Origin of the sequence: Flavobacterium sp., assembly GCF_036759525.1 — a bacterium.
GTDB lineage: Bacteria > Bacteroidota > Bacteroidia > Flavobacteriales > Flavobacteriaceae > Flavobacterium.
Window position 1 is genome coordinate 1 of record NZ_DAIOUN010000003.1, and the last position, 86,607, is coordinate 86,607.

Annotated in this window: 68 protein-coding genes; 43 read left to right on the forward strand and 25 right to left on the reverse strand. The window is 35.8% G+C overall.

What is annotated here, in order from left to right; genetic code table 11:
- The coding region (locus V7M80_RS03230) for a T9SS type A sorting domain-containing protein (protein WP_333694007.1) at positions 1-265 on the forward strand (265 nt) is incomplete at its 5' end.
- Between the two features lie 25 nt (positions 266-290).
- On the opposite strand, the gene V7M80_RS03235 is transcribed toward V7M80_RS03230, so the two are convergent.
- From V7M80_RS03235 to V7M80_RS03250, 4 genes are all read right to left on the reverse strand, one after another.
- Positions 291-1,595 carry an NgoFVII family restriction endonuclease gene (locus V7M80_RS03235; RefSeq protein ID WP_333694008.1) on the reverse strand — a complete coding sequence of 435 codons (1,305 nt, stop codon included), beginning with the start codon at positions 1,593-1,595 and terminating at the stop codon, positions 291-293.
- Between the two features lies 1 nt (position 1,596).
- Entirely contained in the window at positions 1,597-2,814 is a 1,218-nt protein-coding gene (gene dcm, locus V7M80_RS03240) for a DNA (cytosine-5-)-methyltransferase (RefSeq protein WP_333694009.1), read from the reverse strand.
- A 2-nt stretch (positions 2,815-2,816) separates the two neighbouring features.
- The gene (locus tag V7M80_RS03245) at positions 2,817-3,032 is read right to left on the reverse strand and encodes a helix-turn-helix domain-containing protein (RefSeq protein WP_333694010.1); all 216 of its coding nucleotides are present in this window, start codon (positions 3,030-3,032) and stop codon (positions 2,817-2,819) included.
- Between the two features lie 184 nt (positions 3,033-3,216).
- Positions 3,217-7,692, reverse strand: a complete 4,476-nt coding sequence (locus V7M80_RS03250; protein ID WP_333694011.1) for a choice-of-anchor I family protein — start codon at positions 7,690-7,692, stop codon at positions 3,217-3,219.
- 410 nt (positions 7,693-8,102) lie between these two features.
- Here V7M80_RS03250 and recO point away from each other — a divergent pair, with 410 nt between their 5' ends.
- The 4 genes from recO to V7M80_RS03270 all read left to right on the forward strand — a co-directional run bounded on the left by recO (position 8,103) and on the right by V7M80_RS03270 (position 14,255).
- A complete protein-coding gene (recO, locus tag V7M80_RS03255) occupies positions 8,103-8,816 on the forward strand; it encodes a DNA repair protein RecO (protein WP_333694012.1) in 714 nt (237 codons plus the stop codon).
- 874 nt (positions 8,817-9,690) lie between these two features.
- Positions 9,691-13,092 (forward strand): isoleucine--tRNA ligase, encoded by a 3,402-nt coding sequence (gene ileS, locus V7M80_RS03260; protein WP_333694338.1) that lies wholly within the window; start codon positions 9,691-9,693, stop codon positions 13,090-13,092.
- Positions 13,093-13,098: 6 nt separating this feature from the next.
- Positions 13,099-13,479, forward strand: coding sequence for a TraR/DksA family transcriptional regulator (locus tag V7M80_RS03265; protein WP_333694013.1), 381 nt, complete (start codon positions 13,099-13,101; stop codon positions 13,477-13,479).
- Positions 13,480-13,649: 170 nt separating this feature from the next.
- Entirely contained in the window at positions 13,650-14,255 is a 606-nt protein-coding gene (locus V7M80_RS03270) for a lipoprotein signal peptidase (protein ID WP_333694014.1), read from the forward strand.
- A gap of 20 nt (positions 14,256-14,275) precedes the next feature.
- On the opposite strand, the gene V7M80_RS03275 is transcribed toward V7M80_RS03270, so the two are convergent.
- Complete coding sequence (locus tag V7M80_RS03275) at positions 14,276-14,842, reverse strand: 5-formyltetrahydrofolate cyclo-ligase (protein ID WP_333694016.1); 567 nt, start codon at positions 14,840-14,842, stop codon at positions 14,276-14,278.
- A gap of 114 nt (positions 14,843-14,956) precedes the next feature.
- Between V7M80_RS03275 and uvrC the strand changes: the two genes are divergently transcribed.
- The 11 genes from uvrC (at position 14,957) to V7M80_RS03330 (ending at position 28,523) form a co-directional block, all read left to right on the forward strand.
- Positions 14,957-16,756 carry an excinuclease ABC subunit UvrC gene (gene uvrC, locus V7M80_RS03280; protein ID WP_333694017.1) on the forward strand — a complete coding sequence of 600 codons (1,800 nt, stop codon included), beginning with the start codon at positions 14,957-14,959 and terminating at the stop codon, positions 16,754-16,756.
- Between the two features lie 6 nt (positions 16,757-16,762).
- Complete coding sequence (locus V7M80_RS03285) at positions 16,763-19,108, forward strand: patatin-like phospholipase family protein (RefSeq protein WP_333694019.1); 2,346 nt, start codon at positions 16,763-16,765, stop codon at positions 19,106-19,108.
- Positions 19,109-19,386: 278 nt separating this feature from the next.
- Positions 19,387-20,541 carry a homogentisate 1,2-dioxygenase gene (locus V7M80_RS03290; RefSeq protein ID WP_333694021.1) on the forward strand — a complete coding sequence of 385 codons (1,155 nt, stop codon included), beginning with the start codon at positions 19,387-19,389 and terminating at the stop codon, positions 20,539-20,541.
- 94 nt (positions 20,542-20,635) lie between these two features.
- The gene (locus V7M80_RS03295) at positions 20,636-21,013 is read left to right on the forward strand and encodes a four helix bundle protein (protein ID WP_333694023.1); all 378 of its coding nucleotides are present in this window, start codon (positions 20,636-20,638) and stop codon (positions 21,011-21,013) included.
- Between the two features lie 18 nt (positions 21,014-21,031).
- Entirely contained in the window at positions 21,032-22,192 is a 1,161-nt protein-coding gene (gene hppD, locus V7M80_RS03300) for a 4-hydroxyphenylpyruvate dioxygenase (RefSeq protein WP_333694024.1), read from the forward strand.
- Between the two features lie 584 nt (positions 22,193-22,776).
- Positions 22,777-23,568 (forward strand): DUF3108 domain-containing protein, encoded by a 792-nt coding sequence (locus tag V7M80_RS03305; protein ID WP_333694026.1) that lies wholly within the window; start codon positions 22,777-22,779, stop codon positions 23,566-23,568.
- Positions 23,568-24,500, forward strand: a complete 933-nt coding sequence (locus V7M80_RS03310; RefSeq protein ID WP_333694027.1) for a tryptophan 2,3-dioxygenase family protein — start codon at positions 23,568-23,570, stop codon at positions 24,498-24,500. Before V7M80_RS03305 ends, V7M80_RS03310 begins: the two co-directional genes overlap by 1 nt.
- A gap of 19 nt (positions 24,501-24,519) precedes the next feature.
- Positions 24,520-25,785, forward strand: coding sequence for a M23 family metallopeptidase (locus tag V7M80_RS03315; protein WP_333694029.1), 1,266 nt, complete (start codon positions 24,520-24,522; stop codon positions 25,783-25,785).
- Entirely contained in the window at positions 25,769-27,412 is a 1,644-nt protein-coding gene (gene pgi / locus V7M80_RS03320; RefSeq protein WP_333694031.1) for a glucose-6-phosphate isomerase, read from the forward strand. Before V7M80_RS03315 ends, pgi begins: the two co-directional genes overlap by 17 nt.
- Positions 27,413-27,512: 100 nt before the next feature.
- Positions 27,513-27,944, forward strand: coding sequence for a hypothetical protein (locus tag V7M80_RS03325; protein ID WP_333694033.1), 432 nt, complete (start codon positions 27,513-27,515; stop codon positions 27,942-27,944).
- Positions 27,945-28,028: 84 nt separating this feature from the next.
- Entirely contained in the window at positions 28,029-28,523 is a 495-nt protein-coding gene (locus V7M80_RS03330; protein WP_333694035.1) for a septal ring lytic transglycosylase RlpA family protein, read from the forward strand.
- A gap of 22 nt (positions 28,524-28,545) precedes the next feature.
- Here the strand turns inward: V7M80_RS03330 and V7M80_RS03335 are convergent, their stop codons facing one another.
- The gene (locus V7M80_RS03335) at positions 28,546-29,022 is read right to left on the reverse strand and encodes a CYTH domain-containing protein (RefSeq protein WP_333694036.1); all 477 of its coding nucleotides are present in this window, start codon (positions 29,020-29,022) and stop codon (positions 28,546-28,548) included.
- 42 nt (positions 29,023-29,064) lie between these two features.
- Here V7M80_RS03335 and dinB point away from each other — a divergent pair, with 42 nt between their 5' ends.
- Together dinB and V7M80_RS03345 are read left to right on the forward strand one after the other, a co-directional pair.
- On the forward strand, positions 29,065-30,147 hold the full coding sequence (dinB, locus tag V7M80_RS03340) for a DNA polymerase IV (protein ID WP_333694037.1): 1,083 nt from the start codon (positions 29,065-29,067) through the stop codon (positions 30,145-30,147).
- 105 nt (positions 30,148-30,252) lie between these two features.
- The gene (locus V7M80_RS03345) at positions 30,253-30,768 is read left to right on the forward strand and encodes a PAS domain-containing protein (RefSeq protein ID WP_333694039.1); all 516 of its coding nucleotides are present in this window, start codon (positions 30,253-30,255) and stop codon (positions 30,766-30,768) included.
- Positions 30,769-30,820: 52 nt separating this feature from the next.
- Here the strand turns inward: V7M80_RS03345 and V7M80_RS03350 are convergent, their stop codons facing one another.
- The 6 genes from V7M80_RS03350 to V7M80_RS03375 all read right to left on the reverse strand — a co-directional run bounded on the left by V7M80_RS03350 (position 30,821) and on the right by V7M80_RS03375 (position 36,069).
- On the reverse strand, positions 30,821-31,588 hold the full coding sequence (locus V7M80_RS03350) for a Bax inhibitor-1/YccA family protein (protein ID WP_333694041.1): 768 nt from the start codon (positions 31,586-31,588) through the stop codon (positions 30,821-30,823).
- 34 nt (positions 31,589-31,622) lie between these two features.
- Entirely contained in the window at positions 31,623-33,053 is a 1,431-nt protein-coding gene (pyk, locus tag V7M80_RS03355) for a pyruvate kinase (protein ID WP_333694043.1), read from the reverse strand.
- A 6-nt stretch (positions 33,054-33,059) separates the two neighbouring features.
- A complete protein-coding gene (locus V7M80_RS03360) occupies positions 33,060-33,545 on the reverse strand; it encodes an IPExxxVDY family protein (protein ID WP_333694045.1) in 486 nt (161 codons plus the stop codon).
- 111 nt (positions 33,546-33,656) lie between these two features.
- On the reverse strand, positions 33,657-34,400 hold the full coding sequence (gene rnc / locus V7M80_RS03365) for a ribonuclease III (RefSeq protein WP_333694047.1): 744 nt from the start codon (positions 34,398-34,400) through the stop codon (positions 33,657-33,659).
- A gap of 6 nt (positions 34,401-34,406) precedes the next feature.
- Positions 34,407-35,660: a beta-ketoacyl-ACP synthase II gene (fabF, locus tag V7M80_RS03370; protein ID WP_333694048.1), complete on the reverse strand. Its 1,254-nt coding sequence runs from the start codon at positions 35,658-35,660 to the stop codon at positions 34,407-34,409.
- 172 nt (positions 35,661-35,832) lie between these two features.
- The gene (locus V7M80_RS03375) at positions 35,833-36,069 is read right to left on the reverse strand and encodes an acyl carrier protein (protein WP_007137004.1); all 237 of its coding nucleotides are present in this window, start codon (positions 36,067-36,069) and stop codon (positions 35,833-35,835) included.
- 176 nt (positions 36,070-36,245) lie between these two features.
- Between V7M80_RS03375 and purN the strand changes: the two genes are divergently transcribed.
- From purN to rnhA, 3 genes are read left to right on the forward strand one after another with little or no spacing between them, the layout of a single operon-like run.
- The gene (gene purN, locus V7M80_RS03380) at positions 36,246-36,806 is read left to right on the forward strand and encodes a phosphoribosylglycinamide formyltransferase (RefSeq protein ID WP_333694049.1); all 561 of its coding nucleotides are present in this window, start codon (positions 36,246-36,248) and stop codon (positions 36,804-36,806) included.
- Positions 36,806-37,396, forward strand: coding sequence for a hypothetical protein (locus V7M80_RS03385; RefSeq protein ID WP_333694050.1), 591 nt, complete (start codon positions 36,806-36,808; stop codon positions 37,394-37,396). The genes purN and V7M80_RS03385 overlap by 1 nt, the downstream gene beginning before the upstream one ends.
- A 53-nt stretch (positions 37,397-37,449) precedes the next feature.
- Positions 37,450-37,929, forward strand: coding sequence for a ribonuclease HI (gene rnhA, locus V7M80_RS03390; protein WP_333694051.1), 480 nt, complete (start codon positions 37,450-37,452; stop codon positions 37,927-37,929).
- Between the two features lie 37 nt (positions 37,930-37,966).
- Here rnhA and V7M80_RS03395 read toward each other — a convergent pair whose 3' ends face one another.
- Positions 37,967-38,269: a YbjQ family protein gene (locus V7M80_RS03395; RefSeq protein ID WP_333694052.1), complete on the reverse strand. Its 303-nt coding sequence runs from the start codon at positions 38,267-38,269 to the stop codon at positions 37,967-37,969.
- Positions 38,270-38,509: 240 nt separating this feature from the next.
- On the opposite strand from V7M80_RS03395, the gene V7M80_RS03400 reads away from it, so the two are divergent.
- Both V7M80_RS03400 and V7M80_RS03405 read left to right on the forward strand, forming a co-directional pair.
- The gene (locus V7M80_RS03400; protein WP_333694054.1) at positions 38,510-39,436 is read left to right on the forward strand and encodes a PfkB family carbohydrate kinase; all 927 of its coding nucleotides are present in this window, start codon (positions 38,510-38,512) and stop codon (positions 39,434-39,436) included.
- Positions 39,437-39,558: 122 nt separating this feature from the next.
- On the forward strand, positions 39,559-41,457 hold the full coding sequence (locus V7M80_RS03405; RefSeq protein WP_333694055.1) for an amidophosphoribosyltransferase: 1,899 nt from the start codon (positions 39,559-39,561) through the stop codon (positions 41,455-41,457).
- A 413-nt stretch (positions 41,458-41,870) separates the two neighbouring features.
- Here the strand turns inward: V7M80_RS03405 and V7M80_RS03410 are convergent, their stop codons facing one another.
- Positions 41,871-42,479, reverse strand: a complete 609-nt coding sequence (locus V7M80_RS03410) for a superoxide dismutase (RefSeq protein WP_333694056.1) — start codon at positions 42,477-42,479, stop codon at positions 41,871-41,873.
- Positions 42,480-42,584: 105 nt separating this feature from the next.
- Here V7M80_RS03410 and V7M80_RS03415 point away from each other — a divergent pair, with 105 nt between their 5' ends.
- The 4 genes from V7M80_RS03415 to V7M80_RS03430 all read left to right on the forward strand — a co-directional run bounded on the left by V7M80_RS03415 (position 42,585) and on the right by V7M80_RS03430 (position 51,261).
- The gene (locus tag V7M80_RS03415) at positions 42,585-45,737 is read left to right on the forward strand and encodes a UvrD-helicase domain-containing protein (RefSeq protein ID WP_333694057.1); all 3,153 of its coding nucleotides are present in this window, start codon (positions 42,585-42,587) and stop codon (positions 45,735-45,737) included.
- Between the two features lie 15 nt (positions 45,738-45,752).
- Positions 45,753-46,946, forward strand: coding sequence for a glycine C-acetyltransferase (gene kbl, locus V7M80_RS03420; protein ID WP_333694058.1), 1,194 nt, complete (start codon positions 45,753-45,755; stop codon positions 46,944-46,946).
- A 110-nt stretch (positions 46,947-47,056) separates the two neighbouring features.
- The gene (locus V7M80_RS03425; RefSeq protein WP_333694059.1) at positions 47,057-48,439 is read left to right on the forward strand and encodes an OmpA family protein; all 1,383 of its coding nucleotides are present in this window, start codon (positions 47,057-47,059) and stop codon (positions 48,437-48,439) included.
- Positions 48,440-48,501: 62 nt separating this feature from the next.
- The gene (locus tag V7M80_RS03430; protein WP_333694060.1) at positions 48,502-51,261 is read left to right on the forward strand and encodes a PD-(D/E)XK nuclease family protein; all 2,760 of its coding nucleotides are present in this window, start codon (positions 48,502-48,504) and stop codon (positions 51,259-51,261) included.
- Positions 51,262-51,268: 7 nt separating this feature from the next.
- Here V7M80_RS03430 and V7M80_RS03435 read toward each other — a convergent pair whose 3' ends face one another.
- The 4 genes from V7M80_RS03435 to V7M80_RS03450 form a co-directional block, all read right to left on the reverse strand.
- A complete protein-coding gene (locus V7M80_RS03435; protein ID WP_333694061.1) occupies positions 51,269-52,060 on the reverse strand; it encodes an alpha/beta fold hydrolase in 792 nt (263 codons plus the stop codon).
- A 13-nt stretch (positions 52,061-52,073) separates the two neighbouring features.
- A complete protein-coding gene (locus V7M80_RS03440; RefSeq protein ID WP_333694062.1) occupies positions 52,074-53,270 on the reverse strand; it encodes a hypothetical protein in 1,197 nt (398 codons plus the stop codon).
- Position 53,271: 1 nt separating this feature from the next.
- Positions 53,272-53,532 (reverse strand): hypothetical protein, encoded by a 261-nt coding sequence (locus V7M80_RS03445; RefSeq protein WP_333694063.1) that lies wholly within the window; start codon positions 53,530-53,532, stop codon positions 53,272-53,274.
- Between the two features lie 116 nt (positions 53,533-53,648).
- On the reverse strand, positions 53,649-54,941 hold the full coding sequence (locus V7M80_RS03450) for an aminopeptidase P family protein (RefSeq protein ID WP_333694064.1): 1,293 nt from the start codon (positions 54,939-54,941) through the stop codon (positions 53,649-53,651).
- A gap of 125 nt (positions 54,942-55,066) precedes the next feature.
- Here V7M80_RS03450 and V7M80_RS03455 point away from each other — a divergent pair, with 125 nt between their 5' ends.
- The 6 genes from V7M80_RS03455 to V7M80_RS03480 all read left to right on the forward strand — a co-directional run bounded on the left by V7M80_RS03455 (position 55,067) and on the right by V7M80_RS03480 (position 65,746).
- Entirely contained in the window at positions 55,067-57,889 is a 2,823-nt protein-coding gene (locus tag V7M80_RS03455; protein WP_333694065.1) for a WD40/YVTN/BNR-like repeat-containing protein, read from the forward strand.
- Positions 57,890-57,986: 97 nt separating this feature from the next.
- Entirely contained in the window at positions 57,987-58,775 is a 789-nt protein-coding gene (locus V7M80_RS03460; protein ID WP_333694339.1) for a ChaN family lipoprotein, read from the forward strand.
- A 178-nt stretch (positions 58,776-58,953) separates the two neighbouring features.
- The gene (locus tag V7M80_RS03465) at positions 58,954-59,820 is read left to right on the forward strand and encodes a succinate dehydrogenase cytochrome b subunit (RefSeq protein ID WP_333694066.1); all 867 of its coding nucleotides are present in this window, start codon (positions 58,954-58,956) and stop codon (positions 59,818-59,820) included.
- Positions 59,821-59,837: 17 nt separating this feature from the next.
- A complete protein-coding gene (locus V7M80_RS03470; protein WP_333694067.1) occupies positions 59,838-61,847 on the forward strand; it encodes a fumarate reductase/succinate dehydrogenase flavoprotein subunit in 2,010 nt (669 codons plus the stop codon).
- Between the two features lie 8 nt (positions 61,848-61,855).
- Positions 61,856-62,614: a succinate dehydrogenase/fumarate reductase iron-sulfur subunit gene (locus V7M80_RS03475; protein ID WP_333694068.1), complete on the forward strand. Its 759-nt coding sequence runs from the start codon at positions 61,856-61,858 to the stop codon at positions 62,612-62,614.
- A 306-nt stretch (positions 62,615-62,920) separates the two neighbouring features.
- Positions 62,921-65,746 (forward strand): GH92 family glycosyl hydrolase, encoded by a 2,826-nt coding sequence (locus V7M80_RS03480; RefSeq protein ID WP_333694069.1) that lies wholly within the window; start codon positions 62,921-62,923, stop codon positions 65,744-65,746.
- A 134-nt stretch (positions 65,747-65,880) separates the two neighbouring features.
- Here the strand turns inward: V7M80_RS03480 and V7M80_RS03485 are convergent, their stop codons facing one another.
- Positions 65,881-66,447, reverse strand: a complete 567-nt coding sequence (locus V7M80_RS03485; RefSeq protein WP_333694070.1) for a hypothetical protein — start codon at positions 66,445-66,447, stop codon at positions 65,881-65,883.
- Positions 66,448-66,513: 66 nt separating this feature from the next.
- On the opposite strand from V7M80_RS03485, the gene V7M80_RS03490 reads away from it, so the two are divergent.
- Complete coding sequence (locus V7M80_RS03490) at positions 66,514-67,290, forward strand: amidohydrolase (RefSeq protein WP_333694071.1); 777 nt, start codon at positions 66,514-66,516, stop codon at positions 67,288-67,290.
- On the opposite strand, the gene V7M80_RS03495 is transcribed toward V7M80_RS03490, so the two are convergent.
- Together V7M80_RS03495 and V7M80_RS03500 are read right to left on the reverse strand one after the other, a co-directional pair.
- A complete protein-coding gene (locus tag V7M80_RS03495; protein WP_333694072.1) occupies positions 67,287-68,876 on the reverse strand; it encodes an Ig-like domain-containing protein in 1,590 nt (529 codons plus the stop codon). The two genes, V7M80_RS03490 and V7M80_RS03495, sit on opposite strands and share 4 nt — an antisense overlap.
- Positions 68,877-68,952: 76 nt before the next feature.
- Positions 68,953-69,528 carry a ComF family protein gene (locus V7M80_RS03500; RefSeq protein WP_333694073.1) on the reverse strand — a complete coding sequence of 192 codons (576 nt, stop codon included), beginning with the start codon at positions 69,526-69,528 and terminating at the stop codon, positions 68,953-68,955.
- Positions 69,529-69,747: 219 nt separating this feature from the next.
- Here V7M80_RS03500 and V7M80_RS03505 point away from each other — a divergent pair, with 219 nt between their 5' ends.
- The 4 genes from V7M80_RS03505 to V7M80_RS03520 all read left to right on the forward strand — a co-directional run bounded on the left by V7M80_RS03505 (position 69,748) and on the right by V7M80_RS03520 (position 75,197).
- A complete protein-coding gene (locus V7M80_RS03505; RefSeq protein WP_333694074.1) occupies positions 69,748-71,289 on the forward strand; it encodes a glycine--tRNA ligase in 1,542 nt (513 codons plus the stop codon).
- A gap of 78 nt (positions 71,290-71,367) precedes the next feature.
- On the forward strand, positions 71,368-72,135 hold the full coding sequence (locus V7M80_RS03510) for a sensor histidine kinase (RefSeq protein WP_333694075.1): 768 nt from the start codon (positions 71,368-71,370) through the stop codon (positions 72,133-72,135).
- Positions 72,098-72,814 carry a LytR/AlgR family response regulator transcription factor gene (locus tag V7M80_RS03515; RefSeq protein WP_333694076.1) on the forward strand — a complete coding sequence of 239 codons (717 nt, stop codon included), beginning with the start codon at positions 72,098-72,100 and terminating at the stop codon, positions 72,812-72,814. The genes V7M80_RS03510 and V7M80_RS03515 overlap by 38 nt, the downstream gene beginning before the upstream one ends.
- A 109-nt stretch (positions 72,815-72,923) precedes the next feature.
- Positions 72,924-75,197 carry a cation:proton antiporter gene (locus V7M80_RS03520; RefSeq protein ID WP_333694077.1) on the forward strand — a complete coding sequence of 758 codons (2,274 nt, stop codon included), beginning with the start codon at positions 72,924-72,926 and terminating at the stop codon, positions 75,195-75,197.
- A 61-nt stretch (positions 75,198-75,258) separates the two neighbouring features.
- Here the strand turns inward: V7M80_RS03520 and V7M80_RS03525 are convergent, their stop codons facing one another.
- Positions 75,259-75,786 (reverse strand): hypothetical protein, encoded by a 528-nt coding sequence (locus tag V7M80_RS03525; protein WP_333694078.1) that lies wholly within the window; start codon positions 75,784-75,786, stop codon positions 75,259-75,261.
- A gap of 271 nt (positions 75,787-76,057) precedes the next feature.
- On the opposite strand from V7M80_RS03525, the gene V7M80_RS03530 reads away from it, so the two are divergent.
- The 4 genes from V7M80_RS03530 to V7M80_RS03545 all read left to right on the forward strand — a co-directional run bounded on the left by V7M80_RS03530 (position 76,058) and on the right by V7M80_RS03545 (position 80,414).
- Positions 76,058-77,131 (forward strand): LytR/AlgR family response regulator transcription factor, encoded by a 1,074-nt coding sequence (locus V7M80_RS03530; RefSeq protein ID WP_333694079.1) that lies wholly within the window; start codon positions 76,058-76,060, stop codon positions 77,129-77,131.
- Positions 77,132-77,336: 205 nt separating this feature from the next.
- Positions 77,337-77,546: a hypothetical protein gene (locus V7M80_RS03535; protein WP_333694080.1), complete on the forward strand. Its 210-nt coding sequence runs from the start codon at positions 77,337-77,339 to the stop codon at positions 77,544-77,546.
- 79 nt (positions 77,547-77,625) lie between these two features.
- The gene (locus tag V7M80_RS03540) at positions 77,626-79,650 is read left to right on the forward strand and encodes a sensor histidine kinase (protein ID WP_333694081.1); all 2,025 of its coding nucleotides are present in this window, start codon (positions 77,626-77,628) and stop codon (positions 79,648-79,650) included.
- Between the two features lie 98 nt (positions 79,651-79,748).
- Positions 79,749-80,414 carry a response regulator gene (locus V7M80_RS03545; protein ID WP_333694082.1) on the forward strand — a complete coding sequence of 222 codons (666 nt, stop codon included), beginning with the start codon at positions 79,749-79,751 and terminating at the stop codon, positions 80,412-80,414.
- 451 nt (positions 80,415-80,865) lie between these two features.
- Here V7M80_RS03545 and thiL read toward each other — a convergent pair whose 3' ends face one another.
- Positions 80,866-81,912, reverse strand: a complete 1,047-nt coding sequence (gene thiL / locus V7M80_RS03550) for a thiamine-phosphate kinase (protein WP_333694083.1) — start codon at positions 81,910-81,912, stop codon at positions 80,866-80,868.
- Between the two features lie 280 nt (positions 81,913-82,192).
- Positions 82,193-83,989, reverse strand: a complete 1,797-nt coding sequence (lepA, locus tag V7M80_RS03555) for a translation elongation factor 4 (protein ID WP_333694084.1) — start codon at positions 83,987-83,989, stop codon at positions 82,193-82,195.
- Positions 83,990-84,371: 382 nt separating this feature from the next.
- On the opposite strand from lepA, the gene dusB reads away from it, so the two are divergent.
- A complete protein-coding gene (gene dusB / locus V7M80_RS03560) occupies positions 84,372-85,370 on the forward strand; it encodes a tRNA dihydrouridine synthase DusB (RefSeq protein WP_333694085.1) in 999 nt (332 codons plus the stop codon).
- On the opposite strand, the gene V7M80_RS03565 is transcribed toward dusB, so the two are convergent.
- Positions 85,367-86,607, reverse strand: a 1,241-nt coding sequence (locus V7M80_RS03565; protein WP_333694086.1) for an ABC transporter permease, incomplete at its 5' end; no start/stop codon positions are given. The two genes, dusB and V7M80_RS03565, sit on opposite strands and share 4 nt — an antisense overlap.

Sequence of the window (86,607 nt, forward strand, 5' to 3'; positions counted from 1 at the left end):
TATGGCCCGCATTTCGCCCATTACACTTTCGGTAAACCAACCTCAAAAAAGGACAATTCGCCTCTATCCCAATCCCGTTACGCACTTTCTCACCGTTGAAACGCCCGATACCGTACTCCAACTTTCCGTATTTTCCACAAACGGCCAACGCATGCAATTGCCTCAAAACGGAAACCAACTTGATTTTAGTGGAGTGGCTAATGGGGTGTATGTGGTTGAGGTTGTGATGGAAAAGGGTGTGGAAAGCGTGAAGGTGGTGAGGTAGTGTAGGGTTATAAATTTTTAATTTCTTATATTAATTCATCGTCAATCGGAATTGGTTCATTATTCATAAAAGCTTCAAACGATCCTACAGGCGCAAAGTCAATATTTATAGTTGAATAATCTCCTTTTTTTCTCCATAAACGAACAGAATCAGTACCTTTCTTAATTAACCATTCTCGAGTTACAGGCTCTCTTTCTTTTAAACCTAAGACATCGACTAATAACCATTGGCCTAATGCAGATTGTCCATATTTCTTACCGTTTTCGTCATATTCAGTATTACTACCCGATTGAAGACCTTTCATATTACTTTGCGTTACTAATGAAGGTATTTTTTTCCCATTAGGAAGTATTAAATAAAATCTGATTTCTGGTTTGTCTTCGCTTCCGTCATATTGTTCTCTGAACTTTTCAAAATCAAAAATATTTTCAGTAAAAAAGTTAGGATGATTCTTATGGAATTCTCTTGGAATAGGAATATAAACCTCATTTAGTGGTCTAGGTGTATTACTACCCTTATTTTTAGGAGCAGCATTCCACGCGTTTAATCCTGACTTTTCTTCAACTTCTTTTGATTGATATGAGTATAATGGCAAATAAACTTCTATTATATCAAGTTCAGTAGTTTTTGATTTATCTATAAATTCAAAATATGCTTTTAATAAAAAAGCAAAAGGATCATCAATGATTTTTACATCAAATTTATTTAAAACAATAGAGTTATATTTATTGGAATCAAACTTTTGAAGTATTTGTGAGTCTCCAAATGTATATCTATAATCTTTATTTCCGTCTGACCAAGATAAAGCAGATGATGTCTCACTAATATCTGTAATGTTATTTAAGTCAATCAATGGATATGAACACTCATTTATAGTAAAAAGACCTTTATCTCTAGTAACATAATGATAAATATTGCCATGTTCAGACAAGCCTAAGCGTTTGTAATCGCTTATCATTCTTTCATTCTTAATTTCTGAAATTTTATAAGCTAATGAATGTAAATCATTTCTAAAATGATTGATTTCATTTTGATATCGTTTAAGTTGCATAACTTTTTGAAATGAAGGTTTACTACCCATCCAGGTTTTTAAACCAACTCCAATTCTTATGTCATCAAAAACACATAAAACATCATGCGGTGTATTACCAACATCAACATTCTGGCTATTAAAGATTTTAGCAAAAACAGTTTCTTGAAACTTTGAATCAAGATATGGAATTAAGTCACCTTGCTTTTGTCGAAACAAATTGGATAGTGCACCATAAACTTGTAAGAACTTAATATATTCGTCTCTCTGCTCCTTTGAATATTTTTCCCAAACACTCATATCACATTACTTTTAATATTTCAATAAATATTCTTTCAATTAAAGTTGTAGTTACAGAGTTACCTGCCTGCATATATAATCCACTATTCGAAATATTAGGTAAAACAAATTTATCAACTGGATATCCTTGAAAAGCGAAACATTCTTTTGGAGTTAATTTACGTATGCCAAAATCATCTAAAATTAAAGGAACATTATGACCGCCTGCACCCATATTGGCAGTTAATGTTGGACACATATTATTTTTATTTTCTCTAACATAAACTCTTCTCCATTGATAGATTGTGTTTTTTGAAGTGATGGTTTTTTTTAATTCAGGATAATAAGGGTGTTCTTTTTTGTAATATAAACTATCATTTTGTTTTCCTTTTTCTAGGAAATCATGAATTGTTTTAGTTAAAGGTATTGGTTCAGGAAATCTGAATTTAGAGTAATTTTTAACTTGTTTTGGATCAAATGCTACAATAAAAATTCGTTCTCTATTTTGCGGAACATTTGCATGTGTAGATGAGTTTAAGATTTTAGAATAAACTTTATAACCAAGTTTTTCTTCTAATATTTCAATGATTATCTTAAAAGTATTACCGTTATCATGAGAAACAAGATTTTTCACATTTTCCAAAAAGACAACTTTAGGACGATGTTTTTCTATGATTTTTTCAATATCAAAGAACAAAGTACCTCTTGTGTCATGAAATCCCTTTCTGTAGCCAGCAATAGAGAAAGCTTGGCATGGAAAGCCAGCACATAAAACATCAAAATCTTTTGGGATATAATTTTTTGTGTATTCTTTTGTTATATCACCAAAAGGTGTTTCTCCAAAATTGGCATTATATGTTTTTTTTGCATTTTCATTCCATTCGCTTGTGAAAACACATCTACCACCAAGATTTTGTAACGCTAATCTAAATCCACCTATTCCGGCAAACAAATCTATAAATTTAAAATTATAATCTTTTGGTGTTGGAAAAGGGGCATTTTCGACTTCAAACAAAAAAAGTTGTTCTGCAACGTCAGAAAGAAGATTTAATTTTTCTTCATGATTTTTATATTCAACAATTTGTTTTAAATAAATTACCGCTTCATCCTTGAAATGATCTTTAATGCCATTATGATAATTATGCAAATAATGAGTTACAATAGCTTTTCTATTGTCTTCCTCATATGCAAAATCTTTTTTAAATTTTTTGGTATCAAACTCTTCTAATGATATTTTCATTTTCATTTTTTAAAAAAGTATTCAATTGGTTTTTTATAATAATCAGCCAACAAAAACAATTTTGCTGCACTAATTTTTTTTACTCCATTTTCAATCTTGGAAAGATTGCTTTGGCTTATGATATTATCTTCCTGTACCTTCATTTGTGTAAAGCCCAATTCTTCTCTAGCTTTAACTAATTGATAGGAAATGATTTGGTTGATTTTTTTTTCGTTCATGAGTGGTTTGAAATAAGAATTATTCCATAATACAATATTCCGAATTAGAATCCGCTATTCCATTTTGGAATAATTGACGTTTAATGATGCAATTCCTCCCCCATCAAAACAACAAGTACCCAAAACAAAAAAAGCCCTCCAGAACGGAGGGCTTTGGCATTCAGAAGATGAAAAAAAGCAGAGATTATTTAACAATCAGTTTAGATACAGCTCCTTCAGAGGTTTTTACAAAATATAAACCACTACTCAAAGCCGAAGTATCCAACGTTTGAGCATTTTGAGCTTGGAAAATTAATTTTCCGGTGTTGTCATACACTTGAATATCGGCTGTACGGTTAAAATAAACCAAACCGCTTTCCGATGGATTCGGGAAAACCACAAACGTTTTGGGGGCGTTGTTCCCAAAATCAGGCGTTGAAAGGGTGGTAGCATCTACTTCAAAAATAGTTATCGTACCACTAATTTCATTGGATACCAAAATATAACCAACGCCCGTTGGGCTATCGGTAGGCTCAATATAAATGATCCCTTCTGCACCAAGGTCACCGGCATAAGCCGAAGTGCTTCGGGTGTTTTTGTAATCTACAAACGTGGGGTTATTCGGGTCGGTAATGTTATACACCATTACCCCACCAATGCGTTCCAAAGCTACAAAAGCAAAGGTTTGATCGGCAATGGTAGCCACAGTTACACCTTCCGGCTCCGGACCTTTGGCACGGCTTCTCACTTTGGGTGTATTGCTGCCGTGGTCGGCATTAAACAAGGTTGGGTAATTCGCAGCCGTGTAGCGTTCAAAATCATCGCCACTATCATACACTATTTGTTGCGTTGCCGTATTAAAAATCGAAAACGAACGAGCTCCCACACAGTTGATTTCTTCAAATTCCGGGTCGGCATCTAGGTTTCCGTTTAAGTTGGTAGCTCTAAAACGTCCCAAGTTGTGCGATTGTTTCAACATAGCGGCATTCGGGAAAATGGCAGCATCCAATCCGTAGGCATTAGCTCCCACGGCAACGCGTTCTTCAAAACCGCTGTATTCTTTTTCGTCGCCTTCATTGGCCGTAATCAAATAGGTTGTGCCGTTTACGGTATAGCTGGCTATCGCATCCGGAATGTAAAACGCTTTTACGGGCCAGTTGGCAATCAATACTTCGTTGTTGTTGTCCGAAGCATCAAATCCGTTTCCGGGCAAACTCAGGTCTTTGGTGCCTAAAGCCCAAACGCCCGTGTAGGTGTTGTTGGTTAAATTGATTTCGGCAATCGCATTGTTTTCTTGTAAAGCTACCCACGCTTTTTGGCTGTCTGGACTTACCGTAATGTATTCCGGTTCAAAATCTTGCGATAACGTACTGGTTAATTTCAATTTACGAACCCCCGATGCCATCAAAGCCGCTTCTTGAGCATTGAATGGGGTAAATAATAAAGTAGTTACATTACTTTGCGTCAAATTGGCAATTCCACCCGAAATATCAATGATACTTACCGAACCTTCGGGATCAATACTGTAATTACTGTTGGGTTGTCCTTCGTTTGCCGTTAAGACTTTGGTACCGTCCGGTGTAAACGTTAGCATATCCGGCAAGGCACCCACAGTTACTTGTTTTAAAAAGGTTCCGTTGGTGTCAAAAAAGACTACAGAACCATCCAAAACTTCATTGGCATTAGGCGAAGCTACGGCAACAATTCCGTTTTTCACCGCTACACTGGTAATACCGCCATACGGATTCATATTTACGGAACTAATCAAAGAAGGAGCGGCAGGATTACTAAAGTCGATTATATCTAAGAAATTAGCAATCGCACTCGTGGCAAATAATCGCTGACTGATAGGGTCGTGAGCCACGATTTCACACGTACTCGTACTGTTTCCGGAGGGATCAAAACTTCCAATGTAATTCAACTCAATTTGTTGTGAAGGTGTTGGAATTACCTGATCGTTGTCGATTATATAAATCGTAGCCAAAGTTTCGCCGGAAATGGTTAATCCCACCGGATTTTCCAAACTCAACACGAAATATTCGGCTTGTTGTTCTTCTACGGCATCATCAATAATGGGAATCGCAATGGTTTGGGTTAACGAACTGCTTCCGTTAAAGTTTAAGGTTTGTGTCGTTAAGGTAAAGTCATTCGCATCAGCAGTGCTAAAGGGTGCCCCTTTTACCACTAAATCTACCGAAGAAACAGCCGGACTGTCTAAGTTGATAATGAAATTCAAAACGCCAGCTCCTTCATTTACTTTCAAAAAAGAGGTAGCAAATGACACAGTCGTATTAAAACTAAAAGGAAAAGTAAACGGACAAGCCATGGGAACGTTGTTTACATTTTGAACCTGGTCTATCGTTAACGCATAGTTGGTAGCGGAAGCAAAGGGTGTTCCGAAAGTTAACGTTACTACATTATTTACGGCTGTAGCCGAAGTTAAATTGGCTACTCCGGTATAATTAGAAAGCAATTCAGCCGAAGCTACATTAACAGCTTGACTGAATGTAATTTCAATGGTGGTATTGTTGATGACTATGGCATTTTGCACACGAATCGTACTGGGGAAATTCCAAGTGGGCCATACTTGAGGAGCGGTTCCGCCATTGACAGCAATCCAGTTGGCCGGATTCAAAATAGCAGTTCTCAATTCAGCAGGAGTTCCGGTTTGCGTACCGTTGTAAAAGGCATTTACGGCATTTCCATTGTCGTTACCCGGAGCAGTACTGGTGTTTAAAGCCGTAACGCCATCGGTTAAGCCCGCCGGAATCATCGATAAACTTCCGCCACAGGTAGTATTCGAAGCTACCCATCCGTTTGAACTCAAAGCCGTAATATAGTTTGGTGCAGCCGTTGTTCCGGTATAAACAATAACTTGATCCCCTCCGGAACTCAATCCAAATCCGGATCCGGTTACCGTTCCAACATTGGCGACCAAAGCAGAGGTTTGAATACGAATAACAGTTCCCGCCGGAACACATTCGGTACTGCCTAACGTCCATACAATACCGTTGGCACATTGGGGTTGGGCATTGGTGGTATACTTAGAATCGGTTAAGTTGATAAACGTTCCCGGTTCAATATCTATCAAAGAAAGTAAAGCTACTTCATCTTCGGTTGCTGTTGCATTCATCCGATAGGCTACAAATACTAAATCACCGGCTTGAAATTGCGTTTGCAAAGCAATAGTGGTAAACGTACCGGAAACTAAAGTTGTCACGGCGTTGTCATTAAAATCTTCAACCGTATTGGGCAATAAAGCCATATAATAGGTTTGATTATTTGCTAAATCAGCCGATGGAATAAGCGTGATGGTGTTGTTTTCAAAGGTAGTGGTAAACGGTACTAAAGTTCCCGAAGCATCATTCAAACGCAATTCAACAACAGCTGCTGCCGTTGCATTGGTCAACGGATCATTGTTTACCAAACGCACATTTTCATTAAATGAAATTGTTGGATTTACGTTAACCGCAACATTTGAGGTATTGTTCATTGGAAAAAGGGTTACCACCGGAGCAATAGAATCACCACCGCCAATAGCATTTCCATCCACGGTAAAATTATCAAAACGATTGTTCCCAACCGTACCGCCAGAGCCGGCTTCAAAAGCCACACGAAGTTTAAAATTCGGATTGTTGTTTGCGGTGGAAATTGAAGAAAAGTCAAACGTAATCAACCCCGGATCTCCATTGTTCGGTTGAACGGTTGTGTACGGAAGGTAGTTGGTTCCGTCCACCGTATAACTCCACACTTGTGTTCCCGCCCCGGAACCCGAACGACGGGTGGCAAATCGAATGATGATGTTTTCAAAACCTGTGGTAGGCAAATCAAATTGCAATTGCCCTCCAATGGGGTCATTAAAACGGAGGTGTGTTCCGGCAGCATCACCGTTGCGAGCATTTAGATTTAGAACACTAAAGTTTTGTCCGGTCCCACCGGCAAAATCAATGGAGCTAATCCCACCGGTTAGGTGCGTTATCGCCGCTCCGGTTACAAACGTTTGCGTAGGTGTAGTAATCGCTGCTACAGAAGCGTTGTCGTTAAAATTCCAGTAATGAATTAATACCGGAACCGGAATAACATCGCCTTCTAAGGTAAAATTATCAAAACGATTGTTCCCAACCGTACCGCCAGAGCCGGCTTCAAAAGCCACACGAAGTTTAAAATTCGGATTGTTGTTTGCGGTGGAAATTGAAGAAAAGTCAAACGTAATCAACCCCGGATCTCCATTGTTCGGTTGAACGGTTGTGTACGGAAGGTAGTTGGTTCCGTCCACCGTATAACTCCACACTTGTGTTCCCGCCCCGGAACCCGAACGACGGGTGGCAAATCGAATGATGATGTTTTCAAAACCTGTGGTAGGCAAATCAAATTGCAATTGCCCTCCAATGGGGTCATTAAAACGGAGGTGTGTTCCGGCAGCATCACCGTTGCGAGCATTTAGATTTAGAACACTAAAGTTTTGTCCGGTCCCACCGGCAAAATCAATGGAGCTAATCCCACCGGTTAGGTGCGTTATCGCCGCTCCGGTTACAAACGTTTGCGAAGGTGTAGTAATCGCTGCTACAGATGCATTGTCGTTAAAATTCCAGTAATGAATCAACGTTTGACTCTGCAAAGTGGAAAATAGGAACAAACAGAGTCCGATTACCAAGAGTTTAAAGTTGTAGTTTTTGTACATAGTATTGGGTTTAGATATTCAATTACAAAAATCAACTCTTGATGTTAGAATCGTTTTAACTTAAAAACAAGTAAAGTTTACGAATCGCAATGGGGATGTTTTCAAATAGTTAAGGGATAATATTTTCGTAACTTTAAGATATTCATACCATAATAAAAAAGGATACTCTTACAAGAATAACAGGATATTTCGGAAAAAGCGTTGGGTTAATTTACAATATATCCCAAATAGATACCAAGAGGATACTGGGAAGATACTAGGATGATAGAGGGATGATAAAGGGATGATAAAGGGATAGTGTAGGGTAAAAATGCAAAATCCAACGGATGAATAAAAACTGAAGTAAGATATATTTTGCTTAATTTCCTGTAAATATTGCATCAACTTTTTAGAAAGTTTACCTTTACCTCATGCAAGTCAAAACCAAAGCCCTCGTGATTACGGCGTTAAAGTACCAGGAGAAATCCCTGATTGTAAAGTGCTTTACCCGCACCGATGGGGTGAAGAGTTACTTTGTGCCCAACGCGTTTTCAGCCCGCAAGAGTCAGCAGAAGAGGGGGTATTTTCAACCGCTTACTTTACTGGATATTGAGGCTACCCACAAAAACCAAGGTAAGTTGGAGTATTTTAAGGAAGTGCGTATCGCTCAACCGTATGTGAGCTTGCCTACCAACGTGGTGAAAAGTTCTATCGTGTTGTTTCTCTCGGAAGTCCTCCACCATAGCATTCAGGAAGAAGAAAAAAACGAGGCCTTTTTTGATTACCTCGAAACGGCGTTGCTCTGGTTGGACAGCCACCATGAAGTGGCCAATTTTCACTTGATTTTACTACTGGGAATGACCCGCTTTTTAGGGTTTTATCCCGATATTTCCCAACAAGAAGCTCCTTTTTTTGAACTGACCGAAGGGGTGTTTACACACTACCACGGCGTGAGTTGCCTCTCGGAACACGAAACCAAATTATTTAAAAAATTACTTTCCTTGAAACTAACCGGCGATACGAAATGTTTTGTGTCGGCAGAACGGCAACTCCTGTTGAAGGTGTTGATGGATTATTATGCGTTTCATTTGGATGGGTTTAAACGCCCGAAGTCCTTGGAGGTGTTGGGGGAGGTGTTTTCTTAAGTGCTGAGGTTTTTTACCACGAAGGGCACGAAGGAGGCACTGTGAGAAAAGAGACACTACGCTTTTCGATTTTCTCGCCAAGACGCAGAGTCGCCAAGATTTGAGAACGCAGATGGAACGGATTTGCAGAGCAAAACGCGGATTGTTGCGGATGGATAGCTTCGCTATAATGGATAGAAGCGGATTAATAGTGCAAATTTTTAGTTTTTATTTTACCACTAAGGGCACGAGGGAGGCACTGAGAGCTCACGGAAGCTTCGCTTTTTGATTTTCTTGCAAAGACGCAGAGTCGCTAAGATTTGAGAACGCGGATGGAACGGATTTGCAGAGCAAAACGCAGATTGTTGCGGATGGATAGCTTCGCTATAATGGATAGAAGCGGATTTAATGTGGCTTAATTTGTAGTTTTTTCTTCTTTTTGTTTTTTTCCACAATTCCGGAGTTCGGGAGCAAAGCCGCAAAAAATAGTAATACCATTTAAACTTGAATGTTAGCAGTCATTTCAACGTCTCGTCTCCCCTCTCCTTTGGAGAGTCCCGATAGCTATCGGGAGGGGGTGAGGATTCAAAGCTTTATTTCAATAGAACACAGATTAAGAGGATGAAATGGATTTTCAAGGATTTTGATAGCTTTGATTTTTTTCTCTCACAGAAAACACAGAAAACACTGAATACAATTAGGACTTGTAAAATTGACCTTTACCTCATTGACACATTGACAAATTGACAAATTGTCGAATTGGCACATTGCCTCATTGCCCCATTGCCCCATTACCTCATTGCCTCATTGTCGAATTGGCACATTACCACATTATTTTACCAAATTATCCCAAAAATCATTACTTTCGCAAATTGATTTTTTAGAACGAGAAAACATGAGTATGAAATTCGCTGAATACAAAGGACTTGACCTGCCCACAGTGGCCTCGGAAGTGCTGAAGTATTGGAAGGAAAACCAGATTTTTGAACAAAGTGTCACCAGCCGTGAAGGGCAACCACCGTATGTGTTTTTTGAAGGTCCGCCTTCGGCCAATGGTTTGCCGGGTATTCACCACGTGATGGCTCGTGCGATTAAAGATATTTTTTGCCGCTATAAAACCCAAAAAGGCTTTCAAGTAAAACGAAAAGCGGGATGGGATACCCACGGTTTACCCGTTGAATTGGGTACCGAAAAAGAATTAGGCATTACCAAAGAAGACATCGGTACTAAAATCACCGTAGCCGAATACAACGAAGCGTGTAAACGCACCGTGATGCGTTACACCGACGTGTGGAACGACCTCACCGAAAAAATGGGCTATTGGGTAGATATGAACGACCCGTATGTGACCTATAAATCGAAATACATGGAGTCGGTTTGGTGGTTGTTGAAACAGATTTACGACAAAGATTTGTTGTACAAAGGCTACACCATTCAACCGTATTCGCCCAAAGCAGGAACGGGTTTGTCTTCGCATGAAGTAAACCAACCGGGTAGTTACAGAGATGTGACCGATACCACTGTGGTGGCTCAATTCAAAACCAAACCGGAAACGCTACCAAGTTTTTTACAAGGATTTGGCGACATTCATATTTTAGCTTGGACGACTACACCTTGGACATTGCCGAGTAATACGGCCTTGACGGTTGGACCAAAGATTGATTATGTGTTGGTAAAAACCTACAATCAATATACGTTTGAGCCAATTAATGTCCTGTTGGCAAAGAATTTAGTGGGTAAACAATTTGGCGGAAAGTATGTGTTAGCCGCAAGCGAAGAGGACTTTTCAAACTATAAAGCAGAAGATAAAAAGATACCTTATCAAATTTTAGCCGAATGTAAAGGAGCTGATTTAGTAGGCATTCGCTACGAACAATTATTGCCTTGGATTTTACCGTATCAAAATCCTGAAAACGCGTTTCGTGTGATTTCAGGTGATTTTGTGACCACTGAAGATGGTACCGGAATCGTTCATACGGCTCCCACTTTTGGTGCAGATGATGCGAAAGTAGCCAAAGAAGCTACACCTGAAGTACCGCCAATGTTGGTGTTGGATGCCGCCGGAAATCCGGTTCCGTTAGTGGATTTACAAGGAAAATTTATTCAAGGATTGGGTGATTTTTCCGGGAAATATGTGAAAAATGAATATTACAACGAAGGTGAAGCTCCCGAACGCTCTGCGGATGTGGAACTTGCCATCTTGTTGAAAGAAGAAAATAAAGCCTTCAAAGTTGAGAAATACGTACACAGTTATCCGCATTGTTGGCGAACCGATAAACCAATTTTGTATTATCCGCTGGATTCGTGGTTCATTAAAGTAACGGAAATTAAAGACCGTATGTTTGATTTGAATGATACCATCAATTGGAAACCCAAAGCTACCGGAGAAGGTCGTTTTGGCAATTGGTTAAAAAATGCGAACGATTGGAACTTATCCCGTTCCCGATACTGGGGTATTCCGTTACCCATTTGGCGTACAGAAGATAAATCGGAAGAAGTTATCATGGGTTCGGTAGAAGAATTGTACCTGGCCATTGAACAATCCATTGCAGCCGGTTTCCAAAAAGATAATCCGTTTAAAGGATTTGAAATTGGCAACATGAGTGAGGAGAACTATGACTTGGTGGATTTACACAAAAATGTAGTAGATGAAATTGTATTGGTTTCTCCCTCCGGAAAACCGATGAAACGCGAAACCGATTTGATTGATGTTTGGTTTGACAGTGGAGCCATGCCGTATGCTCAATGGCATTATCCGTTTGAGAACAAGCATTTAATTGACAATAACGAAGCATTTCCGGCTGATTTTATTGCCGAAGGTGTTGATCAAACGCGTGGTTGGTTTTATACGTTACATGCCATCGGAACGTTGGTTTTTGATACAATTGCGTATAAAAATGTCGTTTCTAACGGTTTGGTTTTGGATAAAAACGGGCAGAAAATGTCGAAGCGTTTGGGTAATGCGATAGACCCATTCAAAACGTTAAGTGATTTTGGTCCCGACGCTACCCGTTGGTACATGATTGCCAATGCGAATCCGTGGGATAATTTAAAATTTGATATTGAAGGTGTTGCCGAAGTTAGACGTAAGTTTTTCGGTACGTTGTATAATACCTATTCGTTCTTTTCGTTGTATGCAAACATTGACGGATTTACCTATCAAGAGGCAGAAGTTCCTCTTACGGAAAGACCGGAAATTGACCGATGGATATTATCGGAATTGCAAACGTTAGTGCAATTGGTAGACGAAAGTTATGCCGATTATGAACCTACCAGAGCAGCGAGAGCGATTTCTGATTTTGTACAGGAGAATTTGAGTAACTGGTACGTTCGTTTGTGCCGAAGAAGATTTTGGAAAGGCGAATACGGTACCGATAAAATTGCAGCGTATCAAACGTTGTACACGTGTTTAATCACAGTGGCTAAATTGTCGGCTCCAATTGCACCGTTCTACATGGACAGACTTTACCGAGATTTAACACAAGCCACACATTCAGAAAATTTTGACAGCGTACATTTGGCCGATTTTCCGAAATATGTTGAAAAATATGTTGATAAATCGTTGGAGAGTAAAATGATGAAAGCACAGACGGTTTCTTCGTTGGTTTTATCGCTTCGCAAGAAGGAGATGATCAAGGTACGTCAACCGTTGCAAAAGGTTATGATTCCTATACTTGACGAGCATCAGCGTGCTGAAATTGAAGCGGTTTCCGACCTGATAAAAGCCGAAGTTAACGTAAAAGAAGTGGTGTTGTTAGACGATGCATCGGGGGTGTTAGTGAAGCAAATTAAGCCCAATTTCAAGGCCTTAGGTCCGCGTTTTGGTAAAGATATGGGGTTGATTGCCAAAGAGATACAAAACTTTAGCCAGGAACAAATCAATGAGTTAGATCGCAACGGCAGCTACACGCTTGTTATTTCAGGAAATTCAATAACTTTAACACAAGATGATGTGGAAATTTCTTCACAGGATATTCCGGGTTGGTTGGTAGCGAATGCGAATGGAATTACGGTAGCATTAGATATCACCATTTCTGAGGAATTGCGAAAAGAAGGAATTGCCAGAGAGTTGGTAAACCGTATTCAGAATTTGAGAAAAGACAGCGGTTTTGAAGTGACCGATAAAATCAAGGTTCAGTTGCTTAAAAATGGTAGCTTAGAAGAAGCCATTTTAGCCAATGAAACGTATATTAAGTCGGAAACACTAACCGATACCTTGTTTTTTGAAACCAATTTAGAAAATGGTACGGAAATTGAGTTTGACGATATTAAAACCAGAATAATAATTTCAAAATAGAATAATATGACAGATGAAGTAGTACGATACTCAGAAGCCGATTTGGCAGAGTTCAAAGAAATTATCCTAAAAAAAATTGAGAAAGCCCAAAACGATTTGGAACTCATAAAAAGTGCCTATATGAATGATTTGAATAACGGAACAGACGATACTTCGCCCACATTCAAAGCTTTTGAAGAAGGTTCTGAAACCATGAGTAAAGAGGCCAACTCTCAATTAGCTATTCGCCAAGAAAAATTTATCCGCGATTTAAAAAATGCTCTTTTCAGAGTAGAAAACAAAACGTATGGTGTGTGTAAAGTAACCGGAAAGTTAATTTCTAAAGAGCGTTTAAAACTGGTTCCTCATGCCACTATGAGCATAGAAGCCAAAAACATGCAGCGTTAATTTGTATTTAAATAGTTGAAAAAGCCTCGCTCTATGGGTGGGGCTTTTTTTAATTTTAAAGGTTTACCTTAAGGGTGCAATTCCCACCCCAAAGAATGTTTCTTAACATTAGGCCAAAACACTTCTTTTGTTTGATTTAATTCTTATTTTTGCACGATAATTTCATAAAAATGTCCATAAAAAAGGCCGGTTTACTTGTTTTTTTAATATTGTTGGTAGATCAACTTTCAAAGCTTTACATCAAAACACACTTTAAATTAGATGAAGAAGTTTTTGTTTTTGATTGGTTTCGCATTCATTTTGTTGAAAATGAAGGAATGGCTTGGGGAACCAAAATCCCAGGCGATTATGGGAAACTCCTTTTGACATTGTTTCGAATAGTAGCCGTTTTTGGAATTGCCTATTGGCTTTGGGATAGTATCGCTAAGAAAAGTTCAAATTTTCTAATTGTTGCTATTTCCTTAATTTTGGCCGGAGCCGTGGGGAATATTATTGACAGTGTTTTTTATGGAGTCATTTTCAATGACAGTTATTTTGCCCCGGCAACTCTTTTTTCTGAACAACCTTATGGCACTTGGTTTCATGGCAAAGTTGTAGACATGTTTTATTTTCCAATTTGGAAAGGCAATTTGCCGGAATGGTTACCCATTATGGGAGGCAAATCATTTACATTCTTTAATGCCATTTTTAATGTTGCCGATGTTGCTATTTCTACAGGAGTTGGAATCCTGATAGTTTTCAACAAAAAGGCCTTTGGCACTACTTCAAAAGAATAGCAAACGGGAGTTGAACTACTCTAAGAAAAATCATAAATCTGATTTGGAGTAAGACAATAATCCAATTTGATATCTGTTGGATTGGTGTCCTCAATTTTCGGTATTGCCTCAAAAAGGGACAACCCAATTGTAACGGTTTCCGGTTTGCATTGAGCCAAAAAGCGATCGTAAAATCCTTTGCCATATCCCACTCTGTGACCTTGTAAATCAAAGGCTAATAACGGAACAAACACGACATCAATTTTTGAAACGGGGACTTCAATTCCGTCTACTGGCTCGGGGATATTCCAAGCATTTTTTTGAATCCTAGTTTGATCTGTTAGGAGAAAATGACTCAAAGTTCCGGAATCAAAGTGGGTTTTCGATAGAACTACGTCTTTATCTCTACCTGCCAAAACATGTAGAATAAATTCGGTATTTATCTCTTTTTGCTCTTCGATAGGTAAAAACAAATGAAAATAGGTTTTATCCCAAATGGGCATGCCTATTAACAAATTGGCCAGTTTTAAACTTTGAATTTCAATTGTTTCCGATGAAAGTTCTTTTCTGAGAGCTTTGTATTTTTTTCGTATTTCCGTTTTATTCATAATGTAAAGGTAAAAAAGTTAGCAGAAACCAAAATTGGAGAGCTGGTTTTTTTAAGCTAAATTTGTTTAGCCAATGCATTAATACAAGCTTGAGCTTTAGAATTTCAAAAGAGTATGGCTATACCTTCTTTAGAACTCCAACTTCAAACCCTTCCCGATAGCCCGGGAGTGTATCAATATTTTGACAAGGAAGGGAAAATCTTGTATGTTGGAAAAGCCAAAAACCTCAAGAAAAGAGTTTCATCCTATTTTACCAAATCGCACGACAATTATAAAACGGCTATATTGGTTAAGAAAATTGTCGAAATTCGTCATATCGTCGTAGCTACTGAGCAAGATGCCTTGTTGTTGGAAAACAATTTGATTAAAAAACTACAACCAAGGTACAACATCAATTTAAAAGACGACAAAACCTATCCGTGGATTTGCATCAAAAAAGAACCTTTTTCCCGCATTTTTCCCACGCGGAAAATGATTAAAGACGGTTCAGAATATTACGGGCCGTATACCAATTTTAAAACTGTAAATACGTTGTTGGATATGATTAAAGAATTGTATCCGCTTCGAACGTGTAATTACGATTTAAGTGAACAAAATATCAAAAATTATAAATACAAAGTGTGTTTGGAATACCACATTGGCAATTGCAAAGGACCTTGTGAAGGATTGGAAAGTTTAGAACATTACCAAAGTCAGGTAGATGCCATTCGGGAAATATTAAAAGGGAATTTCAAAGACAGTATTAAGTCTTTTAAGCAAAAAATGTTGGCTCATGCTCAAAACATGGAGTTTGAAGAAGCACAAAAAATCAAAGAAAAAATAGAGGTTTTAGAAAATTATCAGGCCAAATCCACCATTTTAAACCCTAAGATTTCCAATATAGATGTGTTTTCAATTGTGTCGGATGAATCGATGGCGTATGTCAATTTCCTTCAAATTGCACACGGAGCGATTATTCGTTCGCATACCTTGGAAATGAAAAAGAAATTAGATGAAACAGATGAGGAATTATTAGAGTTGGCTGTAGTAGAACTTCGCGAGCGATTTCATTTGACGTCTAAAGAACTGATCTTGCCGTTTGAATTGGATTTTGGTGATAAAATAAAAGTCACGGTTCCGCAGTTGGGCGATAAAAAGCAGATTTTAGAACTTTCGCAACGCAATGCCAAATACCACCGATTGGAGCAATTGAAACAAATTCAGATTGTAGACCCCGAACGGCATACCCATCGGATTATGGCCCAAATGCAAAAAGATTTACGCCTATCGGTAGAGCCGCGTCATATTGAATGTTTTGACAATTCGAATATCCAAGGAACCAATCCGGTTGCGGCTTGTGTGGTGTTTAAAGATGGTAAGCCCAGCAAAAAAGATTACCGCCATTTTAATATTAAAACCGTAGAAGGACCCAATGATTTTGCTTCTATGGAAGAAGTAGTATATAGAAGATACAAACGCTTATTAGACGAAAACCAACCTTTGCCCCAGCTCATTATTATTGATGGTGGAAAAGGGCAATTGTCATCTGCTTTAAAAAGTTTAGACGATTTAGGATTACGCGGAAAAATAGCGATTATTGGAATTGCCAAACGATTGGAAGAATTGTTTTATCCCGGGGATTCCGTGCCCCTGTATTTAGATAAAAAATCAGAAACACTCAAAATCATTCAGCAATTGCGAAATGAAGCCCACCGTTTTGGAATTACGCATCATCGAGACAAACGTAGTAAATCGGCTTTACAAACCTCACTTGAAACGATACCGGGAATTGGAGAAAAAACGATGATAATGTTACTAAAACATTTCAAAAGTGTTAAAAGATTAGCCCAAGCCAGTGAAAGTGAAATTTCTGATGTAGTTGGTGCTTCAAAAGCCAAAAAAATTTCCGATTTTTACAAAACAATTCCTAAATAATTCAAAGTGAAACTTTTGCTAGGCCTATTTTTTTTGATTTTAATAGTTTCTTTTCTGTTGCTCAATCGAAAAATAAGACCCTATGCCGTAAGGTTTGACTTAAATATTTTATCAAGTACTGCTTTTTCTTCAATTTATTCTTTTTGTCTCGCACTTTTTGTGCTTTGCGGAGCAACTTCCCAAGGAATTGCACAAGACACAATTTCAAAAAGGCCCAAGATAGGTGTGGTTTTAAGCGGTGGAGGTGCCAAGGGTTTGGCTCATATTGGGGTCTTAAAGGTTTTGGAGCAAGCGGGAGTTAAAGTAGATTATATCGGGGGAACAAGTATGGGGGCTATTATTGGCGGATTGTATGCCTCGGGTTATACCGCTACTCAATTAGACAGTATTTTTAACAACACAGATTATGATGCGGTAATTCAAGACGTCATTCCTAGGTCGTCCAAGAATTTTCATGAACGTTTTAACGACGAACGTTATGCACTCACACTTCCGTTTAACAAATTTAAATTGGGAATTCCTACCGCTTTTTCAAAAGGACTTTACAATTACAACATGATCACGCGTTTAGCACATAACGTGAGACATCAGCGAGATTTTAATAAACTTCCGATACCCTTTGTTTGTATCGCTACCAATATCGAAACCGGAGAGGAAGTCGTTCTAAGAGAAGGGTTTTTACCTCAAGCCGTTTTGGCCAGTGGAGCCTTTCCATCGTTGTATTCGCCACTCATTATTAATGGGAAATATTTGATAGACGGAGGCGTGGTTAACAATTATCCTATTGAAGAAGTAATCAAAATGGGTGCCGATATTATTATTGGGGTTGATGTACAAGATGACTTAAAGCCCAGAGAGGCTCTTAAAGATGCGACTCGTATTTTGGTACAAATATCCAATTTGCAAATGATACAAAGAATGCAGGATAAAAAGAATTTGACTACCATTTATATCAAACCGAATACAGATAATTACAATGTGATTTCTTTTGATAAAGGAAAAGAAATTATACAAATAGGGGAACAAACTGCCTTAGAACAATGGGAAAAGATATTGAAATTAGGTATTGGTTATCAAAAAGAAACACTCAAGACTACGAAGTTGGAAACTGATAGTTTAAAAATTGCTTCGGTTCAAGTTTCCAAATTAGATAATTATACGCGATCTTATATTTTAGGGAAACTGCAATTTAAAGGAGGGGCAAAAATTACGTATGCCAATTTGAGAAGAGGGATAGAAAAGCTCAACGCTACCCAAAATTTCAGTGCCATAAATTATACCTTACAACCGGATTTGGAACCGGATGCCAACAAATTGGAATTGACATTAACAGAGAATCCGAATAAAACCTTTCTAAAGTTTGGATTGCATTATGACGGATTATACAAGAGTGGGGTATTGGTCAATTTAACCCAAAAAAAATTGGTGCTCAAAAACGATGTGCTGAGTGCAGATTTGATATTAGGAGATAACTTCCGATACTATTTGGATTATTATATAGACAATGGCTTTTATTGGAGTTTTGGAGTCAAATCGCACATTAATCAATTCAATCGAAATGTAAAATCCGATTTTAGTGATGGTTCTTTATTAACCGAAGCGAATGTGAATTCTATTAATATCAATTATTTTGAGTTCAACAATCAATTTTACATGCAGTCTTTCTTTTTGCAAAAGTTTGTTTTGGGTTTGGGGGCCGAGTTTAAACACATCCAAATTAAATCGGAAACCCTTCAAAATGTGAAACCAATATTTGAAGATAGTAACTATTTTAGTTTGTTTAGTAGTCTCAAATACGACTCGTTTGATAATAAATATTTCCCCAAAAAAGGGTGGTATTTTAATGGCGATGTTCAAGCCTATCTTTATTCTTCAGATTATACCCAACAATTCAACAACTTTACCATTTTTAAAGCCGATGCTGCTCTAGCTCAGAAAGTATTTCGGAAAACAACTTTAAAATTACAAACCGAGGGCGGTTTTGCTGTGGGAGAAGAAACGGTACCGTTTTTAAATTTTGTTTTGGGAGGCTATGGTTTTTATCCTGTTTCAAACTTCAAACCCTTTTACGGATACGATTTTGTTAGTTTGGCAGGAAATAGCTATGTAAAGGCTTTGTTTCAGTTGGACTATGAGTTTTATAAAAAAAACCATCTGAATTTCTTTGCCAATTTTGCCAATATTGGTCAAAATATTTTTGATACCAATCAATGGTATAAAAAACCGGCTTACTCGGGCTATGGACTTGGTTATGGATTGGAGACGGTTTTAGGGCCAGTAGAAATTAAGCACAGTTGGTCACCCGAAACAAAAGATCACCATACTTGGTTTGCAGTTGGTTTTTGGTTCTAATTACAAAACACATTATTTTTTTTCCGATATTTGTGTAGAAATTATTAAAACCTTAAAAAATGATGCTGATTCTTGGATTTTTACTAGCTTTTGGAATTGGGATAATTGTGGGTATGAACATCAAAAAGTAATTTTTTACAATCATGAATACTCCATTTTGGGAGGGTTTGTTACCCTATTTGCATTATTTAATGAAACGCAATCCAGAGTGATACTGTGGGTCTAAGTAAAATTTGTCAGTGTGACACCTAGAAATTGTTTAATTTTAATTTAGAAAAATGCCATTTTATCATCAATTAGGGAGTATTCCTCCCAAACGACATACACAATTTAGAAAGCCCAACGGGGAGCTTTACTACGAACAATTGTTTGGAACAGTTGGTTTTGACGGAATGTATTCTAACATGTATCACATCCATCGTCCGACACAAGTTAAAGAAATTCGCAAGCAATATTCTGTAGCTCCCAATGTGGTTAAAGCCAATAACATGCAATCCTACAAATTGCATGGTTTTGATGTAACTCCAGAAAAAGATTATTTGGAAAGCCGTAAAATCGTTTTGACCAATTCAGATTGTCACATTACGTTGGCCGCTCCTCAAAACAGAACCCAAGATTATTTTTACAAAAACACCGATTCCGATGAAATGATTTTCATTCATAAAGGGAGCGGAAAACTTCGCACGTTTTTAGGTAATATCGATTTCAAATACGGTGATTATTTATTGATTCCACGTGGAATTATTTATAAAATCGATTTTGATACAGAAGATAATCGCCTATTTATTGTAGAATCCAGACGACCCATTTACACCCCAAAACGCTACCGCAATTGGTTTGGGCAATTGTTAGAACATTCGCCTTTTTGTGAACGTGATTTGCGTCGTCCAACCGAGTTGGAAACACATGACGAAGTGGGGGATTTTGTAATTAAAGTGAAAAAAAGAGATGAAATCATAGAAATGGTCTATGCTTCTCATCCTTTTGATGTGGTGGGTTATGATGGATACAATTATCCGTATGCCTTTTCCATTCACGATTTTGAACCCATAACCGGAAGAATTCACCAACCGCCACCGGTACATCAAACTTTTGAAACCGATGCGTTTGTGGTATGTTCGTTTGTGCCCAGATTGTACGATTACCATCCGCTTTCTATTCCGGCACCTTACAATCACAGTAATATTGACAGTGATGAGGTGTTGTATTATGTTGATGGTGATTTTATGAGTAGAAACGATGTAAAACCCGGAAATATTTCATTGCATCCGGCCGGTATTCCACATGGGCCACATCCAGGAGCTTACGAAAGAAGTATCGGAAAAACCGAAACCAAAGAATTAGCCGTAATGGTGGATACTTTTAAGCCGTTGATGGTAACCGATGAAGCTATGAAAGTGGCGGATGAGACGTATTTTCAGTCGTGGTTATAAATTAGCGAATTTGAAAATTAGCGAATTAGCGAATTGGTTTTAGCTAATTCAAGAGGTAATGAACTCATTTACTTATTACTTTTATTTATTATACATGAAGTTCACAAATAGTTTAAAATACCAAAATAATCCAATTCTAAAAGAATCTTTTGAATTTGCGGTTAATATTATTAACTATTCGGAATTATTAGAAGAAAAAAGAAAATATATTTTAGCCAAACAATTACTTCGCTCAGGAACATCAATTGGGGCCAATATCAAAGAAGCTCAAAACGCTGAAAGCAAAGCCGATTTTATACATAAATTAAAAATTGCTCTAAAAGAAGCTGATGAAACAGAATACTGGCTTTTTTTATGTGAAAATATCGAAAACTATCCTAATCCTGAGGGATTAATAGAAAAATTAAACGGAATTTTAAAAATGTTAAACAAAATAATTAGTACATCAAAAAGCAATTCGCTTATTCGCTAATTATCAAATTATCAAATTATGAATAAAGAAATAAAATCAGTCGAATACGGACTAGAAAAAATATTTGAAGGAGCTCAAGATTTTCTTCCTTTAATGGGAACCGATTATGTAGAGTTTTATGTTGGGAATGCCAAACAAGCAGCTCATTTTTACAAAACCGCTTTTGGATTTCAATCCTTGGCCTATGCCGGATTGGAAACCGGTGTTAAAGACCGAGCTTCGTATGTATTGAAGCAAGATAAAATCCGTTTGGTATTAACCACGGCTTTAAAAAGCGATTCACCTATTGGTGAACACGTGAAAAAGCATGGCGATGGCGTCAAAATCGTGGCGTTGTGGGTAGAGGATGCTCGTAAATCGTTTGAAGAAACCACTAAAAGAGGAGCCCGAGTTTTCATGGAACCTACAGTTGAATCGGATGAACATGGCGAAGTAGTTCGTGCCGGAATTTATACGTATGGCGAAACCGTTCATCTATTCGTTGAACGTAAAAATTATAAAGGCACTTTCCTGCCAGGATATAAGGAATGGAATTCCGATTACAATCCCGCTTCTGTAGGGTTGAAATATGTAGATCACATGGTAGGAAATGTGGGTTGGAATGAAATGAATACGTGGGTAAAATGGTATGAAGATGTCATGGGATTTGTGAATTTCTTATCGTTTGACGACAAACAGATTACCACCGAATATTCCGCTTTGATGAGTAAAGTGATGAGTAACGGTAATGGAAGAATTAAATTCCCCATCAACGAACCGGCAGAAGGAAAGAAAAAATCGCAAATTGAAGAATATTTAGATTTTTATGAAGGTCCGGGTGTGCAGCACATTGCTGTAGCTACCGATGATATCATTTCTACCGTAGCCGAAATGCGAAAAAGAGGGGTTGAGTTCTTGAGTACACCACCACAAGCGTACTACGATGCCATTCCGGAACGTTTAAAAGACCACATGTCTAAATTCAAGGAAGATATCAACGAACTTCAGAAATTGGGAATCATGATTGATGCCGACGAAGAAGGTTATTTGTTGCAAATTTTCACCAAACCGGTAGAAGACCGACCTACTTTATTCTTTGAAATCATTCAACGCATGGGTGCCCGAGGTTTTGGTGCCGGAAATTTTAAAGCTTTGTTTGAAAGTATCGAACGTGAGCAAGCATTAAGAGGAACCTTATAGATTTTTATCTCAAATTGTTATAAGCTGTTGATTGATTTTAGGTCAATCAACAGCTTTTTTTATTTCAATAGATTTTAATCCAATTTCTTGACAAGAATCGGTTAAAAACTTACTTAAATTACGAATAATGAAATTTTTAGTGCTATGACTCTTTGTTTTTTATCAAAAAAATGTTAAAGTCAAAAAATTGATGTTAAATTTTCAATTTGCTGATTATCTTTGCACTCGCAAAAAAGAAGGAGTGGTTACCTTCTTTAAAGTAATGTAAATTTTCATAATTTATAGTTTTTTGGTTAGTTAAAAGCATACAGCCCAATTGGAAACAGTTGGGCTTTGTGTTTTTTAATAATTGGTTAATGAGTCTATACGGCAAAGTGTTTATTAGATTTGTCAAAATTTTAGTATTACACAATAAAGCTGTTTTTTCCAAGGGCAATTTAACCTTACTCACATCCCTATCAATCTTAACGTCCCTAATCTTTCAAAAATAGTTATTAAAATCCCTCCTTTTTTTGAGGTCTTTTTAAGTTTTAGTACATTTGGAACAGAAATTGTAACGCCTTTTACCAAAAAGACGATATTCCATGAAAAAATTACTGTTTTTACTGTTGTTTTTTAGCACCACAGCCTTTACTACTCAGGGAGTACAGCCCCTAAAAGAAGAGGCTTTTGATGTGGGCGAATGGTTTCAATTTCGAATACATTACGGATTAATTAATGCCGGGATAGCCGAATTGGAGGTCAAAGAAGCCGTACGGAATAACAAAAAAGTTTTTCATGCAATGGGAAAAGGCTATACTACGGGTATGACGAAGTTTTTTTTCAAAGTTGAAGACGATTATCAAAGTTATTTTGACAAACAAACCGGAAAACCGTATCAGTTTGTTCGAAAGATAAATGAAGGAGGTTATACCAAAAATCAGGAAGGTTTTTTTAACCAAAACAATCAAACCGTTTTGGTGAAAGATTACAAACGAAAAACCGAAAAAACATTTTCGATACCCGAACATACTCAGGATATACTCTCTACGTTTTATTATTTGAGAAATCATCCTCAAATAGATAAATTGAATATAGGAGAATCAATAGATATTGACATGTTTTTTGATGATGAAACCACTAAATTTAAACTCAAATTTATTGGAAGAGAAGATTTAAAAACCAAGTTTGGCGTGATCCCAACTATGATTTTCAGACCGTATGTTCAAGCCGGAAGAGTTTTCAAAGAACAAGAAAGCTTAACGGTTTGGATTTCTGATGACGATAACAAGTTGCCTCTTCGAATCAAAGCAAGTTTAGCAGTAGGTTCATTAAAGGCCGATTTAGAAAATTTCAAAGGATTGAAACATTCCTTTACCATTAAAGCAAAACCCTAATGAATACAACAAACGAAGAAATTCTGGATAAAATAGAAGAAAAATTCAACGCAATTAATCAAAAAACAGCCACTCATCTGGAAGGACTTCTTTGGTCTAAACCCATTACTTATTGGGATTACATTCAAATAGACGCACTGCTTAGTTTGCAAATTCAACGCACCACACTACCCGACGAAATGGTTTTTATCATGTATCATCAGGTAAATGAATTACTGTTTAAAATGATTTTATGGGAAATCGAGCAAGTATGTCATACCGAAAACCCAACAGCCCCATTTTTTACAGAAAAACTCATGCGAATTAGTCGCTATTTTGATATGTTAACCACTTCTTTTACGATCATGAAAGACGGAATGGAAGTTGAACAATACATGAAATTTAGAAATACCCTTACCCCCGCAAGCGGTTTTCAAAGTGCTCAATACCGATTGATTGAGTTTGCTTCAACCGATTTGATAAACTTAATTGATTACCGCTTTAGAGCAACCATAGATCGCAATACACCTTATGAACACGCTTTTGAACATTTGTATTGGCAAGCTGCTGGGAAAGATTATGAAACCGGTTCAAAATCCTATCTAATTTTAGAGTTTGAACGCAAGTACAAAAAGGAATTTTTAGCCTTTATGGAAACGTATAATACAATAAATTTGTGGCGAAAATTCAAACAACTACCACTTCAAGATCAAGAAAACCCCGATTTGGTTCAAGCAATGCGTCATTACGATTATACGGTAAATATCACGTGGGTTATGGGTCATTTCAAAGCAGCTCAAAAATATATTGAAAGTGGTCAAGGAAGTGGCGAAGCAACCGGAGGTAGCGATTGGAAAAAATACATGCTCCCCAAATACCAAAGGCGTATATTTTTTCCCGAGTTGTGGACAGAACAAGAGTTGGCCACCTGGGGTGAAAAAGAAAGTGTTTAATGATTTAAGAATACCACCGTTGAGAAATCTATTTATAGCCCAATTTATACTATTAAGTTTATTTTCTTGTTCAGATAAGAAAGAAGAAAAATTACCCCAAAGTCAAGTTATAGAAGAACCTATTGTGGTTGAATTTGGCTTTACCTTAAACGATTTTAAAGTAGAACGCGACACAATTCAATCGGGAGCTACTTTTGGAAAACTTTTAGAAGAGCATTACACTGGTGTTCACAAATCTCACGACATTACCGAAAAAATTAAAGATTCTTTTAATCTGAAAAGCATAAGAGCCGGTAGACCTTTTACGTTGTTAAAATCAAAAAAATACCCACATGAATTGCAGGTTTTTGTATACGAAGCCGACAATATCAATTATTATGTGGTAGATCTAAGAGATTCGATTGTGGCCTATAAAAAGCAAAAACCCATAACCATAAAACGAAGAACGATTGCTTCAGAAATAAACGGGTCTTTATCAGAAACTCTTGCTCAAGCTAAAGTAGACCCCTCTTTGGCTCACAATCTGGCTGAGATTTTTGCCTATTCAATCGATTTCTTTAAAATTCAAAAAGGAGATAAATTTGCAGTTACTTTTTATGAAAAGTATATAAATGATTCAATTTATGCCGGAGTAGAAAAGATGGAAGCTTCTTTTTTTGAACATAAGAAGAAAACCTTTTACGCATTTCCCTTTAAAATGGATACTTTGTCTAAGAAAACAGATTATTATGACGAAGAAGGAAAAGGCTTAAAAACCATGTTTTTAAAAGCTCCATTAGACTATTTTCGCATATCATCTAAGTTTTCACCCAGACGATTTCATCCGGTTCAAATGACTTGGAAAGCTCATAAGGGTACAGATTATGCCGCTGCTCATGGAACTCCAATTAAAACTACGGCTTCCGGTGTTGTTGAACGAACCGGTTTTACAGCGGGTAACGGAAATTATGTAAAAGTCAAACACAATAGCACCTACGCCACTCAATACTTACATATGTCTAAAATTTTAGTAAAAACCGGGCAACGGGTAGAGCAAGGGCAAGTAATTGGAAAAGTGGGAAGTACCGGTTTGGCAACGGGTCCCCATGTATGTTACCGTTTTTGGAAAAATGGGGTACAAGTGGATCCACTTTCCCAAAAGCTACCCAATACAGAGCCCATGAGTGAGAAGCATCGCCCTAGATTTTTGGCTCAAATAGCTCCATTAAAAAAAGAATTAGACAGTATAGCAGCAATAACCTTTAAATCGGATTTAACAAAGACTAATAATGGCACTAAAAAGTAACAATCCAACACAAACACAAGCTTGGGAAAAGTTAAAATTGCACTTTGAATCAATTCATGATGTAACCATGCAAGAACTCTTTGAAAAAGACAATAAAAGAGCTCAAAACTTTCATGTTAAATGGAATGATTTTTTGGTAGATTATTCGAAAAACAGAATAACTCAAGAAACCAAAGATTTACTTCTGGATTTAGCTCATGAGGTCGATTTAAAAGATGCAATTTCAAAATATTTTAGTGGGGATTTGATTAATCAAACCGAAGGAAGAGCGGTTTTACATACCGCATTAAGAGCACCATCTAATTTTGATATCAAAGTTGACGGACAGAATATTATGCCCGAAATTGTGGCTGTAAAAAATAAAATTAAAAATTTCTCAGACGAAATCATTTCCGGACAACGTGTTGGTTTTACCGGTAAGCCATTTACAGATATTGTCAATATTGGTATTGGAGGGTCAGATTTAGGCCCGGCTATGGTAGTTGAAGCGTTACAATTTTACAGCAACCACCTAAAAGTGCATTTTGTATCAAATGTAGATGGAGACCACGTACAAGAAGTTCTGAAAAAAGTAAATCCCGAAACCACATTGTTTGTGATTGTTTCCAAAACATTTACTACACAAGAAACTTTAACTAATGCCGAAACCATTCGTTCTTGGTTTTTAAATTCGGCCACTCCGGATCAAGTAGCCAAACATTTTGTGGCGGTTTCTACAAATATTCAAAAAGTAACAGCTTTCGGAATAGATGCTGAAAATATTTTTCCCATGTGGGATTGGGTTGGAGGGCGTTTTTCATTGTGGAGTGCTGTAGGGCTTTCTATAAGTTTAGCCGTTGGGTACAATCATTTTGAAAAATTACTTATCGGGGCTCACGATATGGATGAGCACTTCAAAACGACTCCTTTTGAAAACAATATTCCGGTTATATTAGCACTGTTAAGCATTTGGTACAATAACTTCTTTGAAGCCGAAAGCGAGGCTCTAATTCCTTACACGCAATATTTACAAAAATTAGCTCCGTATTTGCAACAAGGAATTATGGAAAGTAACGGAAAAAGCATTGATCGAAGTGGTAATCCGGTGGGTTATCAAACCGGAACTTTAATTTGGGGCGAACCCGGAACAAATTCGCAACATGCCTTTTTTCAATTGATTCACCAAGGAACAAAACTTATTCCTACCGATTTTATTGGATTTGTTCAACCGTTATATGGCGATAAAGACCACCACCAAAAGTTGATGTCTAATTTCTTTGCTCAAACCGAAGCCTTATTAAACGGAAAATCTCCGGAACAGGTGTTAAATGAATTTGAAAAACAAGGAATATCCGGTGAAAAAGCTCAAAATTTATTGCCTTTTAAAGTGTTTTATGGAAATAAACCAACCAATACTTTATTAATTCAGCAGCTTACACCTGAGACTTTAGGGGCTTTAATTGCGTTGTATGAGCATAAAATTTTCGTTCAAGGAGTAATTTGGAATATTTTTAGTTACGACCAGTGGGGAGTAGAGTTGGGTAAACAGCTTGCCAATTCTATTTTAGATGAAATTCATACCCGAAAAGTAAACCAACACGATAGCTCAACCCGCTTTTTATTACAGTATTTTTTAGATAGAAGTTAAGCAACTATTCAAACCCCATAAAAAAGAGACTCGTTCAACTCGATTGACAGAGTCTCTTTTTCTTTTTTTGACTATATTTGTTATTCTAATAAATTAAATCATGTACGAATTACTACAAAAATTGCACTCGTGGTGGGCTTATTTAGCTCTTTTAATCCTTGTTTTGGCTGTTGTAAATGCCTTAATGGGTTATGTTTCAAAGCGAAATTTTGAATCTAAAGATTTACGAATTTCTCTTTTTGCTTTCATTTTTTCCCACATTCAACTTTTATTAGGTTTGGCTGTATTTTTTGTTTCCCAAAAAGGATTTAAAGCCTTTGGAGTGGAAGGAGCCATGAAAAACCCAGAATTGCGTTTAACTATGCTGGAACATCCGTTGATAAATATTATAGCTATAGCTTTGATTACAATAGGATGGTCTAAACACAAGAAAGCCTTACCCGAGTTGAAGTTTAGAAAAATCTTGTTTTTCTACGCAGCCGGTTTGATCCTTATACTCAGCCGAATTCCATGGAGTTCTTGGTTGGGATAAATTTGATAAAAGGACCACGAAATACCGTGGTTTTTTTTTCGGTATAACTTTTGTAACAATGAAACGAACCTTAAAATTGAGATTATGAAATTCATATCCAACGCCCTTTTCCCGGGTATTCTTATCTTATTTTTTTGTGGGAGTTTCTCTTTTATGCCCCAACAATTCCAAACCAAAGCTTCTTTTGATGGTGCTTCAAAAGCTATGGGTTTTGGACAAACTCTTCAAAATGACAGTATTCAAATAGAAGGAAAATATATTTTTAAATTATACAAAAAAGGAGCACACGCATCGTATTATGCTGATAAATTTACAGGAAGAAAAACCGCAAGTGGGGCTATTTTTGACAACAAAAAATATACAGCCGCTCACAAAAAATTGCCTTTTGGAACCAAAGTTAGAGTAACCAATGAAGCCAATGGAAAATCTACCATGGTAACCGTAAACGATAGAGGCCCGTTTACCAAAGGTCGCGAAATTGATTTATCAAAAGCGGCATTTCGTGATATAGCCAGACACCACGGGTACGGTTCTATGAAAGTAACTATTGAAATAGTTGAAGAAATAAAACAGCCTTAATCCCAAAAGGAAGTTTATGGGTTTATTTATCTTTCCAATTTTTATACGGGTTATTGCTTAAATAGGCATTGTAATAACGCTCGTCTTGGGTAACTTCTGCTCCTAACCATGAGGGTTTTTCAAAATCTTCCGTTTCCGAGGTTAATTCAATTTCGGCTATCACTAAGCCTTCGTTATCTCCTCCAAAAACATCTACTTCGTAAAGGTGTTTTCCTATTTTTACATCATACCTTGTTTTGTCAATTAGGCCTTTCTCACACAAGGGTAATAACATTTCAATTTCAGAAACATCAATTTCTTTTTCCCACTCGAGTCGGCTCATTCCGGTTTTGTTTCCAATCCCTTTTACAGTTATAAATCCTTTATTTCCTTTGATTCGAACTCTTACGGTGCGTTCAGGATGTGAGGATAAATATCCTTGTACAATTCGGTTTTTACCTATAGCTTCTTTCTGGAAAGCCTCAGAAAGGACTAAAAATTTTCGTTCTATTTCTATCATTTTCGTTTCAAATCTTACCTAAAGATACTATAAATTTGTGATATGGATACTGTTCTTCCTTACCGAAAAATCATTCACATAGACATGGATGCATTCTATGCTTCTGTTGAGCAATTGGATTTTCCGCATTTAAAAGGAAAACCCCTTGCAGTAGGCGGAAGTGAGGTGCGAGGTGTGATTTCGGCAGCCAGTTATGAAGCCCGCAAATTTGGTGTACGAAGTGCCATGAGTGGTGTTTTGGCCAAAAAATTGTGTCCTGATTTAGTATTTGTAAAACCCCGGTTTGAACGTTACACAGAACTTTCCCGAAAAATTAGAAAAATTTTTCATGAGTATACCGATTTGGTTGAACCTCTTTCTTTAGATGAAGCCTATTTGGATGTTACTCAAAATAAAAAAGGAAACCCGAGTGCGTCACTTTTGGCACAAGAAATCAGAAAAAGAATTTTGGAGGAAACAGGTTTAACTGCCTCTGCAGGCATTTCTATTAATAAATTTGTAGCTAAAGTAGCTTCAGACTATAATAAACCTAATGGACAAAAAACAGTCAACCCGGATGAGGTGGTTGCTTTTTTAGAAGCCTTAGACATTCGAAAATTTTATGGTATTGGCAAAGTCACTGCCGAGCGAATGTATCAGTTTGGGATTTATACAGGTAAAGATTTAAAAGAAAAGAGCTTGGAGTTCTTAGAAGAACACTTTGGAAAAAGTGGGAAACATTATTTTTACATCGTTCGCGGAATTCATAATAGTCCGGTTAAACCCTATAGGATATCAAAATCTGTGGGTGCTGAACGAACATTTGAAGAGAATTTATCTTCTGAGGTTTTTATGGAAGAGCGTTTGGTTTCTATAGCAAAAGAGTTAGATAAAAGGCTAAACAAATATAAATTGGCTGGAAAAACCGTAACTCTTAAGATAAAATATTCCGACTTTACACTGCAAACCCGAAGCAAAACGTTGCCCTATTTTGTTGCAGATAAATCCATTCTTTTAGAAACCGCTAAAGAGTTGCTATATCAAGAAAAACTAAAAGATTCGGTTCGGTTGTTGGGCATTTCTTTAAGTAATTTAAATTCAGAGACCCAAAAAACCGTTGCGGTTCAATTAAAGTTTGAATTTTAGTTTTATTTTTTTCACTTGGTAAGGTGCTTCAACAAAAGTTAAACTGACCTAATTTTAGTTTATAATTCAAATTAAACTCTAATTTTGAGCCTTAAATTATTTCAAATGCTTGAATTTAAACACTATGACTCCAGCTTGGGTGTAAATTTTTCCAAATCTAAACTCAAAACAATGCCTTTGGTAAATTGGGATTTTTATTCTGATTTCTTGAGTCAATTGAATAAAGTGCTTTCTGATGAAAGACAGCTAACTCAAATATCTTCCAGTTTAGAATGGAAATTAGATACGGATGTCAAAGTTAAATTAACTACAGATACAGTTGTGGTGGTAACTTGTCCGAAATTGAAAATTGTTTTTGCTTCACAAAACATGGAGCGAATGAACGGGTATCGTCCGGAAGAGGTTTTGGGAAAATCACCAAAAATTTTTCAAGGTCAAGCTACATGTCCAATTACCTCTAGCGAAATTAGTCAAGCGATACAATTACAACAACCTTTTGATAAGGTAATTACCAATTATTGCAAAGACGGTTCCTTATACCGCTGTCATATTAAAGGTTATCCTGTGTTTAACAAGTGGGGTGAGCTTACCAATTTTATTGCTTTTGAGAAAGCAGCATAAAAAAAGGAGTTCATTTTGCGAACTCCTTTTTTTTATAGTAAAACAGCAGATATTAGTCTCTACTTGATATTTTGGATAATAGTCTCAGAAACTCAACATAAAGCCACACCAAAGTTATCATTAGACCCATTGCTCCATACCATTCCATAAATTTAGGATGTTGTTTTTGTACACCTTCTTCTATTCTGTCAAAATCCAAAAATAAATTCAAAGCAGCTACTACAATTACAAGCACACTTATTCCGATACTCATTAGCGAGTTGCCATAGTGAACAGGTTGAAAACTAGTAAACATACTCAACAACCATGTTATTAAATAATAGATAGCAATGGTTATAGTAGCCCCAATTACAACAGATTTAAATTTCTCGGTAACGGTTACAATTTTGTATTTATACAGCAGAAAACAAACCAAAAAAGTAGTAAATGTAGCACCAACGGCTTGAATTACAATTCCGGGATACATCGATTCAAAAACTACAGATAAAGCACCAATAAATAATCCTTCAAAAAAAGCATAACCGGGAGCTAAATAGCCGGAAAGATGGGGTTTGAAAGTAGCAACGAGAACTAAAATTAAACCAACTACAGCACCACCAATTAAAAAAGGCAATGGATTGTAACCACTTGCTGTCATTGTCCAAGTAAAAGCAGCCGAACAAACTAAGATTAACAACAAGATTAAACTTTTGTTTACGGTTCCGTTTATACTCATACTTTCGTTGTATGCAGACCAAGTTTGGTTCCCTTGCTCATCTATTTCAATAGTTTGAGGCTTATCAAAGGTTTTGTTTTTAAAAAAGGGGTTGTTTGAATTCATTTTGTTAGGTTTTAAGTAAACAAATATAGCATAATTAAGAAATATCCGAAATACGCAAGGTATTTACCATACCTTTTTCTGCTATGGGCATAGCGGCTAAATTTATAACCATATCACCTTTAGCCACAAATCCTTTTTCTTTGGCTATTTTGTTAACATCTTCTACAGTGTCATCTGTACTGGCAAATTTATCATAATAAAAAGAGCGAACACCCCAAAGTAAATTCAATTGAGTTAATATGCGTTTATTTGAGGTAAATACCAAAATATGAGCACTGGGTCTCCATGCCGAAATTTGAAAAGCGGTATAACCACTATTGGTTAAAGTTGAAATAGCTTTCGCTTTAATTTCATTGGCCATAACGGCTGCGTGAAAGCAAATAGATTTGGTTATAAATCGTTTGGTTCTCACATGAGGTGGATTGTGAGGTACTTGAATTAATGGGCTATCTTCAACAGATTGAATAATACGAGTCATCGTTTGAATGACTTCTACAGGATAGTTTCCCACAGAAGTTTCTCCAGACAACATCACGGCATCTGCCCCGTCCATTACCGAGTTGGCCACGTCGTTTACCTCTGCTCGAGTTGGTGTTAAGCTGGTAATCATGGTTTCCATCATTTGGGTAGCTACAATTACCGGAATTCGGGCCGTTTTGGCTCTGTGGATTAATTTTTTTTGAATTAAAGGTACTTCTTCAGCAGGGATTTCTACACCCAAATCGCCACGAGCTACCATCAAACCATCACAAAATGCAACAATTTTATCAATATTTTCAACCGCTTCCGGTTTTTCAATTTTGGCTACAATTGGAATTTTATGATCGGAATGTTTGGCTATCATGTCTTGTAATTCTTCCAAATCTTTGGGAGTTCTTACAAACGACAAGGCAATCCAATCTACTTTGTTTTCAATTGCAAAAAGAGCATCTTTTACATCTTTTTTGGTTAAAGCAGGTAAAGAAACTTTGGTGTTAGGTAAATTAACACCTTTTTTTGACTTAAGAGGTCCGCCTTGAAGAACTTTGCATTTTACTTCAGTAGTTCCATTGGTTTCTAAAGCTTCAAAGATAAGTTTTCCATCGTCTAAAAGAATTTTTTCTCCGGGTCTAACATCACTAGGAAATTCTTTGTAATTCATGTAAACACGATCGGCTGTCCCCGGAACATCTTCTGCCGTTTGAAAAGTAATGATATCACCTTTGTTAACCACTACATCTTCTTTCATTACTCCAACTCGAAGTTTTGGACCTTGTAAATCGGCTAAAATAGCAGTTGTATATCCAAACTCATCGTTTAAGCCTCTGATGATTTCAATGCGTTCACTAACATCGGCGTAATCGGCATGAGAAAAGTTAATGCGAAAGACATTAACTCCTGCATCAATCATATCTTTGATTACTTCTTTTGTGCTACAGGCCGGACCTAATGTGGCAACAATTTTAGTTTTCTTGTTTGTTGGCATTTGTGTTTAAAAAATTAAATTATTTTTAGATTTTATTAGATTTTCAGCAACCCAATAAGCTGTGGTTACTTGTTCAATTCTGTTTATAGATGAAAGAAGTTTTGCATTGTCTGTTTTTTCAAAATCGCCTTCCATTTTTAAAAAGTAGTCTACTTTTTTTAATTCCGGTAGAAAATAAAAGGTTTGACTTTGATTTTCTTCTGTTTCAAATAAATTTCGTGATTTCTTATTTGATTTAAGCAGCACTTCTTCTTTGTTGGGTATCAAACTCCAAAACTGTTCTTTTTTTTCGTCATCATAGCGATAGAGACTAAATTCAAGTTTTTGAAGTGGATGGTTGAGAATTACTTTTTTTTGATTTTTACTCAACAATATTGGGAGCTCTCGGTTTAATAAAAACGCTATACGAAACAATTCCAAGTTCGTATGTATGGCGATTAACTGGTAATCGGCTTCTTCAAAATCGTCAAGAATAAACTTGTGAACAGCCATATTTGATATCCAAACAAGATGTAAATATAGTATTTATAAGTCAGAAAACACAGGTAGAATTTCAACTTAACGATAATTTATGAACGAAAACGATATAGTTTTTTGAGATTTTTATTTTTTTTGGTCCATTTTTTCTTGAAATGCATAAAAAGCTCTTTTTGAAGCTATTTCTTCTGCTTTTTTCTTTGAAGTTGCTCTGGCTTTGGCCACTATTTTATCATCAATGCGAAGTTTAACTCCAAAAAAGCGTTGACCGGTAATGGAATTGTCATCATAAGTTTCGTAATGAAAGGTTTTCTTTTCCTTTTGACACCATTCTATAACCAAACTTTTATAACTAATTACTTTTCCCTCCAATTTTGCGATATCTACATAAGGCTCTATCACTCTTTTGTGAATAAATTTTTCACAGTAAATATAGCCTTTGTCTAAGAAAATGGCACCAATTAAGGCTTCAAAAACATTACCATGAATGTTGTCTCCAAAATTTTGCAAGGGCACTTTGCTATCTACAAACTCTACAAGATTTAAGTCTCTACCGAGTTCATTCAAGTGTTCTCGACTCACAATTTTTGAACGCATTTTGGTGAGATAACCCTCGTCTCCACTTGGAACTACATTGAACAAATGGGCAGCGATTACTGAACTCAACATGGCATCCCCCAAAAACTCTAGTCTTTCATAGTTTACAGGATTCCCTTTTGCATCTTGTTTATTAGACGAACGATGGGTGAAGGCTTTGTGATAAAAATCGATGTTTACGGGTTTAAACCCCAGTATTTTATGAATTTTATCAAAAAAAATCCCGCCTTCTTGAGGACGGGAATGGGTAAATATTTTTTTAAAAACGTTCATTAAGTATTACGCATCAACTTTTTTAAATAAAACACAAGCGTTGTGACCTCCAAAACCGAAAGTATTACTCATAGCCACTTTAATTTCTCTTTTTTGAGCTTTGTTAAGGGTTAGGTTTAATTCCGGATTGATATTTTCATCTACTACGCTGTGGTTTATAGTTGGGGGTACAATTCCATATTTTATAGCCAATATAGAAGCAATTGCTTCAACAGCACCTGCCGCCCCTAAGAGGTGTCCGGTCATCGATTTGGTAGAGTTGATATTGATGTTTTTAGCATGCTCTCCAAATACAGCACTAATCGCTTTCAATTCGGCAACGTCTCCAAGTGGAGTAGAGGTTCCATGAGTGTTGATGTGATCTACATCTTCCGGTTTTAAACCGGCATCACGCAAACAGTTTTCCATTACGGCAATAACGCCAATTCCTTCTGGATGAGGAGCGGTTAAATGGTATGCATCTGAAGATAAACCACCACCTCCAATTTCGCAGTATATTTTTGCACCACGAGCTTTTGCGTGTTCGTATTCTTCTAATACCAATGCACCGGCACCTTCACCTAATACAAATCCGTCTCGGGTTGCATCAAAGGGTCTTGAAGCCGTTTCGGGACTTTCATTTCGAGTGGACAAAGCTTGCATAGAGTTAAATCCGCCCATTCCGGCAATAGTAACGGCAGCTTCTGAACCTCCGGATACAATCACATCACACATTCCCAGACGAATGTAATTGAAGGCATCTACCAAGGCATTTGCAGATGAGGCACATGCAGAAACGGTAGTATAGTTAGGCCCCATGTAACCATTTCGCATTGAAATATGTCCGGGAGCAATATCGGCAATCATTTTAGGTATAAAAAACGGATTGAAACGCGGGGTTCCGTCTCCGGCAGCATAATTTAAAACTTCGTCTTGAAAGGTTTGTAAGCCTCCAATACCGGCTCCCCAAATTACACCTACGCGGTATTTGTTTACATTATCTAAAGTAATACCGGCATCTTTGATGGCTTCATCACTAGCCACTATGGCATATTGGGCAAATTTATCTAAACGACGCACTTCTTTACGGTCGATAAAGTCTTCTATATTGAAATTCTTGATTTCACAAGCAAACTTAGTCTTGTGTTTTTCAGTATCGTAATAGGTAATGGGAGCAGCACCACTCCGGCCATTAATAAGACCATCCCAATATTCTTGAATAGTATTTCCTATGGGTGTTAAAGCACCTAATCCGGTAACAACAACTCTTTTTAACTCCATTTGTAATGATTTTATGGGTACTAATATAAACAAAAAAACCCTCGAATTTTTAGAGATGAAAAAATCAGGGGGTAAAAATGTGTACTATAATGAGAGATTGGTTAACAATCAATAAATTAAATTTTAAATAACAACACCCGGGAAGAATAATCCAACCGGGTGTATAGAGTTATTATTTTTTAGCTTCTTCAATGTAAGAAATCGCTTGGCCTACTGTAGCAATGTTCTCAGCTTGATCGTCCGGAATTTGAATATCAAATTCTTTTTCGAATTCCATAATTAGCTCAACAGTGTCTAATGAATCAGCTCCTAAATCGTTAGTGAAGCTTGCCTCTGTTACAACTTCGTTTTCGTCAACTCCTAATTTGTCTACGATAATCGCTTTTACTCTTGATGCAATGTCTGACATAATCTTTTAAATTTTAGTTTAATTGTTGGCAAAAATAAAAAACTTTATTTTAAAACAACATTTTAGTTAATAAATGTGAACACGAATTTAAAAAAATAATTTCACATTATTGTCAAAAACCTTATAAATTCTGATATTTTATTCGTTTTTTTGCTTGATAAATTTTCCGGTATCAAATGAAGAATATTGTGATTTTTGCCTCAGGAACGGGTTCAAATGCCGAAAATATTATTCGTTTCTTTTCAAAAAACGACTCCAAGAGAGTGGCAGCTGTATTTTGTAACAATCCAAATGCCTTGGTTTTGGAAAAGGCTAAACAGTGGAATGTGCCTACTGTAGTTTTTACCAAAGAAGAACTGAGTGGGACTTTTGTATGGCAACAATTGCAAAAGTTTGAAACCGATTTGATTGTTTTAGCGGGGTTTTTATGGATGTTTCCTAAAGTCTTAATTCAGGCATATCCCAATAAAGTAATCAATATTCATCCGGCATTGTTGCCTAAATATGGTGGTAAAGGAATGTATGGAAACCATGTGCATGAAGCGGTTTTAAAAAACAACGAAACCGAAACCGGTATTACCATTCATTATGTGAATGAACATTATGATGAGGGTGGGATTATCTTTCAGAAATCTGTTTCTATTGCCCATTGTAAAACCGTTGAAGATGTGGCCCAAAAAATCCAAGAATTGGAACATGAATGTTTTCCGGAAGTGATTTCCAAAATCTTATTGTAATGAGAATTTTTTTATTTTTTTATTTTTCTGTAGTATCATTACATGCTCAAGAAAGGTTTGAAGTAAAAGGAATCGGTATTTCGATAAAGGTTCCTCAGGATTGGTTGGAAATGAAAAATAGTGAAATTTTAGATAATTTAAACAATTATGATTTTACAGAAGAACAAAAAATAAATTTGCTTTCCTCAAATAATTCTGCAAATGAATTAGTTACCTATTACAAATACAATCCTTCAAAATTTAACGGAATTATTCCAACCATTAAAATTAGAACAAGAAATACAAGTTCAAAATCAATTGCTGAGTTTTTAAAATTTATTGAAGCTTCAAATAACGAAGTTCGTAAGACATTGAAGAATTTTGAATATCAAATAAAACCTGAAGTAATTACTTTATCAGGTAAAAAGGTTGTATCTTTTTCTGTCAAATTTGTATTAATTCACAACGGCAAAGAAAAAAGTATTGTTAGTAAAAGTTATTATGTCTTAAAAAACGGCTATTATATTTCTATAAATTTTATTGAAGAGTTTAATAAAGAAAATAATGAAGTTTTCTTTAATGAATTAATAAACACTATCCAGCTTGATTAACTTATTTATACGGTTTACACTAATTAATTATCCAAATTTTAACCCGCAACCTAATGAATCACCAAATTCACATTTACACAGACGGAGCAGCCAAAGGGAACCCGGGTCCAGGAGGTTATGGTGTGGTGATGGAATTAGTGGGGACTCCTTATAAAAAAGAATTTTATGAGGGTTTTCGATATACTACTAACAACCGTATGGAGTTATTGGCCGTAATAGTTGGGCTGGAAAAAATTAAAAATCCAAACACGTCAGTATTGGTAACCTCAGATTCCAAATACGTGGTAGACGCTGTAGAGAAAAGGTGGGTTTTTCAATGGGAAAAAAAAGCATTTACCGGAAAGAAAAATCCCGATTTATGGATGCGTTTTCTCAAAGTATATCGCCAACACAAAGTTGATTTCAAATGGGTGAAAGGCCATAACTGTCATCCTCAAAACGAACGTTGTGATGCATTGGCAGTCTATGCATCAAACTTACCTGTTTTATCGGTAGATTCGTATTATGAAAAAGAAGAAGGGAAGTTGTTTTAAAAAAGCAAATTGAAATTTCCCCTCAAAAGCCCGGGAATTACCTTTTAATAACACTAACGGCAGTTCCGGTTATGGTAACTACAACATAATTACTTGTGGTGAGTTCAATGTCTACATTTACCCCAACAACCGCATTAGCGTTTAATTTTTCAGCATTGGCCTTAAGTTGCTCAAAGGCTTGCTCTTTTACTTCACTTACACTTTCGCTTATGGCAGCATAATATTTTTGCAGATTAAAAGTCATTTTCATCTTTTGAACATTTACAGCCGTACCGGAAACGATACCTCTGTATTCTGCAATTTTATAATCTTCAATAGAATTGGTTGTGGTTAAAATCATAGTTTGAGTTTTTTGAGTTAGACTGTTTGAGTCTTTAATTGTTACAAGTTGTTAATCACAAAAATAAAAAAACCAAATGGTTTTGATAATAAATTGGAGATTCTAGGATTTATTAAGATAGTTGGCCTTTCCGGGAATCATAATTTTTAAATGGTTTTTTTAATATAATCTTCTCAACGTATAAATTTTCAAACTTCAAACTAATGAAGTATCTTTGCAACTTATTTCAAGCAATAAATCATGAACAAACTTTTAATCGTTGGAACGGTTGCTTTTGATGCCATCGAAACGCCTTTCGGAAAAACAGATAAAATTTTAGGTGGAGCGGCAACTTTTATTGGACTTTCGGCTTCTTTTTTTGATGTAAAATCGGCCATAGTTTCTGTGGTTGGAGAAGATTTTCCTCAAGCCTACTTGGATTTGTTAACCGAGAGAAATATAGATATTAGTGGGATAGAAATTGTTCCGGGAGGTAAAACTTTCTTCTGGAGCGGTCGTTACCACAACGATTTAAATTCAAGAGACACTTTGGAAACCCAATTAAATGTATTGGCCGATTTCCAACCTAAAGTACCTTTAGAATATAGAGATGCCGAGGTAGTGATGCTAGGTAATTTACATCCAATGGTTCAAATTAGTGTATTGGATCAAATGAAAGTAAAGCCCAAATTGGTAGTTTTAGACACGATGAATTTTTGGATGGATTGTGCCTTAAATGAATTGCATGAAGTTATGAAACGCGTCGATGTAATTACCATTAACGATGAAGAAGCTCGTCAATTATCAGGTGAATATTCTCTGGTAAAAGCAGCTGCCAAAATTCATACCATGGGTCCCAAATACGTTGTGATTAAAAAAGGAGAACATGGTGCTTTGTTGTTCCATGGTAAAGAAATTTTCTTTGCTCCGGCACTTCCCCTTGAAGATGTTTTTGATCCTACCGGAGCCGGAGATACCTTTGCCGGAGGATTTTCGGGATTTATTGCTCAAAGTGAGAACATCTCTTTTGGCAATATGAAGAACGCTATTATTTATGGTTCAAACTTAGCTTCGTTTTGCGTTGAAAAATTTGGAACCGAACGCATGATTGATCTCCAAAAAGAAGAAGTATACAGCCGTTTGAAACAATTTAGAGCCTTGACTCAATTTGATATCGAATTAGAATAAAAAAGTGTGCCTCGAAATTTCGGGGCATTTTTTATTAAAAAACACCACAAATTTGTCCATTTTTCAGTCAAATAAAATTCGCGAATTTGCGGTTTAATTAACAACACAACTACACAACAACAATGAGTGACAACTTAAAGCACGAATGTGGCATTGCCCTTTTACGATTAAAGAAACCTTTAACTTTTTACAAAGAAAAATACGGAACCGCTTTTTATGGCATACAAAAAATGTATTTGCTCATGGAAAAGCAACACAACAGAGGTCAAGATGGTGCCGGTTTAGCAAGTATCAAGTTTGATGTTGCACCTGGGCAACGATATATTAGTAGAGTTCGCTCTAATAAATCGCAACCCATTCAAGATATTTTCGCTCAAATAAATGAGCGAATCAATGAAGAATTAATGCTTCATCCCGAATATCAGAATGATGTAAATTGGCAAAAAGAAAACATTCCCTACATAGGCGAATTGTTTTTGGGACATGTTCGATACGGTACCTTTGGTAAAAACAGCATAGAAAGTGTACATCCTTTTTTGAGACAAAATAATTGGATGCATCGCAATTTGATTGTAGCCGGGAATTTCAATATGACCAATGTAAAAGAACTGTTTGACAATTTAGTCGAATTGGGTCAGCATCCCAAAGAATTGGCAGATACTGTTACTGTTATGGAGAAAATTGGTCATTTTTTGGACGATGAGGTAACCGATTTGTATCAAGAATGTAAAAATAACGGTTTGTCTAAACGAGAAGCTTCGCCTGTGATAGCCGAAAAACTCGACATAGCCAAGATTTTGAAAAAAGCATCAAAAAATTGGGACGGAGGATTTGCCATGGCTGGACTTTTAGGTCACGGAGATGCTTTTGTTTTTAGAGATCCTGCCGGGATAAGACCAGCGTTTTATTATGAAGATGATGAGATTGTGGTAGTAGCCTCAGAAAGACCCGTAATCCAAACCGTTTTTAATGTGCCTTTTGAGCGGGTACTAGAATTAGATCCGGGCAAGGCCCTGATTGTTAAGAAAAACGGCAGTTTTTCATTGGAACAAATTCTCGAACCATTGGAAAAAAAGGCTTGTTCTTTTGAACGAATTTATTTTTCAAGAGGTAGTGATGCCGAAATTTATCGTGAAAGAAAAATGTTGGGGAAATTAATTCTTCCGGCGGTTTTAAAAGCTATAGAAAGCGATACAGACAACACCGTTTTTTCTTATATTCCCAATACAGCTGAGACTTCCTTTTACGGAATGGTTGAAGCCGCCAATGATTTTTTAAATCAACGAAAAAATAAATACATACTTGACAATCGCAAAACGTTAACCAAAGAAAAGTTAGAAGAAATTCTTTCGGTAAAAATACGAACCGAAAAAGTAGCAATTAAAGATGCCAAACTTCGAACATTTATCACCGAAGATAGTAGTAGAGACGATTTGGTAGCCCACGTATATGATGTAACTTACGGCGTGATAAAACCGGAGGATAATTTGGTTATAATTGACGATAGCATAGTAAGAGGAACTACCTTAAAGAAAAGTATCATTCGAATGATGGACCGATTAAATCCGAAACGAATAGTAATTGTTTCTTCGGCTCCTCAAATTCGATATCCGGATTGTTATGGAATTGATATGGCAAAGCTTGAAGGCTTGGTAGCTTTTCGTGCAGTGCTTGAGTTGTTAAAAGAACACAACCAATACCACCTTGTAGAACAAGTTTATCAAAAGTGTAAATTGCAAGAACATTTGAAAGACCAAGAAATTGTGAATCATGTGAAAGAAATTTATGCTCCTTTCAGCGATGAACAAATATCTGATAAGATTGCTCAAATGTTGAGTTCATCAGATATAAAAGCAGAGATAAAAATTATTTTTCAATCGGTTGCCAATTTACATAAAGCCTGTCCTGAAAATTTGGGAGATTGGTATTTTACAGGAGATTATCCAACTCCCGGAGGGAATCGAGTTGTAAATAGAGCATTCATGAATTTTTACGAAGGAAAAGACGCAAGAGCTTACTAATCAGGTAAATTTGCTATTTAACGACTTTTGTTGCATTTCATCTAAAATATTTGGTCTACTCTACTTCTTGCTATACATTTGAATCACCATAGCATTAGTAGGTTAAGTTTATGGTAGATTTGGGGCAAAAAGGGTGGAAGTAATTCCACCTTTTTTATTTTATTCCCTTTTCAATTTGCTTCAATAACCCACAAAATCCTTCATTACACACTCAGATTGCTAAATGTTAAAATTATAAAGGCTTTATACTATTAAGGCTCGGTATTACGTTGTATATTTGTATTTACCATAGTACGCACGGTTAAGTTTATGGTAGATTTGGGGCAAAAGGGTGGAAGCAATTCCACCTTTTTATTTAAAAAAAGCGGTGATAGTTTAAACTATCACCGCTTTTTGTTTTAAATAAACTAAAATTATTTATCAGTTGCATAACGTCTGGAAACTTCAGACCAATTGATAACATTAAAGAAAGCTTCAATGTAGTCGGGTCTTCTATTTTGGTAGTGCAAATAATAAGCATGTTCCCAAACATCCATACCCAATATCGGAGTTCCGCCACATCCTACACCCGGCATAAGCGGATTGTCTTGATTTGGAGTTCCACAAATGTCAAGTTTACCTCCCGGTTGAACACATAAGAATGCCCAACCTGATCCAAATTGCGTTGCCCCTGCTTTGGCAAATTTGGCTTTAAATTCAGCAAAACTTCCAAAATCTCTTTCAATAGCATCAGCCAATTCTCCGGTAGGTTCTCCACCGCCATTAGGCGACATGATGCTCCAAAACAAATTGTGGTTGTAAAATCCACCGCCATTATTTCGAACAGCGGCATTGGTTTTGTCTAGATTGATAAGGATGTTTTCAATAGTTTTCCCCTCCATGTCTGTACCTGCAATTGCTGCATTTAAATTTGTGGTGTAAGCCGCATGGTGTTTGGAATGGTGAATTTCCATTGTGCGAGCATCAATATGTGGTTCTAATGCATCGTATGCATAAGGTAATTTAGGTAATTCGAAAGCCATAATATAATTTTTTATGTTTGACAATAGTTGCATCAAATTTAAAGAATTAACTTTGGAATAAGAAATTCTATTTGCTAATTGTTCTATTGTCAAAAATTATAGCCTTTGAAAACGCCTGCTTTTTCCATATATGATGCCTCTGCCGGATCGGGTAAAACTTTTACGTTGGTAAAAGAATATTTAAAAATTATTCTTACTTCAGACCGTGATGATGCATACAAAAACATATTGGCGATTACCTTTACCAATAAAGCGGTAGGAGAAATGAAAGCAAGAGTTGTAGAAACCCTTTCTGAATTTGCAAAAGAGGTGCCTAGCCCAAAAGCTCAGAATGTTCTTCTTGAAATTCTCAAGGAAACCAGCTTAACTCCGGAGCGAATTAAACAAAAATCAAAAATTATTATTCGAAATATCATTCATAATTATGCTTCATTTGATATTTCAACTATTGATAAGTTTACCCACCGAGTCATACGTGCTTTTGCTCACGATTTGAACTTGCCGTCTACTTTTGAAGTTTCCTTAGAAACCGATAATTTACTTCAAGAAGCAACAGATGCCGTGATTGCCATGGCGGGCGAAGAAGATTTTTTAACTCAGGTTTTAATTGATTTTTCTCTTGAAAAAACAGACGAGGATAGATCTTGGGATATTACTCGCGATATCAAAGAAATGTCCAAGTTGCTTACCAATGAAAACAACAGATCTGAGATGGATCTTTTTAAAGAAACAACCGTTGTAGAGTTTGTTACAGTCAAAAAAAAATTGACAGAACAGAGTATGTTTCTTTCAAATTCCATTCAAAAGAAGGCTCAAGAGACCTTACAAATTATACATTCAAATCATTTAAATGCCAAATCTTTTTACCGTTCCATAGTTTATAATATTCTAGTTAAACTGGCAAATGGGGTGATGGAATTAAAACAAACTTATTTCGATTATTTAGAAGAGGGCAAGAGGTATTCCAAAGTTACTCCAAAAAACGAACAAGAAGCTTTAGATTCATTGGCTCCGGAGTTGATTCGTATTGGAGAAGAATTGGAAAAAGCTTTAGGAAACTATTTTTTGGTTACCGCTTTTTTAAAAAATATTGTACCGCTTTCGCTTCTCAATCGGGTTAGTCAAGAACTGGCAAAAATTCAAGAGGAACAAAACATTGTATCGATATCAGAATTTAATGCTATTATCCATAATGAAATTCAAAATCAGCCCTCACCTTTTATTTATGAACGCATGGGCGAAAGATATAAGCACTTTTTTATAGACGAATTTCAAGATACTTCAGAATTACAGTGGGAAAATTTAATACCACTCATAGACAATGCGTTATCTAGTGAAGACCTAAATCAAGAACGTGGTTCTTTACTTATTGTGGGCGATCCGAAACAGTCAATTTACAGGTGGAGGGGAGGAAAAGCAGAGCAATTTATTGCGTTAAGTCAATGCAACAATCCTTTTGTAAATCCGGACAAAAAATTGTTTCATTTGCAAACCAACTGGAGAAGCTACTCTCAGATTATTGCTTTTAATAATGCGTTTTTTAAATTTTTATCCGGAAATTTTACCAATCCGGATTATAAAAATTTATATGAAAACCAAAGCAGTCAGTTTGAAAACGATAAAAAAGGAGGTTATGTCAACCTTTCCTTTGTGCCAAACACTTCCGAATCGGAAGAGGTATTGGATAAAAGTCAGTTTTATTTGGAGGCCGTTTTGCAATTGATTCAGAAGCTGAAAAACCAAAATTTTGATTACCAAGATATTGTAGTATTAACCCGAAAAAAAGAGCCCGGGACTTTAATTGCCGCTTTTTTAACCGAGAATGGAATTCCTATTGTTTCATCAGAATCTTTGTTGCTTCAGAATTCTACAGATGTGATGTTTTGTATCACCACTTTACGTCTTCTCAAAAACGGAAACGACAAAGAAGCTAAGGCTGCTTTTCTCTATTATTTATCTCAAAAAAAACAAAACACCCTTGAAAAACATGATTTTATTGTTCAAGGAATGAACTGGGAAACCGAGACGGCATTTGAAAATGGATTGCGTAATTATGGGTTTGATTTTTCTTTTTCTGCATTGCGAAAAAAAAGTTTATATGAAGTAGTCGAAATCATTATAAAAGAATTTATAAAGCCCCAATTTTCCAATGCCTACCTTCAAGATTTTTTGGATCGAGTTTTGGAACGAAACGTTAAAAACCAATCCGGTATTTCGGATTTTTTACAGTATTGGGATAAACAAAGTAAAAATTTCAGTATTCCTTCACCGGAAGGAAATAACGCCATACGAATTATGACAATACATAAATCCAAAGGATTGGAGTTTCCGGTGGTTATATTTCCTTTTGCAGAGGAGAGTTACAGCTCTTCTCCCAAAGAACTATTATGGGTTAAACCCAATCAAGATTTGATTCCGTTACCCAGAATTCTAATTAATCAATCCAAAAGTGTCTCAACATTTGGTGCAGAAGCGGCTGCCCTCTATGAACAAAAAAATGAAGAAATATTACTAGACAACACGAATATACTCTATGTAGCTTTAACTCGTGCAGAAGAACAGTTGTATGTAATTTCAAGAATGATTTTAAACAAAGAAGGAAAGGCTTCTGCAAACAACATGTCTTCTTTTTTTATAAATTTTCTGGAAAATCAAGATCGATTCAACCCCGAAGTCTTTGAATACGATTGGGGAAATCCGGAGAGAGTTTCAGTCCCCAAAAACAACAAACGGGTTTTAATACCCATAGCTCAAACCGAAACAGAATTGAATAGCAAAGCCATAAAAATTGCCCAGCGAGAATCTTTGATGTGGGGTACCAAACAACAAGACGCTATAGCATACGGGAATTTGATACATGAATTGGCTTCTTATATAAAAACCAACAACGATATACCCAAAGCCGTTTTAAAAGGTATAGAAAAGGGTTTGATTACGGTATCGCAATCGGATGCGATAACTCATTTGCTAAACGAAATTTGTTTTCATCCGGAGTTGGAAGTTTTTTTTAGCACCCACAAACAAGTACGAAATGAGCAGTCTATTGTGTCCCCATCTGGATTTGAATTAAAACCCGATAGGATTGTTATAGACAATAAAAATCAAGTTTACTTGTTAGATTACAAAACAGGAGAAAAGACAACTAAACACCAACAGCAATTAAATTCTTACGCCAATTTGTTAAACGAGATGGGATATACAGTAGTTAAAAAAGTATTGGTTTACATTGGTGATCATCTGGAAATAGTAACTTTGTAAAAAATTATTCAAAACATGTACGGTAAAATTCAACAACATTTACAAAACGAACTTCAAGCAATTCAAGACAATGGTTTGTTTAAAAAAGAAAGGATTATTACAACTCCACAAGGTGCCGAAATTCAAATAGCCACCGGGGAAAAGGTGCTAAATTTTTGTGCCAATAATTATTTAGGTCTTTCCTCACATCCCGAAGTAGTTCAAGCGGCCAAAAATGCATTGGACTCTCATGGCTTCGGAATGTCTTCTGTGCGTTTTATTTGTGGGACTCAAGATATTCATAAGGAATTAGAACAAAAAATAGCTCAGTTTTATGGTACCGAAGACACTATTTTATATGCGGCAGCATTTGATGCAAATGGAGGTGTTTTTGAGCCGCTTTTGGGGGAAGAAGATGCGATTATTTCAGATAGTTTAAATCATGCTTCAATTATAGATGGAGTTCGTTTATGTAAAGCAGCTCGTTATCGTTATGAAAACAATAATATGGCCGATTTAGAACAACAACTTATCAAAGCCAATCAAGAAGGGCGACGGTTTAAACTAATTGTAACAGATGGTGTTTTTTCAATGGACGGTCTAGTAGCACCTTTGGATAAAATATGCGATTTGGCCGACAAATATGATGCTTTAGTAATGGTAGACGAATGCCATGCTGCCGGATTTATCGGAGCAACCGGTAAAGGGACCTTGGAGGCTAAAGGCGTAATGGGACGTGTTGACATTATAACCGGCACCTTAGGAAAAGCTTTGGGCGGGGCTATGGGAGGTTATACAACAGCTAAAAAAGAAATTATCGAAATTTTAAGACAACGTTCCAGACCGTATTTGTTTTCCAATTCATTAGCTCCCTCTATCGTTGGTGCTTCTCTGAAAGTATTCGAATTGTTGGAAAAAGACACCAAACTGAGAGACCAATTAGAATGGAATACCAATTATTTCAAAAACGGAATGAAAGCTGCAGGTTTTGATATTATTGAGGGTGATTCTGCTATTGTTCCGGTTATGTTGTATGATGCCAAGTTGTCTCAAGTCATGGCAGATGAGTTGTTGAAAAAAGGGATTTATGTAATTGGATTTTTCTTTCCAGTGGTTCCAAAAGGCAAGGCAAGAATTAGGGTTCAGTTATCTGCTGCCCATACGCAAGAACATTTAGACAAAGCTATTAAAGCGTTTACTGAAGTAGGAAAATCATTGAAAGTCATTTAATTTGGCTTACAATTCTTATTAAATTTTTAGGGTTTAGTTTTGTAGTTATTAGAAAACGCCTTATTTTTGCAATCAATTAACAATGTAGTGTAATCAAAACAAAAACAAGTATGAGACATCTTAACAAATTAGTTGTAGCTATCTTTATGTTTGCCGGGTTAGCCTCGCAAGCACAGGATAAAAACAATCCTTGGGCATTAACCATTGGTACAAATGCTTTAGACGGAGGAAGAGTAAGTGCTGCTCAAAGCATTGAAAATCAATTTTCTGAGTATTTCAATGCCAATGATTTTTGGAGCTTTGTTCCATCGGTATCTTATTTAACAGTATCTAAGTATGTAGGAGATAATTTCTCTTTCGGAATTACTGGATCTTTTAACAAAATTACAAAATTCGTAAGCCCTAAAGTTGGTGGAGAATATGTAGTTACAAATCCTGAGTTTTTATATTATGGAATTGATGGTGCCATCAACTACAGTGTTGGAACTTTCTTCAAAACGTTAGAGCCTTCTTTACACATTGGTGGAGGTTATACTTTCTTAGAAGATAACAGTGCCGGTACTGTAAATGGAGGTTTAGGTTTAAACATATGGTTCTCTGAAACTGTAGGTTTATCTTTACGTTCTACTTACAAGCATTCATTTGAAGACGACAGAACGGTTATGCCTTCTCACATGCAACACTTTGCGGGTCTTACTTTCAAATTTGGAGGGAAAGATACAGACGGTGATGGAATTTATGACAAAGATGATGCTTGTCCGGATACTTTCGGTTTAAAACAATTCAATGGTTGTCCTGATACAGATGGTGACGGAATCCAAGATAAAGACGATGCTTGTCCTGATACATTTGGTTTAGCTGAATTCCAAGGATGTCCTGATACAGATGGAGATGGTATTGCTGATAAAGATGATGCTTGTCCTGAAGTAAAAGGATTAAAAGAATTAAAAGGATGTCCAGATGCAGACGGTGATGGAATTGCTGATAAAGATGACAAATGTCCTAACGAAAAAGGGCCAAAAGAAAACAACGGATGTCCATGGCCAGATAGAGATGGTGACGGAGTTCTTGATAAAGACGATAAATGTCCGGATGTAAAAGGTACGGTTGCTAACAACGGTTGTCCTGAAGTTACTGAAGAAGCTGTGAAAAAATTAAACGAATTTGCTAAATCAATTTTGTTTGACACAGGTAAATCAACTATTAAATCTGGTTCTTTTGAAACTTTAGCCGCTATCAAAAATGTAATGAATCAATATCCTAATGCAAGATTTAGAATAGAAGGTCACACTGATAGCACAGGTAGATTAGCTACTAACGAAAGATTATCAAAAGAAAGAGCTGCAGCTGTTAAAGATTATTTAATTGCTAACGGTGTAGAAGCTTCTAGATTAGAATCTGAAGGTTATGGTCCATCAAGACCTGTTGCTGATAACAAAACAGCTGCCGGAAGAGCACAAAACAGAAGAACTGAGGTTGTAGTTATTAAATAATTACATTTCAAATAAATTCAAAAAACGCTCCGATTTTCGGGGCGTTTTTTTATTTTTATACTATGAATTCAGAATCCTTTTTACATAAAGTAGCACAACAAATCTTACTTAAACAACAAAACTCATCATATGAGGTGGTAGTAATATTACCCAATAAACGAGCTAGAGTTTTTTTGGTTAATGCTTTTAAAACTGTAATTCAGAAACCCACCTTTGTTCCTCAAATACTTAGCATTGAAGAGTTTATTCAAGATATTGCCGGAATTCGAAGTATAGATTCGGTTACTTTGTTATTTGAATTTTTTGCTGTATACAATGAAATTACCCCAAAAGAGGAATTGCAAACGTTTGAGCAATTTGCCCATTGGGCTAAAAATTTAATTCAAGATTTTAATGAAATAGACCGTTATCTTTTGAACCCAAATCATGTTTTTTCTTATTTAAAAGACATTGAAGCCATAAAAAGATGGAATTTAAACCCTGATGAAACCACACAACTCATTCAAAAATATTTGCATTTTTGGGAGCAAATGCCTCATTATTACAGTGCTTTTTATGCTCATTTATTAGCCAAAGGAAAAGGTTACCAAGGGTTGATTTATCGTGAAGCAGTAGAAAATTTACAGCATTTTACTCATTCGCAAAAAGATTCCTTTTTTTTATTTGCAGGATTTAATGCTTTAAATCAAGCCGAAGAGAAAATAGTACAACATCTGCTATCTTTAGATCAAGCCCAAATACTTTGGGATACAGAAGAAATTTTCCTCACAGATTCGTTTCATGATGCGGGTTATTTTGCCCGAAAAATTAAAAAAAATTGGAGTTATTATAAAAGTCATCCTTACCAATGGATATTTAATGCCTTTCAAACGGAAAAGAACATCCAGATTATTGGTACCCCAAAAACAATTGGCCAAGCTAAAATAGTAGGCAACATAGTTGAAAATTTACAGAAAGAACAGTCTCTAGATCAAATTGCAATTGTTTTAGGTGAAGAAAACATGTTTATTCCTTTATTGCATTCTTTACCGGATTCTGTATCAAAACTTAATATCACTATGGGTTTCCCGGCCAAGAGTAATCCGGTACAAATTTTAATTTCAAATCTTTTTAAGTTGCATCATAATGCGGTTAAAAGAAATCCAAAGGCTTATGTTTTTTACTATAAAGATATTTTAGACCTTTTACAGCATGCATTGGTTGAACCCTATATCTCCTGTCAAAAGCTGATTCAGAGAATCAACCAAAACAATTATACGTTTATAACTCATCATAGTTTCTTAGAAATAAGTCAAAATGAGGAGCCCTATTTTTCATTGTTATTCTCCAAATGGCCATCAAAACCTTTGGAAATCCTAGACCAATTATTGGCAATTCTATTGCATATTAAGGCTGTTTTAAAGACTGAGAATGAAAACGATAGAATTACATTGTCTTTTTTGTATTCTATTTATAAGGTTTTGCAGCAATTAAAAACGTATTGCGAAGAATATCCCTATGTCAACACCTTAGAAGGTTTGTATGCCTTGTATAAACAGAGTGTTGATTTGGCCGAAGTTTCTTTTGAAGGCGAACCTTTGGAGGGCTTACAAATTATGGGTGTACTTGAAAGTAGGGTTTTAGATTTTAAAAATGTAATAATTACCTCTCTAAATGAAGGAATTTTTCCGGCCGGAAAATCTCAAAATTCCTATATTCCATTAGATGTTAAAAGAGAATTAGGTTTGCCTACCTACAAAGAGAAAGATGCCATTTATACCTATCATTTTTATCATTTGTTGCAAAGAGCTCAAAATATTTTTCTTTTGTACAATACCGAATCCGAAGGATTAGATGCCGGTGAAAAGAGCAGATTTATCACTCAAATTGAAGTAGAAAAACATCCCAATCATAATTTAAGTCATCAAATTTACAACGCCATTCTCCCCGAAAAGCCTCATGAACCCATGATTGTAGAAAAATCGGAAAAAGTTGTACAACGACTTAGAGAAATGGCAGAAAACGGATTTTCTCCATCAACCTTAACTACTTACATTCGAAATCCGATTCAGTTTTATTTGCAAAGAATTTTGAAAATTTCCGAAGTAGAAGAGGTTGAAGAAAGTATTGCTGCCAATACCTTTGGAACCATTATCCATGGAGCTTTGGAAGCTTTATATCGCCCCTTTTTAAATCAAAAAATGGAAGTTTCAATGGTTGAAAAGATGTTGCAGCTCCTAGAAGAAGAAGTTGCTCACCAATTTAAAAAAGAATACAGAGAGGGTGAAATTTCTAAAGGCAAAAATTTGTTAGCTTTTGAAGTGGCCAAAAGAAACGTTTTCAACTTTTTACAGTTTGAAAAAAGATTACTCGAAGAAGGAGATGATTTAGAAGTTTTGTTTTTGGAGCAAAATTTTGAATTTGAGTGGGTTGATGACCGCTTGCCATTTCCCATTAAAATTAAAGGGAATGTAGACCGCATTGAACGACGAAACGGGGTCTTGAGAATCATTGATTACAAAACCGGAAAGGTTGAACAAAGTAGTTTATCTATAACCTATTGGGACGAATTAACCTCTGATATCAAGAATGATAAAATCATTCAATTGTTGTGTTACGCTTTGATGATTCAACCTTATTTTACGGATAAATTGGTAGAGGTTGGGATTATTTCGTTTAAAAATTTAAAAGCAGGTTTTATGCCTTTTCAAATTAAAGAAGATAAAAAAGTAGTAGCACAAACGGTTGATGCTACTGTATTATCTGAATTTCAAACACAGTTAGCTCAACTTATTCTTGAAATTTTTAATACTGAAATTCCTTTTGAAGAACGAATAGTATAACTAAAAATTACTTGATTTTTTTTAAAAAATTCAATAAAACTTTTTTCAATTCCGCTTCATTTTCAATGTGACTCATATGACCATCCGGAAAAGTAACCATTTCAACTTTGGTGTTTTCAATTTGATCCAAACTGTCTTCATAGTTTAAAACACCATCTTTTTTTCCTAAAATCAGCAGCATCGGATACGGAGCAAAATGAAGAATGACTTCTCTGTCTTTCCTGATTTTCATGCCTTCTAAAGCCGCAACAATACCTTGCAATGGTGTTTTTAAAGCTTCTTGGCGAACGGTTTCAATAATCTCTTCCAAACGTTCTCTATTGTCTTCACTAAATAAATTCCCAATAGACATGCGAACAAAAGCCGTGTGATTTTGTTTCACGGCAGCAATGGCTCGGTCTCTATTGGCTTTGCGTTCTTCACTGTCTGCTCTTGAAGTAGAATTGAGTAAAACCAACCCTTTCATATTGTCCGGATACAATTCGGCGAAAGCCAAAGCTACATAACCACCCATAGAATGACCAATGAAAGTGGCTTTCCGAATTTTAAGTTCGTGCAAAACGTGATGAACCATGTCGGCTTGATCTTCCATCGTGTGAATGTATCCTAAACTTTCGGATGCTCCATGACCCAATAAATCTAGGGCAATGACTCGATGTTTCTTGGAAAATTCAGGAATAAAAGCTTCCCACATCGATAGGTTTTCCAAAAAACCGTGCAACAAAACCAAAGCCGTTCCTTTCCCGGTATCGGTGTAGTTGATTTTGGTTTTTTTGAAATTTAAAATTCTTTCAGACATTAATATTCATATTTTATTCATTCTTGTTTTTACTCATAAAAATGCCATAAACCAAAAGAACAGAAAGAGCTATAAGAACAGTAGCTACAAATTTTGTTATTTCAAAAATCCAAAGATATGGTGTTAAGAAAAATAGTGTAATAAAGAAAATATCTTTGAGTTCTGTTTTATCATCTGTTTTTTTTATCTTTAATAACTGAGTAATATAATTCAAAAAAATTGACATAATCAACAATGAGGTTATTGAAAATATAATTTTACTTGTTATTGAATAAAAATATCTAATATCTATTTGTAGAAAGGGTAAAACTATAAGGCCCAAAATAATTATAAAGTATATAATTTTAATAAAGTTGTATAGATTACCTTTCCAATAATTAACTTTATTTGAAGTTTTTATATAAGTAAAATTTATATTCAAAATGTTTTCGTTAGATAAAACGAGTAAGTTGCCATCTATAGATTTTTTGAATACCTTTTTGTTTAAATAATCTCTATGTAATGAATAGATATTATCTTCATTTTCTATTGATTTTTCAATTTCATTTATCTTATTTTCCTCACTTTTTTCTATAGATATAAATTTATATACATTAGATAAAACTATATTTTCTAATTTATTGTCTTTATCTAAAATGAAATTATTTAATATTCCTCTATATAACTCCTCCTTTGAATTGTTTTTCACAAGAACATCTACAAAGGTTGTGTAAACATCACCAATCTTTCTATTTATTCCATTTTCCTTGTATGCCTGTGAGAGATAATGCCAGTTGTTTTTAAATTTAAAAATCGAATATCTATCTAGAGATAATGTCCTAATGATATTGTGAGATAAGAAGCCTAAAACAACAGAAATAAAATAAATTACAAATATTAAAGTCAAAAAATTAACAAATTCTGTTTCATTAGTAAAAGAATTTGGAAATTCATTGTTTGATAAACTCTCGAAAATTGATGAGATTTTTTTAAAGTCTATCCCTTCAAGAGGTTTAAGACTAAAAGTTATATCCAGTATATAGAAAATAAATGAAACAGAGCTTAGACACACTAAACTAAGAAATAAAGTCCACAAGAATCTTTCAAGTAAATTTCCTTGTTCAAATTGATTACCAAATTGTCCAGAAAAATAAAATTTTCTGAATAAAACACCTGGAAATAAAAATACCATTATAATTATAATGGTATTTAGTGCAATATTTACATTCAATTTATTCTATTGATATAATTAAAGATTCTTTGTTTGATAATGAAATTTCTTTCTGTTTGATTTTTTTGTTTTTTCTCAAATATTCAACAGTTTCATTAAATAGAATTTCGTCTTTCGGATTTTCCAAAATTTTATAAATTTCAATATTGTTTTTCTCAGAATCACTAACATTTGACATGTCAAGACTATTAAAGATTTTGACAACAACATTGTCTAAATTTTTATAAATTTTTTTTACTAAAATTAAATTTAAATCAATCATAAGTAATATGAATTCATATGTAAAGTTACAAATAAATTTATTTAAACCAAAAAAAGTTAAAAAAACGACTCACATACCAGCGAGTCGCCTTTAAACTCTTAAACTATTAAACCAAACTATACATTCATAATCGATTCAATCTCCTCCGCTTCAATGGGAATATTTCGCATCAAGTTAAAGGGTTCGCCGGTTTTTTGAATAACTACGTCGTCTTCCAATCGTATTCCAAAACCTTCATTAGGAATGTAAATTCCGGGTTCAACCGTAAAAACCATATTAGCTTGCATCGGTTCGTGTAGTAGTCCATAGTCGTGCGTATCCAATCCCAAATGATGCGAGGTACCGTGCATGAAATATTTTTTATAAGCCGGCCATTCCGGATTTTCATTTTGTACATCGGTTTTGTCTATAAGACCCAAACCTAACAATTCCGAAGTCATGATTTTGCCCACTTCTACATGGTATTCTTTCCATAATGTGCCGGGAACCAGCATTTTTGTTGCTTCATTTTTTACCCGTAATACGGCATTGTACACTTCTTTTTGTCTTTCGGTAAAACGACCGGAAACCGGAATCATTCGCGTCATATCACTGGAATAATTGGCATATTCGGCACCTACATCCAACAAAATCAAATCGCCTGCTTTGCATTGCTGATTGTTTTCAATGTAATGCAACACATTGGCATTATTTCCCGAAGCAATAATGGGTGTGTAAGCAAACCCTTTGGAACGATTGCGTAAAAATTCATGAGCAAATTCGGCTTCAATTTCATATTCCATGACATTCGGCTTCACAAACGATAACACTCTTCTGAATCCTTTTTCGGTAATATCACAAGCTTTTTGAAGTAAATCAATTTCTTCACTCTCCTTTACAGATCGTAAACGTTGTAAAATCGGATTGCTTTTTTCTACTTTATGAGCCGGGTAGTTTTCTTTCCACCATTTGATAAAACGAGCTTCTCGTGTTTCGGTTTCAATGGAAGCCCGATAATGTTCGTTGGTGTTGATGTACATCGTGTCGGCATAAGACATAACTTCTTTCAATACCTTATAAAAATCGGTTAACCAGTACACCGTTTTAATTCCTGAAACTTCAAATGCTCGCTCTTTTGTTAGTTTTTCACCTTCCCAAATAGCAATATGTTCATTGGTTTCTCTTAAAAATAAAATTTCTTTTAAGTGTGGGTAAGGTGCGTCAGGGAATAACAACAAAATACTTTCTTCCTGATCTACTCCAGATAAATAAAGAATATCTCGATGTTGAGCAAATGGCAAGGTAGAGTCTGCACTTACCGGATAAATATCGTTTGAATTAAAAACAGCAACACCATTGGGTTTCATTTGAGCGGTGAATTTAGCTCTATTTTTAATGTATAAATTGCGATCAATTGGATGGTATTTCATGATGTGATGAATAAGTGATGTAAAAATCAAAATTACTAAGATTACAACGATTTGAAGTAAATTCGACTCTAAAATTTTGTTAACCGTTCATTTATAACTAAATTTCCGTACTAAAAAACCTTAGAATGAATCGAATCAAACTTACTTTAGGGCTTTTACTATTGGCTTTCTATTTAGGGGCTCAAAATAAACCTTTAAACCCTGAATCTTCATGGGTTAAAAATATTCCTTTTGAAAGTGTAGGGCCCTCTATTATGAGCGGAAGAGTAGTTGATGTAGAAGTTAATCCCGATAACCCAACAGAATTTTACGTGGCATACGCATCCGGTGGATTGTGGTATTCCAATACAAACGGTATGAGTTTTATACCCGTTATGGATTCGGCACCAACCAATAATGTTGGTGAAATTGCTGTAGATTGGAAAAACGGAATTTTATGGGTGGGAACCGGAGAACACAATGCCTCGCGTTCTTCGTATGCCGGAATCGGGATTTTGAAATCTACCGATAAAGGAAAAACATGGAAAAATATGGGTTTAACCGACAGTCATCACATTGGAAAAATTGAATTAAATCCCAACAACCCCAATGAGATTGTTGTAGGTGTAACCGGACATTTGTATTCTAAAAATAAGGAACGCGGGATTTACAAATCTATAGACGGTGGTAATTCATGGAATCAAACTTTATATATAGATGATGAAACCGGAATTATTGATATTTCTGTTTCTTCAAAAAACTTCAATATTCAATATGCTGCAGCATGGAAAAAAGATAGAAAAGCATGGAATTTTTTGGGTAATGGATCAACCTCAGGAATTTATAAAAGTGAAGACGGAGGCAATTCTTGGCAATTGATTTCTACTCAACTTAGCGGTTTTCCAACCGGAGAAGGTGTAGGACGTATCGGTTTGGCAGCTTTTGATGATACAACCGTTTATGCGGTTTTGGATAATCAAAACCGAAGACCTGCAAATTCAACTTCAAAAAACTCCTTGCCCGAAATGTTTAGTGTTCCGGGTGATGTGTTTTTGCAAATTCCGGATAAAGAATTGAATTCTTACCTAAAAAAACAAGGATATACCGAAAAATACAGAGCTCAAAATTTAAAAAATTGGGTGAAGGAGGGAACGATGAAACCGGAGGAAGTGAAAAAGCTGGTTTTAGATGCCAATAAAGCCCTGTTTGAAACCGAAGTTATAGGAGCCGAAGTTTATAAATCTAACGATGGTGGAAAAACGTGGCAAAAAACCCATTCAGATTTTATAGACGATTTTTATTATTCTTATGGATACTACTTTGGTAGGATTGCGGTAGATTTAAATAATTCCAATAAAATTTACCTATCCGGTGTACCGATTTTAAAATCGGATGATGGCGGAAAAACTTTTGTATCAATTAATCGAGAAAATGTACATGTAGATCATCATATCGTATGGGTAAACCCCAATAAATCGGGTCATTTAGTTAATGGAAACGATGGCGGACTCAATATATCGTATGATGATGGAGCTAATTGGATTAAATGCAATTCTCATGGGGTAAGTCAGTTTTATTCGGTGAATGTTGATTACCAAAAGCCGTATAACATTTATGGCGGGATGCAAGATAACGGAGTTTGGGTAGGGCCAAGTAATTACAAGTATGATGTAGAATGGCATCAAGAAGGGAAATATCCCTATGAAAATCTAATGGGAGGCGATGGGATGCAAACCCAAATAGATCGAAGAAATCCAAACGTGGTTTTTACTGGATTTCAATTTGGCAATTACTATCGAATAGACCGAAGTAAAAATGAAAGAAAGTATATTTCACCTAAATCTAAGAAAGACGAAAAGCCATTGCGTTTTAATTGGCAAACCCCAATTTTACTTTCGTCACACAATCAGGATATTTTATACATGGGTTCGCAGTATTTGCATAGATCTTTTGATCAAGGTGAAACGTGGTCAAAAATTTCCCCCGATTTAACCCAAGGTGGAAAAGACGGGAATGTGGCCTATGGAACGCTTACTACCCTTAGCGAAAGCAAACAACAGTTCGGATTAATTTATGTAGGTAGTGATGATGGTTTAGTACATGTTACCAAAGATGGTGGAGTTAATTGGAAAACAATTTCATCAACATTTCCTAAAGATTTGTGGGTTTCCAGAGTGGTGGCTTCAACTCATAAAACCGAACGTGTTTATGTTACTTTAAACGGATACCGTTGGGATGATTTTACAGCCTATGTTTATGTCTCGGATGATTATGGCTTAACATGGCAATCTATTGCTCCAAACTTGGAAACACTATCGGTAAACGTTTTGGTAGAAGATACTGTAAATCCCAATATATTGTATTTAGGTTCTGATAACGGGGTTTATATTTCTTTTGATCGGGGTAAAAATTGGCAATCCTTTACTAACGGAATGCCTCCTGTAGCGGTTCATGATATGGTTATTCAAACTGAGGCCAAAGATTTGGTAGTGGGAACGCACGGAAGATCTATTTATAAGTTAAATTTAAGCACAATTCAACAATTAGATGAAACAACTTTAGATTCAGATTTAAAAGTTTTTTCTCTTGAAGCAATGAATTACTCAACAAACTGGGGCAATACTTGGAGCAAGTGGCTTCCGGCATATGAGCCTAAACTTCAAGTGAACTATTATGCCAAAAATCAGGGAATGGTAACCATTCAAGTGATTCATAGTAACGGAGTTGTAGTCTATGAAGATATGCAAATGGCAACATCCGGAATTAACATTTGGAATTACACCTTAGAAATTTCGAAAACAGGAGCAGAAAAAGGGTTGAAGAAAGATAAAAAAGCAAATTTTAAACCCTCTAAAAACGGAAAGACCTATCTTATACCAGGAACCTATCAAGTGGTAATTACTCAAGGAAAAGTAATCCAAAAAACAGCATTTGAAATCATCAAAACTGAAAAGAATGAAAACCAATAGATTTTCAAATACAACTCCTGTACTTAGCTTTGACAAAGCTTTTAAGGGGCTGATTTTATTTTTTTTAATAGCTACTTCTACGGTAGCCCAAAACAAAATGCCGTATCAGATTTTTGATAAAAAAGGTAAAAAAGTATCCTATCAAAAACTTCTAAAAGCAGCCGAAATATCAGAAGTTGTTTTATTTGGAGAATATCATGACAATTCGGTTGTTCATTGGTTGCAACTTGAATTTACCAAAGATTTAGCCGATAAAAAACCCTTAGTGCTCGGTGCCGAAATGATTGAAGCCGATAATCAAAAGCAATTGAATCAGTATTTAAACGGAGAAATTAATCAAAAACAATTTGATACAACGGCTCGTTTGTGGAATAACTACAAAACCGATTATAAACCTTTAGTTGATTTTGCGAAGTCAAAACGATTTCCTTTTATCGCAACCAATGTTCCCAGACGATATGCCAGTGTGGTTTTTAAAAAAGATTTTTCAGGCTTAGACGATTTGTCAGCCGAAGAGAAAGCCTGGATAGCTCCGTTACCCATTCCATTTGACATTACTTTACCGGGTTATCAAAAAATGTTAGAAATGATGGGAGGTCATGCCGGTGAAAAAATGCCTAAAGCCCAAGCCCTTAAAGACGCTACAATGGCTTATTTTATAATTCAAAATTTAAAACCAAGTACTGTTTTTGTACATTTCAATGGAACGTATCACAGTGATTTTTTTGAAGGAATCAATTGGTATATCTATCAATACAGAAAAGAAACGAAAATAGTTACTATCGCAACTGTTGAACAAAAGGACATCAATCAATTAGAACCCGAACATTTCAATAAAGCCGATTTTATTCTCGTAATAGACGAAGACGTGACCAAAACGTATTGATTACCAAAGTCTCATTTTGTGAAATTTAGGGTTTAAGCCATTTCAGTTTTAAAAGAGTATTCAACACATGTTAATCCTTCTTTAAAATCACTTTAAATTAGAGCGAAAAGGTTGTAGTTAAAATGAAATAACTGTAAATTTGTGTGAAATTTTTAAAAATTTATTTTACACAAACATTATGGCAAAATCTGCACTTTTAAAGTCATCTATCGGAAAAAAATACTGGATGGCTCTTACGGGTTTATTTTTATGCTTGTTTTTAGTAGGTCATTTGGCGGGTAACTTGCAGTTACTTGTACCAAACAGTCAGTTGCAATTCAATCAATATGCATTGTTTATGACTACTAATCCGGCAGTTAAAATTCTTTCTTATCTTACTTACATTTCTATTTTGTTCCACGCTGTGGATGGAATTTTATTGACCATTCAAAACAAAAAAGCCAGACCTATTGGCTATGCCAAATCAAACCCTGCTGCAAATAGTGGTTTTGCATCTAGAAATATGGCTGTTTTGGGAACATTGGTTTTGGTTTTTATTGCAACTCACATGACTAATTTTTGGGCCAAAATGCATTTTGATAAAAATATGCCTTTGATGACCCAAACCATTCAAGTAAATGGCCAGCCCAATGAATTCTACGTAGGCAGAAGCGTTGGTCAATATTACATGACCAGTCAGGTTCAGCTGGAAAATGAAGTGGTTGACGAAAATAACCCGCCCAAGCAACTTAAGGTGAAAAACGGTACAGATTTATACAATGTTCAAGCCGATGTGAAAATTGGTGAACTTTATAAAGATTTGTACAAGATAACATTCGATTTTTTCAAAGATGCAAAATGGGGACTTTATTTTACTTTATTCTATGCTTTTTCTATGTTGGCTTTAGCTTTTCATTTGTGGCATGGTTTCCAAAGTGCTTTCCAATCATTGGGTGTAAATAGCTCAAAGTGGACTCCAATTATAAAGTTTTCAGGTAAAGCTTTTGCTGTAATTGTTCCTTTATTGTTTGCCATCATCCCTTTATACATTCATTTTACTAAATAATCAACATCAGCTATATTATGAAGTTAGATTCTAAAATACCGGAAGGTCCAATTGCTCACAAATGGACAAACCACAAAAATCATTTAAAATTAGTTGCTCCCAATAACCGTCCCAAAATTGATATTATTGTTGTAGGAACCGGATTAGCCGGAGCTTCTGCGGCTGCATCTTTTGGCGAAATGGGTTATAATGTGAGTGCTTTTTGTTTTCAAGATTCACCCCGAAGAGCTCACTCTATTGCGGCTCAAGGTGGAATTAACGCAGCCAAAAATTATCAAAATGATGGGGATAGTGTGTACCGACTTTTTTATGATACAATAAAAGGAGGGGATTACCGTGCTCGTGAAGCCAACGTTCACCGTTTAGCCGAAGTTTCTGGAAGCATCATCGACCAATGTGTGGCTCAAGGTGTTCCTTTTGCTCGTGAATATGGCGGTATGTTGGACAACCGTTCTTTCGGTGGAACACAAGTACAACGTACGTTCTACGCTGCCGGTCAAACGGGACAACAATTATTATTAGGAGCGTATTCTGCTTTGTCTAGACAAATCGGTTTAGGCCGTGTGAAAATGTACAACCGCCACGAAATGTTAGAATTGGTAAAAGTGGACGGAAAAGCCCGCGGAATCATTGCCCGTAATTTAATTACCGGAGAATTAGAAAGACATTCTGCTCATGCTGTAATTATAGCATCAGGAGGTTACGGAAATGTGTATTTCCTTTCTACCAATGCCATGGGGAGTAACGTAACCGCTTCATGGAAAATTCACAAACAAGGAGCGTTATTTGCCAATCCTTGTTTTGTGCAAATTCACCCAACGTGTATTCCGGTTCACGGAACCAATCAGTCGAAATTAACCTTAATGTCTGAATCATTGCGTAATTCCGGACGTATTTGGGTGCCTAAAAAGAAAGAAGATGCCGAAGCAATTCGTGCCGGAAAATTAAAACCAACGCAAATTGCTGAAGAAGATAGAGATTATTTCTTAGAAAGAAGATATCCTGCGTTTGGTAACTTAGTGCCTCGTGACGTAGCTTCCAGAGCTGCCAAAGAGCGTTGTGATGCCGGTTACGGAATTGAAGCTAACGACACCAATGAAGGCGTTTATCTTGATTTCTCTACCGAAATTAAAAGTAAAGGAAAACAAGCTGCTTATGCTCAAGGAAATCACAATCCTTCTGAAGAAGAAATCATCAAATTAGGTAAAAAATGGTTGGAAGAAAAGTACGGAAACTTGTTCACCATGTACCAAAAAATTACCGATGAAAATCCATATGAAACCCCGATGAAAATTTATCCGGCCGTGCATTACACGATGGGTGGTGTTTGGGTAGATTATAATTTACAATCTACAATTCCGGGTTGTTTTGTGGCTGGAGAAGCGAATTTCTCGGATCACGGAGCTAATAGATTAGGAGCTTCGGCTTTAATGCAAGGTTTAGCCGATGGGTATTTCGTATTACCTTACACCGTTTCCAACTATTTAGCAGATGAAATCAGAACCGGAAAAATTTCGACTGATTTGCCTGAATTTGCTGAAGCAGAAAACAATGTAAAAAACCAAATTGACAAGTTTTTAAATAATAACGGTACCAAAACGGTTGACCATTTCCACAAACGTTTAGGATTAATCATGTGGAATAAAGTTGGAATGGCTCGTAACGAACAAGGTTTAAAACAAGCCATTGCTGAAATTGCTCAATTGAAAGAGGAATTCCATAATGAAGTATTTGTTCCGGGAAGTGCAGATGAGCTAAACCCTGAATTGGAGAAAGCTCTTCGCGTAGCCGATTTTATCGAACTCGGACAATTAATGGCAATGGATGCGTTGCAACGTAACGAATCATGTGGAGGTCATTTCCGCGAAGAATACCAAGATGCCGAAGGCGAAACACTTCGTGATGACGAAAACTTCAAATTTGTGGGAGCTTGGGAATATAAAGGTTCAGACATTTCAAAAGCCGTATTACACAAAGAAGAATTGAAGTACGAAGAAATCAAAATTGCAGCCCGTAATTATAAATAATTAGTATTATGTCAACAGCAAAAAATATAAATATAACCTTGAAGATTTGGCGTCAAAAGAATGCTAAAACGAAAGGTGGAATCGAAACGTACAAACTAGATAATGTTTCAACAGCGAGTTCGTTCTTGGAAATGTTAGACCAATTAAACGAACAATTAGTAAACGAAAGAAAAGAACCGGTTGCGTTCGATCACGACTGTCGTGAAGGAATCTGCGGAAGCTGTTCCTTATACATCAACGGACGTGCTCACGGACCGGATACCGGAATCACCACTTGTCAATTGCATATGCGTATGTTCAACGACGGCGATACCATTTATGTTGAACCCTGGAGAAGTAAAGCGTTCCCGGTAATCAAAGATTTGGTGGTAGACAGAAGTGCGTTTGACCGTATCCAACAAGCCGGTGGTTTCGTATCGGTAAACACTTCCGGAAGAACGATTGATGCCAATTCACTTCCTGTACCCAAAGACGACGCAGACAAAGCCTTCATGGCAGCAGCTTGTATTGGTTGTGGAGCTTGTGTGGCCACTTGTAAAAACGGTTCTGCGATGTTGTTCGTTGGAGCTAAAGTGTCGCAATATGCTCTTTTACCACAAGGAAAAGTAGAAGCAACAGAACGCGTTCTAAACATGGTGCGTCAAATGGACGAAGAAGGTTTCGGAAACTGTACCAACACCGGTGCTTGTGAAATCGAATGTCCAAAAGGTATTTCGTTAGAAAACATCGCCCGCATGAACCGCGAATATTTAAAGGCGAGTTTGTAAAATAATTTACACCCGTATATTAAAAGCATTCAGCACCAGTTGAATGCTTTTTTTGTGGGCGTTTACGGGCTTTCCGTTACAAGGCCTCACCCAAAAACGCAATTTTCTAAAGGCACAAAAGAGCTTCCGTTGGTCGCTTTTTGTTCCTAATAAAATTTGCATTTTTGAGCTCCGGGCTTTTCACTACAATCCCTAACGCAAATCCTGCTCAACAAGAAATTTTAGTATATTTGAAGAACAAACAACAATTTCAACTTACATCTGACAGGTTTCCAAAACCTGTAAGGTGTAAAAACTAAACTAACCATGCGAATTTATATTCTTTCAGTATTTCTTTTCATTAGCGGACTAACTTTCAGTCAAAACTACCAACAATACGTTAATCCCTTCATCGGAACCGGCGGAACCGGACACACCTTTCCCGGAGCTACTGTACCATACGGAATGGTGCAACTTTCCCCCGATACAAGAATCGACGGCAGTTGGGAAGGCTGCTCCGGTTATCATTATTCCGATAATCGCATTTATGGTTTCTCGCACACGCATCTCAACGGAACCGGTGTTTCCGATTATGGTGATATTTTGCTAATGCCCACCATGGGCGAACCTTCTTTTGACAACAAAATCTATTCTTCCACTTTTTCACATAAAAATGAAAAAGCTTCTGCCGGATTTTATGCCGTTAAATTAGATAAACACAACATCGATGTGCGATTAACTACTTCTACACGAGTAGGTTTTCATGAATATACTTTCAATGAAAGCGGTCAAGCCAACATCATTTTAGACTTAAATCACCGTGATATTTTATTGGAGGGTAGAATCCGAGTAATTGATGATAAAACCATAGAAGTTCTAAGAAGAAGTGAAGCTTGGGCTCGCGACCAATATGTTTATGCCAGAATTGAGTTTAATGTTCCTTTGAAAGTTAATTTAGTCAAAGGTGAAAATACCAAACTAGAAGGTTTGTATAAAGGGACTGAACTTGCCCTTAGTTTCTCCAAAAAAGTCAAAAAAGGTGACAAAATACTCGTAAAAGTAGCCCTTTCACCCACAGGATACGAAGGTGCACAACTCAACAGTACCGAAATTCCCCATTGGGACTTCAACAAAGTCAAAAAAGCAGCAGAAGAATTATGGAACAAAGAACTATCTAAAATAGAAGTTACTTCCAACGATAAAAACAAACTGACTATTTTTTATACCGCTTTGTATCACACCATGATGCAACCCAACATCGCTCAGGATTTAGACGGAAAATACCGAGGTCGTGACAATAAAATCCACCAAGCGGAAGGATTTGATTATTATACCGTATTTTCCCTTTGGGATACGTTTCGAGCCGCTCATCCGCTATATACGTTGATTGATAAAAAGCGAACAGCAGATTACATTAATACTTTCATCAAACAATTTGAACAAGGTGGTCGCTTACCCGTTTGGGAACTCGCTTCCAACGAAACCGATTGTATGATTGGCTACCATTCCGTTTCTGTAATTGCCGATGCCATGGTGAAAGGGATTGAAGGTTTTGATTACGAAAAAGCGTATCAAGCCGCCAAATATTCTGCTATGCTCGATCATTTAGGATTGGAGGCCTATAAAAAACAAGGTTTTATTTCCATTGATGACGAACACGAAAGTGTTTCCAAAACCTTAGAATATGCGTATGACGATTGGTGTATCGCTCAAATGGCTCAATTACTTGGTAAAAAGGAAGATTATCAGTATTTTATGCTTCGTTCACAAAATTGGAAAAACCTTTTCAATTGGGAAACCGGATTTATTCAACCTAAGAAAAATGGCGGTTGGGATAAACCTTTTGACCCCAAGGAAGTGAATAACAATTACACCGAAGCCAACGGTTGGCAATACACGTTTTTTGTCCCACAAGACATTCCGGGTATGATAGAAGCTATGGGTGGTGCTGCCAAATTTGAAGCCAAATTAGACGAAATGTTTAATTCTGTTAGTGAAACTTCCGGTCGTCATCAAGTCGATATTACCGGCTTAATTGGGCAATACGCTCACGGAAACGAACCGAGTCATCACGTTGCGTATTTGTACAATTTTGTCAACAAACCCGAAAAAACGAAAGAGAAAGTACATTTTATTTTAGATAATTTCTACAAAAACGACCCAGATGGTTTAATCGGAAACGAAGATTGCGGCCAAATGAGTGCGTGGTATGTATTGAGTGCGATGGGAATTTATAATGTAACTCCGGGACAACCGTTTTGGACGACAACTGAACCGTATTTTGATAAAATGAAAGTGAATTTTGAGGATGGAACGTCAAGAAGCATTGATAAATCAACCAAAGACCGAATGTTTGGTTTAAGTTTAAATGAAATGCCCGACAAAAATAATTTGGTTAGAAATATTTCTGTTGTTCCTGTTATTCAAGCTGAAAGTAAAGCTTTTAAAGATAAAATGACGATTGAAATTTCTCATTCTACTTTATCTGAAAGAAAATTTAGAGGGCAAGCTGTGTTTTACCGAATTATTGATGAATTAAATAAAAATCCGAAATTTGAATTCTATTCAGGTGCATTCGAAATTGATAAAACATCAACAATTGAAACCTATTTTAGAGAATCAATTGAATCAAAAGGACCTTTGAGTGCAACTGTCTCCGCTACCTTCTTCAAAAAACCCAACAATTTCACTATAGACATCCAATCAACCTACAATCCGCAATACCACGCCGGTGGTCCGGAAGGCTTGATTGACGGTATTTTTGGTACAGAAAACTGGCGAAAAGGCGATTGGCAAGGTTATCAATCGCAAGATTTTGAAGCGGTGATTGATATGCAATCCACCCGTGAAATGAGTCAAATTACGGCCAATTTTTTACAAGACACCCGATCCTGGATTTTAATGCCTACAAAAGTAGAGTATTATATTTCCGATGACAACGTGAATTTCACCCTTTTTGACACGCAAAATAACACCATTGACCCGAAAAATTACAATTCCATTATCAATGGATTTAAAAGCGTTAAAAAGCCTGTAAAAGCTCGTTACGTAAAAGTAAAAGCCACCAACTTTGGTAAACTACCCGAATGGCACCAAGGTTTTCCGTTTAATGGGGAGGCGTTTATTTTTGTGGATGAGATTACGGTGGAGTAGATGTGTTTTGTTTTTTTGTTTCAAGTTTCAGGTTTCAGGTTTCAAGTTTGCTTTCCAGTCGCCTTTCCGGCTCATGTCAGGTTTCAAAGCCTTCGACCAAAGAATTCTGTGTTTTCCGTGTTTTCTGTGAGCTACTAATTCTTCCAACCCCAAGGGGAATCAGAACATTCAACGGGTTTAGTTAAATCAAACGAAACCGAAAAAACCCGATCTGTTCCTAATCGTCGAAGATTATAGGTAAAGGTTTTTTCATCCAGCGTAATCCACCACACATTGGTAGATGCGTTGGGCAATAAATCACTTGTTTGTTGGTCCGCCGGAAAAATTTGAATTCTCGATAAACCGGTATTAGAAGAAGTTCCGCCGTATTGTGTAATTTTATCCGGTGAGCCGTCTTCATGGCGATGATCGTGTTTAAGGGTAATCAAACCTTTTTCAAGGGTCAATATCCATGTTCTGGATTTATCTTCCCCGACATAAAACGGAATCCGAATTTGATTGGCTTCACAGCTTTTTACTTGCATGACTAATTTTTTTCCGCGAAAGGAGTCATTTTCAGGAGCGTCTGTGATTTTGCCTTCAAAAGATTTTCCACATAAATTTTGCAATTTTTCCCAAAAATCAACAGAAGAGTTTTGGGGTTGAGCTATTGCTAATACAGGAATAAAACAGAGAATAAAAAGAAATTTTTTTTTCATCATTTTTTTGTGAAGATACGATTTTCAATCGGAAAATAGATTTAGTATCTTTAACCAAATTCAATACCAATGAGAGTTACGCTAATTCAAGCCCCTTTAGCTTGGGAAGATCCTTCACAAAATAGGGCCTATTTTGAATCACAATTGAATCAGGTTACAGATTCAGATCTTATTGTTTTACCGGAAATGTTTACCTCCGGATTTACCATGAATCCCGCTTGTGTTGCCGAGTCAATGACCGGAATAACTATCAATTGGCTGAAAAAAACAGCTCAAAAAAAGGGAATTGCTATAACCGGGAGCTTGGTTATATCTGAAAACCATCAATTTTACAATCGAATGGTTTTTGTTTTTCCAAATGGAAATTTAGAGTATTATGATAAGAAACACTTGTTTTCATTAGCAGGAGAAGATAAAGTTTACCAACCGGGCAATGTCAAAAAGATTATATCTTTTAAAGGTTGGAAAATTTGTTTGCAAGTTTGTTATGATTTGCGTTTTCCGGTTTTTGTGAGAAATTTAGAAAATTACGATTGTATTATTTATGTTGCCAATTGGCCAAGTACTCGTATCAATGCCTGGGATGCTTTGCTCAAAGCTAGAGCCATAGAAAATTTATGTTGTGTGATAGGTGTCAATCGTGTAGGTAACGATTCTAACGGATTACAATATACCGGACATTCTCAAGTTATAGACGAATTAGGCAATTGTATTTTGGAACCTCAAAAAGAAGAAGGTCATTTTACGGTTACTATGTCGCTTCAAAAAATACACGAAACACGAGAAAAACTTAATTTTTTAAAAGATAAAGATTCGTTTACGGCAAATTGGGAAGTAAGCAACTAATTTTCGGGAAGCTGTAAGGTCTGATCTACATCCCAATTGGCCCGAACATCAATTTCTGTAGGGAAATAATAAACTTTTTCGGGTTGTCTTCTCTGTAAAAATGAACCGGTATCCCATTTTCCATTTTTATTTTCATCATAAATGATTCGAATGGTAAACATGTTGGGTTGTAACAAATTAAAATCAAATTCAGTTTTATTTTGGCTGTATTCTGTAGCAATTATATCCCCTTTGTTGTTGAGTAATTCTACCAAGAAAGGAAAGGATTTTACCCCTTCCAAACGGAGTTTTAAATTTCCATATTCTGAATGTTCTCGAGTACTAAAACGGTAGAGTAATGAATCGTTTGAACGTTCCAAATAATCTGTTACAGCTCCCTTATGAACAAAAAGAGTATATTTTTCCAGTGGGTCTTTGTCAAATTCAAATAAAATTTGCTGACGTTCCTCATGGTATTTGGTTTGAAATGGTACCGCAGTTGAATCTTTTCGAATTAAACGTATTAATTCGGGATTCATTTTTTGTATAGGAGTTGTACTATTTAGCGTAAAAGTTTCACGAAAGTGTAATGTTCCGCTTTGCTGGGCTGATAATTGTAACGTATCCGATTTTTGCGTTTTGTATTTAATCCAAAACGTCTTTTCGTAGCTTTCTTTTTCAATTCTTACTTGTAATGAATCAGCTTTTAGCGGTTTAAACCAAAGTTGTAGTGAATCTTTTTTGGGATATGGAGTTGTGATTACAGGAATATTTTCGGTTCCGGTAGCAATAGAAATTCGACTATTTGCAGCATCGCCTTCAAAACCTAATAACAAACGATTGCCTGATGCTTGAGTGGGTTTTAAGGCTTTAAAATTATTTTTTTCCTTAAATAAAGTGAGTTTATAAGTGTTTTCCGAAGGTATTGTCACGGTGTCTTGAACAAAGGCAATTTTATCCGTTTTGGGATTAAACAGGTTGTTCGAATTGGCATCTTTTAATGCTAATAAAAGGTATTTCCCGGCTTTTAAGTTTGTTAAGTTGAATTGAGCCGAACTGTCTAAAGTATTGGTAACATATCTGGGAACCTGTTTGTAAACAATTGAATCGGTAAATGTTGGCGAATAGTCATAAAGCATAACTGTAACAAAATTGTCAGGCTTTTTTTCAAAAGCATCCGAAATGGTCCCCGAAAGTTGTAACGAGTCGATATAAGTTCCCGTTGAAAAGACATATTTAAACTGAGACAGTGGATTTCCTTCGTTATTATCTTGAATACTTTGGCCAAAGTTAAAACTGTAAGTTGTATTGGGTACAAGTGTGTCTTTAATGCGAATGGTTAGTATTTTAGTTGCACTACTCGGGCCAATATCTGGAGCGTTTTTCATTGGTGGAGACACAATCAACTGTTTGTTTAAATCTTTCAATTTGACGTATTCATCAAAATAGATTTTGATTTCTTTTTTTGTAAAAGAAGTTGAAAAATTTTTAGGGTCACTCAATTTAATTACAGGCGGAATAGTATCTTTTAACCCACCGGTGATGTAACCTCTTTTGGCACATCCCATTAGACTTAAAGCCAATATAAGAAAAACAAAAAATCGCATCCAAAAAGAATTAGTAAGCCACAAAATAACAATTATATTTAGTGGAAATGAAATCTTTTGACTTTTTCTTTGTTTTTTAATGGGTGTAGGCCAAACAAGCGATACTTATTTTTGCATTTGGAATGGTTAGAAGAGCTTTTCCGCAGGCTTCAAATGTAGCTCCGGTTGTAAAAACATCGTCTACAATCAAAAAATGTTTGGATTCCATTTCTTTAAAATAATAGGCTCTAAAAACAGTTTTCTGTCCAAATGATCGGTCTAGTAGCTTTTTTCGCGTTTGGGTTTCGGTGTAGTTTTCTCGTACTAAAACCGTGTCATAATAAGGAATTTTCAGAGACTTAGCAATGGTTTTACCAAATTCTGCAACTTGATTGTAGCCTCTCTCTTTCATGCGTTTTTGGTGTAAAGGAACCGGAATAACCGCATCAAAAGGGGTTTTGGAATGGATTTTTTGCAATTCATCGGCATACATTTGCCCTAGAAATGTTCCTATTTCTTGATGATTTTTATATTTTAAATGATGAATCAGCTGCTGAACGTTTCCTTTTTTGTGAAAATACAAATAAGCAGAAGCATGTATTAGAGGCAATCTCCCGTAAAGTTTCTGAAAAAGTTCATTGTTTTCAATTTCGGTATGTCGTGTCCTAGGCAAGGTATGAATACACGCAATACACAGTATTTTCTCATGAGTTAGCAGGGGATAATTGCAAGAAAAACAGATTCTGGGAAAGAATAAATGAATAATTTCGGAAAACATAGTGTATGGCTTTTATAAATACGAATTGGCTTATATAATTTCAAAGATATAATTTTTTTAAAACTTTTATACAACGCTGTGATTTCAAGTGAGTTTTTATATTTTTGCACCATTATGGCGAAACAAGAAGATAATTTTAAGAATGTAATTTCACACGCAAAAGAGTACGGATTTATTTTTCCGTCTAGTGAAATTTATGACGGTTTGAGTGCCGTGTACGATTATGCCCAAAACGGAGCAGAATTAAAGAAAAACATTAGAGAATATTGGTGGAAATCAATGGTGCAAATGCATGAAAACATCGTAGGAATTGATGCGGCAATTTTTATGCATCCCACCACATGGAAAGCTTCCGGTCACGTAGATGCGTTTAATGACCCCTTGATTGATAACAAAGATTCCAAAAAAAGATACCGTGCCGATGTGTTAATTGAAGATTATGCCGAAAAATTAAACCAAAAAGCACAAAAAGAAATCGACAAAGCCAGAGAACGTTTTGGCGATGCGTTTGATGAAGAACAATATGTGACTACCAATGCTCGTGTGATGGAATACAAAGCCAAACAACGCGAGATTTTGGAAAGAATGGCTCGTTCCTTAGGCAATGAAGATTTGGCCGATGTAAAGGCGTTAATTGAAGAATTAGAAATCGCTTGTCCGGAGTCGGGTTCACGCAATTGGACCGAAGTACGTCAGTTTAATTTAATGTTCGGCACCAAATTAGGAGCTTCTGCTGATAATGCGATGGATTTGTACTTGCGTCCGGAAACGGCACAAGGAATTTTCGTGAATTTCTTGAACGTGCAAAAATCGGGTCGTATGAAGATTCCGTTTGGAATTGCTCAAACCGGTAAAGCGTTCAGAAATGAGATTGTAGCTCGTCAGTTCATCTTCCGTATGCGTGAATTTGAACAAATGGAAATGCAATTTTTCGTAAAACCGGGTGAAGAAATGAAATGGTATGAATACTGGAAAGAAACCCGTTTAAAATGGCATTTATCGCTTGGTTTAGGTAAAGAAAATTACCGTTTTCACGACCATGAAAAATTGGCTCATTATGCCAATGCAGCGGCAGATATCGAATTTAATTTCCCATTTGGGTTCAAAGAATTGGAAGGAATTCACTCCAGAACTGATTTCGATTTGAAAGCACACGAGCAATATTCAGGTAAAAAACTACAATACTTTGATACAGAGGAAAATAGAAACTATGTTCCGTATGTAGTGGAAACTTCGGTTGGTTTAGATCGTATGTTTTTGGCTGTTTTCTCCAATTCATTAGTTGAAGAAACCTTAGAAGACGGTTCAACTCGCACTGTTTTGCGTTTGCCATCGGTTTTAGCACCAACCAAAGCGGCCATTTTACCTTTGGTAAAGAAAGACGGTTTACCGGAAATTTCAAGAAAAATTGTGGAAGAATTAAAATGGGATTTCAACGTAGCCTATGATGAAAAAGATGCTGTAGGTCGTCGTTACAGAAGACAAGATGCGTTAGGAACACCGTTTTGTATCACGGTTGATCATCAAACCGCAGAAGATGAAACCGTTACTATTCGTCACAGAGACTCAATGCAACAAGATCGCGTGAAGATTTCGGAATTAAGAGATATCATTGCCAACGATGTTTCGATGCGAAATTGGTTGATGAAAATGTAATAACCTTTCAATAATATGTAATAAGGCTTTCCAATCGGGAAGCCTTATTTGTTTAAATTTGCAAGACATTTTCAGGACATGGAATCGAATGATTTTCAATTTTACTTTTATTTTTTAGTTTCTGCACTTGTTTTGGTGGTGGGAATTGCTCTTTTTTTGGGATATAAATTAGTGAAATCCTTAAAAAGAAAAGAAGTTCTTGAGTCGCAGTTTCAACAATTGGAAGATAAAGTCAACAATCTGCAATTGGAAACCCTAGAAGCGAAACTTAATCCACATTTGTTTAAAAACATATTAAATTCAATTCAATCGCATGCGTATCAAACCTATTTTGCTTTAGATAAACTCGCCAATGTGTTGGATTATATTTTATATGAAAGCCGTAAAAAATATGTCACGCCAAAGGAAGAAATTGAATTTGCTTGTAATTTAATAGAGATAAATAAAATAAAAGTTAGTCCGCTTTTTGAATTAAAAGTAAAAATGAAAGTGAATGAAGAGGAGTTGCTTTATAACCAAAAGTTAATGGCTCCGATGATTTCCATTGATTTGATTGAAAATGCCTTTAAACACGCCGATTTACAAAGTGCTGATGCTTTTATTTCAATCGTATTTGAGTTTAAAGAAAATGTTTTCAGTTTAACCGTTTCCAATAAAATTTCTCGAAAATCTAAATTAGAAAAAGAGAAGGGTGGTTTTGGAACACAAACATTAGAACAAAGATTAAAAATTATCTACAAAGATCATTTTAAACTGGACCGATTTGTAGAGAAAGACGTTTATATTGCTCACTTAAAAATTAATTTACTTGAACACAAAGCTGAAATGCTTGCTGCTCGACGATGAGTTGCCCGGATTAATGTATCTAAAAATGCTTTGCGAACAAATTCCGGAATTGGAAGTTTTAAAAGCATTTAATAATCCCGATGTGTTTTTAAGTGAAATCCCCGAATTAGATTTCGATTTATGCATTATAGACATCGAAATGCCAATGATTTCGGGACTTGAAGTAGCAAATCTATTACAAGGGAAACTCATTATTTTTGCTACTGCTTACAAACAATTTGCTTTGGATGCTTTTGAATTGGATGCAGTTGATTATCTTCAAAAACCAATAAAAAAAGAGCGTTTGCAAATGGCTGTACAAAAAGCATTGAAAAGAATTCAACAGGAGAGTCCAACCAAGAAGTTCGTTCAATTGCAGGCTGATAAGGGCAAAACACTTTTGTATTTTGACAAAATAAGGTACATTAAATCTGCTTTGATTGATAGCAGAGATAAAGAGGTGTTGTTAGAAGATAATTCAACACTAATTTTGAAAAATATCTCGTTTGAAAAATTAATCGAACTTTTACCAACCGCTGATTTTTGTAGAATTAACAAAAATGAAATTATAAAACTTTCTACAGTTAGCTTTTTTTCTGCCGATCAGATTACAACGACTATTACAGTTAAAGGGAAAAATCTGGTTCTAACGATAGGAAATTCTTTCAAGAAAGATTTTTTATCTAAACTCACTTTATAATTTGTTACATTTTTTTATTCTTTCATTACAAAAATAAAAGTTTCTATTTCATTTGCAGATTTTGCTGTTTTAAAATGATAGAATTTTATGGAAATTAAATGAATTTCCTATGAAAAACTTTAAAAACACATTCTTTTATATCTTAATCATTGGTGGATTTTCTGCTTTGATGTATTGGATTGCCGTTCAAGGCGAAAAACTGGAATTCAATAGAAGTATTGAAGTCGTTTCTACCAATTTATCGCAATGGGATTCGTTTTTAGAATCCATTACGCATAATATTCACCATCCGTTAGCGATACTTTTAGCTCAAATTGTTACCATAATTTTAGTAGCCAGAATGTTTGGATGGATTTGTAAAAAAATCGGGCAACCATCTGTTATTGGCGAAATTATTGCCGGAATTGTGCTAGGACCTTCGTTATTCGGTATGTATTTTCCTGAATTTTCAGCCAATCTTTTTCCAACGGAATCATTGGGTAACTTACAATTTCTTAGTCAAATAGGGCTTATTTTATTCATGTTTGTAATCGGAATGGAGTTAGATCTCAAAGTGCTTCAAAACAAAGCTCATGATGCCGTTGTAGTGAGTCATGCCAGTATCATTATTCCTTTTGCTTTAGGGATGGGATTGGCTTATTACATTTATGAATCGTTTGCTCCCGAAGGAGTTCAATTTGCCTCTTTTGGATTGTTTTTGGGAATTGCGATGAGTATTACAGCTTTTCCCGTTTTAGCACGAATTGTTCAAGAAAGAGGTTTGCATAAAACCCGCTTAGGAACGATGGTTATTACTTGTGCCGCCGCCGATGATATTACGGCTTGGTGTTTGTTAGCCGCCGTGATTGCTATTGTAAAAGCGGGTTCTTTCGTTAGTTCTCTTTATATCATTGCTTTAGCGGCTATTTATGTGTTGTTAATGCTAAAATTGGTTCGACCCTTCTTAAAAAGAGTTGGCGATCTATATTCCACAAAAGAAAAATTGAGTAAACCTGTCGTAGCTATCTTTTTTATAACGCTGATAGTTTCTTCGTATGCAACTGAAATTATTGGTATTCATGCTTTGTTTGGAGCATTTATGGCAGGTGCGATTATGCCGGATAATATGCGTTTTAGAACTCTTTTTATCGAAAAAGTAGAGGATGTTTCCATTGTGTTGCTTTTACCTTTATTTTTTGTTTTTACGGGTTTGCGAACCCAAATCGGGCTTTTAAATGACATGTATTTATGGAAAGTGACAGGTTTAATCATTTTAGTTGCAGTTATAGGAAAATTTGTTGGAAGTGCTTTAGCGGCCAGATTTGTAGGTCAAAATTGGCGAGATAGTTTAACTATTGGTGCATTAATGAACACCAGAGGTTTAATGGAATTGGTTGTTTTAAATATTGGTTACGATTTAGGTGTGCTCACGCCAGAAGTTTTTGCCATGATGGTCATTATGGCACTCGCAACTACATTTATGACCGGGCCTTTGTTGAATTTAATTGACCGAATTTTTGTAGAGAATCAACATGAAACTATTCCTGCCGAAGTAGTTGATGCCGGGAAATATAAATTGTTGTTTTCTTTTGGAGATATTCAAACAGGTAAGGCATTGTTGCGTTTGGGACACTTTTTTACCAAAAAGCAAAGCAAAAATGTGTTGATCACTGCTATGCATCTAATATCTACCAACGAAATCAATCATATTAACATTGAAGAGTATGAAAATGAACGTTTTGAACCAATTTTAAATGAAGCTAGTAAAATCAATCAGACTATTACCACTTTTTTTAAAGCATCCAATGATATTGATTCAGATATTACCAAAACTGCTAATCAAGGTGATTTTGATTTACTTTTGATTGGTTTGGGACAATCGATGTTTGAAGGAAGTTTTCTCGGAAAAGTTTTAGGTTTCACTACCCGAATGATAACGCCTGACAGAATTTTGAATACGCTAGCAGGAAAAGACAATATTTTTGAAGAATCTATTTTTGATGAAAGAACACGTCAAATAGTAATGAAAAGTGAAGTTCCGGTTGGCATTTTAGTTGATAAAGAATTTACAAAAGCTGATATTGTTTTTGTTCCTATTTTTGACAAAAGTGACGCTTTTTTAATCCAATTTGCTCAAAAACTCATTCTAAATAATGAATCCCAAGTTACGATTTTAGATTCAAAAGGATTAATTAAAAACAATCCAGAAATAAAGGAAATGATTCGTTCAATTGAACAAAAAGCACCTAATCATATTTGTGTTTTGAATGAACAAAAAATTGAAAAAGAATTTCTTATTAAACAAGATTTAATGCTTATTAGTCTTAATAGTTGGAAGAAATTGGTTGAATCAAGAGGCGTTTGGTTAAGCAACACACCTTCAACCTTGATAATACATAAATAAATAAAAAAATCCCAAATCTCAATGACTTGAAATTTGGGATTTTTTTATTAAACCTCTTTAATTAGAATCTATATCCTACAGTTATTCCGCCTCTACCAATAAATTCATAATCACGATTATCATTGTATTCACTAAATAGATTTCTACCTATTCCGGCATTAATTTCAAAAATAACGCCGCGTTTTGAAATCCATTTGCTTCCTACTCCAATTCCAAAGGCAAAGTCGGTTATGGTCTTTCTGCTCTCAAAATAGGTAGTACCACTGTTGTCATAAACATAATCGTCTACTTGGTTGAGCATACCAAATCCTTCTGCGAAGAAACCGGCTGCGGGCTTTTTACCAAAATAAAAACGGTAGTAAGGGGTTAAGGCAAACTTCACTTCGATATCGTTTACCATAGAAATACCGGCACTAATCCCAATACCGGATTCTTCATTTAAGAGTCGTTCATAGGTAGCTTCAAAGTTTCCAAAAACGAGCATTAATGCATTTCCTTTGATTTCATTGCGTTTAAAATCAGTGTTTTCTTGAGCGATTGCAATCGAGAAGAATCTGAAGAGTAGAAAAGAGCAGAGTAATTTTTTCATTGTTTTTTTAGTTATAATTTGTTTCAAATTAACAAAAACTATGCCTTACATTTTGTTTATTTTCAAAAAAAACAAACTACTACAGTATATTTTTTGTTTAAGACTTTGTTGATAATTAAAAATTTTCAAATTTCAACGATTCATAATTATACCTAAAATTGTAGTTAATTTACTATTGTGCCCCAATAGTCTACCCGTATTAACCTATTTTTCCTTTGGTGTTGAATAATTGATTTCTGAAAAAGAATTCTTTGTGCAATAAAAAAGGCAAATGAAGTACAGGTATATTTTACTTGACGATGATACTAAAAGTATTTTGAAAATGAGATCTGTAATGGATCAATTTTCAAATACCATTTGCGTGGGTACCGCAACGACATACAATGAAGGTCTCGATTTAATATTGGAACATCAACCGGAGTTGGTTTTTCTTGAAATTAATCCTCTTTCCAAAGAATCCGGCTTGTCTTTATTGCTAATAAACGAACTCTACCGTTATTTACCAATTGTCCCAAAGATTGTTGCTATTTCTCAAGATCAGACATTGGCTTATGAAGCTTTTAAGTTTGAGGTTTTTGATTTTTTAATCAAACCTTTTGACGTGAGTGCCATTCGAAAAATTATATTAAGATTAGATAAACATTCTATATTTAAGGAGTTACCAAAAGAGGAGGTAAAGAATCAATCCCAACAGATTGAATCAAAACCTAATGAAATTAAAGGAGTTGACCCTATACAATCCAAATCGGAATTGCAATCAGAGGAAGGATTGGCACGTGTTTATCAAGAATTGGCAGAAATTAGTGCCTTGTTGCGAAAGGTTTTAGAAAATTCAACGTCATTTCAGCCATCCGAAAATTTAAGTCTTCAAATAAGTGAGAAAATTGCTGGATTTATTCAGGATAAAATTGAAATAGTTCCACAACCTGATTGGATTGAAAAATGGAATGCAAATGCTTTTGAAAAAGGAACTGAACCTAAATTTCAAGAAGTAAAGCGAAATTTAATTTGTATAAAATCATATGGAGATTATCGTTTTCTGGAGTTAGATGACATTGCTTTTTTGAAAGCCGATAATAATTCAACCGATATTACAATGGGTTCCGGAGATGAAATTACAGCTTTTAAAACCCTGAAATATTTCGAAGAAAATTTACCCTCTAATTTCTTTAGAATACATAACAGTTACATTGTAAATCAGAATTACATCTCCAGAATTCATACCGGAAATACGGTTTGTTATATCAAAAATTCTAAAGTTCAAATCCCATTTTCCAAGAGTTATAAAGACAATATAGATCAAATATTAACTCATTTGGCCGGAATAGATTTTGGTTCTATTTAAAAAAGGGCATTCTACACTAATTTAAATATATTCTACACTCAAACGGGTTTGTTTCACCATTCACCCCTTGATTTTATTGGTGTTAAGATAGAAGCACTCTAATTTTACATCGTGAATCAGAAAAATCCACGTTCGGTTTTGTTGCGGTTTCACAAATAAAATTAGACACCAAAAATTACCAAAATAACTTAAAACTAAAATTATCATGAAAACAATCTTAGCCTTTTTAGGTTTGTTCATGTTCGCTTCTGTAACATCAACTGACTTGACTGAGAAAAATGTGGCAAACAATGAGCCTCTCTTGTTAGAGAACGGTGATGGTTCTGCACAGCCTAGAAAAAAACCAGATTTAGCATATTCTTCAGAGAATGGTGATGGTTCTGCACAACCCAGAAAAAAACCAGACTTAGCATAAATAAAATATTTTTAAAAAAAAGACTGCTTATCTTGTAAGCGGTCTTTTTTTTTTATATTTGATTATTAAATCTAATTTTTTGAATAAAAAAGTAATATATCTATTAGTTATACTAGCAATAGGGTGTAATGAAAAGAAGAGTCTTTTAAAGAATTCATCAGATGTTCAAGACTCTTTAGCTTTTTATTTATCAAATGCTTATGATGATGAATTAACTCTTAAGGATAGAGTTTCTTTCAATAAGAAAGCATTAAACATTTTAGATGATTTACCCAATGATACTTTAACACGAAAAAACTATATGCGAGTAGCTATACGTTTTTTTAACATGGCTATGTATGAAGAATACAAAGCATCTTGCGAAAAAGCCAAAAATCTTTCTATAAAAGCCAATGATACCTTAAATTTAGCTAGAGCTCTTAGTTATTTGGGAGATTACTACAAAGACACTTCTAAAAGCGACAGTGCATTTTTATATTACAATCAAGCCGAAAAAGAATACTTGAAATTGAACAACAATCTCAGAGTAGGCGAGATGTATCTAAAAAAAGCAGAAACCCAATACTACAACCGAGATTTTAGAGGGGCAGAAAATACGGCTTACATTGCCATGAAGTTTTTACGCTTATCTAAAGATAGTTATTTAGAATACCAAGCTACCAATTTAATTGGACTTTGTTTAAACGAACTCAAAGATTATGAAACGGCTATTCAGTTTCACAACAAAGCATTGGCTATTGTAGAACGAAACGACATTCCGGAATACTACCAACGAAAAGCGAGTTCACTTAACAATTTGGGATTGGTATATAAAAACATTGATAATTACCCATTAGCTATTAAAAACTTTTCTTTAGCCCTAAAAGAGCCTTATTTAAAAGCAGATGATCCTTTTCTGTATGCCATGGCAGTAGATAATCTTGCACATTCAAAACTGAAGTATAAAGATTTCAATGAGCTTCCCGAACTTTTCTATGAATCTTTAAAAATTAGAGATAGTTTGAAAGCTACAACCGGGATTATTATAAATAAAATTCATCTTTCCGAGTATTACGAAGCCATAGGCATAAGAGACAGTTCTTTAAAATTTGCACAAGATGCCCATCGATTGGCTTTGGAGTCAAGAAGTTTAGGGCACCAACTGTTAACTTTAAAGCAATTGGGAAATGTTGAAACCGAAAAAAGTAATTTATATACCAAACAATATATTGATTTAAGTGATAGCTTATTGCAAGAAGAACGAAAAGTAAGCGAAAAGTTTGCCCGAATTGAATTTGAAACCGATGAATTCAAAAGACAAAAAGAGCAATTGGCCATTCAGAATAGAAATATCATTTTATTTGCTTTATTAGCGGTTTTCATTGTTGTCCTCCTATATATAATTAGAGATCAAAGAAATAGGAATGCTCAGTTTAGGTTGCGTGAAGCCCAACAAAGAGCGAATGAAGAAATTTACAACCTAATGCTAAGTCAGCAAAAAAGACTTGACGAAGTTATTCAAAAAGAAAAACAACGAATTGGTCAAGAGTTACACGATGGCGTTTTAGGAAGATTATTTGGTGCCCGATTGAATTTGGACAGTTTAAATCGGAAAAACGATGACAAGGCCATAGAAGGTAGAGATCACTACATATCCGAATTAAAAAATATAGAACAAGATATCCGAGAAATATCGCATGAATTGAACCGTGAAAAATTTGCATTGGTTAATAATTTTGTAGCCATTATTACCAATTTGTTAGAAGAACAACGCAATATCAAAGAAGAGTTGAATTTAATTTATAAAATTGACCCTTCTATAAAATGGGACAGAATTGCCAATGATGTAAAAATTAATCTCTACAGAATTGTTCAAGAGTCTTTGCAAAATATCAATAAATATGCGGCAGCCAAAAATGTATCCATTAATCTCTTAAAAGACGCAGATAATCTTCATCTTTCAATTATTGACGACGGAGTTGGGTTTGATGTATCCAAAAAAAGTAAAGGTATCGGACTCAAAAATATAGAATCCAGAGTTCAAGCTTGTAAAGGTATTTTTGAAATTAAATCTAAAAAAGGGGCCGGTACCCGAATTGTAGTTGACATTCCGATAACAAAATAAGTTTTCAAACGAATTAAATTTTATTAAATTGAAATTTTAATCCGAAAAAAATATTTTCTTGTTATATTTGAATGATAATCTTCATTGTTGCTTGAACCATGACTAAAAACTACCAAATTATTATTGTTGACGACCATCCTTTTATTATTGAGGCCTACAAAAACGCACTCAAAAGTTACAGTGCCAATAATTTTGAATACAGTACGACTCAAGCTAATAATTGCAAATCAGCCTACGAAACCATAACATCAGCTGTACAACCTTTTGATATTGCGTTTTTAGATATTAGCATGCCGCCCTACGAAGAAAAAAACATAATGTCAGGTGAAGATTTGGCCAAATTACTTCGTAAAAACATGCCCGATTGTAAAATTATTTTACTTACAATGCATACAGAGCTTATTAAGATAAATAACATTATTAAGGAAATAAACCCCAATGGATTAATAATAAAAAATGATTTAACTTTTGACGAACTTCTGTTAGCCTTCGATAAAATCCTGAATAATGATAATTATTATAGTCAAACCGTTGTCAAATTTGTAAGCCAATCGCAATATGAAAATTTACAAGTTGACGAATTTGACAAACAGATTTTATATCACCTTTCCAAAGGAATCAAAACAAAAGACCTCCCAAGTTATGTGCCTTTATCTTTGAGTGCAATCGAAAAAAGGAAATTAAATTTAAAGGAAATCTTGAACGTTAAAGGCAGCAGTGACGTAGAATTGATAACCGAAGCTAAAAACAAAGGATTGCTATAGCGTAAATTGGTCTAAAACCGTAATTAAAAATACGGCAAACCGTAACTATTTATTTGAAAATCAAAAATATATTTGTACCGAGTTAGTTTATCAGCTTTATTAAAGCTAAAGAGGTACATGAATACTTTTCAATTTTTTAAATCCTAATTTTGAAAACTTGAAAAAGGGTAAATTTAAAAGCAACAATTTTAATTGTTGCTTTTTTTATTACGGTAAACCGCAACCAAAAAAACGGTAAACCGTAATCAGATATGCGTTTAACCGTATATAACTTTTAGGTTTTTGATTCTACATTTACATCATCAATGAAGTTCTTTTTGAATATAGAAAATTGACTCTAAGACCGTGTGATGTAGCTTGAAAATACCACCCTTTTGCCCCACAAAAGATTAACCTACAAAAGCTACTTAAAAAAATTAAAAAGCGATAGCCCCAACTATCGCTTTTGTTTTTATTCTGCTAAGGCGTTCCAGCCTCTGGCTTTAAGTTCTATTTTTTGATTGGCTCGCGTAACCAAATGTTTGCCTTCACTTTCTTTCACCATGTGCCCAACAACAGTTAAGTTCGGGTTTCCTTTGATTTTATCATAGTCTTCCAAAGCAATCGTAAATAACAATTCGTAATCTTCGCCACCGTTGATGGCAACTGTAGTGCTGTCGATGTTGAATTCTTCGCAAACAGCAATTAGTTGTGGGTCAAGCGGAAGTTTCTCTTCGTAAATCGTGCAACCTACATTAGATTGCTTACAAAGATGCATGATTTCAGAGGAAAGTCCGTCGGAAATATCAATCATCGAAGTAGGTTTTACCTCTAGTTTTTCTAACAATTCTTTGATGTCTTTTCGAGCTTCCGGTTTTAGTTGACGTTCAATTAAATAGGTGTAATTATCTAAATCCGGTTGGTTGTTGGGATTTACTTGAAACACTTGCTTTTCGCGTTCCAGCACTTGCAAGCCCATATAAGCGGCACCGATATCGCCGGTAACTACTAACAAGTCATTCGCTGCGGCTCCATTTCGATAAACAAGATCTTCTGCATTGGCTTCACCTAACGCGGTGATGGAAATAATTAATCCTTTTTGAGACGAAGTGGTGTCGCCACCAATCACATCCACCTTATAAAATTGAGAAGCAAGCGTAATTCCGGCAAAAAATTCTTCCAACGCTTCGAGTGGAAAACGATTAGAAACCGCAATGGAAACGGTGATTTGGGTTGGCGTTGCATTCATCGCACAAATGTCAGATATATTCGCCACCACGGCTTTGTAGCCCAAATGTTTCAACGGCATATAGGTCAAATCAAAATGCACCCCTTCGATTAATAAATCGGTAGAAACAACGGTTTTTTTATCCTTGAAATCCAAAACAGCAGCATCGTCGCCAATGCCTTTTAAGGTAGAAGGTTGGTTGATTTCAAAATGCTTCGTTAAATGGTCAATTAAACCAAATTCGCCCAATTGAGCGATCGAGGTGCGTTGGGGTGATTTTTCTTCTAACATAGTATTTTTATGATGTGCAAAGGTAGGAAGATTTTAGGAATCAACATAACTCCCGGTTTCAACCGAAAGATTTGTGAACCGTGTAGAAAACAATTTTCATCTCAAGGTTGAAACCGTGGGATACTAAAAAACCCAACAACTCTCGTCATTGGGTTTCATTATACAGTACATGATTTACATTATTCAAATATAATGTTCGTGTTTCTCAGCTTCTTCAAAAGTCTTAATACTTAATACTTAATACTTAATACTTAATACTTAATACTTTGTACTTAATACTCTAATCATTCAACTTCAACACCGCCATAAACGCCTCTTGCGGAATCTCTACATTCCCCACCTGACGCATTCTCTTTTTCCCTTTTTTCTGTTTTTCCAACAGTTTTCGTTTACGGGAAATATCTCCACCGTAACATTTGGCAGTAACGTCTTTACGCAAGGCTTTTATCGTTTCACGGGCAATGATTTTGGCACCAATAGCGGCTTGAATCGGAATATCAAACTGTTGTCTCGGGATGAGTTCACGTAGTTTTTCACACATTTTCTTACCAATGTTATACGCATTGTCTTCGTGAATCAAAGCAGATAAAGCATCTACTTGATTGGCATTTAACAGTACATCTAATTTTACCAATTTCGAAGCACGCATCCCAATGGGGTGGTAATCAAACGAAGCATATCCTTTGGATACCGTTTTTAAACGATCATAAAAATCAAATACAATTTCGGCCAACGGCATATCAAAATTCAACTCCACTCGTTCTGTCGTTAAATATGTTTGATTGGTAATGATTCCGCGTTTTTCAATACACAAACTCATCACGTTCCCCACAAAATCAGATTTCGTAATGATAGTGGCTTTGATAAATGGTTCCTCCACACGGTCTAATTTAGAAGGCTCCGGCAAGTCGGATGGATTGTTTACTACAATCGCAGTATCCGGTTCTTTTTTGGTATAAGCCAAATACGAAACGTTAGGTACCGTGGTAATTACCGTCATGTCGAATTCACGCTCCAAACGTTCCTGAATAATCTCCAAATGCAACATGCCCAAGAATCCACAACGGAAACCAAAACCCAAAGCAGCAGAACTTTCAGGAGCAAAAACCAAGGAAGCATCGTTCAGTTGCAATTTCTCCATCGAAGCTCTCAAGTCTTCAAAATCTTCGGTATCTACCGGATAAATTCCAGCAAAAACCATCGGTTTTACGTTTTCAAAACCGGTAATCATATTGGTCGTTGGGTTTTTGGCATCGGTAATCGTGTCACCTACTTTTACTTCTTTAGCTTCCTTAATTCCGGAAATCAAATAGCCTACATCACCTGTAGAAATCACGTCTTTTGGAACCTGATTTAACTTCAACGTACCTACTTCATCGGCAAAATATTCTTTACCGGTAGCCATAAATTTAATTTTTTGACCTTTTCGAATCTCACCGTTTTTTACTCGGAAAATAACTTCAATACCACGAAACGGATTGTAATGTGAGTCAAAAATCAACGCCTGCAACGGTTCTTCTTTTTCGCCTTTTGGTGGCGGAATTTTATCGATAATAGCGGCCAAAATATTCTCCACCCCAAAACCGGTTTTACCCGAAGCGTGAATAATATCTTCTAAATCACAGCCTAATAAATCAATAATATCGTCGCTCACTTCCTCCGGATTAGCACTTGGTAAATCGACTTTGTTCAACACCGGAATAATTTCCAAGTCGTTTTCCAAAGCCAAATATAAATTGGAAATCGTTTGAGCCTGAATACTTTGAGCCGCATCCACAATCAACAAAGCCCCTTCGCAAGCGGCAATCGAACGGGAAACTTCATACGAAAAATCCACGTGTCCCGGCGTATCAATCAAATTCAATATATATTTCTCGCCTTTGTAGGTATATTCCATTTGAATCGCGTGACTCTTAATCGTAATCCCACGTTCACGTTCCAAATCCATATTGTCCAGTAACTGAGCCTTTTCCTCACGTGCCGTCACGGTCTGAGTAGCACTCAGCAATCGGTCAGCCAGCGTACTTTTTCCGTGGTCAATGTGGGCAATAATGCAAAAATTTCGTATGTTCTTCATCTTCGTTTAATTCAATTTTTTTGGGCGTTTTCGCCGCGGCGAACGGGCTGTCCGCTATATCTTTTGTTCTCCCGATAGCTATCGGGAGAACAAAAGGATGCCGCTCCCAACCCTAACGCAACCTGCTCCTTAGCGAATTGTGTGCAAATATAAAGCAAAGTTTTGGATTTTAAAGGGGATAAAGCTGACAGGTTTTCAAAACCTGTCAGCTTTAATATTAAATTAGTTTGCGATTGTTTTGTCTGTTCCTCTTATCATCTGAGTTTATTCTATATTGTTATTTATACAATGCTTATTTTTTCGAAAAATTAAACCTGTCAGGTTTAGATTTATCCCATTTTGCAAACCCCACTCGTTTCCCTATCTTTGCAAAAAAAATACAATGCCAAAAATCGGAAACATCATCTTACCCGACTTTCCCTTACTTCTTGCCCCGATGGAAGATGTGAGTGATCCGCCGTTTCGTCGCTTGTGCAAATTGCACGGAGCCGATTTGATGTATTCTGAATTCATTTCGTCCGAAGGCTTGATTCGGGATGCTATGAAAAGCAAACAAAAACTCGATATTTTTGATTACGAACGTCCGGTTGGAATTCAAATTTTTGGGGGTGATGAAGAAGCGATGGAAATGTCTTCCCGCATTGTAGATGCGGTGCAACCCGATTTAGTGGATATTAATTTTGGTTGTCCGGTGAAGAAAGTGGTGTGCAAAGGTGCCGGTGCCGGAGTTCTAAAAGATGTTGATTTAATGATTCGCTTGACAAAAGCAGTAATTAAGGGTACCAATCTTCCGGTAACGGTAAAAACCCGTTTAGGTTGGGATGAAAACTCTATCAACATTGATGAGGTTGCCGAACGTTTACAAGACATTGGGGTGCAGGCTTTAACCATTCATGCCCGAACGCGTGCTCAAATGTATAAAGGTCATTCGGATTGGTCACATATTGCTCGAGTAAAAAACAATCCGAGAATAACGATGCCTATTTTTGGCAATGGCGATATCGATTCACCCGAGAAAGCTTTAGAATATAAAAACAAATATGGCATTGACGGTATAATGATTGGTCGTGCTGCCATTGGTTATCCATGGATTTTTAACGAAATCAAACATTATTTCAGAACCGGAGAACATTTACCGGAACCATCTATGAAAGACCGCATCGAAGCGGCTCGAAATCACTTAATTTGGTCCATGGAATGGAAAGGTGAACGCGTTGGAATTTTTGAAATGCGTCGTCACTACACCAATTATTTCAAAGGTATTCACGGATTTAAAGACTACAAACAAAAATTAGTTACCACCGACGGAGCCATGGCTTTAATGGATGTTTTTGACGAAATTGCTCAAGTGTATGCCGATTATCAAATAGTGAAATCTTAGTTTTCAATAAATTTCTTATTTACCCGACTGCTGGCAATCCATGAAGCTGAAATACCTAAAACAGCTATGGTGACCATCACTATTAGTACATTAATTAAAGAGAACCGAACCGGATAAGCCATACTTTGATTTATCATTATGAATCCAAATTCTTGTTGAAGTAGGGTAATAACTATTCCGAATAGTAATCCGATTACACTTCCCAAAAAACAAATTAAAAAACCTTGTAAGAGAAAAATTTTTCTCAAATCATTTAGAGGCAAGCCCAAATTATACAATGTTTTTAAATTGGCTTTCTTTTCAATTATAATCATGATAATAGCTCCAATCAAGGTAAATAAAGTAACTGCTATGACTAAAGTAAAAATGAGGTATAAAATTAAATTTTCGGTATTGAGCATTCTGTAAAGCGATTCATTGAGTTGAGATCGGTTTTTCAAAATTACATTTGAATCCAAAATTTGAATGATTTGATTTACCACTTCAATTTCATTTGCATCCGATTTCAGCTTTATTTCTAAACCCGAAATTTCATTGGTGTTGTAGTTTAATAATTCTTGAACGAGATCCAAATTGGCAAAAACGTATTTTTGATTCATTTCATCCGTGCTGAAGTAAAATCCAACGGGAATTAACCCAAGCTTGGTAAAGGCTTGATTGGGGGAATCAATAGTTCCTTTGCCCGGTTTAGGAACCAAAACCTCAAATTGATTGACTAAGTCAAACAATCCTAATGATAATTTTTGTCCAATACCAATTCCAATAACCGCTTGATCTGTTTCGGGTTCAAGCCACTGCCCTTGAAAAATGGTTTTTTCAATTTGATTTACTTTGTTAAATACAGAATCAACTCCTTTAATATGAGCAAGCTGGTCTTTTCCGTTAAAAGTAAATAAGGCTCTTTCTTCAATGATTTTACTGTAATATTCAATTCCGGGAACTTGGGCCAATTGCTTTTCTGTTTCAGGATTGATTGTTATTTTTTTTCCGGTTTTTACAAAAGCTTTTAAATCCGGGTCAAAGTCATTAGAGAACGAAAGGCTAAAATCTTTCAATCCACTAAAAACAGATAAAACGACAAACAAAGCCATAGTGCCGGCCACAATACCTATTCCGGATATCCAAGTAATACTATTTATGGCAGAGTTTTTACTGCCACTATACACATATCGTTTGGCTATAAAAAACGGAAATTTCACGCTAGGATTTTTTTCTTTTATCCAGAAGTTCGGGTCTT

Bases quoted from the DNA above. Each gene is read 5' to 3' on its own strand.
- V7M80_RS03235 (WP_333694008.1), bottom strand. From the start codon at position 1,595: ATGAGTGTTTGGGAAAAATATTCAAAGGAGCAGAGAGACGAATATATT.
- dcm (WP_333694009.1), bottom strand. From the start codon at position 2,814: ATGAAAATATCATTAGAAGAGTTTGATACCAAAAAATTTAAAAAAGAT.
- V7M80_RS03245 (WP_333694010.1), bottom strand. From the start codon at position 3,032: ATGAACGAAAAAAAAATCAACCAAATCATTTCCTATCAATTAGTTAAA.
- V7M80_RS03250 (WP_333694011.1), bottom strand. From the start codon at position 7,692: ATGTACAAAAACTACAACTTTAAACTCTTGGTAATCGGACTCTGTTTG.
- recO (WP_333694012.1), top strand. From the start codon at position 8,103: ATGCAAGTCAAAACCAAAGCCCTCGTGATTACGGCGTTAAAGTACCAG.
- ileS (WP_333694338.1), top strand. From the start codon at position 9,691: ATGAGTATGAAATTCGCTGAATACAAAGGACTTGACCTGCCCACAGTG.
- V7M80_RS03265 (WP_333694013.1), top strand. From the start codon at position 13,099: ATGACAGATGAAGTAGTACGATACTCAGAAGCCGATTTGGCAGAGTTC.
- V7M80_RS03270 (WP_333694014.1), top strand. From the start codon at position 13,650: ATGTCCATAAAAAAGGCCGGTTTACTTGTTTTTTTAATATTGTTGGTA.
- V7M80_RS03275 (WP_333694016.1), bottom strand. From the start codon at position 14,842: ATGAATAAAACGGAAATACGAAAAAAATACAAAGCTCTCAGAAAAGAA.
- uvrC (WP_333694017.1), top strand. From the start codon at position 14,957: ATGGCTATACCTTCTTTAGAACTCCAACTTCAAACCCTTCCCGATAGC.
- V7M80_RS03290 (WP_333694021.1), top strand. From the start codon at position 19,387: ATGCCATTTTATCATCAATTAGGGAGTATTCCTCCCAAACGACATACA.
- V7M80_RS03295 (WP_333694023.1), top strand. From the start codon at position 20,636: ATGAAGTTCACAAATAGTTTAAAATACCAAAATAATCCAATTCTAAAA.
- hppD (WP_333694024.1), top strand. From the start codon at position 21,032: ATGAATAAAGAAATAAAATCAGTCGAATACGGACTAGAAAAAATATTT.
- V7M80_RS03305 (WP_333694026.1), top strand. From the start codon at position 22,777: ATGAAAAAATTACTGTTTTTACTGTTGTTTTTTAGCACCACAGCCTTT.
- V7M80_RS03310 (WP_333694027.1), top strand. From the start codon at position 23,568: ATGAATACAACAAACGAAGAAATTCTGGATAAAATAGAAGAAAAATTC.
- pgi (WP_333694031.1), top strand. From the start codon at position 25,769: ATGGCACTAAAAAGTAACAATCCAACACAAACACAAGCTTGGGAAAAG.
- V7M80_RS03325 (WP_333694033.1), top strand. From the start codon at position 27,513: ATGTACGAATTACTACAAAAATTGCACTCGTGGTGGGCTTATTTAGCT.
- V7M80_RS03330 (WP_333694035.1), top strand. From the start codon at position 28,029: ATGAAATTCATATCCAACGCCCTTTTCCCGGGTATTCTTATCTTATTT.
- V7M80_RS03335 (WP_333694036.1), bottom strand. From the start codon at position 29,022: ATGATAGAAATAGAACGAAAATTTTTAGTCCTTTCTGAGGCTTTCCAG.
- dinB (WP_333694037.1), top strand. From the start codon at position 29,065: ATGGATACTGTTCTTCCTTACCGAAAAATCATTCACATAGACATGGAT.
- V7M80_RS03345 (WP_333694039.1), top strand. From the start codon at position 30,253: ATGCTTGAATTTAAACACTATGACTCCAGCTTGGGTGTAAATTTTTCC.
- V7M80_RS03350 (WP_333694041.1), bottom strand. From the start codon at position 31,588: ATGAATTCAAACAACCCCTTTTTTAAAAACAAAACCTTTGATAAGCCT.
- pyk (WP_333694043.1), bottom strand. From the start codon at position 33,053: ATGCCAACAAACAAGAAAACTAAAATTGTTGCCACATTAGGTCCGGCC.
- V7M80_RS03360 (WP_333694045.1), bottom strand. From the start codon at position 33,545: ATGGCTGTTCACAAGTTTATTCTTGACGATTTTGAAGAAGCCGATTAC.
- rnc (WP_333694047.1), bottom strand. From the start codon at position 34,400: ATGAACGTTTTTAAAAAAATATTTACCCATTCCCGTCCTCAAGAAGGC.
- fabF (WP_333694048.1), bottom strand. From the start codon at position 35,660: ATGGAGTTAAAAAGAGTTGTTGTTACCGGATTAGGTGCTTTAACACCC.
- V7M80_RS03375 (WP_007137004.1), bottom strand. From the start codon at position 36,069: ATGTCAGACATTGCATCAAGAGTAAAAGCGATTATCGTAGACAAATTA.
- purN (WP_333694049.1), top strand. From the start codon at position 36,246: ATGAAGAATATTGTGATTTTTGCCTCAGGAACGGGTTCAAATGCCGAA.
- V7M80_RS03385 (WP_333694050.1), top strand. From the start codon at position 36,806: ATGAGAATTTTTTTATTTTTTTATTTTTCTGTAGTATCATTACATGCT.
- rnhA (WP_333694051.1), top strand. From the start codon at position 37,450: ATGAATCACCAAATTCACATTTACACAGACGGAGCAGCCAAAGGGAAC.
- V7M80_RS03395 (WP_333694052.1), bottom strand. From the start codon at position 38,269: ATGATTTTAACCACAACCAATTCTATTGAAGATTATAAAATTGCAGAA.
- V7M80_RS03400 (WP_333694054.1), top strand. From the start codon at position 38,510: ATGAACAAACTTTTAATCGTTGGAACGGTTGCTTTTGATGCCATCGAA.
- V7M80_RS03405 (WP_333694055.1), top strand. From the start codon at position 39,559: ATGAGTGACAACTTAAAGCACGAATGTGGCATTGCCCTTTTACGATTA.
- V7M80_RS03410 (WP_333694056.1), bottom strand. From the start codon at position 42,479: ATGGCTTTCGAATTACCTAAATTACCTTATGCATACGATGCATTAGAA.
- kbl (WP_333694058.1), top strand. From the start codon at position 45,753: ATGTACGGTAAAATTCAACAACATTTACAAAACGAACTTCAAGCAATT.
- V7M80_RS03425 (WP_333694059.1), top strand. From the start codon at position 47,057: ATGAGACATCTTAACAAATTAGTTGTAGCTATCTTTATGTTTGCCGGG.
- V7M80_RS03430 (WP_333694060.1), top strand. From the start codon at position 48,502: ATGAATTCAGAATCCTTTTTACATAAAGTAGCACAACAAATCTTACTT.
- V7M80_RS03435 (WP_333694061.1), bottom strand. From the start codon at position 52,060: ATGTCTGAAAGAATTTTAAATTTCAAAAAAACCAAAATCAACTACACC.
- V7M80_RS03445 (WP_333694063.1), bottom strand. From the start codon at position 53,532: ATGATTGATTTAAATTTAATTTTAGTAAAAAAAATTTATAAAAATTTA.
- V7M80_RS03450 (WP_333694064.1), bottom strand. From the start codon at position 54,941: ATGAAATACCATCCAATTGATCGCAATTTATACATTAAAAATAGAGCT.
- V7M80_RS03455 (WP_333694065.1), top strand. From the start codon at position 55,067: ATGAATCGAATCAAACTTACTTTAGGGCTTTTACTATTGGCTTTCTAT.
- V7M80_RS03460 (WP_333694339.1), top strand. From the start codon at position 57,987: ATGCCGTATCAGATTTTTGATAAAAAAGGTAAAAAAGTATCCTATCAA.
- V7M80_RS03465 (WP_333694066.1), top strand. From the start codon at position 58,954: ATGGCAAAATCTGCACTTTTAAAGTCATCTATCGGAAAAAAATACTGG.
- V7M80_RS03470 (WP_333694067.1), top strand. From the start codon at position 59,838: ATGAAGTTAGATTCTAAAATACCGGAAGGTCCAATTGCTCACAAATGG.
- V7M80_RS03475 (WP_333694068.1), top strand. From the start codon at position 61,856: ATGTCAACAGCAAAAAATATAAATATAACCTTGAAGATTTGGCGTCAA.
- V7M80_RS03480 (WP_333694069.1), top strand. From the start codon at position 62,921: ATGCGAATTTATATTCTTTCAGTATTTCTTTTCATTAGCGGACTAACT.
- V7M80_RS03485 (WP_333694070.1), bottom strand. From the start codon at position 66,447: ATGATGAAAAAAAAATTTCTTTTTATTCTCTGTTTTATTCCTGTATTA.
- V7M80_RS03490 (WP_333694071.1), top strand. From the start codon at position 66,514: ATGAGAGTTACGCTAATTCAAGCCCCTTTAGCTTGGGAAGATCCTTCA.
- V7M80_RS03495 (WP_333694072.1), bottom strand. From the start codon at position 68,876: ATGCGATTTTTTGTTTTTCTTATATTGGCTTTAAGTCTAATGGGATGT.
- V7M80_RS03505 (WP_333694074.1), top strand. From the start codon at position 69,748: ATGGCGAAACAAGAAGATAATTTTAAGAATGTAATTTCACACGCAAAA.
- V7M80_RS03510 (WP_333694075.1), top strand. From the start codon at position 71,368: ATGGAATCGAATGATTTTCAATTTTACTTTTATTTTTTAGTTTCTGCA.
- V7M80_RS03520 (WP_333694077.1), top strand. From the start codon at position 72,924: ATGAAAAACTTTAAAAACACATTCTTTTATATCTTAATCATTGGTGGA.
- V7M80_RS03525 (WP_333694078.1), bottom strand. From the start codon at position 75,786: ATGAAAAAATTACTCTGCTCTTTTCTACTCTTCAGATTCTTCTCGATT.
- V7M80_RS03530 (WP_333694079.1), top strand. From the start codon at position 76,058: ATGAAGTACAGGTATATTTTACTTGACGATGATACTAAAAGTATTTTG.
- V7M80_RS03535 (WP_333694080.1), top strand. From the start codon at position 77,337: ATGAAAACAATCTTAGCCTTTTTAGGTTTGTTCATGTTCGCTTCTGTA.
- V7M80_RS03545 (WP_333694082.1), top strand. From the start codon at position 79,749: ATGACTAAAAACTACCAAATTATTATTGTTGACGACCATCCTTTTATT.
- thiL (WP_333694083.1), bottom strand. From the start codon at position 81,912: ATGTTAGAAGAAAAATCACCCCAACGCACCTCGATCGCTCAATTGGGC.
- lepA (WP_333694084.1), bottom strand. From the start codon at position 83,989: ATGAAGAACATACGAAATTTTTGCATTATTGCCCACATTGACCACGGA.
- dusB (WP_333694085.1), top strand. From the start codon at position 84,372: ATGCCAAAAATCGGAAACATCATCTTACCCGACTTTCCCTTACTTCTT.